Origin of the sequence: Cohnella rhizoplanae (assembly GCF_948329515.1) — a bacterium.
In the GTDB taxonomy this organism is placed as follows: Bacteria; Bacillota; Bacilli; order Paenibacillales; family Paenibacillaceae; genus Cohnella; species Cohnella rhizoplanae.
The window spans coordinates 113,879-219,384 of the sequence record NZ_CAOJCN010000012.1 but is presented as its reverse complement, the minus strand read 5'-3'; the positions used below and the strand labels follow the sequence as shown (position 1 = coordinate 219,384).

At 62.1% G+C, this 105,506-nt stretch carries 98 protein-coding genes, 1 other RNA gene and 2 other annotated features (1 of these 101 cut by a window edge); of the genes, 13 read left to right on the top strand and 86 right to left on the bottom strand.

Annotated elements, in window-relative coordinates:
• From PQG80_RS18480 to PQG80_RS18470, 3 genes are all read right to left on the bottom strand, one after another.
• Window positions 1-1,509: CHASE2 domain-containing protein (locus PQG80_RS18480; RefSeq protein ID WP_271752911.1), on the bottom strand; the 1,509-nt coding region annotated here is incomplete at its 3' end.
• 148 nt (window positions 1,510-1,657) lie between these two features.
• Window positions 1,658-1,894 (bottom strand): ferredoxin, encoded by a 237-nt coding sequence (locus PQG80_RS18475; RefSeq protein WP_271752910.1) that lies wholly within the window; start codon window positions 1,892-1,894, stop codon window positions 1,658-1,660.
• Window positions 1,895-2,037: 143 nt separating this feature from the next.
• Window positions 2,038-3,330: a DNA polymerase IV gene (locus PQG80_RS18470; RefSeq protein ID WP_271752909.1), complete on the bottom strand. Its 1,293-nt coding sequence runs from the start codon at window positions 3,328-3,330 to the stop codon at window positions 2,038-2,040.
• 171 nt (window positions 3,331-3,501) lie between these two features.
• On the opposite strand from PQG80_RS18470, the gene cimA reads away from it, so the two are divergent.
• Entirely contained in the window at window positions 3,502-5,115 is a 1,614-nt protein-coding gene (gene cimA / locus PQG80_RS18465) for a citramalate synthase (RefSeq protein WP_271752908.1), read from the top strand.
• A gap of 95 nt (window positions 5,116-5,210) precedes the next feature.
• Here cimA and PQG80_RS18460 read toward each other — a convergent pair whose 3' ends face one another.
• Window positions 5,211-5,813: a TlpA family protein disulfide reductase gene (locus PQG80_RS18460; RefSeq protein WP_271752907.1), complete on the bottom strand. Its 603-nt coding sequence runs from the start codon at window positions 5,811-5,813 to the stop codon at window positions 5,211-5,213.
• 145 nt (window positions 5,814-5,958) lie between these two features.
• On the opposite strand from PQG80_RS18460, the gene PQG80_RS18455 reads away from it, so the two are divergent.
• Window positions 5,959-6,384: a M67 family metallopeptidase gene (locus PQG80_RS18455; RefSeq protein WP_271752906.1), complete on the top strand. Its 426-nt coding sequence runs from the start codon at window positions 5,959-5,961 to the stop codon at window positions 6,382-6,384.
• On the opposite strand, the gene PQG80_RS18450 is transcribed toward PQG80_RS18455, so the two are convergent.
• The 3 genes from PQG80_RS18450 to PQG80_RS18440 all read right to left on the bottom strand — a co-directional run bounded on the left by PQG80_RS18450 (window position 6,381) and on the right by PQG80_RS18440 (window position 9,666).
• A complete protein-coding gene (locus PQG80_RS18450) occupies window positions 6,381-7,118 on the bottom strand; it encodes an exonuclease domain-containing protein (protein WP_271752905.1) in 738 nt (245 codons plus the stop codon). The genes PQG80_RS18455 and PQG80_RS18450 overlap by 4 nt on opposite strands.
• A gap of 5 nt (window positions 7,119-7,123) precedes the next feature.
• Complete coding sequence (locus PQG80_RS18445; RefSeq protein ID WP_271752904.1) at window positions 7,124-8,206, bottom strand: DUF294 nucleotidyltransferase-like domain-containing protein; 1,083 nt, start codon at window positions 8,204-8,206, stop codon at window positions 7,124-7,126.
• An 80-nt stretch (window positions 8,207-8,286) separates the two neighbouring features.
• A complete protein-coding gene (locus PQG80_RS18440) occupies window positions 8,287-9,666 on the bottom strand; it encodes an ammonium transporter (protein WP_432432767.1) in 1,380 nt (459 codons plus the stop codon).
• Window positions 9,667-10,063: 397 nt separating this feature from the next.
• Here PQG80_RS18440 and PQG80_RS18435 point away from each other — a divergent pair, with 397 nt between their 5' ends.
• Both PQG80_RS18435 and PQG80_RS18430 read left to right on the top strand, forming a co-directional pair.
• Window positions 10,064-10,522, top strand: coding sequence for a MerR family transcriptional regulator (locus tag PQG80_RS18435; RefSeq protein ID WP_271752903.1), 459 nt, complete (start codon window positions 10,064-10,066; stop codon window positions 10,520-10,522).
• A gap of 50 nt (window positions 10,523-10,572) precedes the next feature.
• Entirely contained in the window at window positions 10,573-11,253 is a 681-nt protein-coding gene (locus PQG80_RS18430; RefSeq protein WP_271752902.1) for a zinc metallopeptidase, read from the top strand.
• Window positions 11,254-11,349: 96 nt separating this feature from the next.
• Here the strand turns inward: PQG80_RS18430 and gltC are convergent, their stop codons facing one another.
• A complete protein-coding gene (gltC, locus tag PQG80_RS18425) occupies window positions 11,350-12,252 on the bottom strand; it encodes a glutamate biosynthesis transcriptional regulator GltC (protein ID WP_271752901.1) in 903 nt (300 codons plus the stop codon).
• A 21-nt stretch (window positions 12,253-12,273) separates the two neighbouring features.
• Window positions 12,274-12,876 carry a rhomboid family intramembrane serine protease gene (locus tag PQG80_RS18420; RefSeq protein ID WP_271752900.1) on the bottom strand — a complete coding sequence of 201 codons (603 nt, stop codon included), beginning with the start codon at window positions 12,874-12,876 and terminating at the stop codon, window positions 12,274-12,276.
• A 107-nt stretch (window positions 12,877-12,983) separates the two neighbouring features.
• Between PQG80_RS18420 and tpx the strand changes: the two genes are divergently transcribed.
• Window positions 12,984-13,502 carry a thiol peroxidase gene (gene tpx, locus PQG80_RS18415; protein ID WP_271752899.1) on the top strand — a complete coding sequence of 173 codons (519 nt, stop codon included), beginning with the start codon at window positions 12,984-12,986 and terminating at the stop codon, window positions 13,500-13,502.
• A 97-nt stretch (window positions 13,503-13,599) separates the two neighbouring features.
• Here the strand turns inward: tpx and PQG80_RS18410 are convergent, their stop codons facing one another.
• The 4 genes from PQG80_RS18410 to cshA form a co-directional block, all read right to left on the bottom strand.
• Window positions 13,600-13,983 carry a DUF1499 domain-containing protein gene (locus PQG80_RS18410; RefSeq protein WP_271752898.1) on the bottom strand — a complete coding sequence of 128 codons (384 nt, stop codon included), beginning with the start codon at window positions 13,981-13,983 and terminating at the stop codon, window positions 13,600-13,602.
• A 78-nt stretch (window positions 13,984-14,061) separates the two neighbouring features.
• Window positions 14,062-14,244: non-coding RNA, 6S RNA (gene ssrS / locus PQG80_RS18405), on the bottom strand.
• A gap of 85 nt (window positions 14,245-14,329) precedes the next feature.
• Complete coding sequence (locus PQG80_RS18400; protein ID WP_271752917.1) at window positions 14,330-15,082, bottom strand: YesL family protein; 753 nt, start codon at window positions 15,080-15,082, stop codon at window positions 14,330-14,332.
• 88 nt (window positions 15,083-15,170) lie between these two features.
• The gene (cshA, locus tag PQG80_RS18395) at window positions 15,171-16,826 is read right to left on the bottom strand and encodes a degradosome RNA helicase CshA (protein ID WP_271752897.1); all 1,656 of its coding nucleotides are present in this window, start codon (window positions 16,824-16,826) and stop codon (window positions 15,171-15,173) included.
• A gap of 522 nt (window positions 16,827-17,348) precedes the next feature.
• Here cshA and PQG80_RS18390 point away from each other — a divergent pair.
• On the top strand, window positions 17,349-18,560 hold the full coding sequence (locus PQG80_RS18390; protein ID WP_271752896.1) for a putative glycoside hydrolase: 1,212 nt from the start codon (window positions 17,349-17,351) through the stop codon (window positions 18,558-18,560).
• Window positions 18,561-18,688: 128 nt separating this feature from the next.
• On the opposite strand, the gene pfkA is transcribed toward PQG80_RS18390, so the two are convergent.
• From pfkA to PQG80_RS18375, 3 genes are all read right to left on the bottom strand, one after another.
• Entirely contained in the window at window positions 18,689-19,657 is a 969-nt protein-coding gene (gene pfkA / locus PQG80_RS18385) for a 6-phosphofructokinase (protein WP_271752895.1), read from the bottom strand.
• Window positions 19,658-19,677: 20 nt separating this feature from the next.
• Window positions 19,678-20,703, bottom strand: a complete 1,026-nt coding sequence (locus tag PQG80_RS18380) for a tetraprenyl-beta-curcumene synthase family protein (RefSeq protein ID WP_271752916.1) — start codon at window positions 20,701-20,703, stop codon at window positions 19,678-19,680.
• Window positions 20,704-20,786: 83 nt separating this feature from the next.
• Window positions 20,787-21,140, bottom strand: coding sequence for a hypothetical protein (locus PQG80_RS18375; RefSeq protein ID WP_271752894.1), 354 nt, complete (start codon window positions 21,138-21,140; stop codon window positions 20,787-20,789).
• Window positions 21,141-21,279: 139 nt separating this feature from the next.
• On the opposite strand from PQG80_RS18375, the gene PQG80_RS18370 reads away from it, so the two are divergent.
• Together PQG80_RS18370 and PQG80_RS18365 are read left to right on the top strand one after the other, a co-directional pair.
• Complete coding sequence (locus PQG80_RS18370; RefSeq protein WP_271752893.1) at window positions 21,280-22,620, top strand: multi antimicrobial extrusion protein MatE; 1,341 nt, start codon at window positions 21,280-21,282, stop codon at window positions 22,618-22,620.
• On the top strand, window positions 22,617-23,777 hold the full coding sequence (locus PQG80_RS18365) for an MFS transporter (RefSeq protein ID WP_271752892.1): 1,161 nt from the start codon (window positions 22,617-22,619) through the stop codon (window positions 23,775-23,777). Before PQG80_RS18370 ends, PQG80_RS18365 begins: the two co-directional genes overlap by 4 nt.
• A gap of 196 nt (window positions 23,778-23,973) precedes the next feature.
• Here PQG80_RS18365 and PQG80_RS18360 read toward each other — a convergent pair whose 3' ends face one another.
• From PQG80_RS18360 to hisS, 7 genes are all read right to left on the bottom strand, one after another.
• Window positions 23,974-25,278 (bottom strand): hemolysin family protein, encoded by a 1,305-nt coding sequence (locus tag PQG80_RS18360; RefSeq protein WP_271752891.1) that lies wholly within the window; start codon window positions 25,276-25,278, stop codon window positions 23,974-23,976.
• Window positions 25,279-25,600: 322 nt separating this feature from the next.
• Entirely contained in the window at window positions 25,601-26,917 is a 1,317-nt protein-coding gene (locus PQG80_RS18355; RefSeq protein WP_271752890.1) for a replication-associated recombination protein A, read from the bottom strand.
• Window positions 26,918-27,013: 96 nt separating this feature from the next.
• Window positions 27,014-28,057, bottom strand: a complete 1,044-nt coding sequence (locus PQG80_RS18350) for a CotH kinase family protein (RefSeq protein ID WP_271752889.1) — start codon at window positions 28,055-28,057, stop codon at window positions 27,014-27,016.
• Window positions 28,058-28,439: 382 nt separating this feature from the next.
• Window positions 28,440-28,877, bottom strand: coding sequence for a hypothetical protein (locus tag PQG80_RS18345; protein WP_271752888.1), 438 nt, complete (start codon window positions 28,875-28,877; stop codon window positions 28,440-28,442).
• Between the two features lie 243 nt (window positions 28,878-29,120).
• Window positions 29,121-29,879, bottom strand: coding sequence for a tRNA threonylcarbamoyladenosine dehydratase (locus PQG80_RS18340; RefSeq protein WP_271752887.1), 759 nt, complete (start codon window positions 29,877-29,879; stop codon window positions 29,121-29,123).
• Between the two features lie 33 nt (window positions 29,880-29,912).
• Window positions 29,913-31,757, bottom strand: coding sequence for an aspartate--tRNA ligase (gene aspS, locus PQG80_RS18335; protein WP_271752915.1), 1,845 nt, complete (start codon window positions 31,755-31,757; stop codon window positions 29,913-29,915).
• Between the two features lie 2 nt (window positions 31,758-31,759).
• The gene (gene hisS, locus PQG80_RS18330) at window positions 31,760-33,040 is read right to left on the bottom strand and encodes a histidine--tRNA ligase (RefSeq protein WP_271752886.1); all 1,281 of its coding nucleotides are present in this window, start codon (window positions 33,038-33,040) and stop codon (window positions 31,760-31,762) included.
• 567 nt (window positions 33,041-33,607) lie between these two features.
• Here hisS and PQG80_RS18325 point away from each other — a divergent pair.
• A complete protein-coding gene (locus PQG80_RS18325) occupies window positions 33,608-34,660 on the top strand; it encodes an NAD(P)/FAD-dependent oxidoreductase (protein ID WP_271752885.1) in 1,053 nt (350 codons plus the stop codon).
• 190 nt (window positions 34,661-34,850) lie between these two features.
• Here PQG80_RS18325 and PQG80_RS18320 read toward each other — a convergent pair whose 3' ends face one another.
• The 16 genes from PQG80_RS18320 to PQG80_RS18245 form a co-directional block, all read right to left on the bottom strand.
• Complete coding sequence (locus PQG80_RS18320; RefSeq protein WP_271752884.1) at window positions 34,851-35,024, bottom strand: hypothetical protein; 174 nt, start codon at window positions 35,022-35,024, stop codon at window positions 34,851-34,853.
• Between the two features lie 125 nt (window positions 35,025-35,149).
• Window positions 35,150-35,593: a D-aminoacyl-tRNA deacylase gene (gene dtd / locus PQG80_RS18315; RefSeq protein WP_271752883.1), complete on the bottom strand. Its 444-nt coding sequence runs from the start codon at window positions 35,591-35,593 to the stop codon at window positions 35,150-35,152.
• 60 nt (window positions 35,594-35,653) lie between these two features.
• The gene (locus PQG80_RS18310; RefSeq protein ID WP_271752882.1) at window positions 35,654-37,852 is read right to left on the bottom strand and encodes a RelA/SpoT family protein; all 2,199 of its coding nucleotides are present in this window, start codon (window positions 37,850-37,852) and stop codon (window positions 35,654-35,656) included.
• Window positions 37,853-37,970: 118 nt separating this feature from the next.
• Window positions 37,971-39,410 (bottom strand): sensor histidine kinase, encoded by a 1,440-nt coding sequence (locus tag PQG80_RS18305; protein ID WP_271752881.1) that lies wholly within the window; start codon window positions 39,408-39,410, stop codon window positions 37,971-37,973.
• Window positions 39,407-40,087: a response regulator transcription factor gene (locus PQG80_RS18300; RefSeq protein ID WP_271752880.1), complete on the bottom strand. Its 681-nt coding sequence runs from the start codon at window positions 40,085-40,087 to the stop codon at window positions 39,407-39,409. Before PQG80_RS18300 ends, PQG80_RS18305 begins: the two co-directional genes overlap by 4 nt.
• 46 nt (window positions 40,088-40,133) lie before the next feature.
• Entirely contained in the window at window positions 40,134-41,300 is a 1,167-nt protein-coding gene (locus tag PQG80_RS18295) for an ABC transporter permease (protein ID WP_271752879.1), read from the bottom strand.
• Window positions 41,297-42,001 (bottom strand): ABC transporter ATP-binding protein, encoded by a 705-nt coding sequence (locus PQG80_RS18290; protein ID WP_271752878.1) that lies wholly within the window; start codon window positions 41,999-42,001, stop codon window positions 41,297-41,299. Before PQG80_RS18290 ends, PQG80_RS18295 begins: the two co-directional genes overlap by 4 nt.
• 1 nt (window position 42,002) lies before the next feature.
• Window positions 42,003-43,589: an efflux RND transporter periplasmic adaptor subunit gene (locus PQG80_RS18285; RefSeq protein ID WP_271752877.1), complete on the bottom strand. Its 1,587-nt coding sequence runs from the start codon at window positions 43,587-43,589 to the stop codon at window positions 42,003-42,005.
• Between the two features lie 178 nt (window positions 43,590-43,767).
• Complete coding sequence (locus PQG80_RS18280; protein WP_271752876.1) at window positions 43,768-45,345, bottom strand: sensor histidine kinase; 1,578 nt, start codon at window positions 45,343-45,345, stop codon at window positions 43,768-43,770.
• A complete protein-coding gene (locus tag PQG80_RS18275) occupies window positions 45,342-46,025 on the bottom strand; it encodes a response regulator transcription factor (RefSeq protein WP_271752875.1) in 684 nt (227 codons plus the stop codon). Before PQG80_RS18275 ends, PQG80_RS18280 begins: the two co-directional genes overlap by 4 nt.
• A 279-nt stretch (window positions 46,026-46,304) precedes the next feature.
• Window positions 46,305-46,817 carry an adenine phosphoribosyltransferase gene (locus tag PQG80_RS18270; RefSeq protein ID WP_271752874.1) on the bottom strand — a complete coding sequence of 171 codons (513 nt, stop codon included), beginning with the start codon at window positions 46,815-46,817 and terminating at the stop codon, window positions 46,305-46,307.
• 38 nt (window positions 46,818-46,855) lie between these two features.
• Window positions 46,856-49,309: a single-stranded-DNA-specific exonuclease RecJ gene (gene recJ / locus PQG80_RS18265; RefSeq protein ID WP_271752873.1), complete on the bottom strand. Its 2,454-nt coding sequence runs from the start codon at window positions 49,307-49,309 to the stop codon at window positions 46,856-46,858.
• 69 nt (window positions 49,310-49,378) lie between these two features.
• Entirely contained in the window at window positions 49,379-50,308 is a 930-nt protein-coding gene (locus tag PQG80_RS18260) for a cation diffusion facilitator family transporter (protein WP_271752872.1), read from the bottom strand.
• Between the two features lie 31 nt (window positions 50,309-50,339).
• Window positions 50,340-51,248 (bottom strand): protein translocase subunit SecF, encoded by a 909-nt coding sequence (gene secF / locus PQG80_RS18255; RefSeq protein WP_271752871.1) that lies wholly within the window; start codon window positions 51,246-51,248, stop codon window positions 50,340-50,342.
• The gene (secD, locus tag PQG80_RS18250) at window positions 51,238-52,488 is read right to left on the bottom strand and encodes a protein translocase subunit SecD (RefSeq protein ID WP_271752870.1); all 1,251 of its coding nucleotides are present in this window, start codon (window positions 52,486-52,488) and stop codon (window positions 51,238-51,240) included. The genes secF and secD overlap by 11 nt, the downstream gene beginning before the upstream one ends.
• A gap of 169 nt (window positions 52,489-52,657) precedes the next feature.
• Window positions 52,658-52,927: a post-transcriptional regulator gene (locus PQG80_RS18245; RefSeq protein WP_271752869.1), complete on the bottom strand. Its 270-nt coding sequence runs from the start codon at window positions 52,925-52,927 to the stop codon at window positions 52,658-52,660.
• Between the two features lie 207 nt (window positions 52,928-53,134).
• On the opposite strand from PQG80_RS18245, the gene spoVB reads away from it, so the two are divergent.
• Window positions 53,135-54,733, top strand: a complete 1,599-nt coding sequence (spoVB, locus tag PQG80_RS18240; protein WP_271752868.1) for a stage V sporulation protein B — start codon at window positions 53,135-53,137, stop codon at window positions 54,731-54,733.
• Window positions 54,734-54,743: 10 nt separating this feature from the next.
• Here the strand turns inward: spoVB and PQG80_RS18235 are convergent, their stop codons facing one another.
• The gene (locus tag PQG80_RS18235; RefSeq protein WP_271752867.1) at window positions 54,744-55,433 is read right to left on the bottom strand and encodes a DUF421 domain-containing protein; all 690 of its coding nucleotides are present in this window, start codon (window positions 55,431-55,433) and stop codon (window positions 54,744-54,746) included.
• Window positions 55,434-55,607: 174 nt separating this feature from the next.
• On the opposite strand from PQG80_RS18235, the gene PQG80_RS18230 reads away from it, so the two are divergent.
• Both PQG80_RS18230 and PQG80_RS18225 read left to right on the top strand, forming a co-directional pair.
• A complete protein-coding gene (locus PQG80_RS18230; protein ID WP_271752866.1) occupies window positions 55,608-56,015 on the top strand; it encodes a TIGR04086 family membrane protein in 408 nt (135 codons plus the stop codon).
• An 82-nt stretch (window positions 56,016-56,097) separates the two neighbouring features.
• Window positions 56,098-56,967: a phosphatase PAP2 family protein gene (locus PQG80_RS18225; protein ID WP_271752865.1), complete on the top strand. Its 870-nt coding sequence runs from the start codon at window positions 56,098-56,100 to the stop codon at window positions 56,965-56,967.
• A gap of 91 nt (window positions 56,968-57,058) precedes the next feature.
• Here the strand turns inward: PQG80_RS18225 and yajC are convergent, their stop codons facing one another.
• The 40 genes from yajC to hemL form a co-directional block, all read right to left on the bottom strand.
• Window positions 57,059-57,367: a preprotein translocase subunit YajC gene (gene yajC, locus PQG80_RS18220; RefSeq protein ID WP_271752864.1), complete on the bottom strand. Its 309-nt coding sequence runs from the start codon at window positions 57,365-57,367 to the stop codon at window positions 57,059-57,061.
• Window positions 57,368-57,397: 30 nt separating this feature from the next.
• Window positions 57,398-58,534, bottom strand: coding sequence for a tRNA guanosine(34) transglycosylase Tgt (gene tgt / locus PQG80_RS18215; protein ID WP_271752863.1), 1,137 nt, complete (start codon window positions 58,532-58,534; stop codon window positions 57,398-57,400).
• Window positions 58,535-58,569: 35 nt separating this feature from the next.
• Window positions 58,570-59,619, bottom strand: coding sequence for a tRNA preQ1(34) S-adenosylmethionine ribosyltransferase-isomerase QueA (gene queA / locus PQG80_RS18210; protein WP_271752862.1), 1,050 nt, complete (start codon window positions 59,617-59,619; stop codon window positions 58,570-58,572).
• Window positions 59,616-61,721: a SpoIID/LytB domain-containing protein gene (locus PQG80_RS18205; protein WP_271752861.1), complete on the bottom strand. Its 2,106-nt coding sequence runs from the start codon at window positions 61,719-61,721 to the stop codon at window positions 59,616-59,618. The genes queA and PQG80_RS18205 overlap by 4 nt, the downstream gene beginning before the upstream one ends.
• Window positions 61,722-61,748: 27 nt before the next feature.
• Window positions 61,749-62,192 (bottom strand): thiol-disulfide oxidoreductase DCC family protein, encoded by a 444-nt coding sequence (locus PQG80_RS18200; protein ID WP_271752860.1) that lies wholly within the window; start codon window positions 62,190-62,192, stop codon window positions 61,749-61,751.
• Window positions 62,189-63,196, bottom strand: coding sequence for a Holliday junction branch migration DNA helicase RuvB (ruvB, locus tag PQG80_RS18195; RefSeq protein WP_271752859.1), 1,008 nt, complete (start codon window positions 63,194-63,196; stop codon window positions 62,189-62,191). The genes PQG80_RS18200 and ruvB overlap by 4 nt, the downstream gene beginning before the upstream one ends.
• 30 nt (window positions 63,197-63,226) lie before the next feature.
• Window positions 63,227-63,844, bottom strand: a complete 618-nt coding sequence (ruvA, locus tag PQG80_RS18190) for a Holliday junction branch migration protein RuvA (protein WP_271752858.1) — start codon at window positions 63,842-63,844, stop codon at window positions 63,227-63,229.
• The gene (gene ruvC / locus PQG80_RS18185; protein ID WP_271752857.1) at window positions 63,841-64,344 is read right to left on the bottom strand and encodes a crossover junction endodeoxyribonuclease RuvC; all 504 of its coding nucleotides are present in this window, start codon (window positions 64,342-64,344) and stop codon (window positions 63,841-63,843) included. Before ruvC ends, ruvA begins: the two co-directional genes overlap by 4 nt.
• A gap of 174 nt (window positions 64,345-64,518) precedes the next feature.
• On the bottom strand, window positions 64,519-65,193 hold the full coding sequence (locus PQG80_RS18180; protein ID WP_271752856.1) for a BofC C-terminal domain-containing protein: 675 nt from the start codon (window positions 65,191-65,193) through the stop codon (window positions 64,519-64,521).
• 92 nt (window positions 65,194-65,285) lie between these two features.
• A complete protein-coding gene (locus PQG80_RS18175) occupies window positions 65,286-67,328 on the bottom strand; it encodes a LysM peptidoglycan-binding domain-containing protein (protein ID WP_271752855.1) in 2,043 nt (680 codons plus the stop codon).
• A 179-nt stretch (window positions 67,329-67,507) separates the two neighbouring features.
• On the bottom strand, window positions 67,508-67,696 hold the full coding sequence (locus tag PQG80_RS18170; RefSeq protein ID WP_271752854.1) for a type II toxin-antitoxin system antitoxin: 189 nt from the start codon (window positions 67,694-67,696) through the stop codon (window positions 67,508-67,510).
• Between the two features lie 12 nt (window positions 67,697-67,708).
• The gene (locus tag PQG80_RS18165) at window positions 67,709-68,581 is read right to left on the bottom strand and encodes an SPFH domain-containing protein (protein WP_271752853.1); all 873 of its coding nucleotides are present in this window, start codon (window positions 68,579-68,581) and stop codon (window positions 67,709-67,711) included.
• Window positions 68,582-68,753: 172 nt separating this feature from the next.
• The gene (ilvE, locus tag PQG80_RS18160) at window positions 68,754-69,635 is read right to left on the bottom strand and encodes a branched-chain-amino-acid transaminase (RefSeq protein ID WP_271752852.1); all 882 of its coding nucleotides are present in this window, start codon (window positions 69,633-69,635) and stop codon (window positions 68,754-68,756) included.
• A gap of 26 nt (window positions 69,636-69,661) precedes the next feature.
• Window positions 69,662-70,552, bottom strand: coding sequence for a prephenate dehydratase (pheA, locus tag PQG80_RS18155; protein ID WP_271752851.1), 891 nt, complete (start codon window positions 70,550-70,552; stop codon window positions 69,662-69,664).
• Window positions 70,549-71,559, bottom strand: coding sequence for a homoserine kinase (thrB, locus tag PQG80_RS18150; RefSeq protein WP_271752850.1), 1,011 nt, complete (start codon window positions 71,557-71,559; stop codon window positions 70,549-70,551). The genes pheA and thrB overlap by 4 nt, the downstream gene beginning before the upstream one ends.
• A gap of 45 nt (window positions 71,560-71,604) precedes the next feature.
• Window positions 71,605-72,891, bottom strand: a complete 1,287-nt coding sequence (locus tag PQG80_RS18145; RefSeq protein ID WP_271752849.1) for a homoserine dehydrogenase — start codon at window positions 72,889-72,891, stop codon at window positions 71,605-71,607.
• Window positions 72,892-72,957: 66 nt separating this feature from the next.
• Window positions 72,958-73,395: an ACT domain-containing protein gene (locus PQG80_RS18140; protein WP_271752848.1), complete on the bottom strand. Its 438-nt coding sequence runs from the start codon at window positions 73,393-73,395 to the stop codon at window positions 72,958-72,960.
• A gap of 160 nt (window positions 73,396-73,555) precedes the next feature.
• Window positions 73,556-74,899 carry a GTPase ObgE gene (gene obgE / locus PQG80_RS18135; protein WP_271752847.1) on the bottom strand — a complete coding sequence of 448 codons (1,344 nt, stop codon included), beginning with the start codon at window positions 74,897-74,899 and terminating at the stop codon, window positions 73,556-73,558.
• A gap of 52 nt (window positions 74,900-74,951) precedes the next feature.
• Complete coding sequence (locus tag PQG80_RS18130; RefSeq protein WP_271752846.1) at window positions 74,952-75,725, bottom strand: Spo0B domain-containing protein; 774 nt, start codon at window positions 75,723-75,725, stop codon at window positions 74,952-74,954.
• 123 nt (window positions 75,726-75,848) lie between these two features.
• Window positions 75,849-76,157 carry a 50S ribosomal protein L27 gene (gene rpmA, locus PQG80_RS18125; protein ID WP_090115598.1) on the bottom strand — a complete coding sequence of 103 codons (309 nt, stop codon included), beginning with the start codon at window positions 76,155-76,157 and terminating at the stop codon, window positions 75,849-75,851.
• A 4-nt stretch (window positions 76,158-76,161) separates the two neighbouring features.
• Entirely contained in the window at window positions 76,162-76,500 is a 339-nt protein-coding gene (locus PQG80_RS18120; RefSeq protein WP_271752845.1) for a ribosomal-processing cysteine protease Prp, read from the bottom strand.
• Between the two features lie 10 nt (window positions 76,501-76,510).
• The gene (rplU, locus tag PQG80_RS18115) at window positions 76,511-76,822 is read right to left on the bottom strand and encodes a 50S ribosomal protein L21 (RefSeq protein ID WP_090115596.1); all 312 of its coding nucleotides are present in this window, start codon (window positions 76,820-76,822) and stop codon (window positions 76,511-76,513) included.
• Between the two features lie 12 nt (window positions 76,823-76,834).
• Window positions 76,835-76,918, bottom strand: a sequence feature (ribosomal protein L21 leader region).
• Window positions 76,919-76,994: 76 nt separating this feature from the next.
• Window positions 76,995-78,230: an Rne/Rng family ribonuclease gene (locus PQG80_RS18110; RefSeq protein ID WP_271752844.1), complete on the bottom strand. Its 1,236-nt coding sequence runs from the start codon at window positions 78,228-78,230 to the stop codon at window positions 76,995-76,997.
• 79 nt (window positions 78,231-78,309) lie between these two features.
• On the bottom strand, window positions 78,310-79,185 hold the full coding sequence (locus PQG80_RS18105; RefSeq protein WP_271752843.1) for a M50 family metallopeptidase: 876 nt from the start codon (window positions 79,183-79,185) through the stop codon (window positions 78,310-78,312).
• A complete protein-coding gene (locus tag PQG80_RS18100) occupies window positions 79,178-80,326 on the bottom strand; it encodes a M23 family metallopeptidase (protein WP_271752842.1) in 1,149 nt (382 codons plus the stop codon). Before PQG80_RS18100 ends, PQG80_RS18105 begins: the two co-directional genes overlap by 8 nt.
• A 169-nt stretch (window positions 80,327-80,495) precedes the next feature.
• On the bottom strand, window positions 80,496-81,644 hold the full coding sequence (locus PQG80_RS18095; protein ID WP_271752841.1) for an FtsW/RodA/SpoVE family cell cycle protein: 1,149 nt from the start codon (window positions 81,642-81,644) through the stop codon (window positions 80,496-80,498).
• 6 nt (window positions 81,645-81,650) lie between these two features.
• A complete protein-coding gene (gene minD, locus PQG80_RS18090; RefSeq protein WP_271752840.1) occupies window positions 81,651-82,445 on the bottom strand; it encodes a septum site-determining protein MinD in 795 nt (264 codons plus the stop codon).
• A 4-nt stretch (window positions 82,446-82,449) separates the two neighbouring features.
• Window positions 82,450-83,112: a septum site-determining protein MinC gene (locus PQG80_RS18085; protein ID WP_271752839.1), complete on the bottom strand. Its 663-nt coding sequence runs from the start codon at window positions 83,110-83,112 to the stop codon at window positions 82,450-82,452.
• Window positions 83,113-83,202: 90 nt separating this feature from the next.
• Window positions 83,203-83,739 (bottom strand): rod shape-determining protein MreD, encoded by a 537-nt coding sequence (gene mreD, locus PQG80_RS18080; RefSeq protein WP_271752838.1) that lies wholly within the window; start codon window positions 83,737-83,739, stop codon window positions 83,203-83,205.
• Window positions 83,736-84,560: a rod shape-determining protein MreC gene (gene mreC / locus PQG80_RS18075; RefSeq protein WP_271752837.1), complete on the bottom strand. Its 825-nt coding sequence runs from the start codon at window positions 84,558-84,560 to the stop codon at window positions 83,736-83,738. The genes mreD and mreC overlap by 4 nt, the downstream gene beginning before the upstream one ends.
• An 87-nt stretch (window positions 84,561-84,647) precedes the next feature.
• Entirely contained in the window at window positions 84,648-85,673 is a 1,026-nt protein-coding gene (locus PQG80_RS18070) for a rod shape-determining protein (RefSeq protein ID WP_271752836.1), read from the bottom strand.
• Window positions 85,674-85,712: 39 nt separating this feature from the next.
• The gene (gene radC / locus PQG80_RS18065) at window positions 85,713-86,402 is read right to left on the bottom strand and encodes a RadC family protein (protein ID WP_271752834.1); all 690 of its coding nucleotides are present in this window, start codon (window positions 86,400-86,402) and stop codon (window positions 85,713-85,715) included.
• Between the two features lie 131 nt (window positions 86,403-86,533).
• Entirely contained in the window at window positions 86,534-87,145 is a 612-nt protein-coding gene (locus tag PQG80_RS18060; RefSeq protein WP_271752833.1) for a Maf family protein, read from the bottom strand.
• 36 nt (window positions 87,146-87,181) lie between these two features.
• Window positions 87,182-87,424: a DUF4321 domain-containing protein gene (locus PQG80_RS18055; protein ID WP_271752832.1), complete on the bottom strand. Its 243-nt coding sequence runs from the start codon at window positions 87,422-87,424 to the stop codon at window positions 87,182-87,184.
• Between the two features lie 193 nt (window positions 87,425-87,617).
• Window positions 87,618-89,324, bottom strand: a complete 1,707-nt coding sequence (locus PQG80_RS18050; protein WP_271752831.1) for an SPOR domain-containing protein — start codon at window positions 89,322-89,324, stop codon at window positions 87,618-87,620.
• Window positions 89,325-89,439: 115 nt separating this feature from the next.
• Window positions 89,440-90,825 carry a UDP-N-acetylmuramate--L-alanine ligase gene (murC, locus tag PQG80_RS18045; RefSeq protein ID WP_271752830.1) on the bottom strand — a complete coding sequence of 462 codons (1,386 nt, stop codon included), beginning with the start codon at window positions 90,823-90,825 and terminating at the stop codon, window positions 89,440-89,442.
• A gap of 7 nt (window positions 90,826-90,832) precedes the next feature.
• On the bottom strand, window positions 90,833-92,263 hold the full coding sequence (locus PQG80_RS18040; RefSeq protein ID WP_271752829.1) for a bifunctional folylpolyglutamate synthase/dihydrofolate synthase: 1,431 nt from the start codon (window positions 92,261-92,263) through the stop codon (window positions 90,833-90,835).
• Window positions 92,264-92,280: 17 nt separating this feature from the next.
• The gene (locus tag PQG80_RS18035) at window positions 92,281-94,932 is read right to left on the bottom strand and encodes a valine--tRNA ligase (RefSeq protein ID WP_271752828.1); all 2,652 of its coding nucleotides are present in this window, start codon (window positions 94,930-94,932) and stop codon (window positions 92,281-92,283) included.
• A 138-nt stretch (window positions 94,933-95,070) separates the two neighbouring features.
• Window positions 95,071-95,318: a binding site (T-box leader), on the bottom strand.
• A 125-nt stretch (window positions 95,319-95,443) separates the two neighbouring features.
• Window positions 95,444-97,069 carry a LysM peptidoglycan-binding domain-containing protein gene (locus PQG80_RS18030; protein WP_271752827.1) on the bottom strand — a complete coding sequence of 542 codons (1,626 nt, stop codon included), beginning with the start codon at window positions 97,067-97,069 and terminating at the stop codon, window positions 95,444-95,446.
• Window positions 97,070-97,202: 133 nt separating this feature from the next.
• Window positions 97,203-98,504, bottom strand: coding sequence for a glutamate-1-semialdehyde 2,1-aminomutase (gene hemL / locus PQG80_RS18025; RefSeq protein WP_271752826.1), 1,302 nt, complete (start codon window positions 98,502-98,504; stop codon window positions 97,203-97,205).
• Window positions 98,505-98,584: 80 nt separating this feature from the next.
• On the opposite strand from hemL, the gene PQG80_RS18020 reads away from it, so the two are divergent.
• Entirely contained in the window at window positions 98,585-99,247 is a 663-nt protein-coding gene (locus tag PQG80_RS18020) for a Crp/Fnr family transcriptional regulator (RefSeq protein WP_271752825.1), read from the top strand.
• A 57-nt stretch (window positions 99,248-99,304) separates the two neighbouring features.
• Here the strand turns inward: PQG80_RS18020 and hemB are convergent, their stop codons facing one another.
• The 6 genes from hemB to hemA form a co-directional block, all read right to left on the bottom strand.
• On the bottom strand, window positions 99,305-100,294 hold the full coding sequence (gene hemB, locus PQG80_RS18015) for a porphobilinogen synthase (protein ID WP_271752824.1): 990 nt from the start codon (window positions 100,292-100,294) through the stop codon (window positions 99,305-99,307).
• 5 nt (window positions 100,295-100,299) lie between these two features.
• The gene (gene cobA, locus PQG80_RS18010) at window positions 100,300-101,865 is read right to left on the bottom strand and encodes a uroporphyrinogen-III C-methyltransferase (protein ID WP_271752823.1); all 1,566 of its coding nucleotides are present in this window, start codon (window positions 101,863-101,865) and stop codon (window positions 100,300-100,302) included.
• Between the two features lies 1 nt (window position 101,866).
• A complete protein-coding gene (gene hemC, locus PQG80_RS18005; RefSeq protein WP_271752822.1) occupies window positions 101,867-102,805 on the bottom strand; it encodes a hydroxymethylbilane synthase in 939 nt (312 codons plus the stop codon).
• A gap of 121 nt (window positions 102,806-102,926) precedes the next feature.
• Window positions 102,927-103,577 (bottom strand): precorrin-2 dehydrogenase/sirohydrochlorin ferrochelatase family protein, encoded by a 651-nt coding sequence (locus PQG80_RS18000; protein WP_271752821.1) that lies wholly within the window; start codon window positions 103,575-103,577, stop codon window positions 102,927-102,929.
• A 15-nt stretch (window positions 103,578-103,592) separates the two neighbouring features.
• Window positions 103,593-104,414 (bottom strand): cytochrome c biogenesis protein CcsA, encoded by an 822-nt coding sequence (gene ccsA / locus PQG80_RS17995; protein WP_271752820.1) that lies wholly within the window; start codon window positions 104,412-104,414, stop codon window positions 103,593-103,595.
• Window positions 104,415-104,463: 49 nt separating this feature from the next.
• On the bottom strand, window positions 104,464-105,506 hold the 3' portion of the coding sequence (gene hemA, locus PQG80_RS17990) for a glutamyl-tRNA reductase (RefSeq protein WP_271752819.1). 376 nt of this gene lie beyond the right edge of the window; the window shows 1,043 of its 1,419 coding nt (coding positions 377-1,419); its start codon lies off the right edge, out of view — the gene reads right to left on this strand; its stop codon occupies window positions 104,464-104,466.

Here is a 105,506-nt window from a genome sequence, read left to right as displayed (position 1 = left end):
CTCGTAGGCCGTCTTCACGGCGAGGCGTTCGTGTTCTTCGACGTCCAGCGGGGCGCCGAACAGAATCATCGCCGCGTCTCCGATAAACTTGTCGATCGTGCCCCGGTTCGTGAGCGTGGTCTCGGTGATCATGTTGAACATCGTGTTAAGCGTGTCGACCAGCTCCGGCGGAGACAGCTTCTCGGACAGCGGCGTGAAGCCCCGGATGTCCAGGAACAGAACGGTGATCGTCTTGGAATCGCCGCCTAGCTTAATATCGATATCCTCCGAGACGATCTGCTTGACCAGATCGGGGGATATGTACCGACCGAACTGCCTCGTGACAAAGTGCTTCTGCGCGCTCTCGAGATACGACTTGAGCGATACGTTGGTCAGATACGCGAGCGTCACCGCCAGGATCGTATCGACGACGCCGATCTGTATCTTGTAGGCGCCGTATGCGAGCATCTGGCCGTACACGAGCCCGGCCGCGACTGCGAGGAACAGAAGGATCGAGTAAATGTTCTTGAGCCGCCAAGGAAGCAGGATAAAGAGGAGGAAAAGGACGAGACCGCCCAACCAGATCGCCCAGGCAGGCGCATAGCTTACGGACGTGCCGCTTAGCAGTTGGTTCACGATATTCGCGTGCACGTAGACGAGCTGCATTTTTTTCTCGATCGGCGTCGTCCCGCTGTCCTGTCCCGAATCGTCCGACAAGCCGACCGCCGTGAAGCCGATCAGCACGACGGAGTCCTTGAAGACGCTCGGATCGATCTCGCCGTTAAGCACCCTGCTGAACGATACGGTCGTCACGTCCTCCGTATTCAGCTGGTAATCGATGGTGATCGTATTTTTGGCGACGGCATTGTTTTTCTCGAAAATTTTGCCCGGGTCCGTCATTCCGTCATACTCCGACAAGTCCGCCCCGGCCATCGCCGCCGCCTGGTAGGCGAGCGAGGGATAGACGTTGCCGTCCTTGTCCTGAATTTTCAGCCAAGTCTGGCGGATAACGCCGTCGGGACTCGCTACCCGGTTGATATTCGCCAGCTTCGCGCGCTCGGCGAACTGCGGCAGCGGTCCGTCCATGCGGTAGGCCTGTAGCAGCGCGTCAGGCCTCGCGACCGTCTCGCCGAACACGTCGCCTTCGGTAACGCCGATGACGGGCAGGATCACGTTGTCGTATGCAGCGAGCGCGTCCGCGAACGCCTGGTCGCTGTCCGCCTCGGTCTCCTCGTTGAACGTGATGTCGAAACCGATGGCCTTGGGCTCGCCGCCCGGCTGATTAAGCATGTCGAGGAAGGGCGCGTATACGGCTCGATCCCAAGGAAATCGTCCGAGCTCGGCCAGCGAATCGTTGTCGATCGCGACGACGACGACATCCTTCGGGGGCTGGCCCGCGGCCTGCTTCATATTGTAATCGTACAGCATGTTGTCGAGACGGCTGAGCCACCGTTCATTGTGCGCGAAAAACAGCGCGACCAGCAGCAGCGCATTCATGACGATGGCCAACCTTTTGATTTTCTCTCTCACCGGTTCCCCTACCTTTTCTATCTGGGCAGCATTAAAGCTAGTATACTTGAATCCGGGTCGATATTGTTCAAAATTTGTCAAAAAAACGCACAAAAAAACCTTCCCCGGCCGGGCGGCCGCGAGAAGGCTGACGTATTGGAACAACTCACTACATATTGAACGGCTCGTCGGCGATCTGGATCGAATCCGTCGGGCATCCGTCGGATGCGTCCTGCAGATCGTCGTACAGTTCTTCGGGAATCTCGGTGTTGCCGTGATTGGCGTCGCCCTTGAAGATGACCTCGGCCAGTCCTTCGTCGTCATAATCGTAAATATCGGGGGCAGTGGCGCCGCAAGCGCCGCACGCGATACAAGTGTCTTTATCGACATACGTAAATTTAGCCATAATTATGATAAGCCTCCTAAAAAAGTCAATCCCGCTTGCTATACGCGGATACGTCGCCGGTTAAATCCAAATATAATACAAAAGACCGCGGTTTTCAAATAAAAATAAGGAATAGCGGGCGATAGCTTTGCCTTATAACGGCGCTATTCGCCGTCCTCCCGCTCCCGTAAAAAATCTGTCTGGAGCGACGTTCCCCGTATTTTCTTGTTGCGAATCAAGGCCGAAGGATCGTCTGTCAGCATGCCCGCCGTGAGCACGGCGCTCTCCCCGAACTTGTCCCGCAGCCTGTCGAGGACGGTTACGAGCTGCGCCTTCCGCGGCGCCTCTTCGTATTCGAAAAGATCGAGCTGGACCGGCGTCTCCGTCTTGGGGGAAAGGCTCTGGAGCGTTATGCCCAGCAGCCGGACCGGCTGGCCTTCGCGCCAGTTTGCGTCCATGAGCTTGCAAGCGACCTTGTATACGTCTTCGGCGCTCTCCGTCGGCACGTCGACCGTATGGGAGCGCGTGATCGTCTTCATGTCCGGATCCCGGATCGTTATCTGCACGGCCCTGCACATCATGCCTTCGCGCCTGAGCCGGCGCGCGGTCTGATCGGCCAGATTCAGCAGGACGCGCCGGAACTCTTCGCGCTTGGTCAGATCGGCCGGCAGCGTCGTCGTATGCCCGACTGACTTGGCAGCCTCGCGTACCGGCTCTACGGGCGAATCGTCCAGCCCGTGCGCCGCGCGCTTCATCCAGGCGCCGTAAACGCCGAATTTGTCCTTGAGCAGCTTCTCGTCCGCCGCGGCCAGTTCGCCGATCGTCCGGATGTTCATCCTCAATAGCTTATCCGCAGTTTTGCCGCCGATTCCATACAACGTTTGGCAGGGCTTATCCCATAGCAGCTTGGGCACGTCCCGGCGTCGCACGACGGTGACGGCGTCCGGCTTGCGCATGTCCGAGCCCATCTTGGCCAGCAGCTTGTTGGGACCGATGCCGATCGAGCAAGGCAGCCCGAGCTCCTCCTTCACCCTGCGCCGGATCGCCTCCGCGATCTCGATCGCGGTGCCGAACTGGGAGCTGCCGGTGATGTCCAGGAAGCACTCGTCGATCGATACCGACTCGATCTGAGGCGTGTACGCGCCGGCGATGCGGCGGAAGCCGCGCGAGTAGTGCCTGTAGAGGTCGAAGTCGGGCGAGATCAGGATCAGCTCGGGACATAGTCTCTCTGCCTGCCTGACGGTCATGCCGGTCTTCACGCCCCGCGCGCGCGCTTCGTAGGAGCTGGTGACGACGATGCCTTTGCGCAGCTCTACGCTGCCCGCGACCGCCGTCGGCTTGCCTCTGTACAGCTCGGGTTGTTCCGCCGCATGGACCGAGCAGTAGAAGGCGTTCATGTCCATATGCAAAATAATCCTTCCGCGCTTCTCGCGGGCAGCGCCATCCATCTCGTTCATTCTCCTCGCATGCATCCTTCGGCTTTCTTCATTATAATACGCGAAGCGTCTTCGGTCATCCGGCCTGGCCGCTCCGGCATTCCTCCCTCTACAAATCGGTGCGGGCCATGTTATAATAATTAGAATAATCGTCGATTGGCTATTTACGTATTTGGGAGGTACCCGTTATCCATGACCCCATCCATCAGCATCTTTGATACGACGCTTCGCGACGGCACGCAGGGCGAAGGCATCAGCCTGACCGCCGAGGATAAGCTCAAGATCGCCTTGAGGCTGGATGCCCTGGGCGTTCATTATATTGAAGGCGGCAACCCCGGCAGCAACAGCAAGGACATCGAATTTTTCCGGCGCGCCCGCGAGCTGAATCTTCAGTCCAAGCTGACCGCCTTCGGCAGCACCCGCCGCAAGAATAGCGTCTGCGAGCAGGACGTCAACCTGTTGAACCTGATCGAATCCGGCGCCAAGGCCGCGACGCTCGTCGGCAAGACTTGGGATTTCCATGTCCATACTGCCCTGCAGACGTCGCTCGAAGAGAACCTCGCCATGATCGGCGAGTCGATCGCCTTCCTCAAGCGTCACGGACTCGAGGCGATCTTCGATTCGGAGCATTTCTTCGACGGGTACAAGGCGAACCCCGAATACGCGCTGGCCGCGCTCACGCGCGCCCGCGAAGCGGGCGCCGACTGGATCGTGCTGTGCGACACCAACGGCGGGACGCTGCCTGGCGAGATCTCGGAGATCGTATCCCGCGTGACCGCCGAGGTGAAGGCTCCGATCGGCATCCATACGCACAACGACTGCGAGCTCGCGGTGGCCAACACGCTTGCCGCGGTCGCGGCCGGCGCCCGTCAAGTCCAGGGCACGATCAACGGCTACGGAGAGCGCTGCGGCAACGCGAACCTCAGCTCGATCCTGCCGACGCTGCAGCTGAAACTCGGTTACTCGGTCGTCTCCGAGGATCAGCTCCGCTCCCTGACGTCCGTATCGCGCTACGTCAGCGAGATCGCGAACGTCACGATGCCGGTCAATCAACCGTACGTCGGCACGGCCGCATTTGCCCACAAGGGCGGCATCCACGTCTCCGCGATTCTGAAGGACTCCAAGACCTACGAGCATATCTCCCCGGATCTGGTCGGCAACAAGCAACGCGTCCTCGTATCCGAGCTCGCCGGACAGAGCAACATTCTGTCCAAGGCGCAGGAGATGGGACTCGACATCACCTCCGACAGCGCCAAAACGAAGGGCGTCATCGATCGGATCAAGCAGCTCGAGCACGAGGGCTATCAGTTCGAGGGCGCCGACGCTTCGCTGGAGCTGCTGCTTCGGGACGCTTACAGCGATATCGTCGAGGTTTTCTCGGTGGAATCGTTCAAGATCCTGGTCGAAAAGTCCAAAGCGGGCGCCCAGACCGAAGCGATCGTCAAGCTGAACGTGGGCGGACAGCAGGTGTATACGGCCGCCGAAGGCAACGGTCCGGTCAACGCGCTGGATAACGCGCTACGCAAGGCGCTGTCGCAATATTATCCCGGGATCCAGGATATTCACCTGTCCGACTACAAGGTCCGCGTACTGGACGACAAGGAAATGACGGCCTCCAAGGTCCGCGTGCTGATCGAATCTACGGACTTCAAGGACAGCTGGAGCACGGTCGGCGTCTCCTCCAACGTCATCGAAGCGAGCTGGGAGGCGCTCATCGACAGCATCCGCTATGCGCTGCTCGGGATGTCGCAGAGCGAGTTCCCCCCCGAGGCGCCCCGCGAGGCGCTCGGGCTCGTGAATCACTGAGCTGGAGGTCCTCCTTGCACTTAGCCCAAGACCAAAAGACCGCACCCGTATGGCTAGCGCCTAACGATGCGGTCTTTTTCTCGTCGTATTGAATATCAAGCGGCGCCGCCGGCATCGTTCATTGCCCGATCGAGCATCGCTCTCCATTCCTTCAGGCTCTTGGCCCCTTCGATCCGTTCCCTGACGATGCCCTGGCGATCGACGATGAAGCTAATGGGATATGAGAATACCTTGTAGGCGTCGCCTGCCTTGCCTTCCTTGTCCATGAGGACCGGAAAAGGAATCGACTTCTCCTTGACGAAATCCTTTGCGCCGCGCACGGTGTCGTAATTGGTGGCGTTGACGCCGTATAATTCGACTTTACCTTGGTACTCCTCGTAGAGCTTCACCAGATCCGGCGCTTCGATATCGCAAGGACCGCACCACGAGGCCCAGAAGTTGATAATCAGCACTTTGTCCTGGGGCGCCTCCGGATCGACTGTATACGTCGCGGCTCCGTCCAAGGACGTCAACTCGATTCCCGGCGCATAGGAACCAACCGTCGGCGCCACCGAAGCCGATTGCGAGCCGCCTGTGCCGGACTGCACCTGTCCGCCGCTGCCGCTGAGCGCTTCCTTTCCTTTACCCGCCGCGTTCCACACGATCACGCCGGCTATCGCCGCGATGAACAGGACGACAATCATTACGTTACGCTTCAATTCGCTCTCCTCGCTTTGCCAAGTTCGCTCCTTACATCTTAACGGATTCGGCGATTTCTTGCCATCCCGCGCCTGCCACATTGCAACCGCACGTTCGCTGCCTCATACTGAACAGAACGAAATCCTAAGCGAAAGGCTGGGCTCTATGCCCCATTACGCGAATGCCCGAATCGCGCAGCAGCTTCTTGACCGGCTTGTCGAAGGTTGTCGCGCCGCCCTGCCCCGCGAAGCCTGCGGCATATTGCTCGGAGATCACGACGGATCGGATCTTGCGGTTGCGGACCTGTTATTCATACCGAATGCCGCCTCGACTCCCCGAAGCGCGTTCTTCTTCGAGCCGGCCGCTTGGGTCGCGGCCGCTTATGCCGCGCAAAAAAGCCGACAGGCGATCGTCGGCTTTTTTCATTCTCATCCGGACAGCCCGCCCCTTCCGAGTCGGAGCGACCGGCGGGGTTGGCACGGATATGGCTCCTATTGGATCGTCGGGTTCGGTTCATCTGCGCCGGAGGTCCGCTTGTTCAAGTTAAACGGAGATGGCGAGTGGACCGCGATGACATTGACGGTGCGCTAATGCCGGCTCAGGTACGCATACAGATCCCCGAGCGTCGTCACCTGCTTGGCGTGGATCTGATCGAGGAACGCGAACCATAGCTTGGCCGTCATGATCGAGTCGTGCAGCGCATGGTGCCGATAGGTGACTTCGATGTCGTACGACTCGAGGAGCTCGTCTAATCCATAGCTTTTGCGCCGGGGCTCCAGCCACTTGGCGACCATCATCGTATCGAGTACGCGGTGAGACAGATTCACCTTGGACGTCTTCCACAGGGCGGCGTTGAGGAACTGCTTGTCGTGGCCGCTTCCGTGGGCGATCAGTACGCGTTTTCCGATGAAGTCGAGAAAGTCGTGAAGTCCCTGCATGAGATCGGGCGCATCCTGCACCATGGCGTCCGTAATCCCGGTCAGTTCCGTGATGTGCGCGGGGATTTTCCTGCGCGGATTCACGAGTCGATAGAACGGCTCGGCCGCTTCGAGTTCGCCGCCTTTGATGAGCACGCCGCCAATGGACAGAATCTCGTCGCCATTGTAAGGATTGAACCCGGTCGTCTCCAGGTCGAACACGACCGCTTCCATCTCCGACAACGGCATCTCCAGCGGCGATTCTTTGCGCTGGTCCCGCGACACCTGCCGGATGAACGCCATCTGCTGTGCGTTGGAAGCACCCAGCATCGAGGCGATCGCCGGCGTAATACCGCCCGTCTTGTATAAATGCCACATGCGGCCCATCGGGCTTTTGGGCTCTTTCAATGCCGTCACCTCCCGCCGAAGCGGCGTTGCATCTCCTTCTCCAACTGACGCTGCAGACGTTGACCGATCCGAAGCGCTTTTTTGAGCGGAGCCTTCTCTTCCTTGCCCAATAACGCCGGCTTGAGCTTGCCGCTGCCCGCCCATTCGCCCATATCGTCGCGATTCGAGGACAACATTCTAAGCCGCAAGAAAACCTCGAACGCCCAAGCGGCCTCTTCGGCCTTTTCTTCGCTCAATATCCCGATCTCTCTGAGCGCCTCGATGCGGCCGAGCGTGCTCGTAGCCGCAATATCCGCTCGCATGGCTAGCAGGCGGAAGAGGTTCACCATCGGGATATAGGCGCCGTACTTAATATCCAGACTGCCCGCATTCTCGCCGTACGCTTCCACGAGCAGCTGTCCGAATACGCCGATCAGCACCTTGTGCCTGAGCGTATTCTCCAGCATCCGTCTGGCGATGTCCGCATGCGACATCATATCGCCGACGTACCGGCCCTTCCATCTGCGGGCCAGTTCGTCATCGCCGGCCAAGTGACGCGCGTCCGCCAAGATCAATAGATAGCGCACGTTCTCCCAACTCGGCTCAGCGAACCAGCGGTCGACCTTCTTCTCCCACGCCGTGATCGGCAGGCACCACTCCGGATTGGAGACGATAACGTTGCCCTCGCATGGAGGATAGCCGACCTCCATCAGCGAGGCGACGATCCGCGAGCCGAGCGCACCGAAGTAGGCTGCCGCCAGCTCGGCCTCGGCCGGATCTTCGATGTCGCCGTACACCAACCCGCTATCCTGGTCGCTCGCGAGCGTCTGCTCCCCGCGACCTCCGCTTCCGAATAAAAAATAGGCATACGGCACGGGCGGAGCGGCGAGCCCCATCCGTGCCGTATCTTGCTCCGCCAGCGTTATTGCCCGGCGGATTAAAGCATCGTGCAGCGCGTTCAACTCTTCAACGACGGGGACCACCCAGGATTCGGTTTGCAGGAGCGCGCCGACGCGCTCCTGCTCCTCCTCCCGGATCGTCCGCAGATCCTGAAGCGTGCCCGCTCCTTTAATTTCAAGCAACCGCCGTGCCAAGTCGATCCGGGACAATGCGGTCCTACCTCCTGTCGGGACGCCGATGCTTAGACTAAATGAATCGTTGTTTCATTATAATGGCAGGAGCAGGAAGCTTACAGCGTAGTAGCGTTCGTGCCGGCGCGCTTCAGCGCTTCCGGGTAACCGTACGTGCCGTGCTCGCTCAGGTCGAGTCCGATGATTTCTTGCTCTTCGGTGACGCGCAGTCCGCTTACTTGCTTAATGACCCACAGTACGATGAACGATGCAGCGAACGCGAAGGCGCCGCATACGACGACGGACAGGAATTGCACCCACAGTTGCTCGCCACCGCCGCCGTAGAAAAGACCGGCTTTGCCGACGCCCACTTGCTCGACGAGTTTTTCCGTCGCGAACAGGCCGTTGGCCAGCGTGCCCCAGACGCCCGCTGCGCCGTGTACGGACATGGCGGAGATCGGGTCGTCGACGCGAATCTTCTCGAAGAATTGAGCGCTCAGGAAGACGAGGACGCCTGCCACGAGGCCGATGACGACTGCCGCCCAAGGCTCGACGAATGCGCAGGATGCGGTGATGGCGACCAGACCGGCCAGCGCGCCGTTCAGCATCGTCGGGATATCTGCCTTACCCTTGACCAGCCAGGAGATCAGCAGCGCGGATACCGCGCCGCCGGCTGCGCCGAGTTGAGTCGTGAACGCGACGTATCCGAAGAAGCCTTCGCCTACGGACACCGCGCTGCCTGCGTTAAACCCGAACCAGCCGACCCACAGCAACAGAACGGACAAGGACGTGAATACTTGGTTGTGACCGAGAATCTCGTTCGCGGAGCCGTCCTTGTTGAATTTGCCGATCCGGGGCTTGAGCAAGATGGTCGCGGCGAACGCGGCCATGGCGCCCGTCAAGTGAACGACGGTAGAACCGGCGTAATCCTGGGCGCCATCGGCTGCCAGCCAGCCGCCACCCCAGATCCAGTGAGCGATGATCGGATAGATGACCGCTGCGAACACGATCGTGAAGATGAGGTAAACGGACAGCTTGGCGCGTTCGGCGAAGCCGCCCCATGCGATCGAGAGCGATACCGCCGCGAACGCCAGCTGGAAGATGAAGAAGATCGTGGAAGGATACGCGTCGCCTTCGCCCGCCACAATCGACGGATCGAAGAAGAAGTTGCCGAGACCCATGAACTTATTCAATCCCTCGCTCGCGTCGCCGCCGAACGTGATGCCGTAACCCACAGCCCAGTATACCAGAGAAGCCAGACCTACCGTAAAGATCGTCTTGCCAGCTACGTGACCTGCGTTTTTCATTCGCGTCGATCCGGTCTCGAGCAGGATAAATCCGCCTTGCATGAGAAGAACTAGTACTGCAGCTACGAGAATCCAGAGGGCATTAAGACCCATATTCAGCGTCGCCGCCGATGGATCACCGTCCGCCGCGAACGCCATGGTTGGGAACAACAGCAGCAATGCGCCAAGACCGAGCAAACTCTTCTTCAACAATACGACCACTCCCCGACATGTAATGTTTCATAACATTTTAAGAAAGACTTAATGTCATTATAGTTAGAAGATCCCGATTTGACAATAAGAAATTCGCATAAAAGTTCGGACTTTCCTTAAAATATCTGACATAAAACCTAATTTAAAAGACGAATGTTCAGGAATATAACGATTTTAACCTGTATCGGTCCGCAATAACGCGTTTCTAACCTGACATCAGTCTTTTGTTACTTATTCATAAAAAATCGCCGCCAAGCTTGCTATGTAATTATTTCTCCCAACGATCCTATTGTATGGTACCGAACTTGCATAAATTCGTCACAAGCGTAACGTTTGACTGTACGGTTTGGGATTGGGTATGATAAATGCATAACGTTTATCGAAAGGGGATAAGCTCATGCGACACGGAGCCGCGGAACCGCCTCGCAATTTGTACAGGATCGGCGAACTGTCCCGCCTATCGGGCGTCAGCCCCCGCACGATCGATTACTACACCGGGTTTGGGCTGCTCTCCGCCGCCAAACGCTCGGACGGCAATTATCGCCTATATAATGATGAAACGCTTGAACGGATCAAACGTATTGAACAGTTGAAGGCACAGAAATATTCCCTGGAAGAGATCAAGGAGATGTTCACGGCGCTGAGCCGCGTGTCGCCGAGCGAACAGGTGAACCGCAAGATCGCGGACCTGTCGAGCCACCTCTCCCAGCTCGAACGCGAGGTCAAGGAGCTCGAACCGGTGCTCGAGCAGTTGAAGCCCGGTCAAGCCAAGCGCCTCTTCAAGACGATCACGCCGCAGACGGCCGCCGTCATCGAAGCACTGCTGCTGCTGCTCAACAAGGGAAATTTTATGTAGCCTTGCGTTCGTTCTATTAATAGGAATACACGCCACGGAGGTAGATGGATATGAACGCCAACTGGATGTACGTTTTGATCATCCCCGCATTTCTATTGTCGCTGTGGGCGCAATTCCGCGTGAAGGGCACGTTCAAGAAATGGGCCGAGGTTCGCACCTCCACCGGTTTGACCGGCTATGAGGCGGCTCGCAGGATGCTCGATCGCAACGGTCTGCACGACGTGCCGATCGAACCGGTGCCGGGCATGCTCTCCGACCACTACGACCCCGTTCATCGCGTCGTCCGGTTATCCGAGCCGGTGTACTACGAGAGCTCTATCGCGGCCGTTTCCGTCGCCTGCCATGAGGTCGGACACGCGATCCAGCACCAGCAGCATTACCCCGCGCTCGTGCTGCGGCACCGGATGTTCCCGGTCGTACGCTTCGCTTCCGGTCTCGCGCCTTTCCTGTTCATTGCCGGCATCATTTTTGCCGCGACCAACCTCATCGGACTCGGCGTGATCTTCTTCTCCGCCGCGGTCGCCTTCCAACTGGTGACGCTGCCGGTCGAGTTCAACGCCAGCAATCGGGCCCGCGAGGTGATGGTCGCCGAGGGTTTCATCGCCAGAGATGAGGAACGCGGCGTCGGCAAGGTGCTCAATGCCGCTGCGCTCACCTATGTGGCTGCCGCGCTAATGTCGCTCCTCGAGCTGATTCGCTTGGTTCTGATTTATACGAGCAGCCGCGAGTAAACCATTGGTATTCAAACAAAAAAAACGACAGGGACGCAAGTCGTCCGCTGTCGTTTTTTGTTCGCACGTCGGTTAGCGCTATCTCAGGCTTCGCTTTTAACCGGGTTTGTAATTCGTCTTGAAATAATCGATGAGAAACGTGTGGAACAGCTTCACTACGGCTTGAGGCTTCTCCCCAGCGCGCCGGATAAGTCCAATCGTGCGCGTAACCTGCGGCTCCCGAACCTTCACGACCGCCGGCATCATCGAGCCGGTCTGGTATAACGCCATCTCCGGCAGCAAGCTAACCCCCATGCCGGCCGCCACCAGACCGCGGATGGTGTCCGTCTCCTCCCCTTCGAAGCCGATGGAGGGTACGAATCCGGCCAGCCGGCATGCATCCCATACGAGCGGCCTGAGGGAATATCCGTTGCTGAACAGCACGAACGCATCGTCCTTCAACTCCGCCAGATGGATCGACTCCTCTCCGGCGAGCGGATGACTCTGAGGCAGGATGGCGTACAAATCCTCCGTGAGAACGACTTCGCCGGTCACTTGCTCATGCCGCTCGGGAAAAGGCGAAATGAACGCGAGATCGATCTCTCCCTCCACGATGTCCCGGATCAAAGACGGATACATTCCCTGCCGAAACCTGAACTTCACGCCGGGATGGAGCTTGCGGAAGCACGCAATAACCTGCGGAATAAGCTGCGTTCCCAGACTGTGCGGGAAACCGAGGCGAATCTCTCCGAGCTCCGGGTCCATAAATTCGTGTATCTCGTTCACGGCGCGTTCGAGATCCTGCAGAACGGACTGCGCACGTTTCAAAAACAGCTGTCCCACCGGGGTTAGCTGTACGTTGCGCCCTCGCTGCATGAACAGCCGGACGCCCAGCTCCTCCTCGAGGCGGTGTATCTGCCGGCTCACCGCCGATTGTGCGACGTGAAGCTCCTCAGAGGCCTTGGTTACGTGCTGCAAGCGCGCGACCTGGATAAAATATTGCAACTGCCTAAGCTCCACGATTAGAGCCCCTTCCTATGCCTATCGATTCAAAAAGCGGCTGCCCATTAGACCGTACAGAATGAAACCCGCCAGCAACCCGCCGACATGCGCCCAATAGCCGATCCCCGGTAGAATAAACGACATCACAAGTCCAATTACCAGAATGCCCAGGATCGTCGAGCGCGAGCCCTGGTCGAGCGCGTACCGTTGAAACAGCGCCATGAATAAATAGGCTCCGTACAAAGCGTAGATAGAGGTCGACGCGCCGACCGCGATCCATTCGGGACCGGAGAGAACTGCGGCGAACACGTTGCCGAGCACGCCGGCGATCAAGTAGAAAAACAGGTAACGGGCGTGACCGAACAGCCGCTCGAGCGGCGCCGCGAATACGAAGATCGCAAACATGTTCATGGCCAGGTGCGCAAGACCCGCATGCAAGAAAAGGGAGGAGACGAATCGCCAGTTCTGGTCATAACCCGGAATGTTGGAAAGCGCGCCGTAATCAAGAAGCGTATCGCTGCGCGTCGGATCGCCGTTGAACAGCATGATGACGAACATGACCAGATTCGCGACGATAATCGCCGCATTGACCGGGTAGAGCCGGAGATATTGCTTCAAACTTTCATATCGAACAAAAATCAAAAGGCATCGCTCCTTCATCCGGCTGCAATTCGTCATTGGACAACGGCAAATCCGACCTTTATAATGGGTAACGTCAAGTCCAATCGCTGAAGGAGGCCCCATATTCCATGAGTCAAGAACGGAATCAAGCCGCAACGTTCAAGGGAAATCCCATCACGCTGATCGGTCCCGAGCTGCAAGCCGGCGATCAAGCGCCCGACTTTCAACTGAGCAAGAGCCTGGTCGAGACGGTCTCCCTTAAAGACTATGCAGGGAAGATCAAGCTCATCAGCGTCGTCCCTTCGATCGATACCGGCGTCTGCGACGCCCAGACGAGAAGGTTCAACGAGGAAGCGGCCAAGCTCGGCGATCAAGTCCAGGTGCTGACCGTCAGCGCGGATCTCCCCTTCGCCCAAGCGCGCTGGTGCGGCGCCGCAGGCATCGACCGAGTCGTGCTGCTGTCGGATTACAAGGACAACAGCTTCGGCAAAGCCTATGGCGTGCTGATCAAGGAGTTCGCTCTGGACATGCGCTCGATCTTCGTGCTGGATGCCAGCGACAAGATCGCATACGTAGAAGTACTCAAGGAAATGACGGAGCATCCGGATTACGACGCCTCTGTGGCAGCGGTACGCGCACTCCTCTAGTACGAAGCCGATACCCCTCCTACGACAAGCAGAAGCGAGGCAAGGCCCGAGCCTATACCTCGCTTCTGTTTAATACGCGGAGATCTATGAATAAGTCTCAATTTTTGTAATTGGATAACTTCTTGTCCAGGACCCCGTAAATCTCCTGGATCACGCGGTAGTTGGCGCCGAGATCTCCGAGCGAACCTCTGGACGCAGAATAAATGTCCACGGCCGAGTTGCCGGGACCTGTACCTACGATCTGTACGGTAATATCCATCGTGCGGCCAGCCATCGTCCGCTTTTCCAGCACAAGTTCTCCGATATTCGGCACCTCATGCAGTACCTTGTAGCCCTGCATTTTCTTCAGGACGGAGACGACTTCTTCGAACGCCCTGTCCTTCGACAATCGGTAGTAATGGGATTTCAGCTTCGGATCCTTCGCCTTGTCGCCAGTGTGTTCTTGGCTGCGTATTAATCCGACGAGTACTCTCTTCAGCAAATTCCACTCTCTCCCTCCGGGTGACCTGCGCTACAGCTAATCATACCATGCCCGTCCCGGGGATTAAAGCCAAATAACGGAAAACCCGCCTTTGCCGTCCGACGCGCTTGTTTCTGAACCCGCTCTCGCAGGTGGGTGCCCGCAGCGCTGCGTTCTGACTACCCCTTTCGGGGGCGTGTCATCCGCAGGGCGATATTGAGCTCCCTAGGAAACAGCATTGGTTCAAAACATGTGTCGCCGTAACGTACAAGGCAGGATTGATACCCATTATATACAGGAGACCGGCAAAAGTAAACGTCAGCGGGCTGGTTGGTGCCATTAACCAAATCCGAACGGTTCGTAGATCTTAAACCTTGGGCATGTCCTCGTCGCGGGTAGGCGATTCTTCGATCGGAAGCGGATCCTCTTCTTTATTCGCCATGGCCTGCATTTTCTGGATGGTCAGGTAGAAGTTGTAGAAGGCGAATACGGCGATCAAGCTGCCCATGAAGAACGGAATCAAAAACGTAATCTTAAATAGGCTAATGTAGACGATGACGCCGCTCCCGATGGCCGTGGACAGCGAGCGCAACGGCTTGCCGATGGTAAGCACGACGGCGTTTTTGAGCAGCTGGAACGTCTTCATGTGGAAATGCGACAGCAGCGAGAAAAATTGGAACAAAGAGATAAACAGCAGAACCATCAGCGCGAGGAACAAAATGGACAGCACGCCAAGGTTTTCGAATTTTTTCAAATACACCTGATAGTCGACGACCAGGATGAGAAACAGCAGCGAATACAGTAGGCCTCCAAGCATCGCCTGCTTGTAATTCTGCTTGTAGCTGCGAAAGAAGGTCTTAAGGAGCGGTACGTCCGTATCGCCCATCACCCACTTGCGCGCGACGGAGAACATAGCCGAGGTTGACGGAAACCATGTAAACGGCAACAGCACGGCCAACGGAATAAAAATGGATACCAGCTCGTCCGTTGTAGACGCTCTCAAAGCGCCAAACGCAACGATCCATACCGGCAGCGATGTCAATATCCATAACACGTTCGTTACCGACAGGCGCATGATCCATTCGGAAATCTTGTAAAACCCGCCCATCATGCCGCGCATTTCCACGAGAAACGCCTCCTGAATATACGGCAAGGTGCGCATGCGGATCGCACCGCCCGCGCACCTTGCCTTTCAAATATTTCGGGTGTTAGATATTGACGAAATCCTCGCTGCGGCTGCTGCGCGAATCTTCGCGGCGTCCGCTCGGACGGTTGCCGTCGCGGGCACCGTCATCGCGACGGGATTCTCCCCCGTTGTAGGGCTTGCGGTTGCCGTAGCTGCCGCGCGATCCGCCGCTGCTCTGGCCGCCGCCGCTGTAACCGCCGCGGCTGCCGCCGCTATAGCCGCCACTGCCGCCGCTGCCGCTGCCGTAGCTCCTGCCGCCGCCTTGGCCGCCGGAGTAGCCGCCGCTGCGACGTTGACCGCCATAGCCGCCGCTGCTGCCGCCGCGATCGCCGAACTTCCGCTTCTTGGAGCGGATCGGATCTTCCGGCGTCAGTTCAACGGCAACGTCGTTCTTGTCGCCTGCCAGCAGCTTAATCGCTGCGGACAACAGTTCGACGGAGTCGTGGCGTTCGAGCAGCTCGGTGGCGATGCTCTTGAAGGAAGCGAAATCCGCGTCTTCAGCGCTCACGGCTTCGATCAGCCGGTCTGCGATCACGCGCTGCTTGCCTTCTACGGCCTCGGCCACGGTCGGCAGCGCCTTCTTGGCGATACGGAAGCGCGTCACGCGCTCGATGAAGTTCAGGTGCTCCATCTCGCGATACGTAACGAACGACCAGGAGGTACCTTCCTTGCCGGCGCGGCCCGTACGGCCGATACGGTGCGTATAGCTCTCCGGATCCTGCGGCAGGTCGAAGTTAATAACGTGCGTGACGCCCGAGACGTCCAGGCCGCGAGCGGCGACGTCCGTCGCGACGAGAACGGCGATGCTGCCGTCGCGGAACTTGCGCATGACAGCGTCACGCTGATTCTGGGACAGGTCGCCATGCAGGCCGTCGGCCGCATAGCCGCGCTTCATCAGCGCTTCGGACAGCTCGGCGACGCGGCGCTTGGTGCGTCCGAACACGATCGCGAGCTCAGGCGGTTCCATGTCGAGCAGGCGGCACAGCGCGTCGAACTTCATGCGCTCCTGCACTTCGACGTAAAATTGCTGAATGCTGCTGGCTGTCGTGGACGTCTTCGGAATAACCGAGATATGCTCGGGCGTGCGAAGGAATTGCTGAGCCAGCCTCTGAATATTGGCAGGCATCGTAGCGGAGAAGAGCAGCGTCTGGCGCTCAGCGGGCACGAGGCTCAGAATTGATTGGATGTCTTCCATGAAGCCCATGTCGAGCATCTCGTCGGCTTCGTCGAGAACGACGGTCTGAACGTCCTCCAGCTTGATCGTCTTGCGATTGATATGGTCAAGCAAACGGCCCGGCGTGCCGATAATAATCTGTGGTTTGCGTCTCAGTCCGCGAATTTGGCGTCCGATTTCCTGTCCGCCGTAGATCGCGAGGGAACGAAGTCCCTTGAAGCGTCCAAGTTTCTCGATTTCTTCGGCCACCTGGATGGCGAGCTCGCGGGTCGGCGTCATGACGAGCGTCACGATGCGTTCTTCGGATGCTTGGATCTTGCTGACCAGCGGAATGCCGAAGGCGGCGGTCTTGCCCGTACCCGTTTGCGCCTGGCCGATCATGTCGCGGCCGCTGAGGGCCACCGGGATCGCCTGGCTCTGAATCGGCGTAGCGTCTTCGTATCCGAGCTGGGAGATTGCTTGCAGGACATCATTTTCTAAACCAAAATCCGTAAATTTACTCAAATTAGTTTCATACTCCTTCTGTTATGGGGCCATCAACTAACGGTGCCGGTCCATCAACTAACGGCTCTGCCAAAAAAATATACAGATCATTATAACACAAAACGACCGTCAAATTCCAGCCATCGGCCTAAATGGCCAAGCTTTCCGGCAGGCCGTCCGTTTGCAAGCGCTACGATTCTGAAAACCCAAAGCAAGCATCGGGTCGCGAAGGGAAGCGCGCGGTCTTAGTGTGGCGCGCGAATCCCGATCTCAAGCATGCGGCGGGGGTGGCAAAAATAGCCGCGCGCAAGGCGGACTATATCGTGAGCGGCAGAGGCATACCATTAGATCATACCACTATATGCAGGCAATGGCGAACCGTTGACAAATGCCTCTGCCGATAATCCTCGGCAGGCGCCGCGACTGGTTCCGAAGACCCTTAACATCAACGGATAATATTCTACAAATTACCTCTGTAACCACTGTTTGAACTCGTTTATAATCGGGTTACAGTTGGAAGAGCAAGGCGGGGAGAGGAAAAAAATGAACGTATTGCTGACACTGCTGCTGCTCCTGCAATCGGCGTGGGGACACCCGCAGCAAAAACCCGAAAGCGAGAACGCGCTGGGGAAAGTATGGCAGCTGGCCTGGCATAACCTGGAGAATCCGAAGCCGGGAGGCAGCCCTGCCGTAGAACCCGAGCCTGCGGCAGGAGGCGAATCCGGCGGCGAGGAGCCCGGGACCGCCGGCAAAGACCCCCAGCCCGACGCGCCGAAGGTCAAGGGCGTCTACGTCACGGCGTACAGCGCAGGCGGCGAGCGGCTCTCTACGCTGCTGGGACTGCTCGACAAGACCGAGCTGAACGCCATGGTCATCGACGTCAAGGACGACTTGGGCTACATTACTTACAAGACCGACAATCCGGAGCTGCTCAAGCTGGGCACGCCGATGCGTTTCATCAAGGACATCGGCGCGCTGATGGAGACGCTCAAGAAGCACGAGGTTTACCCGATCGCCCGGATCGTCGTCTTCAAGGATTCGGTGCTCGCCAAGAAGCACCCCGAGCTGTCCTTCGTCACCGCGAACGGCACCATCTGGCAAAACGGAAAAAAAGACAGCTTCGTCAATCCGTACCGCAAGGAAGTTTGGGACTATAACATTGCGGTCGCGAAGGAGGCCGCGAAGCTCGGATTCAAGGAGATCCAGTTCGACTACGTACGATTTCCCGAAGGCTTCGAGAACAAGGCGGACAGCCTCAAGTTCACGAAATCGGACGAGTCGCGGACGGACGTCGTATCCGGCTTCGTCAAGTACGCCAGAGAGCAGCTTGAGCCGCTCGGCGTACGCGTATCCGTCGATATTTTCGGCTACGCCGCGTCCGTGCCGGCCGCAGAGGGCATCGGGCAGGATTTCGCCAAGATCTCGTCGCACGTCAACGTCATCAGCCCCATGATCTATCCGAGCCACTACAGCACGGGCTGGTTCAAGCAAAAGGATCCGGATAAGGCTCCGTACGAGACGATCAAGGGCGCCATGGTCGACACCCACAAAAAGCTCGACTCGCTGGCCGACGCCAAACCGGTCATCCGTCCCTGGATTCAGGACTTCACGGCCAGCTGGCTCGGCAGCGGCCACTATGTCAAATACGGCGCGGCCCAGGTACAAGCGCAGATCAAGGCGCTCCATGACAGCGGCGTCGACGAATACTTGCTATGGAACGCGACGAACCGCTACACGGCAGGCGTTCAATACTGATTCGTTGGCAGCTAAACAATTCGTTTAAATTCTTAAACTGACGCCGCATCCCGCTATTCTTGCCCCATTATAACCGAAGACCCTCCAGGCCGTTGCGGCCGGAGGGTCTTCTTCTGTTACGATAAGCTTTATTGCGCGAGACGGATCGCCAAGTTATACAGGTCCATGTTGAACGCCTTCTTGGTGGACACCACCGTGTCGATGTCCGTCGTGACGAGCTGTCCCTTGACGAGACCGCAAGCCTTGGCCGAATCGCCGGCCTCGAGGCGCTCGACGGCGAAGTCGCCAAGACGGCTCGCGAGGATCCGGTCGTTGTGCGTGGGTGAACCGCCGCGCTGAATATGGCCAAGCACCGTCACGCGCGGCTCGATGCCGCTATGCTCGGTGATCTGGCGAGCGATCTCTTCGCCGCCGCAGACGCCCTCCGCGACAATGACGATACTGTGGCGCTTGCCGTTCTGGAAGTTCTCGCGCATGCGCTGCGAGATCTCGCGAATATCGAACGGCACTTCCGGCACAAGGATCGACTCCGCGCCGCTCGCAAGGCCGGCATAGAGGGCGATGTCGCCGCAATGGCGGCCCATGACCTCGACGACCGAGGAGCGCTCGTGCGAGGTCATCGTGTCCCGAAGCTTGTTGATCGCGTCGACGACGATGCTGGTCGCCGTATCGAAGCCGATCGTGAAGTCGGTAAACGGAATATCGTTGTCGATCGTGCCCGGCAGGCCCATCGTCTTAATCCCGAGCTTGCTCAGCTTATTGGCGCCCTGATAGGAGCCGTCGCCGCCGATGACGACCAATCCGTCGATGCCGTGCTTGCGCAGCACGTCCGCCCCGCGCTGTTGGCCTTCGGGCGTCAGAAACTCTTTGCACCTGGCGGTCTGCAGAATCGTGCCTCCGCGCTGGATAATGTCGCCCACGCTACGCAGATCCATCTGGCGTAGGTCTTCGTTCAGCAATCCCTGATATCCGCGTTGTACGCCGTATACTTCCAGCCCCCGGAACAGCGCGCTGCGGACCACCGCCCGCACGGCCGCATTCATTCCCTGAGAATCTCCGCCGCTCGTTAGTACGGCGATTTTTTGAACTGCTCCCATCGTCTTCTTCCCCTTTGCTGTTACATCGCTTTGCGTATGAGATGGCTGTTGAGCCAGAAAAACAACCGCGTCCAAGGACTGCCCTTCATGAGCTGCTTGGCCGTCTGCCGTACCCGGCGCTGTCCCTTGACCTTCGGATCGGACAAGTACAGCGCGACCAGCCCCTCTACGATCATCCGGTGGAATCCGGACGCCGGGAGGCGGTCCGCCGATGCGCGGGCGCTTCGGACCATGCGCAGCAGCCGCTCGTTCATCTGCTGCTGATCGGCGTAATAGCTGCAAAAATTAAGATCGCCGCCCTGTTCGTCCTCGGCCTGGTCGATGAGATAATCGAGCAAAATATGAAGCCCGTTGATCGAAGGAAAGTAGCACTCCGCGATCTCGCGTCCCGTTCCGGGCGACTGCTCCTTTTCGCTTGCGGCCAAGAAAAGCATGAACATCCCGAGCGTGGAACCGGTCGCGGCCGCGAACTCGTTCCACAGCAGGCCGGGATAGCGCGGCGCGTGCTCCGCCCACCAGGTTAAGAGCGCTTCTTCTCTCCGGTCGTGCGCGATATGCTTGTACACCTGCAGATCGCCGTACAGGGATACGAGCTCCCGGACATGCATCTGAACCGAGCCGTATGCAGGCAGCCGCTCCGCGCAATCCTGGCACATAGCGACGAGCGCCGCCAGGTAGCCTCCGTCGTCCTGCTCCTGGCGCAGCGCATAATAATTGCGAAGCGGCGCCCCGGGCGTTACGGCGTCCAGCATGCTCTCGTGGAGCAGCCTGAAATCCGCCGGATCGAGCGATGTGCTTCTGTCGCACAGATTGTCCAAGTAATCGCTGATCGTCTGCAGCGCCACGATGAGAGGAATGAGCACGTCCCTCTTGCCGAGATTCGCTGCCGCGTAGACGGCGCCCCCCTGACAGTGAAACTTCTTGGAAGCGATGCTAGCCAAGGCTTGCTTGCGCAGCTCCGGGTCCGGAATACGGCTCGCCCGTTCCTTCCATCCGTCCAGCGCCGTCTTCACTTCAGGCAAGATATACCTATATACGCGGACCATCAGCGAGATCGGGCCGCGCGGAGACGTCCGCGCCAGCCATCGTTCATCTCTCACGTGGTACCTCCATGCATCCCAGCGGTCCGTTAACCGTGCCGCTTGATGTCTTCTTCTTCAAGATCCTGCTGCGTGCGGTACCAGATCTGCAGGTCGTGGATGACGCTCGCGGCTTCGGCGATCTCTCCGTTCAGCGAGCAGCACCGGCCGAAGTCCTCTTCCTCGAACATATCGTCCAGCATGCGCCGGATATCGGCCTCTCGCGCCATGATCGCATCCGGTATGCGTCCGCGGACGGCTTCCCACCGCTCGACGACGGCCGCCCGCTTTTCCGCGTCCATCTCGTCCCAGGGCACTACGAACCGAGGCAGCGGAATGCCGAGTCTACCATCCCATACGAACTGGGTTTCTAACCAAGCATCGTCTGCTTTAACTTGAATCACCACATCCAGCCCTGCCTTGCATCTTATATAATTTATCATTTCACAGAGGCTAAATCCAGTGAAAAAGTATTGAAAACGGCCCGCTCCGGCCCTAACACTGCTATAATATCCGAGTAGCTCGAATGGGAGATGAACCTCTTTGCCTGAACATCACGACCGCGTATCGCTTCGGACGCTTTTTTTGTTTTTCATTCCCCTCGGCGTTTCCGCCGTGCTGATCAACCTGTCGCACGTCATCATCAACGGCACGCTGGCCCGGGCCGACGATCCCGAACTCGTCATCGCCGGATACGCGACTGCCATGAGCCTGCTGACGGTCAGCGAGCGGCCCGCGGTGCTGTTCCGGGAGACATGCTCCGCCCTCGTCCGGGACCGCGTCTCGTACCGGGCGATCCTGAAGGTGGCCTTCATCGTATTCGGCGCCTCGCTCGCCTTCGGCGCGATGATCAGTTATACGCCCGTCGGGACGCTGGTCTTCGCAGGGGCGTACGGCGCCGAGCGCGAGGTGGCGGACGCCGCAGTCAACGTCTATCACGTCCTCATGTTCCTCAGCATCTTCTCCGGCATCCGCTGCCTGTATCAAGGCGTCATCATTTATAAAATGAGAACGCGCTGGCTGACCATCGGCATGGTGTTCCGCCTTGGCGGGATGTTCCTCATGGCGCAGTACATCCAACATATCGGCGTCACCAGCTCCACGCAAGGGGCGATCATTTTCGTGTTCGGCATGATGATCGAAGCGTTCGTCAGCTGGCTCGAAGGCAGGAACCTCGCGCGCAAGCTGCCGACGGAATCGCCCGAATGCGAGGTGAGGAGCCCGAGGCAGATCATGCGATTTTACAATCCGCTCCTGTTTTCCTCCTTTATCGTCGTATGGGTGCCTCCCATCTTGAATGCCTTGCTCGGCAATACGGATAGGGGCACGCTGTCCATCTCTTCATTCGCGGTGGCGGGCAGTCTGACCAATCTATGCCTGGGCTTCTTCACGTACTTCCACCAGATCGCGCTGCAGTTCTATCGAACCGATCCGCGTCAGGTCCGGCGCTTCGTGCTGCTGATCGGATTTACGCCGGCCCTCTTGCTCTCGGCGTTCGCGTTCACGCCTGCCGGCGAATGGATGCTGGCGAATCTGCTCGGCGTGGAGGGCAGGCTGCTCGCGGAGAGCATGATCGCGCTGCGCGGATTCATCCCCTTCGTCCTGATCTTCCCATGGCTCGATACGCTGAACGGCATCATCCTGTCCAAGGGCCAGACGAAGCTGATGTTCGGCTCCCAGACGGGCAACGCGATCGTGACGACGGCGCTCATCGTCTTCCTGACGCTATCGCTGCCGGAATGGACAGGCATTCTCGGCGCCCTCGCCCAATCGGGAGGCATGATCGCAGAGCTGAGCCTGCTGTATTGGCTGTTCAGACGCGCCGTGAAATCAGAAGCCATAGATACGTTAGCGGCCATGCCGGGAAAGGATGCGACAAATTGAAACGTCCGAACTTCTTTTCGTCCCAATTAACCATTTTGCGCAGCCTCCACTTTTTCAACTACGCCACGCAGACGCTGATCGCATCGTTTTTCCCTTTGTATTTCTACGACCTCGGCTTCACGAAGCTGCAGATCGGCGCGGTGTACTCGGTCGGTCCCATGATGTCCATCTTCGCCAATCTGCTCGCAGGCATCGTGAGCGACAAGACGCAGGGCCTAAGGCGCGTGCTCAACCTGATCTTCATCGGTCAGATCGTCGCGCTCGCCCTTCTGCTCCCGCAAAAAGAATTCGTGCATATCTCGCTGCTCATGGCGCTCTTGTACTTGTTCCAAACGCCGGTCAACGCGATGATGGACAGCATGTCGCTGCTCGCCGCCAGCACGATGAACCGCAGTTTCGCCTCCATTCGGATGTTCGGCTCGCTCGGCTTCGCGTTATGCTCGCTCATATTCGGGTATGTCCTGAAGCAGACAACCTCGGATTGGACACTGTGGCTGGCGCTCGGCACCGTATGCGGATCGCTGCTCATCTCGCTCGGCCTGGCGGACTTCCAGTCCAAGGTCGGAAAGTTCCGCTTCGGCGGCCTGCTGGATATCGTCAAGCGCGGCGACACGCTGATGTTCTTCCTGCTCGTGGCGTTCGTATCGGTCGCCCACCGCATGAACGAGGGCTTCCTCGGCGTGGCCATGCGCGAGCTGGGCGCGAGCGACGACTTGATCGGATATGCTTGGCTCGCCTCGGCTGCGAGCGAGATTCCCGTGTTCTTCCTGCTCGCGCGGTACGGCAACCGCTTCAAGGAGATCCCGCTGCTCGCGATCGCCAGCCTGCTGTATGCGGTCAGGCTAGGACTCATCAGTATCATACACGAGCCAGCCGGATTCATCGCCGTTCAGGCTATGCACAGCGTGACGTTCGGCATCTACTACATTACGGCGCTTCGTTACATGCAATCGATCGTGTCCGACGAGTACCGCTCCTCCGGACAAGCGCTGTTCAGCGTCGTGTGGACCGGCATCGCGGGGCTGTTCGCCGGCATGGTCGGCGGCGCCTTGTTCGATGCTTACGGATTGGCGACCGTGTTCCGCGCCGGCGCCGTCTCGGCCCTGATCGCAGCGGCGGGATTCATGCTCGTGCATCTGCGCAAGCCCGGATCGTAAGCCTACGGCAATGCGGCAATGATCCGCCGTTATTCCCGATCGCAGATGCTCGCGATTCACTCCCCTACGCTCGTTCCCCTATCGGCGAACTCAAAAAACGCCGCCCGCTCCCCATATGGAGAGCGGGCGGCGTTCGTATAGCTGCCGACGATCGAAATCGATATTCAAATCATCCATAAAACTGGCATTCTTATAATTATCCGGATGCCGCCTGCAAGGGCGAATTGCCTTCGTAGGCCTCCGGCCGAATGATGGAAATCCTGGATACCCGCAGGTTGTCGATCTCCATGACGACGAAGCGGTATCCGGATTCCAGCTCGATCGTCTGGTACTTGCGCGGAGGAATCTCGATCTGCGAGTAGATCCAGCCGCCGATCGTGTCGTAGTCGTCCGACGGGATATCCAGGCCGAACTCCGAATTGACGTCGTCGATCAACACCATGCCGCTCACCGAAAAGGTGTACTCGTCGACGCGCTCCACGTCGGGACGCTCCTCGTCGAATTCGTCCTGGATCTCGCCCACGAGCTCCTCCATGATATCCTCGAGCGTGACGAGGCCGGACGTGCCGCCGTACTCGTCGATGAGGATCGCGATCTGGGTCTTGCGCTTCTGCATCATCTTGAGCAGCGTGCTGATCGGCATGCTCTCCGGCACCGACGTCATCGGGCGAGCCAACGCCCGGATATCGTGGACGGAGTGATCGGGCAGCTTGAGCAGGTCCTTAATATGAATGAAGCCGATAATGTCGTCCTTGTCGTCGTCGCAGAGCGGATAGCGGGTATGCATCTCCTTCAGCGCGACTGCTTTGTTGTCTTCGAACGGATGGGCTGCGTACAGGCATACCATCTCCGTGCGCGGGATCATGATCTCGCGGGCGGTCGTATCGGCGAAGTCGAAAATGTTGTCCATTAGCGCGAGCTCGGTGTTGTCGATGAGGCCGCTCTCGTGGCTTTCCTTCATCAGGATGCGAATCTCTTCTTCCGTATGCGCGGACGAGGACTCGGATGCCGGAGCGATTCCGAACAGACGAAGCAGCTGATTGGCCATGCCGTTAAGCAGCCAGATAAACGGATTCATGATGCGAGCGAACAGAATAAGCGGACCTGCCGTCCACAGCGTGATCTTCTCCGCTTGGCGAATGGCCAGCGTCTTCGGCGCGAGCTCGCCGAGCACGATATGAAGCACGGTTATGAGCGTAAACGCGATGATGAAGGAAAGAGGATGAATCCAGGATTCGGGCAGTCCAAACGCCACGAACAGCGGCTCGATCGTGTCTGCGATCGCCGGTTCGCCGATCCATCCAAGGCCTAGCGAGGCCAAGGTGATCCCGAGTTGGCAAGCGGACAGATAAGCGTCAAGATGCGAGGTCAGATGCGAAGCAAAACGCGCGCGGGCGTTCCCCTCCTGCACGAGCGTATCGATGCGGGAGCCGCGGACTTTGACCATCGCAAACTCGGCCGCGACGAAAAAGCCGTTCAGGAACACAAGGATAAAGATCAAAATTAAATTCACCGCAACCGGAAAAGGGTCACCTTCCAAATTGTCCCTGCCCCCCAAGCGGAGAACAGGTGCACCTCCTTTAATATCAAAAAGCACTGAAGCAAAGAGAACGCTTCGATTAATATTCTAAGCTTAGTCGATGTTCGGCTGCCGCGTCAAACGCAGCATGAGGCCGAAAACGGGAGAAGAAGCGGGCCTCCTCGCGCTGAATCCGCTTCTAAGCCGCATGAATGCCCTACAGTCGCTCCATTTCACCGATCCCGGCCGTTTCGGGGCGTTCCGCGCTCGTCAGCTTGTCCGATTTGCGGAGCGCGGAGCGGAATCAAGGCTGCTCTTTCTTTCTCCGCCTGCGCTGATTCGCCTGTATCCGCTCTTCCATTCCCTGCCCTGTCGCCTCGTAAAAGGCGCGACTCTTAAGCTTATCGGGCAAATATTGCTGGTCCACGTAGTGCCCGGGAAAATCGTGCGGGTAGCGGTATCCCACGTGTCCAAGCTTCTTGGCGCCGCCGTAATGCCCGTCGCGCAGATGCATCGGCACCTCGGCCGACTTGGTCTGTTCGAACGAAGCTTCGATCTTGCCGATCGTCACGGCGATCGCATTCGACTTGGGGCTCTCTACCGCGAATAATATAGCCTGGGCTACGATATACTTGGATTCCGGCCACCCGATCCGGTGATACGCCTCCATGGCGCTCACCGCCTGCACCATGGCCTGCGGGTTGGCCAGCCCGATATCCTCGCTGCACGCGACCGTGAGCCGCCGCAGGAACGTCATCGGATCCATGCCCAGCCGCTCGACCGCGTACAGAAACCAATAAAGCGCGGCGTCGCTCGAGCCCCGCACGCTCTTGTGAAAGGCGGAAAGCACGTCGTACTGCGTGGATTCGTCCGCCTGAATCGTAGGCTGGCGAATCGACTCCTCCGCCACCTCGAGCGTCAACCGCACGGAGCCGTCCGGTTCGGACGGCGTCGTGACCGCCGCCAGCTCCAGCGCCGTCAACGCCCGCCTGATATCGCCGTTCGCCATCGACGCGATATGCTCCAGCGCGTCTTCGTCGACGAACAGCTTCATGAATCCGAGCCCCTTGACGGGGTCCGCGATCGCCCGCTGCATCGCTTCCAGAGAATGCGCCTTGGTCAGCGCCTCCAGACGAAAGAGCGTCGAGCGCGAGAGAAGGGCGCCGTTCACCGAATGGTACGGATTTTCCGTCGTCGCCCCGATAAAGACGATAATGCCCTTCTCGACGGCGGGCAGCAGTGCGTCCTGCCTGGCGCTGTTGAAGCGGTGCACCTCGTCGAGAAAAAGGATCGTCTTGCGTCCGTACATGCTCTTGTTGCGCTCCGCCTGCTCGATGACCTCGCGCACGTCCTTGACGGAGGCGTCTACCGCATTGAGCCTGACAAAGTCCCCCTCCGTGCGCTTGGAGATGATATGCGCGAGCGTCGTCTTGCCGGATCCCGGCGGTCCGAACAGCAAGATCGAGGTGACCGCATCGCCCTCGATGGCTCTCCTCAGCAGTTTGCCCGGTCCCACGATATGATCCTGTCCGATATATTCATCGAGCGATTCCGGCCGCATCCGATCGGCCAGCAATCTCGCAGTTGGCCGCTTCTCCTCGCCGAAGCTGAATAAATCCATTCGTATTCCCGCCTTTCTCCATCTCATCATTTTACCAGACGGAAGGCAGGACCGAAAGTGACAAGGGAACCTGCGTTCCCGTTTTTCCCAATCGCATTACAACCGTTTGATGTCGCGAATCAGAACCTCGCGCCGATCCCGTATATACTGCCGGATCGTTCCCAACTCGTCGGGAAACTCCGCGTACCCGCCGCGACCGGCTCTCTCCTCGCGTATGTAAGGAGCGATCTCCCGATGCAGCTTTTCGGCCTGCGGCATGATCGCGCGTTCCGTGAAGGCGGTCCGCAGCAAAGCCCGAAGCAGGTCCCGGTAGCGCTTTTTTAACGGCGGACAGCCTAGCAGTTTGCGCGTGAGCGCGTTATATCCTCCGATCTCCACCAGGTCGGCGCTCACGGGCTTGCCGAAGCAGTTGCGCCCCCATGTGCCTTCGTAATCCCAGGGCGCCATCCGCCAGCGTCCCGATGGGCGATGCCGATAGATCGCATAGTTCTGGTCAAACCCGTCGTAGTTGCCCGTGAGCACCGCCCCCGACAGCCAGCGCAAATAGTTGTCGACGTCGATATGCTTTTCGATATAAGCGGCCGTCTCCGCAGCCGATCTCCGGCGATGAAGGCCTGCGATAAAGGAACGCAGCTGCTCCCGTCCGGTGCGTCCGCCGAATCGGTATTCGTAGCCGTCGAGCAGCCCCTTGCCCGGGGCCGCCCGGAAGTCGGCGCGGTCGTTCACCGCATAAAAGAGGCTGGAAGCCCGTATCCCTCGCCTGCGAAAAAAATCCGCATCCACCGCCTCGATCTCCAGATATACGCCGATCCGCGCGCCGTTGCGGACGAGCAAGACATGTCGCGTAGACGGGCTCGGCAGTCCGATCCGGTCCAGAAACCAGAACGACAATGCGTTGCGTATTAGCGATGGATCGTCGAATTCGGCGTTGTAATGGCGAGTACCCTCCTGCGACGCGACCTCATAGGACCGCTTCGGGTATGCGCGCGTATGGCCGCCCCGATAACGGACGCTGACCGGCCAAGGTCTCGTTGGCCCGCCGTCCATCGCGGCCGGAACGAAGCGTCCGTTCCACAGGTTATTCTCCAGCTCGGCCGCGTGTCGGTCCGAGATTCGCAGCACTCTGACGGGAATCGGCATGGCATCGCCTCCGCTTCGGGCCGTTCGCCCTGCTTCGTCATGCATAGCCTATTCGGGCGGATGGCGAAGGTGACGGCTGGCGAAGCACGCGATTGGCCAGAAACGACAAAAACCGCCATCGCGCGATGGCGGCTAACTCAGACCGGGCACGCCGGAGGACGATCGAATTACCTTGCTTTTCGAGGTAACTCATACCGCTTACGCTCATTCGCAGCGAGTTACCTCGATTTGCGGGGCAATTCCCACCGAGCATGCCTGTTCTCTGCCGAATTACCTCGGTTATTGAGGTAACTCGCACGAGCGAGTTTGGAGAGCAATCGAATTGTCGAGGCAACTCAAGCCATGAAGCCAGGCTTCGCCGGCGAATCACCGATTTACCGATTTAACGCTTTTTCCGGCTGTAGGTCGTGGCCGTGCCCTGCGACGCTCCCCGGGAGCGATGCGGATGATGCGAGCGGTGACCTCCGCCCGTCTCGGGTCCGGATCCTCCCGGTCCCCCTAAGCCGCCCAGACCGCCCAGACCGGCTTCCGCCCCCCAGCCGAGGCCGCCTTCCAGGCCGCCTAGCGAGCCGATGCCGCCTAGACTGCCCAGGCCCCCCAGTCCGTCCACTTCCGGAAGGATCGGTTCGGGTTGAACCGGCGCCCCGCCTCCGGAGTGATGGCGATGGCTGCTGTGCGGATCGCGATGCGGCTTTTTATGCTTGTGCCGCGGTTTGCATCCGCACGGCTTGCGAGGCTTGCGATGCTTCTTCGGCTTCGGCTTGCGACAGCTAGACGTCAGAAGAACGCCGTTCTCGTCCGTGGATGTTTGCTTGCTCATGACTCTACACCTCCATACGAACAAGGATAATCCAGTGTATGAAGGACAACAGCGGAGTGACAGGGACACCCGCACAAAATGGGCGCGCGGATGTAACGTCTTGCCGCTTATCGCCTTGCCGCAAATCCGCCTATCCGCCGTACCGCCATGCCGTCGTTCCCCCGTACCGCCGGAAGCGAATGCGAAAAAGCCTTCCTCTTCGGCGCTGGGCGCTTAAAGGAAGGCTTTTCGCCTATCGTGACGCTACTGCTTTTTATTGCCCGCTTCGACCAGCTCGCGGAAAACGACGCTCACCATGATGAGTCCGGCCACGGGCGGCACGAAAGCATTGCTCGAAGGCGGCTGCTGCGCTTTGCGGATATCCTTGCGCGCCGTATCCGGCACGATGCGCTGGGTCACGTCGTCTCGAGGCTTGATCGGATCCTCCGTGGAGAACACGACTTTGACGCCTTTCTTGATCCCTTCCTTGCGCAGCTTGGTGCGGATGACGCGCGCGATCGGATCCATAGTCGTCTTGGAGATGTCGGCCACCTGGAACCGGCTCGGGTCCATCTTGTTCGCGGCGCCCATGCTGGAGATGATCGGGATGCGACGTTCGAGGCACTGCTTGATAAGGTGGATCTTGTAAGAGATCGTATCGGAAGCATCGATGACGTAGTCGAGCGGATACTTGAACAGTTCCTCGTAGGTCTCTTCCGTATAAAACATATTGAGCGCGATCGCGTCGCAGTCCGGATTGATCAGCTTGATGCGGTCGCGCATCAGCTCGGCCTTCAGTTGGCCGACGGTCGTCGTGAGCGCATGGATCTGCCGGTTGACGTTCGTGATGTCGACGACGTCCTTGTCGATCAGAATGATGCGTCCGATGCCCGATCTGGCGAGCGCCTCGGCGGCGATGCCGCCGACGCCCCCTATTCCGAGCACGGCGACCGTACTTCCCTTGAGCGTCTCGAGTCCCTCGGGTCCGATGGCTAGCTCGGTGCGCGAGAACTGGTGCAGCATGGGATCGCTCCTCTCTTGGCGCTTCAGGTTCGTTTATTCCTTAGCGGCGGCAGGCTCCGCCGATCCGTCTTCCGCAGCCTGTTCGGCCGGCGCGGCTGCCTTGGCCTGGGCGGCGATCGCCTTGGCGGACAGGCGGATGTGCAGGTCCTCGAGCTGCTTGTTTTCTACGCCGGACGGCGCGTCGGTGAGCAGGTCGGTCGCGCTCGCCGTCTTGGGGAAAGCGATCGTCTCGCGCAGGTTCGTGCGGCCCGTGAGCAGCATGATCAGACGGTCGAGGCCGAAGGCGATGCCGCCGTGCGGAGGCGTACCGTAGTCGAACGCGTCGAGGAAGAAGCCGAAGCGTTCCTTGGCTTCTTCAAGCGTGAAGCCGAGCGCGGAGAACATCTTCTCCTGCACTTCGCGGCGATAGATGCGCATCGAGCCGCCGCCGACTTCGTAGCCGTTCAGGACGATATCGTACGCCTGCGCGCGGATCGCGCCCGGATCGGAGTCGAACAATGCGATGTCCTCGTCGCGCGGGCGGGTGAACGGGTGATGCTCGGCGACCCAGCGCTTGCCCTCTTCGTCCCAGCCGAGCAGCGGGAAGTCGACGACCCACAGGAACTTGAACTTCGCGTTGTCGATGAGGCCGAGGTCGCGTCCGACCTTGAGACGCAGGTTGCCCATGACGTCGGCTGCGGTCTTGAGCTTGTCGGCGGAGAAGCAGAGCAGGTCTCCGTCCTCTACGCCGAGGCGCTCGGTCAGCGCCGCGATCTCTTCAGGCTTGAAGAACTTGACGATCGGGCCCTTCCACTCGCCGTCCTTGACCGTGATCCAGGCGATGCCCTTGCCGCCGTAGCGCGCGGCGAACGGCTGCAGGTCGTCGAGCTCCTTGCGGCTCCAGCTCGCGCAGCCCTTGGCGTTGAGCGCCTTGACGACGCCCCCTCCGGCTGCGACCGAAGCGAATACCTTAACGTCGCTCGTCTTGACGATGTCGGTGACGTCCTCGATCTCGAGCCCGAAGCGCAGGTCCGGCTTGTCCGAGCCGTACTTATGGATCGCGTCCGCATACGTGAGCCGCTGGAACGGCGTCTCGATCTCGGCGCCGATCGTCTCGCGGAACAGGCGCGCCATCAGCTCCTCCATCATGCCGAGCAGCTGGTCCTGCGACAGGAAGGAAGTCTCGATGTCGACCTGGGTGAACTCGGGCTGGCGGTCGGCTCGCAGGTCTTCGTCGCGGAAGCAGCGGGCGACCTGATAGTAGCGCTCGATGCCGCCGATCATCAGCAGCTGCTTGAACAGCTGCGGCGACTGCGGCAGGGCGAAGAACTCGCCCGGATGGACGCGGCTCGGCACGAGGTAATCGCGCGCGCCCTCAGGCGTGCTCTTGGTCAGGATCGGCGTCTCGACGTCAAGGAAGCCGTGATCGTCCAAGAAGTCCCGGAACACCTTGGTCGCCTTGGAGCGCAGGTACAGCGTGCGCTGCATCTCCGGACGGCGCAGGTCGAGATAGCGGTACTTCAGGCGGAGGGATTCATCCACTTCCACTCCGTCCTCGATCGGGAAAGGAGGCGTCTTGGCGCTGTTCATAACCTCGACTTCGGTTACCTGCACCTCGATCTCGCCGGTCGCCAGGTTCGCGTTGACCGTCTCGGGATCGCGCTCGACGACCTTGCCCTTCACCGCCAGCACGTATTCGTTGCGCGCGCGTCCGCCGAGCTCCAGCGCATCGCCGGAAAATTCGGGATTGAACACGATCTGGACGATTCCGCTGCGATCGCGGAGGTCGATGAACAGAATGCCGCCGAAGTCGCGCCATCCCTGCACCCATCCGTTCAGTACAACCGTTTGTCCAACGTGTTCCTTCGTCAGCTTGCCTGCATCAAATGTTTTAAGCATCGTCATTGCGTTAACCCCTCTTCGTCTTGTTGGTTCCATGCGCGTACCGCTTCGGCCAATCCGGCGAGCGGCACTTGCCGCTGCTCCTGCGTCTTCAGGTTCTTCAGCCCGACCTCGCCCCGCTCCAGCTCGTCATCGCCGATGACGGCCGCGTAGCGCGCGCCGATGCGGTCGGCGGCCTTGAACAGCGTCTTCGTCTTGCGGCCTTGATAGTCCTTGTCGACCGACAGGCCGGCCTCGCGCAGCCGATAGAGCAATCCGGGCGCCTCGCGCTCGGCCCGCTCGCCGAGCGCGATCACGAACACGTCGACGGCCGGGCCGAAGTCCGGCTTGGCATTCTGGCTCTCGAGCAGCATGACCGTGCGCTCGAGCCCGAGTCCCAAGCCCACGCCGGGCCGGTCCTCGCCGCCGATCTCGGAGACGAGGCCGTTGTAGCGGCCGCCGCCGCCGATCGTATCGATCGCGCCGATGCCCTGCGCCTTGTACTCGAACGCGGTGTGGGTGTAATAATCGAGTCCGCGAACGAGTCTAGGGTTGACCCTGTAAGGCACGCCCATGTCGTCCAGGTAACGGCGCACGAGCGCAAAGTGCGTGCTGCTCGCCTCGTCCAGACTGTCGAGAATGGACGGCGCGCCTTCGAACTTGTCCTGATCGACCTTGCAGTCGAGCACGCGCAGCGGATTGCGCTCCATGCGCGACTGGCAATCCTTGCACAGCGTATCCTTGATCGGACGGAGGAAGCCGAGCAGCGTCTCGCGGTAGACCGCGCGCACCTCGGGCGTGCCGACCGAGTTGATGTCGACGGTCACGCCGGTCAGTCCCACTTCCTTGTAAAACGTGTAGCCCAGCGCGATGACCTCAGCGTCCAGCGACGGTTCTTCCGAGCCGATCGCCTCCACGCCGAACTGGTGAAACTGCCGGTAACGGCCGGCTTGCGCGCGCTCGTAGCGGAACATCGGTCCGATGTAATACAGCTTGGACAGCTCGGGCTCTCCGTACAGCTTGTTCTCTACATAAGCGCGGACGACGCCCGCCGTGCCCTCCGGACGCAGCGTCATGCTCCGCTCGCCTTTGTCTACGAACGTATACATCTCCTTCTCGACGATGTCCGTCGTCTCGCCGACGCCGCGCCTGAACAGCTCGGTCGCTTCGAACATCGGCGTGCGGATCTCTCTGAACCGATATCTGCGGCTGACTTCCCTTGCGGTGTTCTCGACGTATTGCCACAGCTCGGACGCGCCCGGCAGGAAGTCCTGCGTGCCCGGCGGCTTCTGGAATGCCATTGCTGCACCACCCTCTCAAGATTCATCAAAAAAAGCCCTCGCCCGGACGACGCATCGCTGCGCCGACCGGGACGAGAGCTCGCATATGCTCCCGCGGTGCCACCCGTCGTTCGAACGCTCGTCCTGCGGAGACCGCAGAGGCGATAGCGCTCGCTCTTGAACCGGTTAACGCCCGGCGGACGCCTGCCGGCTACTGAAGCGACAGCTCGGCGCCGGCTCTCGTGGAGCGCGATCCGCCTCATGTCCGCCCGTTCGCGGGAGGTTCTCGGGGAGGTCTTTCGTCCGGTCATCGGCGGATCGCTCGCAGCCTAAGGCGATCCTCTCTGGAGACGTGGGTCCGGCGTACTTCTTCCCGTCATGGAATCCATGGCTTGATACAATTGAGTTTCATTTTACCCTTGCCCGAGCCGGCATGTCAAGAAAAGGCGAGATCGCATCGATCTAGGGCCTTCAATTAATAACGATTCTCATTCTCATGAAAATATGATACGATAGCTGAAAAGAGCCCCTGCCGGAAAACGGCCGCCCGGCTCAACAGCGAATCATAAAGGAGCGAACGATCGCGATATGGAACCGAACGTATTCGACGTCACCATCATCGGCGGCGGCCCCGCGGGGCTGTACTCCGCATTCTATAGCGGCTTGCGGGGAATGAAAACGAAGCTCATCGAATATCAGCCCATGCTCGGCGGCAAAGTCAACGTCTATCCCGAGAAGATGATCTGGGACGTCGGCGGCCTCACGCCGGTGACCGGCGAGCAGCTGATCCATCAGCTGATTCAGCAGGGTCTCACCTTCAACCCGGAAGTCGTCCTCGGCGAAAAAGTCACGTCCATCGCCCAAGACGAGGAAGGCGTCTTCGTCCTGCATGCGGCATCCGGCGCGCGGCACTTTTCCAAGACCGTGATCCTGGCCGTCGGCGGCGGCATCCTGAAGCCGACCAAGCTCGACATCGAAGGCGCGGACCGGTTCGAAGTGTCCAATCTTCATTACACCGTGAAGTCCCTATCCCGCTTCAAGGACAAGACCGTCCTCATCTCGGGCGGCGGCAATACGGCGATCGACTGGGCCAACGAGCTCGAGCCGATCGCCAGGCAGGTGTATCTCACGTACCGCAAGGAAACGCTGAAGGGACATGAAGCCGAGATCGCGAAGCTGAACAGCGGCTCCGTCGTCTGCCTGCTGAATACCTCGATCGACAGGCTGATCGCCACGCCGGCTCATGACGCGATCCGCAGCGTGATGCTGAAAAACATGGAGGACGGCTCCATGGTCGAGCTCGAGGTGGACGAAGTGATCATTAACCATGGGTACGAGCGCGACAGCGATATGCTCGACAAGAGCGACATCGCCGTCCGCATGCGTCCCGACTGGGGCATCGACGGCACGCCGATGAGCGAGACGTCCGTGCCGGGACTGTACGCGGCCGGCGATATTCTGGCGCACGACGGCAAGCTGCATCTGATCGCAGGCGCCTTCCAGGACGCGGCCAACGCCGTCAATAAAGCGAAGCAGTACATCACGCCGGACGCCGCCGCATACGGCATGGTCTCGTCTCACAACGAAGTGTTCGTCCAGCGCAACGCCGAGCTTAAGAAGCAAATGTTCGCCAAATCATGACGGCCTACCGTCAAAAAAAGGAGCCCGCTCATAAGAGCGGGCTCAATTTTGTAGCTTTATAGAAAAAGGGGGTCACCAACAATAATAGTCGGAATTCATTAAGCGCGGATGAAGCTAACATTACGGCTTTGTTACAAATGCTGGAATTTATTTCTTTTGCTGCCGCAGCCGCCATCGCTGCTACTGCGCATTAACCGCGCTTCGGACGTTCGGTACGGGCACCGCCGTCCGCAGAACGTCCGCCCGGCGGCGCAAGCTCCGAGGCGAACTCCTCGCCCATGAGCGACTGCGCTTCCCGCCGGTCGGCGCCCGGCAACGTACGGCCCGCGCGATCCATCCTGGCTTCTTTGGGAGATTGGCGCATACCTACGGCTCCTTTCGCTATACAAAGCGTATAGGACGTAGTGTTGCCGACAGCGCGATCTCCCATTCAACCGCGATCTGCTTGCGGAAGAGCAATCAGGCAAGGCCGATCCGCCGCGGCCCGCGCTAATCCTTCGTGTCCAGAATCAGCGTCACGGGACCGTCGTTCGTCAAGGACACGTCCATCATCGCGCCGAACGTCCCCGTTTCCACGGTCAACCCCGCCTCTCGCAGCAAATCGTTGAATCGGTCATAAAGCGCGGAAGCCGCATCGGGCCGGGCAGCTCCCATGAAGTTCGGGCGCCGCCCCTTGCGGCAATCCCCGAACAAGGTGAACTGCGACACGGACAGGATCGCGCCGCCCGTGTCTTTCACGGACAGGTTCATCTTGCCGGTCTCATCCTCGAAGATCCTCAGGCCCCCGATCTTGTCCGCCATCCACGCGGCGTCGCTCTCCGTATCCTCGTGGCCGACGCCGACGAGCAGCAGCAATCCCGCTCCGATCTCACCGATCGTATTCCCCTCAACCTCGACCCGGGCGCCCGATACCCGCTGCAACACTACCTTCACCCTGCACCACTCCCGCAAAAAAGATAAGCGGCCTGCGCGGCCGCCCATGAAATCTATCGTTTATTGCATCAGCCGCTGCACAGAGAAAATATCCTTGATCCGCTTGATCTTGTCTACCACGTTCTGCAGATGCTCCTTGTTGCGGATCAAAATCGTCAGGTGCATGATCGCGACCTTGTTGCGGTCCGACCGACCGGACACCGCGGCGATGTTCGTCTTGCTCTCGGACACGGTCTGCAGCACTTCGTTCAGCAGTCCCCTGCGGTCGTGGCCCAGAATCTCGATCTCGACGCTGTAGCTCGCCTCGACCTCGCCCGCCCATTCGACCTCGATGACGCGCTGCGCCTCTTCGCCCTCGGCGGCCGTCGGCAGGTTCTGGCAGTCCGACCGGTGCACGGACACGCCGCGCCCGCGCGTGATATATCCGATGATCGGATCGCCGGGCACCGGATTGCAGCAGCGGGCGAACCGCACGAGCAGGTTGTCCACGCCCTTCACCCGGACGCCGCTCGACGTGCGGGAGCGATTGACCGCGGCCGACGAAGACGGCGCGCGGACTTCCTTGACCTCGCTGGTCAACTGGATCTGCTGGGCTTCCTCGGCCTCTCTGCGGAGCTTCTCCGTGAGGCGGGTGACGACCTGCGCGGCCGTGATGCCGCTGAACCCGATCGCGGACATCATGTCCTCGATATCGTTAAACGTGAACTTGCGCGCAGCCTCGAGCAGCTTGTCGTCGGTCATCCACTCCGGCGGCTCGAGTCCCAGACGCTTCAGCTCGCGCTCGATCGCGTCCCGGCCCTTCGCGACGTTCTCCTCGCGTTTTTCCTTTTTGAACCAAGCCCGGATCTTGGCGCGCGCATGTGAGGACTGCGCGACCTTGAGCCAGTCTTGGCTCGGACCGTAAGAGTGCTTGGAGGTGAGGATCTCGACGATATCCCCGGTCTTGAGCTTGTGGTCGAGCGGCACGATTCTTCCGTTGACCTTGGCCCCGATCGTGCGGTTGCCGACCTCGGTATGAATGCGGTACGCGAAGTCGAGCGGCACAGCGCCCGCCGGCAATTCGTAAACCTCGCCCTTCGGCGTGAATACGAACACCAGATCGGTGAAGAAGTCCATCTTCAGCGACTCCATGAATTCGGCCGCGTCGCGCGTCTCCTGCTGCAGCTCGATGATCTCGCGGAACCAGTTCATCTTGTCGCCGAAGCTGCCCGCGACGTTGCCGGACTCCTTGCCTTCTTTGTATGCCCAGTGGGCCGCGATCCCGTATTCGCTCGTCCGGTGCATGTCCCAGGTGCGGATCTGCACCTCGGTAGGCTCGCCGGTCGGTCCCACGACGGTCGTATGGAGCGACTGATACATGTTCGCCTTCGGCATCGCGATATAATCCTTGAACCGTCCGGGCATCGGCTTCCAGAGCGTATGAATGATGCCGAGCGTTGCGTAGCAGTCCTTGACGTTGTCCACGAGGATGCGGATCGCCAGCAGGTCGTAGATCTCGTTGAACTGCTTGCCGCGCTCGGTCATCTTTTTATAAATGCTGTATATATGCTTGGGCCGCCCCGAGATGTCTCCTTGGATGCCCATCTCCTCGAGCTTCTCGCGGATCTTGTCGACGAGCTCGAAGATATAGGCCTCCCGCTCCGTGCGCTTCTTCTTCATCAGATTGGCGATCCGGTAATACTGCTGGGGATTCAGGTACCGCAGCGCGATATCCTCCATCTCCCACTTGATGGCGCTCATCCCGAGCCGGTGCGCGATCGGACAATAAATCTCCATCGTCTCGTGCGCGATCCGCCGCTGGCTCTCCTCCGACTGAAACTTCAGCGTCCGCATGTTGTGAAGGCGGTCGGCCAGCTTGATGAGGATGACGCGGATATCGTTGGCCATCGCGACGAACATCTTGCGGTAATTCTCGTTCTGCTGTTCTTCCTTGGACCGGAACTGGATCTTCTCCAGCTTGGTAAGACCGTCCACGAGACCTGCGATCGTCTCCCCGAACTCGCCGCGCACGTCCTCGACCGTCACGGTCGTGTCTTCGACGACGTCGTGCAGCAGCGCGGCTTCGACGGTGACGACGTCCATCTGCATCTGCACCATGATCTCCGCTACCGCGAGGGGGTGTAGAATATAAGGCTCGCCGGATTTGCGCAGCTGCCCCCGGTGCGCCTCGTCGGCGTACGCGTAGGCCTCCCGGATGCGCTCTAAGTCCTGTTCCTTCATGTATGTCGACGCTTTTTCAAGCAGCTGCTCCATGCCCATGCCATGTTCCTTTCCGCTCCCGGCCGGCGCAGGAACGCCGCGGGCCGCCGCGAATCGTGAGGTATTCCCTCCATTATGCCTCTTGGCGGAGGGAACCGTCAACAGCCGGCGACCGCCGTCAAAGGCTGTCGCGAACGGAATAGGACGTATGGGACGGCTCTGCGGACGGCAGGAAAAAGGTAAAAAGCGTGCCTTCCCCGACTACGCTGCGGACGGATGCGGCGGTGCCGTGCTTCTCCAGCACGAACTGAACGATGGCCAGCCCCAGGCCGCTGCCCGTGCGCGCGGACCTGGCCTTGTCGGATTTGTAGAAACGCTGCCAGATTTTGTCGAGCTCTTCCCCGGGTATGCCTACGCCGAAATCCCGCACGCTGATTCGCGCGCGATCCCCCTCCCGGACGGCTTCGACCTGCACCGCCCGGCCGTCCGGCGAGAACTGGATCGCGTTGAGCACGAGATTCGCGAGCACCTGGTCGATCCGGTCCGGATCCGCGCGGACCCATAGATCCTCCGCATCCCCGATCAGCTCCAGCCGGATGCCTCTGCGCCCCGCGTCGGGGGACATCCGGGCGAGCAGGCCTCTGATCCAACTGCTGAGATTGTATGGCAATGGCGCGATCTCGAGCTGGCCGGCCTCCATGCGGGCCACGTCGAGCAGGTCGTTCACGAGCCGGTTCATCCGCTGCGTCTGCTCGCGGACGAGACCGAGGTAATGCCGCTCTCTGTCCGGCGGCACGGCGCCGTCCAGCATAGCCTCGACGAAGCCGCCGATCGAAGTCAGCGGGGATCTGAGATCGTGGGACACGTTCGCCAGAAACTCCCGACGCATCCGGTCGAGACTCCCGAGCTCGGCGGACATATGGTTGAGCGACGAAGCCAGTTCGCCGATCTCGTCGCGGTGGCGGTCGGGCAGCCGGACGTCGAACCGCCCCTTGGCGATGTCCCTGGCCGCCAGCGTCATGCGCCGCAGCCGGGCGGTCATGCCGCGGGATACGATGAGCACGATAGTCGTCGACACGACGAGCATGGTGATCATGATGTTGCGGAACAAGCCGTTGAACGCGTTGAAGTCCTGCTGGAACGCCCCGGATACGACCAGGACCGTCTGCGCGCTCCAACTGCGGTCGCCGCCGACCGGGACAGCCGCGATGCGAATTTTTCCTTTGCCGGACGCGTCGCCCGGACGCCACAGCTTATCCCGCGCCGCGAGCGTCTCTCTGAGCGCGGCCGGATCGATCTCAACGGTCCCGCCCCCGTTCGGGCTGCCCGTCTGCAGCACGACCTCCCCGGCAGCGTTCAGAATGACGACCGTCCGGTTCGGACCGCCGCTCATCTGCAGCGCGCTCGTCAGCTGCGTCCGGCTCCACTGCTCCCTGTACGCGCTGCGCACGAGCGCCGCGGTCACGTCCAGCTGCCTCAGCTCGATCCGGTCGCTCCGATCCCGCAGCTGCGAGCGGACGAACCGGTCGGAGACGAGCAGCGTGATCGCGAAGGAGATGAGGAGAACGGCAAAAAAAGCGAGCAGCAGCTTGGCGGTAATGCCGCTGTACCGCCTCATGCCCCGCTCACTTCGAATTTGTAGCCTACGCCGCGTATCGTCTCGATGCGATAATGCTCCGTCATGCCGATCTTCTCCCGGATTCGCTTAATATGTACGTCTACCGTGCGGGGATCCCCCTCGAATTCGTAGCCCCATACCCGGTCGAGGAGCTGGTCCCTCGTGAACACCCGGCCGGGAATCGACGCCAGCAGGTGCAGCAGCTCCATCTCCTTGGGCGGCAGCGTGAGCTCGTTCCCCCCGCAGTCGACGATATACCGGTCGAGATCGATCGTCAGCATCGGAATGCGGATCGGCTCCCGCGCGAATCCGGGCATCGTCCGGCGCAGGACGGCGCGCACGCGCGCCATGAGCTCCTTGGGATCGAACGGCTTCACCAGGTAATCGTCCGCGCCCAGCTCGAAGCCTTTCAGCTTGTCATAGCTCTCGCCTTTGCCCGTCAGTATGATGATCGGGGTCGACCGTTCGGCGCGGATCTTCCGGCATACGCCCCAGCCGTCGAGTCCCGGCAGCATGAGATCCAGGATGACCAGGTCCGGCGGTCCGGAGGAGAACAGGTCCCAGCCGTCCTCCCCGTCTCCGGCGATGTCGTAGGCGAACCCTTCGCGTTTTAGATACAGGCCGATGAGTTCGCCGATATACGGGTCGTCTTCGATGACGAGTATGTGTGCAGTCATGCGATTCGCCTCCTTCCGCTTATGCGACCGGCCGCCCGCATTGCAGTCATTGTCGCAGCGCTTCGACCGGATTGAGGCGGGACGCCCGCCTGGCCGGAAGGAAGCCGAACAGTACGCCTACCCCGATGGAAAAGACGACCGCGATGATCATGATATCGACGGAGGGCGAGGCCGGCGAATCCATCATTTTGCCGACGAACTTGGACCCGCCCGCCCCGACGGCCACGCCCGCGATGCCGCCCAGCAAGCCGATCATCGAGGCCTCCGCGAGAAATTGGAACAAAATATCCCGCTGCTTGGCCCCGAGCGACTTGCGGATGCCGATCTCCCGCGTGCGCTCTGTAACGGAGACCAGCATCATGTTCATGACGCCGATGCCGCCGACAAGCAGCGAGATGGCGGCCACATAAGTGAGCAGTGTCGACACCGATGTCGATACCGACGTGATCGTCTCCAGCAGATCCTGTTGGTTAAATACCGTATAGCTGTCTTCGTCGTTGCGGAAAAAGGCCTTGAGGTTACTTTCAAGCGCCGCCTGCGCCCGGTCCACGTTTTTCTCGCTGTCGACCTGTACGTAAATCGTGCGAATCGCATCGGTCTGGAGTACGACGCGGGCCGTCGACAGCGGCACGATGACGACGTTGTCACTCGATCCGTTGGTCGTGCTCCCCTTGGGAGCTAGAACGCCTACGATTTTGTACGGAATGCCGTTCAACGAGATTTTGCTGCCGACCGGATTGCTCATTTTCAACTCGGTCGCGACCTCGGAGCCGATAACCGCCACCTTCTGCTTGAATGAATCGTCGATATCCAGGATGAAGCGTCCCTGCTGCACTTCGTAATCCCGTATATCGGCGAAGGCAGAGGTCGTCGCGTTCACGGACGCGGAATAGGTCAGCGTCCCGTACTTGGCGGTCACATTGCCGCTGATGTTCGGCGCGTAGCTGTCCACGTTGTCCACGTCCGCCAATGCCTGGACGTCGGTCTGCTTGATGCTGGTGACGGCGCCGCGACCAACGACGTTGACGGTCAACATGTTCGTGCCCAATCCCTGCAGCTGGCTCTTCACCTGCTCCGAGGTGCCGTTGCCGATCGCGACCATGATCGTCACCGAAGCGACGCCGATGAGGATGCCGAGCACGGTCAGCAGCGTGCGCAGCGGCTGGGCGCGGACGCTCCCCCAGGCCATGCGTATACCCTGGCTTAGCTTCATGAGGCCGCGCTCCTCTCTTCGGTCAGCATGCCGTCCTGGATGCGCACGACGCGCCTGGCCTGCTCCGCGACCTTCGGATCGTGCGTGATGAGCACGATCGTGTTGCCCTCGGCGTTGAGCTCCTGAAGCAGGCCGATGACGTCGCGGCTCGTCTTGCTGTCGAGCGCGCCCGTCGGCTCGTCGGCGAGCAGGAGCGGCGGCCGCCCCGCGAGCGCCCGCGCGATGGCGACGCGCTGCTGCTGGCCGCCGGAGAGCTGGTTCGGCATGTGGTGCATCCGGTCGCCGAGCCCGACCTTCTCGAGCGCTTCCTTCGCCAGCGCGCGGCGTTCCCGCCCGGACATGCCGCGGTAGACGAGCGGCAGCTCGACGTTCTCGATCGCCCGCAGCCGCGGCAGCAGATGAAAGCTCTGGAAGATGAAGCCGATCTTGTTGTTGCGTATATGGGCCAGCTTGTTGTCGCTGAGCTTGCCGACCTCGGCGCCGTCCAGCGTATACTTGCCGCCGGTCGGCGTATCGAGGCAGCCGAGCACGTTCATGAGCGTCGACTTGCCGGAGCCGGAGGGCCCGACGATCGCCATGAAGTCGCCTTTGTTCACGGTCAGCGATATGCCGTCGAGCGCGTTCAGCGTCTCTCCCGCTAGCGTGTACTTCTTGAATACGTCCTCCATGGCGATCAGAGGAGAGGGCGCCGTCTTGCTCATGTCATCGACCTCCCGCGGCGCCCGTCCGGACGCCCGAGCCGCCGGTGCGGGCGCCGCCGCCGAAATTGCCGCCTCCGAAACTGCCGCCCGCCCCGCCTGCCGGGAAGGCGCCGCCGCCTATCTGGAAGCCGCCTGCGCCGAAGGCCGTCTGCTGCTGGTTGCCGGAGCCGGTCGATACGACGACCGGAATCAGGACGGTCTGGCCCTCCGTCAGTCCGGTGAGCACTTCCACTTGCGCATCCGTCGTGATGCCTACCGTAATCTGCTTAAGCGCAAACGCCGCGCTCGCGGCGCCGGCAGCCGTCTGACCCTGGCCGCCTCTCGCAAATCCCCCCGCCGCGCCGGTACCCGCTTGGCGGCCGCCGAAGCCGCCTTGCCTCGTCTGGCCGCCACCGCCAGCGCCGGCCTGTGCGCCCGCCGCGTTGCCGCCTGGCACAGCTTCTGCAGGCGTTTGGTCGCCGTCGCCGTTCGACTGCGTGCCGCCGTCATTGCCCGGCTGTGCGTTGCCCGCCGCCTGTCCGCCCGTTGGCTGGTCTCCTGCCGCCTGATCTCCAGCAGCCTGACCGCCTTCCGTCGCCTGGCCACCCGCCTGACCGCCCGCTGCCTGGCCGGCCGCTTGCCCGCCGCTTGCGGCCTGCCCCGTCGTCGTTCCGCCCGCCGGCACGCGCACGAAATACCGCTCGCCCATCTGCGTCACCGCTTCGACCGGCACGAGCAATGCGTCCTGTTTGGACTCGATGACGACGTCGACGCTGCCGTTCATGCCGGGCAGGACGCCGTCCGTCTTGTCGAGGCGCACCGTGACGGGGAACGTCGCGACGCCGTTCGTCGAAGTGCCTTCCTTGGCGATCTTCGTCACCTTGCCCGTGAACGCTTGTCCGCTCAGCGCGTCCATCGTGATATTCGCGGTCTGTCCGACCTTCAGCTGCGAGATGTCAAGCTCGTCCGCAGAGATCTGCATATCGAGCTTGTCGTAGTTCACGATCGTGAAGGCCTCGGTCTGGCCGCTCACCGAGTCGCCCTCCTTGACGCCAACGACGGTGACCGTGCCGTCGATCGAAGCGACGAGCGGATCGGGCGCCTTCGCCTTTTCCCGCGTATCCTGCATGTCCAGCTGCGTCTGCTTGATGTTGAGCTGAATCGACTTGATGCTCATCTCGGCCGCGTCGATCTCGGATTGCTCGGCGCCGGATACCTGCAGCGTCTTCCACTTCTCCTGCGCTTGCTCCAGCTGCATCTGCAGCTGCTCTAGGCTGAGCTCCGATTTGCTGAGCGATAGGCTCACGTCTTCGCCCTCGAACGTCGCGAGCACCGCGCCCTTCTTGACCGACGCCCCTTCGGCGACCTTGACGCTCTCGACCGTGGCGTTGGCCGTCGGCTTCACCGTTTCCGACTCGCTGACTGCCACGGCTCCGCTGCCCGAGACGCTTTTCGTGATCGTCCCGATCGTCGCGCGCGACTGCGTGAACGACGGGCCGCTCGTCGCCGCCTTCGTATCCTTGGACGAATACCACCAATAGCCACCGCCGCCGGCCGCGATCAAGCAGACGACCACGATCCAGGCGATCCATTTTCTGCTCCTTCTCATCCTAGACGACCTCCTATGTACGATAAGAGGAGCCTAGCAGAGTTGCGTGAATTTTAGATGAACAGCGGATGAATGCCAGCTGAAAATGGCTGTCCGGCCGCGATCCAAGCCGTCTCGTCCGGAATAAGCGGACAAAAAAGCTACCGCCCCCCAAGGGAAGCGATAGCGATGGGCGGATTCATTGTTCGGGCAATCGGAGCGTAAATATCGTGCCGCGCCCCGGTTCGCTCGCGACCCCGATGCGGCCGCCAAGCGCGTCCGTAATCGACTTGGAGATGGACAAGCCGAGTCCGGCGCCGCCGTACTTGCGCGTGCGCGAGGAGTCGCTGCGATAGAATCGGTCGAACACGTGCGGCAGATGCGCGGCGTCGATGCCGGAGCCGTTGTCCTTTACGTCGAGATGCACGAACCCGTCGGCCTTGCGGACCGCGAGCGAGATCGCGCCTTCCGTCGGATCCGTATGCTGGACGGCGTTGTGGAACAAATTGAGCACGACCTGCTTGATCTTGTCGGGATCGTATAGACAGTACATGTCCTCCGGCAGCGAAAAGTCAACCTCGCGGGAGCCGGCCAGCATCCGCAGCTGCGGCTCCATCTCGCGCAGCGTATCGCTCAGGCTGCCGCGCGCGGCGTGCATGGCGCCCCGCTGGTCGAGCTTCGCGAGCGTCAGCAGGTCTCCGACCAGCTTGCGCAGCCGCTCCGACTCGCCGTGCATGCTGCGCAGCGCGCGCTCGAGCTGCTCCGGATTGTTGGAAGCGCCGCGCAGCAGCACCTCTAAAAAGCCGTGTATCGAGGTGAGCGGCGTCCGCAGCTCATGCGACGCGTCCGCCACGAACTGACGCATATGCTCCTTCGCTTCCTTCTCCGTCTCGAAAGCATCGTTCAGCCGCGCCAGCATTCCGTTGAACGATGCCGACAGCCGCCCGATCTCCACCGGCTTCGCGATCGCGGGAAACGGCTCGTCGAGATTGCCGGCGTCGATCCGTTCGACCCTGTCGACCAGGTCGGACAGCGGCGTGAGCGTCCGGCGCAGCACGGGCAGGAGCGCGAGCAGTCCCGCGAACAGCGCCAACAGAGAGAGGAATCCGAATAGCAGCAGCTGCCCGTTCAGCGTCTCCTTGAGCTCCTCCGTTCCCGCGCTGATCTGGATGACGCCGGAGCCCTGTCCGTCTTTGCCCAGAGAACGGAGCACGACGAGCTGTTCGCGTCCCTCCGCGTCCTTCGCGATCCGGTAATCCGCCCCGCGACCTGCATCCTTCCCCTCGCCGCTCATAGCCGCCTTATACACCGCGTCATCCAGCCGCGGCGGGTCAGCCTGGTCCGTCCATTCGGACAACGTCGTAAAGCTCAGGTCGGTACCGATCAGCGCGACGGTGGCACCGGGGACGTAGAATCGGCCGCGCATGGCGTCCGCATTATCGGCGTACGCCTCTTCGGTGTCGGCCGCCGCTTCTGCGCCGCCGTTGCCGAGCTGCTGCTTGGCCCCGGAAGAGCCGTATTCCGGCTTGAAGGAGCGGTCCGAGACGCCGGCGCCATGTCCTTGGCGGTCCCGCCAGATGTCAGGAGGCAGCGTCAGGATCTGGCTCTGGAGCGCCGAGGCTTTGTTCTCGTACGTGAACTTGCGCATGAGCACGTACTGCAGCACGCCGATGAACACGAGCAGCACGGCCACGACGAGCAGCGACCGCGACAGCAGCTGAAGGCGCAAGGAGCCTTTCAACGGCGCGCGGACGGCCCCTTCCGGGTCCCGCCTCATGGCAGATCGATCCGGTATCCCGCGCCGCGCAGGGTGCGGATCAGCTGGTGCTCCTTGTCGCCGAGCTTCTCCCGCAGCGAACGGATGTACACCTCGACGATGTTCTCGTCCCCGCCGAAGTCGTAGCCCCATACCTTGTCGAGAATGAGCGCCTTGCTCAGTACGATGCCGTGGTTGATGACCATATATTTGAGCAGCTCGTATTCGGTAGGCGACAGCTCGAGCACGCGACCGCTCAGGCTGATCTCCTTGCGCCGGTCATCGATGCCGATCGGTCCGAATACGGCCTGTCCGGACATGAGCGGAAACTGGTTGCGCACCCTCGCATGAATGCGAGCGAGCAGCTCCTCGAAGCTGAACGGCTTGACCATATAATCGTCCGCTCCCAGCATCAGCCCTTTCACCCGATCGTCCACCTCGTCTTTGGCCGTCAGCATGATGACCGCGACGTTTTCCGTCTTCTTGAGCATTTTGCAAGCTTCGAAGCCGTCCATGCCGGGCATCATGACGTCCAGTATGGCGACGTGCGGCTTGAAGCTCTTGGCCAGCGTGATCGCCGTCATCCCGTCGGGGGCCGTCTGCACCTCGAAGCCTTCGTTGAGCAGCCCCAGCTCCAGGAATTGCAATATATTAGGCTCGTCGTCTACGGCGAGGATCCGGATACCTTTGATTTGATTCATCGCGATGTCGCTCCTCTTCGTTGCACGCTATTCGTCTGACCTCATTATCCGGCGTGGCGCTGAAGCGCTTCTGAGCCGTAGCTGAAGATCGGCTGAAGATGAAAGGCTTCGCCCAGGAAGTCTCGGCTAGGAACAAAATCAACCGCTAGTGCCATCGCTTCGCCCAGGAAGTCTCGGCTAGGAATAAAATCAACCACTCGCATTATATAAAAAAACCGGACGTTCCGTCTGACGGAGCGTCCGGCCTCTCAGCCCGGCGGAATTCGCCGCGGCCTTGGGTCAATATTGAACGAGCGATTCGATGCGCGCGCCGTTGAGCTTGTCCCGTCCGTCGAGATAGCTCAGCTCGATGAGGAACGATGCGCCCGCGATCTCGCCGCCGAGCTGCTCGATCAGTCTGATCGTCGTCGCGATCGTGCCGCCGGTAGCCAGCAGATCGTCCGCGATCAGCACCTTCTGGCCGGGCTTGATCGCATCCTTGTGCACCGCCAGCGTGTCCTTGCCGTACTCCAGGTCGTAGCCCGCTTCGACGGTCTCGCCGGGCAGCTTGCCCGACTTGCGGATCGGCACGAAGCCGACGCCGAGCGCCAGCGCGAGCGGGGCGCCGATGACGAAGCCGCGCGCTTCGGGACCGGCTACGATGTCGATGTCCCAGTCCTTCACGCGTTCCTTCATTTCCTCGATCGCCGCGCGGTACACCTCGCCGTTGTTCAGCAGGGTCGTAATGTCCTTGAAGCGGATGCCGGGTACGGGAAAGTCGGGAATCACGCGGATATATGGCTTAAAATCCATGATTGATCGCTCCTTCAAAACGAGTTCGCCAGATTGCATTATACACTTGATCTCAACAGCTTGCCATCGTTACCTTCCGCCAGCTTGCGCAGCCAGCTCCGCAGCTCGGCGGGGGACATGCCGGACAACGATTCGGCTTCCGCGCGCAGGAGCGCCTTGCGGTACCGGGCGGACTCCTCCAGCTGCCGCTTGGGCGGCTGCGCGACGACCTCGACCGCGGCGCGGCTGCGCCGCAGGAAGCCGAGCTCCTCGAAGACATCCTGCATCATGACCACGTCGGCGAGCGTACGGCCCGTCCGCTCCGCCACCTGGCGGAGAAAGCCGTCCGGTGCTTCGATCCAGCTCCCTTTGCGGCGGAGCAGGGCATATACCTCTCCGAATTGCTCCCGGGTCGGCATCCGTCCGCCGGTCCCCCGGCTCCCGCCCGATGCCGCCCTGCCGTCGGAATTCCCGAGCCGGCTCCTGCCGGCCGACAGGAGATGGATCTCCTCCACGGCGTATCCGGCGGACAGCAGCATGCGCAAGCCCTCCAGGCTCTCCGCCGCCTCGGGCAGATCGATGAGCGCGATGCGCAGCGTACGCTCGCCCGCCTCAGCGACGATACGCGCGGCTTCCGCATAAGCGGCTACGCGAAGGCCGGTCGCGTCGACGAGGCTCTCCCGGAGCATGGCGAGCGCCGCCTCGCCGGCCGCTACGGCCAGGAGCGGCGCGGCATGGTCGGCTGCGGCCAGCGACCGCAGCGCGCTCTGCCAATCGGCCTCGTGCCGGCGGTCGTGCACGGGCAGCGCCGCCGTCTGCCAATCCTGCAGCATGAGCTGGACTCTTTTGCTGCCGTTCCATTCGTTCACGGACAGCTCTCCGAGCACGTTCACCGTTCCGCAGCCCTGCATGGTCTCGCAGTCGCCGCCTCTGCCGAAGCACACCGCCTCCAGCTTTCGGCCGCCTTGACCCAGCACGACCCGCAGATGCCGGCTCTCCTTGCCCATCGCCTTGGCATCCAGCACCTCGGCCTCCCGCAGCACGAACCGCGGGGACGGGTTGCCGATGCCGCAGGGCTCCAGCGCCCGCAGCTGCTCCGCGGCTTCGAGCGTGAGCTCGGAGGCGCGGCAGACGAGGTCCGCCTTCTTCCTCGGGATCCAATCCTCCGCAGATAGCCAGGCTTCGGCCAGCGCGGACAGCCGCGCGCCGAGCGATGCGACCCGATCCGTGCGCATCGTCATGCCCGCCGCCGCCTTGTGGCCCCCGAAGTGCTCCAGTTCGTCCGCGCACGCGGTGAGCGCGGCATGCAGATCGAAGCCTTCGATCGAGCGCGCCGAGCCTTTGCATAGACCGGTCGCCGCGTCCGCCGCCAGCACGACGGCCGGTTTGTAGTAGCGCTCGACCAGCTTGGAGGCGACCAGCCCCGCGATGCCGGCGTTCCAGCCATCGCCCGCAATCGCGATGACCGCGGGTCCCCGCCCGCCGTGCTCGGCTACGATGGACTGCCAGGCGGCGTCTGCTTGGGCGAGCGTGTCCTCCACGAGCTGCTGCCGCTCCTGATTCAGCATGTCGAGCTCCGCGGCCAGCAGCTCGGCTTCTTCCCGGTCGGACGAGATCAGCAGCCGCAGCGCGATGTCCGCCTCGGCCAGCCGTCCGCCCGCGTTCAGCCTCGGCGCGAGCCCGAATGCGATACGTCCGCTCGTGAGACGACCCGGCTCGGCGCCCGCGATCTGCGCCAGCGCCTTCACGCCATGGCTCGGCCGCGCATTCATCTCCGCGAGGCCCAGCTGTACGATCGCGCGATTCTCGTCCGTCAGCGGCATCAGGTCGGCGACGACCCCGATCGCGGCCACGTCCGCAAGCGAGAGGTCCGGCTCGCCCAGCAGCGCGTGCGCCAGCTTGAAAGCGACCGCCGAGCCCGTAAGCTCCTTGAACGGATACGGACAGCCCGGCTGCTTCGGGTTCACGATGGCGACCGCCGCGGACGGCAGAACGGCGGGCGGCTCGTGATGGTCCGTGACGACGACGTCGATGCCGAGCGCTGCCGCATAAGCGATCTGGTCGACCGCGCTGATTCCGTTGTCCACCGTCACGATCAGCTTGACGCCGGACTCCGCGGCATGATCGATAGCCGGCAGGTTGAGCCCGTAGCCTTCTTTGCTGCGGTGCGGTATGTACGTATCGAAGTCCGCGCCGAGCCGGCCGAGCAGCCGGTGCATGAGCGCGGTGGAGGTGACGCCGTCGGCGTCGTAGTCTCCGTATACCCGGATGCGCTCCCCGGCTTCGATCGCCCGGCGGATCCGCGCCACGGCAAGGTCCATGCCGAGCATGAGATAGGGATCGTGCAGATCCCGAAGACCCGGGTACAGGAATCTGTCCGCGTCCTCCGCTTTCTTATACCCCCGCGATACGAGGAGACGGCTCACGAGAGGCGCAAGGCCCAGTTGGGCCGCGAGCGCCGCAGCGGCCTGTTCGTCTTCTTCGGCCATGACCCAGCGATAGGCGGCTTTCACCTTGGCATCGCTCCTTTCTGCCCTACAGCACTGTGGACCCCGCCTTGGGCGGCGGAGTCCACAGCGATTTTATTGAATTAAGGTAGGCATTTCTTCTTCTTGATGATTCGATTTGTAGGGATATCCGGGATCGTAAGGCTCTACGTGCACGTTGGCGTCGGATACATGCAGGAAGCGCTTGGTCAGCTGCCTGCGCACGCGCTGCGCGATATCGTGGCCTTCGAGCACCGAAATGCGCGGATTCACGCGGATGAGGACGTCTACGATGACGTAATGGCCATGTTCCTTCGCTCTCAGCTCGTCGACCGCGACGACGCCGTCGACCCGCTGCACGACCTCCAGCAAGGTCTGCGCGTCCACTTCGTCCATCGGCCGCCTCTCGACGGCGCCGATCGCCGATGCCGCCTGCCGGTAACCCATCCGGAGCACGAACACGCCGATCACGAGTCCGGCCGCCGGGTCGAGCACGTACAGCACGGGCAGCTCCAGCACGTGCCCGATCATGGCGCCCGCGGTGCCGACCAGCGCGGTCAGCGATGCGAATACGTCCGATCGGTCGGTCCGGGTCGCGTCCGGGCGCAGTCCCATTCGCAGATCGTAGCTGCGCCGGTACAGGATCAGCCCTTCGCGGGCGGCCATGCCGACGGCGATCGCGATGACGGCGCCCCAGCCGGGCGCCCGGTCCTCGCCCCATGCGATCGAACGAAGCGAGGAGATCGCCATCTCGAGTCCGGCCAGCAGCAGCAGCGCCGCGAAGATGACGGCGGCCACCGCTTCGCGCTGCCGATCCGCGGTGCCGTGGGGTTTAATCGCCCTCCGGTGCCGCAGATAAGAATTGACGGCGGCGGCGAAGTCGGCCGCCGAATGGCACGCGTCCGCCATCAGCGCTTTGCTGCCTGTTAACCAACCTGCGAGACCCTTGAAGACCGACAGTACGAGCAACCCGAGCAGGGAGACCTTGATGCCATGCAGCGTTTTGCCGGTCTTTTTATGAGTCATCTTATCGATACACCTCTATTCCCTTGATCCGTCAAGGCGCCGGCTGCGCCTTAACGGGCTTGGCAGGCTTCGCTTTTCGTTTCATCCAGAACCAGAGCGGGCTGGCGATGAATATGGAGGAATAGGCGCCGCTGATCAGGCCGAAGATCATGGCCAGCGAGAACATCTTGATCGATTCGCTGCCGAATACGAAGAGACAGACGGCGGCGAAGGCGACGGTGATGACCGTGTTGATCGAGCGGGTCAGCGTCTGCGTGATGCTGTCGTTGACGACCTTGGCCAGATCGGCCTCCGACTTCACCTTCGCGAAGCGCATGTTCTCCCGGATCCGGTCGAATATGACGACGGTATCGTTGATCGAATACCCGATGATGGTGAGCACCGCTACGATGAACGGCAGATTCACTTCCAGATGGAAGATCGAGAACAGCGTGATGACGATAAAGGCATCGTACAGAAGCGCGATGACCGACGAGATGGCGTACCGCCATTCGAAGCGGATCGCGATGTAGATGATGATGCCGAGCGATGCGATCAGGATGCCGCGCAGCGCGTTCGTCTGCTGCTCCTTGGCGATCTCGACGTCTACGATATTTTTCTCGAAGGACGCCTTGTCGTCGAACTTCGACTTAAAGTCGGACTCGAGCTTGCTCTGCTGCTCTTCGTTCAGCGCGGCCTTGAAGCGGATCGAGAGCCGCTCGGCTGCCGTCGTCAGGTGGTATTCGCCCAATTCTTCCTTCTCGAGAAACGCCTTGACATCGTCGCCGTTCACCGGCTTGGTGATCGCGATATCGACCGAGGTGCCCGATTGAAAATCGATGCCGTAGTTCAGACCCCGGATCGAGAGCGACAGGATGCCGATCAGCACGACGACGAGCGATGCGATAAAGAAAGGCTTGCTCCATTTAATCCAGTCGATGTCGTGGAATTTATAGCGCACGGATTTCACTCTCCTTTACGCCATAATAACCGACCTTGTTGAACTTGCCGCTCTTCACGAGCAGATGCATGAGATAGCGCGGCAGGAAAATGTTAGTCGCGATATTGACGATAATCGAAGCCAGCAGCACGACCGCGAAGCCCTTGACGGAGCCTTGGCCGATGAAGTACAGCACGGCGCCCGCGATAATGTTGGTGATATGCGCGTCGATGATCGTGCGGAAGCTGTTCTTGTTGCCTGAACGCAGCGACGACGCGATGCTCTTGCCCGTGCGGATCTCGTCCTTGATGCGCTCGGCGGTGATGATGTTGGAGTCGACGGCGATGCCGATCCCGAGCACGAACGCCGCGATGCCCGGCAGCGTCAGCGTTGCGCCCATCAGCCAGAAGACGGCGATGAGCAGCCAGACGAACACGAGCAGGCAGAAGCCCGCGATGACGCCCGGCAGGCGATAGAAGACGACCATGAATATGAAAATGGCGACGGAAGCGATGAGGCCCGCGAGCAGCGTCTCGTCCAGCGACTTCTGGCCGAGCGTCGCGCCTACGCTCTGCGTATATTTCTCGCTGAGCTTCAGCGGCAGCGCGCCGAGGTTGATCGTATCGGCCAGCGCCTTGGCGTCGGCCGCCGTCCGCTGGCCGGAGATCGTAGCGTTGCCGTCGGTGAAGACGCCTTGGACGGTAGGATCGGAGAGCAGGTCATCGTCAAGATAGATGGCGAGCTGCTTGCCGAGCAGTCGGGTCGAGATCTCTTCGAATTTCTTTTTATCCTTGACCTCGATGGCGACGAGCGGCTCTCTCAGCTGGTTGTACTCAACCTTGGCCGCGCCTTCCTTGAACTCGTTGCCTTGCAGCTCGGTCTTGCAGTATCCGGCGTCCGCGGCGCAGCCGTCGGCGCTCCGGAACGTGAGCACGGCCGGCTTCTGCAGCATCTTGCGGACTTCGGATTCGTCCGCGACGCCGGCGATCTTGACGCGGATGCGGTTCTTGCCTTCCGGCGTCACCTCGGATTCGCCCACGCCGCGCGAGTCGATCCGCTTCTTGATGCTCTCGGCCGTCTTGTTGAGCGAATCCTTGGTGACCTCGCCCGTCCCCGAGAGCGGGGATGCTTCGTACAAAATCTCAAAGCCGCCTTGCAAATCGAGCCCGAGCTTCGTCTTGTCCAGCAGATACGGGCTGGTCGCCGCGATAACGCCGAAAGAAACGAGAACCACGAGCACGAAAGCGAGCATACGGTTCATATGGTATTGCCGACCCCTTTCGATTCTCAATGTTCCTATTATACCTACGCGCTCAAAGCGAAGTCAATTTGTCGAAAAGCCCTGTTCGCATGCAAAAAAAGGCTCCTCACGGGAGCCTCCGGGCCTTGATGCGGGCCAGTTGCCTGGATTCGAACCGCCACCTGCGAATCTATCGACGCTTCTCTCCGCGATAGATGCTGAGCGTAATATAATTCATGAAGTTCGTCACCTTCAGGGACAGGATGTCGTTGACCATCGCGTGCAGCGCGGGCGTGCCCGTCTTGTGGTACTTGTCGCTCACGCATTCCCAGATTTCGGGTCCCGTCGCCTGTTCGTAGCCGATCATCCGGAATTCTTCGGCTTTACTTTCGCATAGTTCCCGGATCGTGCGGTTCAGCTCCGCTTCGTCCGCGTCATTGCCGCGAATCTCGTCCGTCACCGGCCGTTCCCCCTTCCGCGTAGCCCATGTTGTCCTCTAACCGTTTGCCTGCGTGCTTAAGCGGCATTGCCCAACCTAAAGTATACCTTTCGCCGCCATATGCCGAATTCCTGCACGTCCCGTCCGGAAGGCTTGGCATGTTTGCGGACAGCCCCCGCATATGAATGAAAGGTAGGACGAACCGAAGAGCGAAGGATGGGATGAACCTTGTCGCCGCGCAAACAAACCTTTATTCAAGGAGCCATGATCCTGCTCGCCGCCGGTTTGCTGAACCGATTGCTCGGCTTCGTGCCCCGGATCGCGATGCCGCGGCTGATCGGCGCAGAAGGCGTCGGGCTCGTCCAGCTCGTCTTTCCGTTCTTTATCGTCGTGCTGACGATCATTACGGGCGGCCTGCCGCTCGCCGTAGCCAAGCTCGTCGCCGCCGCGGATTCACGCGGGGACGCGGACGAAGCCGTCCGCATCCGGCGCACGGCCATGACGATCGCGCTGTCTGCGAGCCTGGTCGTCTGCGGGTTGTGCCTCGCGCTCTCGGACTGGATCTCCTCCAGCTTGATGACCGACCCCCGCGTGCATACCGCGTTCCTGGCCATCATCCCCATCATCCCGCTGGTCGCGGTCTCCGCCATCTGGCGGGGTTACTTCCAGGGCAAGCAGGACATGCTGCCGACCGCGGTCTCCCAGACGGTCGAGACCGTGGTGCGCATCGCGCTGTCGTTAACCCTCGCCTTCGTGTTCTTGCCTTGGGGACTCGAAGCGGCGGCGGCAGGCGCGATGATCGGAACCGGCGCGGGCGAACTGGCGGGCCTTGCAGCCCTATGGCTGCATCTGCGCGGCGAACGCCGACGCCGGGCCATCCTTCAGTCCTCTGCTGAAATAGACGATACGTCCGTCAGTGAAGGCGGGGGTATCTACGCCGAGACCTACCCGGGTAGCCGGATACGCGCTCTTTTCAGAATCGCCGTACCCGTCACGGGCAGCCGCATGATCGGCTCTTTATCCTATTTGTTCGAATCGATCCTGACGACGCGCGCCCTCATCGCGGCCGGACTCGGTACCGCTGCCGCCACGGCGCAGTACGGCATCTTGCAGGGCATGGTCATCCCGCTGCTGCTGCTGCCCGGCTCTCTTACCTTTTCGCTCGCGACGTCGCTCGTCCCCTCGCTCTCCGAGGCGGCGGCCAGGGGCGACCGCTCCGCCATTCAAAAACGGCTTCATCAGTCCATTCGGCTGGCGGTCGTCACCGGCGCGCCGTTCATCATCCTGATGGCGCTGTTCGGCCGTCCGCTATGCGGGCTCATCTATGGAGATCCCGAACCCGGCGCTCTGCTCAGCCTGCTGGCGCCCGCAGCCGTTTTCCTGTACATGCAAGCGCCCCTGCAGGCCGCCCTCCAGGCGCTCGATCGTCCCGGCACGGCGCTGTTCAACACATTCGCGGGAGCATTGGTGAAGCTGGTCCTGATCGTACAGCTGGCTTCGAATCCCGAGCTGGGCATCCGCGGCGTCGTCATCGCCATCGGGGCCAACATGGCGCTCGTCACGCTGCTGAACTGGATCAGCGTCGTCCGGCTGACCGGCGTCCGGATACTGCCCGCCGACTTCCTCAAGATCGGGGCCGCGATGACCGTCATGGGCGCCGTCGCGCTCTGGATCTGGAACGCGGGACGGCTTCCGGGCGTATGGCTGGACCTGCTCGCCGCGGGTGTCGTATCGATCGTCGTCTACATGCTCCTGCTCGTCGCGATGCGGCTTGTAGACAGGCATGACGCGGCCAGAATTCCGATTATGGGACGCTTTTTCAAGTGACGCTTCGCCGCTATTTTCGTCGATTGATGTATAGGCGCCCCTTATGATCCATGCTGCAGAAGGCGACCTGCTTAAAGTCCTTGACGCCTTCCTTGCGTAGCTCCTGCCGGAGCCAGAACCGGTTTTTGCCGATGCGCTCCAGACTGTCGTCCTGAACGAGCCCGTCCATGATGAGGGGCAGGGGGAGCAGTCCATACCGGATCTTCGGCTTGGCCGACTCCCCCCGAGAATCTGCTGCGTCCTGCTTTTTCTTGTCCGCTACGATGACGGAGAGCTTCCCCGACGATTCGAGCACCGCCAACTCGACGTCCGCGACATGGTCGATCCTGTTCTCGCGCAGCTGCATCATTAGATCGTCCAGGCTGTATCGCTGCTTCTTCATTTCTTTCCAATTCAAATCGCCTTGGCTTATGATGACGCTCGGCTTGCCTTCGAACCAGAGGCGAAGACGGCGGTTTTTCAGCGTAATATTGGATACGATCAGCTGCGCGACGACCAGCACGGCCATCGGAGCGACCGCATGGAGCACCGGAGGATGCGGCGACTCGATCGCGATGACCGCGATCTCCGCGATCATGATCGAGATGACGAGATCGAAGACGGACAGCTTGCCGATCTCGCGCTTGCCCATCATGCGCAGGATGACGTATACGAATAAGTACATGAGCAGCGTCCGTAACATGATCACCGTCAATTCCACATCCGTACCTCCCTTGCCGGACATCGGAGCCGGTCCCGCGTGTGTAGTCTCACCGTGGCCCGTGCGCCCGATACGGATGCGCCTATCGGAAATTATCGGCATTCCGAAGTACTAGCGGCGCGTACAAGCCCATACAATGGTACAAATCGCTTGAATGTAAAGGAGTGCATCGATATGAATTCCGTTCGCGTATCCGGCATTCGCATCGCATCGCCCGTGGTCGCGGGTCTCGTATGGGCTTTTATCTGGCTCGGCCTCGGCACGCTCGCCCTGTCGGTATTGCTGTATAGTTCGTCATTGCCGGAGACGAAGCTCCTATCGTGGGTATTCGGCGTCCACGGCGCTTCCTGCCTCGCCGGAGGCTTTACGGCCGCCAAGCGTTCCGGCAGGCGGGGCTGGTACATCGGCGCCTTCACCGGGTTGCTCTACACCCTTGCCGTCGTGCTGATCGGCTTCCTGTCCCAGGATATCGGCGTCGACTCCCGCATGGGACTCCTTGGACTGGTCGCCGCGCTCGCCGGCGCCTTCGGCGGCATGCTGGGCGTGAACGCGGGCTCGAACGGCGGCACGAGACGACTGTAAAATAAAACGCATGCCCCCGTTAGAAAATCGCCGATTGTGCTATACTGATACAATTGATTTCTAGCGACGGGGAGCGAGCGAATTGATCGTATTCGGCAGCATGAAAACCCTATCCGCGCTGACGGCCGTCGCCGTGGCGCTTCTCGTATGGTACGGCACGTCGAGGCAGCCGTTCGCGGCTGCTTTCGTCTTCGTCCGCAGGCTCGCCGGCTCCCCCAAGCTTCTGGCCTTTTTCCTTTCGCTACTGTTCATCATGGCGCTCAACAAGCTCGAGCTGCGTCTTGAAGCCGTCTTTCCCCCAGCCCGCGATCTCACCGAAGCCGTCGCGGGCTGGGAGGGCAGCTGGCAGGGCGATCTTCAGCGGCTGCTGGAGGCCCCTTGGCTCACGCTCGTCTGCGCGTTTTTCTACTTGGTCGTCTTTCAAGGATTTATGGTCGCCTCTCTGATCGTCTATGTTCGAGCGGGCAATTATAAGCTTTATTACGCCCTATGCGCGGCGCTGCTGTTAAACTACTTGATCGCGGTTCCTTTTTATTTGCTGGTACCCGTGCACGAGGCTTGGTCCGTTTCCGCTCAGATTCGATTTCTGATGCTCGACGTTTTTCCAAGCTTCGAGACGCAGTATCGTCATTTGTCCGGACTGGACAACTGCTTCCCGAGCTTGCATACGTCGATCTCGACGACGATGGCGCTGCTGGCGATGCGCTCCGGCAGCAGGCGCTGGGCGGTAATCGGCGCCGTCAACGCACTCGTCATCCTCTTTTCCATCTTCTATCTGGGCATTCACTGGGCGACCGATATGTTCGCAGGTATGGCCTTGGCCATTCTCGTCGTCGCCGTCGGACTCCGGGTCGGCGACTGGGCGGATCGCTCGTCCGCGATGCCCGGGCGGAGAGGCCGACAGCAGACCAAGCTGAAGAAGCTGACCCCGTCGCGTTCGACGGAATCCTAAGGCCGCTATCGCTATAATGAAAAGACAAGCCCTCAAGGTCTCGCGACTTTGAGGGCTTGTCTTCGGTTGGGTTCTCTTGGCAACGGTATCGTTACTCGCTCTTAGGTTCCGTCGTGCGCGCCGTCACATTGTTAATCGCGGAGCGGTCGAACGTGAGACGCGTCACGTCGTTGACCTTGAGCACGATCGTGTCGTCCGTAATCTCGGCGATCGTGCCGTGCAGCCCGCCGATCGTCGTGACCTTGTCGCCCTTGGAGAGGGCCCGAAGCATGGAGTTGCGGTTCTTCGATTTCTTCTGCTGCGGACGGATAAGCAGGAAGTAGAACACGACGAACATCAGTAGAAACGGTGCCAGGGACATCAGCAAATTGCTGCCTCCCTCGGCTTCAGCTAACCACATGGATAAAACCTCCCTTCGTACTTTTGATAATCAGAAGCCGCTCTCGTTGGTCGCCATGCCGTATGCTTCGAAGAACTCGTCGCGGAAGTCTCCGAGACGGTCCTCGCGGATCGCCTGGCGCACCTGGTTCATGAGATTCACGAGGAAATGCAAATTGTGGATCGTCGTCAGCCGAAGTCCGAACATCTCGTCCGCGCGGATCAGATGCCTGACGTACGCGCGCGAATAGTTCCGGCAAGCATAGCAGTCGCACGCCGGATCGAGCGGACCGAAGTCCTCCGCGTACTTGGCGTTCTTGACGACGACGCGGCCTTCGCTCGTCATGAGCGTGCCGTTGCGGGCGATCCGGGTCGGGAGCACGCAATCGAACATGTCCACGCCGCGGATGCTGCCCTCGACGAGCGCGTCGGGCGAGCCGACGCCCATCAGGTAGCGCGGCTTGTTCGAAGGGAGCAGCGGCACGGTGTGCTCGAGCACCTCGTACATGATCTCCTTGGATTCGCCTACGCTGAGGCCTCCAATAGCATAGCCCGGAAAATCCAGGGAAGTCAAATCCGCCGCGCTCTGCGCGCGAAGGTCCTTGTGCATGCCTCCCTGTACGATCGCGAAAAGCCCTTGGTCGTGCGGCCGCGCATGCGCTTTGAGGCATCGCTCGGCCCACCGGCTCGTGCGCTCCGTCGATTGCTTGACGTACGAATACTCGGCGGGGTAAGGCGGACATTCGTCGAACGCCATCATGATGTCCGGCCCGAGCGCGTTCTGGACCGCAGTCGCGACCTCCGGGGACAGGAACAGCTTGTCGCCGTTCAGATGCGAGCGGAACGTGACGCCCTCCTCGGTGATCTTGCGCATCTGCGCCAGCGAGAACACCTGGAAGCCGCCGCTGTCCGTCAGAATCGGGCGGTCCCAGTTCATCATCTTGTGCAAGCCGCCCGCCGCGCGGACGAGCTCGTGGCCCGGCCTGACGAACAGGTGGTACGTATTGCTCAGGATGATCTGGGCGTTCAGCGCCTTGAGCTCCTCCGGGCTGACGCCCTTGACGGTCGCCTGCGTCCCGACCGGCATGAACGTAGGCGTGTCGATGACGCCATGCGGCGTATGGACGCGTCCGAGCCTCGCGCCCGTCTGGGCGCAGGTCTTGATCAGTTCGTAAGTAATGGCAGGCATAGGTTCTCGATCGGTCCCTTCTGTAGTCAATGCGCCTAGGTGATGAACATGGCATCGCCGAAGCTAAAAAAACGGTACTCGGCGGAGACGGCTTCGCGATAGGCCGATAAGACCGCTTCCCTGCCGGCAAGCGCGCTGACCAACATGACCAGCGTCGACTTGGGCAGATGGAAGTTCGTGAGGAGCGCGGAGACGAGGCGGAATTCGTATCCCGGATAAATAAAAATGCCGGTCCATCCGCTGCTAGCCTCAATCGGGCGATCGCCGTACCGCTGCCCGAGCGTCTCGAGCGTCCGCGCAGACGTCGTGCCGACCGCAACGATTCGCGTGCCTTCGCGCCTGGCCCGGTTCAGCAGCTCCGCGTTCGACGCATCGATGCCGTACCATTCCTCGTGCATCTTGTGCTCAAGCACATTGTCTACGGACACCGGACGGAAGGTGCCGAGGCCGACATGCAGCGTGACGCGGCATACGCGTACCCCTCGCGTCTCGAGCTCCCGCAGGAAGTCGCCGGTAAAATGCAGGCCGGCCGTCGGCGCCGCCGCCGAGCCCTCATTCTGCGCATACACCGTCTGATAGCGGTCCCGGTCGTTCAGCCTCTCCTTGATATAGGGCGGGAGAGGCATCTCGCCGAGCCGATCGAGAATTTCGTTGAAAATGCCTTCATACTGAAAACGGATCGTGCGCGCGCCCATTTCGCCTTCTTCTTCTACGACGGCCGCCAGCAACGGTTTCATCGAATCTTCCGATTCGCCGAAATGAAGCACGGCGCCCTGATGAAGCTTTTTGCCGGGGCGGACGAGGGCCTCCCAGCGGTCGTCCCCCAGCTGCTTGAGGAGCAGCAGCTCGGCCTTCGCGCCCGTGTCCGCCTTGCGTCCGAACAGCCGCGCAGGAATGACCTTCGTATCGTTCAGGACGAGCGTATCTCCCGGTACCAGATAATCCGCCAGGTCCCTGAACGAACGGTGCTCGACCTGTCCTCCGTCCTTATGCAGCACGAGGAGCCGGGAAGCCGTTCGGTCGGCCAGCGGCGTCTGGGCGATCAACGCCTCGGGCAGTTCAAAATCGTAATCCCCGACATTCATGAAGCGCCATCCTTCTCGATCTTGATATCCTTGTAATAGTATTGCAGAATCCGCTGGTAGTCATACCCTTGCTCCGCTAGCCCTCTTGCGCCCCACTGGGACATGCCCAGGCCATGACCGTAGCCGGTGCCCGCGATGATGAATTGGGGCGCCGCGGAGAGGGCCCGCGCTTGCCCCGAGCCGTTCATGACGATCGCGCCGCCCGCCGCGTCGAGAGAGCGCGCGGCGCCGTCGGCGCCGAGCACCTGCAGCGCGCCCGCGCCGTCCGGCACTTCGCGGATCGCCCCGTCCGCGCCGGCGATCGTCGCCCGCGCGGTCTCTTCGATCCGGAACAGCGTGCTCTTGACGCCGCCGAGCGCGCTGCGCCAGCTGTCTCCGTAGAGCTGCACGGTCGTCCCGTTCGCCTTGAGACGGACCGCTCTGCCCGATGCGCCGGCCTCGGACACCTCGAGCGTGCGCAGCGGCCCCTGAATCTTGTTCTTGTCGGACAGCTTGGCGTTGATCGTCGACAATAGCTTGTCCGCCGCTAGCGGTCCTTCGACCCATGCGTTGTTCGTATACTCCGGCGTCTTGCCCAGCGACAGCACGAGCGTGTCCGCATCGACAGAGGCAAGCGGCTGCACGTCGTTCTGGACACGAGGACTCGGGCGTACTTGCGCATTGTCGGCCGTCACGGACAGCATGGACAATCCGGCTTCGTTCTTATGCCCCTTGTCTGCCAGCAGGTCGCTGCGGATGTAGCCGACCGTGCCCGAATCGAGCGCGACGCGGTACCAGTCGAGCTTGCCCTTCTGGATGCCGTCGTCCGGACTCACTACGGCCCCCGCATAATAAGGAATCGCATTGCCGGCGTACTCGAGCGGATCCGCCGTGACGCCGCCCGCGCTGGCGCCGAACATCGCGGTGATGATCTTGCCGCCGTAGGTCATGACCTCTCCCGCCGTCGCGTCGACGCCCGCGATGGAGTTCGCGTTTTCCGAGCCGAGACCGTTGTACGCCTGGCTGTAAGTATTGTCGACCACATCCGCGATCTGGTAGGAAACGCCTCCGGCCAGCGCGTAGGAACGTGCCGCTACCGCCTGCGCCTTCTGCGCCTCGGGCGGCCAGCTCGAGCCGACCTCGGCGCCGACGACGGAATACAGATAAGGTTCGAGCCCGACGACGTTGACGACGGCCAGATTGTTGTTCAACACGCTGATCTGGATGCTGCCGCGATATTTGTTTTTGCTTCGTTCGACGACCTGGATGCCGCCCGCGCCCTGGATGTCGGCCTGCAGTACGCCGCCGCCAGCGGCAGGCAAGGCATAGAGAGGCGCTGACGCCGAGGCAGAGCCCGTATAAGTGACGTCATCCCGGATGACCGCGTACGGCGTCCCTGCCGCCGGCTCCAGAACGCTGAAGCCGGCAGCGGCTACGGCGGCCTGGACCTTCGACAGCTCTGCTTGGCTGGCCGCTTGGCCGACGCGCACCGCGTACGCGGCGCCGCCCGTCGACGGCTTCAAGGCCACGAAGGCGTCGAAGCCCGCATTGCCCAGCTGCGCGGCGGCGGCCGAAGCTTCGCCGGCGCTCGCGTATGGGCCGGCCTCGACCGCGTACGGTCCAGCCGCGAACGGCGGTGTCAGCGACTTCTGGCCGCCGGCCGCAGTCGCCCACTTGGACAACGCGGACTGCGCGGCCGACGCCGAGCTGTATACGCCCTCCGTCACCTGATAGACGGTCTTGCCTTTCTTGGTGAGCTTGGTGATAAATCCTGCTTTGGAGCCGGCCTGGATTTTCTTCAGCACGGTCTGCGCGGCCGCGAAGTCCTCCGTCTCCAGCACCATCGCCCGATAGGCGTCTACTGCGAACCGTACCGTGCCGCCAGCGGCAGGGTAGTCCGATTGACCTTGGCCGCCCGTCCATGACAATCCGAGTCCGCCGGCGGACACGAGGGTCACGACCGGCGTGGTCGACTGGTACTTGGACCCGAGGTCCAGGAACAGGGCGACGCGGATCGTATCGGGCACCGTGACCGCATCCGCGGCCGAACCGCCGGCTCCCGTCCAGGCGAGCATTACGGCGGCCGCGGCGGCGAGCGCGACACGACGATTAGTAGTTATCATGACGTTCCTCCGTATCTGTATCTTCGATCAAGGTTTGAAGTCGATCCTGCAGCTCCCGTCCTTGCAGCTCTCGCTTCTGCCGAACAGACGATAACGATACTTCGCGATGAGCCGGTATGCGGCCCGGCTGATTCCCCGCAGCCCCGGCAGGCTGCCGAGCCTGCCCAGCCAGGCCAGCCTCGGCACGTCCCTGAGCAGCAACATCACGGCTTCCGAGCCGCCGGTCACGGTGCCGCCGGTCTCGTCCTTCACCAGCATCTGAGACAGATGCCCCGCATCCTTGTCGGTCGCGCCGGACGCGGCCTCCGCGGCAAGCTCAGCCGAAGCCGTCTGCAGCGGCACGAAGCGCAGCTCGGATCTCGTGCGCAGCCGCTTCATCCGCGCCACCGCCGACAGACAGAGATTGCACTCGCCATCGTAGTAGACCGTCAGGACGCGCCGCGCCGGACTCCCGGCTTCCTTGCCGCTCAAGCGCGCTGCTCCGGCTCGGGCAAGCCCAGATGGCGGTAGGCCGCCGACGTGGCCACCCGGCCGCGAGGCGTGCGCTGCAAAAATCCGATCTGCAGCAGGTAAGGCTCGTATACGTCCTCGATCGTCTGGCTCTCCTCGCCGATCGACGCCGCGATCGTGTCCACGCCTACAGGCCCCCCGCGATAGCGGGCGATCATGGCGTGCAGGAGCTTGTGGTCGATCGCGTCCAGCCCCATCGGATCGACCTGCAGCCGCTCGAGCGACTCGTGCGCCAGCTGCTCCGTTATGATGCCGTCCCCGCGCACCTGCGCGTAGTCCCGCACCCGCTTGAGCAGCCGGTTGGCGATGCGCGGCGTGCCGCGCGCGCGCCGCGCGATCTCCCGCGACGCGTCGCCGATGATGTCCACGCCGAGCAGGTCGCTCGTCCGCGACACGATGAATGCGAGCTCGTCCTCGGTGTAGAACTCCAGCCGGCTCACGACGCCGAAGCGGTCGCGCAGCGGCGCGGACAGAAGCCCCGCCCTCGTCGTCGCGCCGATGAGCGTGAACTTCGGCAGGTCGAGACGCACCGACCGCGCGCTCGGCCCCTTGCCGATGACGAAGTCAAGCGCGAAGTCTTCCATCGCCGGGTACAACACTTCTTCGACCGTCCTATGCAGCCGGTGAATCTCGTCGATGAACAGCACGTCGTTCTCCTGCAGATTGGTCAGGATCGCGGCCAGGTCGCCGGGGCGCTCGATCGCCGGGCCGCTGGTCGTCCGGATGCTCACGCCCAGCTCGTTGGCGATGATGTTCGAGAGCGTCGTCTTGCCGAGACCCGGCGGCCCGTAGAGCAGCACGTGATCGAGCGCTTCCTGCCTGAGCTTGGCCGCTTCGATGTAAATCTTCATGTTGTCCTTGACTTGCGACTGGCCGATATATTCGTTCAGATAACGCGGACGCAGGCTCAGCTCCGCCTGCCGGTCCTCCATCATCAAATGAGCGGTCACGATACGGTCTTCCACCCGTGCGTCCTCCTCTCCCGCCTCTTGCTCTTAACCCGTAAACAGCTGCTGAAGCGCAAGCTTCATCAGAACGTCCGGCGAATCCTCCGCCTTGATCCGGTCCTTAAGCGCCGTCCATGCATTGTCCAGCTCCGCGTCCCGGTAGCCCAGTCCGGCCAACGCTTCTCTCGCAGCGGTCCAGGACGCGTGTCCGTCGTCCGGCAGCGATAGACGCTCGGCGGCAGGCAAGCCTAGGCCGGCCGCCTCGTACGCCGATCCCAGCTTATCCTTCAAGTCCAGCACCATCCGCTGCGCCGTCTTTTTGCCGATGCCGGGCAGCTTCGTCAGGAACGTCAGATTCTCCTGCTGGATGGCCGCGACGACCGACTCCGGCCGACCGCCGGCCAGCACGCCGAGCGCGACGCGAGGACCGATGCCGGACACCTCCAGCAGCTTGCGGAACAAGCTCTGCTCGTCTCTCGTCGTGAATCCGAACAACTGGATCGCGTCCTCGCGGACATGGTGGTGAATGAACAGCTGTACTTGCTCCTCGCTTCTCGCCAATCCGTACGGATTGGGCGTGAATACCCTGTATCCCACGTCCCGCACGTCGAGCACCACGTACTCCAGCTCCACGTGCGTTATGTAACCTTTCAAATAATCGATCACCGGCGCGTCGCTCCGTTCATCATTTGACTCATGCCGCTGGCGTGCGCGTGGCAGATCGCGACGGCCAGCGCGTCCGCCACGTCGTCCGGCTTGGGCGCGCTCGCCAGTCCAAGCAGGCGCTTGACCATCTCCTGCACCTGCTTCTTCTCCGCGCCGCCGTAGCCGACGACGGACTGCTTCACCTGCATCGGCGTATACTCGCCGATCGGGATGCCCCGCTGCGCGGCAGCCAGCATGAGCACGCCGCGCGCCTGGCCGACGCTGAACGCGTTGGTCACGTTTTTGTTGAAAAACAGCTTTTCGACGGCTACCGTCTCCGGCTGATACTGGTCCAGAAGCTTGCAGGACGCCTCGTAAATCTGCTGAAGCCTGACCTCCTGGGCCGTGTCCGGCGTCGTCTGGATGCTCCCGAACTGCACCGGCACGAGACGATGCCCGATCTTGTCGATGAATCCGAATCCCATGATGGCAATGCCGGGGTCGATTCCCAATACCCGCATGAGGGCTCCCCGCTTCCTGTTTCTACTGACAGACTACTTGATTATACCATTCGAAGACGGGCATGAGAACAGAAAGCCGAACAGAACAAGAATATAAAAAAGCGCCCGGGCAAACGCTCAAGCGCTTCATGTGCTGCTTGGTTCCGCAACCTGCCTTGGCCTCGGCCGCCGCGGTCACCGAGGCATCCGGTCGCCCTCCTGCCTGTCGGCGAATTCGCCGAGCCGCTTCACGACCTGCCGATAGTCGCCGTCGTCCCCGATTGGCATGCCCTCGCGAAGCTTGCGCAGCTCATCGGGCGACATCCCGCTCTCCATTGCTTTAACGTCCATGTGGAAAAAGGTCCGAATGACCTTGTCCTTGCGGACGGGACCGTCGAACAGCGAGAGATTGCCGCCGCTGTCGAGGCCGATACGCGCCGAAGCCTTGCAGGCGGCGGACAGATCGTCTACGGATTCCCGCATGACGATCTTGTCCGCCTCCGCCAGCGACGCGGTCCAGTCGCGATGCGCCTTCAGCAGCGCCATCGCCTCCGACGAGGAGAACGACCCAAGCCGCCGGGTCTCCTCCCCGCACACGTACATCCGCCGCAGCACGACTTCCACCTTGCCTTCCCGGGCGGCCAGCGCGGCGATGGCCCGGCCCCGCTCCGACGCGGGCTCCTCGAAGGAGACGAGCGAGGCACGCTTGTCCAGCCATACGGCTTCGGCTTCCGTCATAGCCGGCGCCGGGCCGCCGGCGCGCTCCAGCAGCGGCTTCGCGGCCGCCATCGCGGCTGCCGCAGTCAGCACGGCGGCAGCCCACGCACCCAGGGACCAGACATGACGTTTGTTGCGCTTCAACCGCTTCATCCATTGACGCATCCGACTTGCGAGCACCGGGATCCCTTCTTTTCGGTTTTTCCCTAGTGTGGTCCCGGTCTCCGAGGGTTATGCATCAAAGCTTACCATTTGATCCAAGGGAGGCTCTTCCTGCTCTTCGGAGCGGAAGCGACGCGCACCTGCGCCTTGCCGGCCGAAGAGGAAGCGACTCGCTTCGACGCGCCGGAGCCGGCGTTACCCTGGCGCTGCGCGCCGGTGCGGGACGCCTTGGCGACGCCGATTCGCGGCTTGGCATCGGGTACGGAGAACTCGGACTCCGGGTCGGCTTCGCCGTCGAAGCCATCCTCTGCGGAAGCCCGCTCCGCTCCGTTGCCGTTCGACGCGTAGGCCAGATCCCTGCTCGCATCCCTGTTGATGTCCCCGTACTCGGCGCCGTTCAACGGATATTGAACGAATTCGAAGCCGTCGCGGTAGGGGGCGGAGTAGCCGCCTGCGTACGGCTGCGCGCCGTAGCCGCCGTTCGGCGCGAATCGCTGGTCGTGGCCATAACCGTAACCGTATGGGCTGGCTGCGGGCGCGGTCGCCGCCGGCGATACGACGCCCGCCGCATAGCCGGATGCGGGAGACAGGGCCGTCTGCGCAGGCAGCATGCCGCCCGGATAACCGTATGCGGACGTCTGCGCTGGCGATACGGCTGAGGCCGGGTAGACCGGGGAGCCCGCGCACGGATGACAGTTGGACGGTCCCCATCCGACCGGTAAGCCTCCGAGGCCGCCGAGTTGGCCGGGGATGCCGCCTTCAAGCCCCCCTAGCTGTCCTGGGATCCCGCCTTCGAGGCCGCCCAGATGACCGGGAATGCCGCCCGCCAAGCCGCCCAGATGCCCGTAGTAACCCGGCAGGCCGCCTTCCAGACCTCCTAGCTGTCCGGGAATGCCGCCTTGCAGACCTCCAAGCTGTCCAGGGATGCCCCCTTCAAGCCCGCCGAGATGGCCCTGAAGGCCGCCAGTAAGCCCGCCAAGATGCCCGGGGATGCCGCCTTCAAGCCCCCCCAGCTGTCCTGGGATCCCGCCTTCCAATCCGCCAAGATGGCCGGGGATGCCGCCTTCCAGGCCGCCGATATGCCCCGGATAGGCGGGTATGCCGCCGATTAGCGGACCGATTCCTTCTGCGCACGGCGCGCAGCCATAGGGCTGCATGGACGCCGGCGAGAGAGCCGTCCCGTATCCGTAGCCTTGAACCGATGCCGGACTCGTCGCGCCATACCCTTGCGGATACAGGCTCGCAGGGCTGACGGCTGCTTGCTGCGCCGGACTCGCCGTGGACCCGTACCCGCCGTACCCGCCGTATCCGCCGTATCCGCCGACTGCCGGCAGCGCAGTCGAGGGCGATACGGCTGGTTGCGCATAACCATGTGCCGCTACAGGGTGCGCTGCGGCTTCTTGCGCGTAACCGTACGACGCTGCGGGCTGAGCCGCGGCTTCCACGGCTGGCTGCGGCATTTGAAGGAAAAGGTCGGTCGTATGTTCGTAGGTCGTGAGGTAGACGGGGTAGGACTCGTGCGCGACTGGAGGAGCGGGCGGCATCGGCACGGGCATCTGAATTTCGACGGGCGCCACGACTTGCGGCGGCGGCGCGGGTACGGGCATCGGAGCGGTGCTAGGCTTTTCCGGCATGACGGCCGTGCTAGGCTTTTCCGGCATCACAGCCGTGCCAGGCTGTTCCGTCGAACCTGGCAGGACCGCGGTATTCGGCTTCTCTCCCGCTGCCGGCATGACCGCGGTACTCGGCTTGCCGGAGTGATCGTGGTGGTGCATGCCTTCCATCGAGCCGGAGCCTGGAGCCGGCAGCTTCGGGATATGGACGATCTGACCGGTCATGAGCGCGCTAGGATTGACGATCTGCGGATTGGCCGCGATCAAGTCGGCGAGCGGCACTTGATAGGCTTTCGACAGTTTCCACATAGTGTCGCCTTGCTTGATCGTGTAATCCTCGGCGATCTCGTACTGCATCTGGCCCGGCTTCGGTATGCGGATCTTGGCGCCCACCGCGATCTCGTCCGGATTCTCGATATCCGTGTTGGCGGCGATCAGCTCGTCAAGCGACAAGCCGTATTTCTTAGCCAAGTTGTACAGCGTGTCTCCGCTTTTGGCGATATGGATCTTCACTCGGTTCCCTCCCGGTGCTGGACTCTCGCGTGCGGGCTGCCGCCCCGCGCAATCCTTACATCCTATGCAGGAACTGGGCGTTTGACATCCCTCCGGCAAAAAAACATAGGCGAACCGGAAACTTGCTCTCCGGTTCGCCTCGTCCTCGCGCCGCCGTTGCGGCTGCGCCTTCGGTCGCCTTATTCCTCCGCCTCGCCCGGCGGTTCGGGTCGACCCTTGAGCCGTCCCGCCTTGCGCAGCGCCTCGCGCAGCACGTACTCCATATGCGCGTTCACGCTGCGGAATTCATCCGCCGCCCACTTCTCGAGCGCCGCGTAGATCTCGGGATCGAGGCGAAGGGGGTACGCCTTCTTCGGTTTGGATGACATGGCCGCGCATCCTTAGCCGTACAGCGTGCCCGTGTTGATGACCGGCGTCGCCGCACGGTCGGACACGACCGCGACCATCAGATTGTTGATCATCGCCGCGCGCCGCTCAGCGTCGAGCTCGATGCCGTTCTCCACGAGCTGGCGCAGCGCAGCGTCCACCATGAAGACGGCGCCTTCGACGATCTTGGCCCGCGCCGCGATGATGGCGATCGCCTGCTGCCGCTGCAGCATGGCGCTGGCGATCTCCGGCGCATAGGCCAAGTGGGTGAGCCGGGTCTCGAGCACTTCGATGCCTGCGACGTGCAGTCGGTTCTGCAGCTCGGCCGACAGCTCCGACGCAACCTCGTCCGAGTTGCCCCGCAGCGACTGGCTCGGCTCGTCGGTGAACGTGTCGTACGCGTACTTGGCAGCCGTGTGGCGGATCGACGTCTCGCTCGTCAGCTCCACGAACCGCTCGTAGTCGTCGACGTCGAACACGGCCTTGGCCGTATCCGATACGCGGAATACGACCACCGCGCCGATCTCGATCGGATTGCCCTCCGCGTCGTTCACTTTCAGCGTGTTGCTCGTGAAGTTGCGAACCTTCAGCGACACTCTCTTTTTGACGGTAAACGGAAGCACCATCCAGAGGCCGCTGCGCGATACCGTGCCGATGTAGCTGCCGAAAAAGGTGATCACCTTCGCCTGGTTCGGCTGCACGATCGTGAGCGAGCTCAGGATGACCATGGCGAGCACGAGCAGCGCTACGCCGAGCCCGATCAGTCCGCCGTCCGGCTCCGGTCGGTCGCCGCCTTGTACCGCCAGCGCGACTCCTCCTGCCAGCGAAGCCAGACAGAGCAGCAATGCCAAGAATCCGTTCATATGCCAAGCTCTTTTTTCCTGCATTCGGCATCCCCCTCTACGTCAATGCTGATTTATAACTCATATTAATATGATATCACTTTTGTAATCTTATGTAAATAAACCCTTGTCATCAACCCCGAATCCACTGTCTCGTACGCATTCGGCATAAAAAAAGACAGCCGCCCGCATGGCGAGCGCCGCCCCGATCCTCACGCTATTCAAACACCTTGACGCCTTCGACCGTCACGATCTTGCGGAACTCGTCCAGCAGCCGTCTCGTCAGCTGGCCCGCCTTGCCCTCGCCGATGATACGTCCGTCCACCTCGCGCACCGCGATGACTTCGGCGGCCGTACCCGTGAAGAAGACTTCGTCCGCCGTGTACACGTCGTGCAGCGTAAACGGCTCCTCCCGCAGCGGCAGCCCGAGTTTGGCGCAGAGCTCCATGATCGCCCCCCGCGTGATGCCTTCCAGCGCGCCGATGTAGCAGGGCGGCGTATAGACCGCGCCTTTTTTCACGATAAAGATGTTGTCGCTCGACCCCTCGGCCACGTACCCCTGCGAGTTTAGCATGATCGCTTCGCCGACGCCGGCCAGGTTGGCGTGGATCTTCACCAGTATGTTGTTCAGGTAGTTCAGCGACTTGATCTTCGGATTCAGCGCGTCCGGCAGATTGCGGCGCGGACTGACCGATACCGAGCGCAAGCCGTCCCGGTACGCCTCCTCGGGATAGATCGCGAGCTGTTCTACGATGATGACGACGAACGCCTCCGGACAGCGAAGAGGATCGAGCCCCAGGTTCCCCGGTCCGCGGGAGACGATTAGCCGGATATAGCCGTCGCGCAGCCCGTTGCGGCGGATCGTCTCGCACAGCGCATCCTCCATCTGAGTCGGACTGAGCGGGACGTTCAGCATGATGGACTTGGCCGAGTCGTAGAGGCGGTCGAGATGCTCCCGGCATCTGAAAATGTTGCCGCCGTAGATGCGGATCCCCTCGAATATGCCGTCGCCGTAAAGGAACCCGTGATCGTACACCGAGACTTTGGCGTCTTCCTTTTTGACGTACTGCCCGTTCAGATAGATCCATTGCTCAGACATGCGCTACGGACACCTCCGATTCATGTTCAACCCTCGAATGGGAAACTGGGATAAGAGCCGAGAATGCGAACCTGGCAGCCGATGGCTTCGATCTCCGCGATCGCCGAGGGGAGGAGCACCGTATCGAGCGACATCTCGATGTCGATCCAGAAGTAGTAGCTGCCTAGCTTCTTCTTGGTCGGACGCGACTCAATGCGCGACAGATTGATTTTCCGCCAGGAAAAAGCCGCGAGTACCTGGTGCAGCGCGCCCGGGTAATCCTCGGGCAGCGTGATCAGAATGCTGGTCTTCTGCATGGTGGAGGCGTCGGACGCGTAAACCTGGTGGCCGACGAGCAAGAAGCGGGTGTAGTTGTTGTCGTGATCGGTCACGCCCTCCTGCAGCACGTCGAGTCCGCAATCCGCGGCCGCCGTGCGCGTGCCGATCGCCGCCCAGCCCCGGCCCGGGTTGTCCTGGACCGTACGGATGGCCTCGGCCGTGCTGGATAACGTCTCGAGCTCCGCATGCGGAATATGCGTGCGGATGAACTCGTAGCACTGGGCCATGGCCACGGGATGGCTGAGAATCTTGACGATCTTGGCCGGATCCCAGCCGCGCCCGTCCTCGCTCGCCGCTTCCTCGCTCAGTTCTGATCGTCTCCCTACCAGGTTCTGCACGGCCGGGATGACCCATTCGGCGCGAATCGGCAGCTCTACCTCGTGCACGAGCCAATCGGTATGGAGACTCACGGAGCCGTCTATCGTATTTTCGATCGGGATGACGCTCCAGTCGGTCTTGCCGCCGGCCGTCGACTTGAAGACGTCCGCGATCATTTTACAGTAAACCAGGTCGACATCGCGTTCGCGAAAAAGGTAACGCGCCGCCTCGTCCGAAAACGTGCCCTTCGGAAGCACAGCGGCGCTGGGAAGGCGGTTCATAACCGTACCTCCGTTCCCTCGAGGCTCGACAGCACGACGTTCGGATCCGAGCCGAAATCCGACTCTCCGGCGACCAGAAGACGCACCTTGGGTCCGCAGAGGTCCGGCTGCAGCCAGCGCAACTCCGCTTGAACGCCCGCCTCGGCCAGCGCCTCGCGAACGAATGCCTCGAGGCCCGCGATGTCCGCGCCAGCTTCCGCGAACGCGAGCAGCGTCGGTCCCGCGCCGGACAGCACCGCGCCCAGCGCACCGTGATCCGGCGCCTCGCGCAGCACGCGCTCCATGCCGGGAATCAACGGCGCCCGGTAGGGCTGGTGCAGCTTGTCCCGCAGCGCGTGGCGCAGCGCGTCGAGACGCCCCGTCGCGAGCGCCGCGGTCAGGAGCGAGCTGTGCGCCACGTTGAATACGGCGTCCTCCCTCGCTACCTGCTGCGGCAGCACGCCGCGCGCGGACTTCGTCGCCAGCTCGAACGCGGGAATGGCGGCGAGAAAGCGCAGGCTCGCCGGCGGATCGAACCGTACCGCCTCGGCCCGCGCGCCGTCCCAGGCCGCCGCGACGATGCCGCCGTAGATGGAGGCGCCGACGTTGTCGGGATGCCGCTCCAGCGCGGTCGCCATCTGGAACAGCTCGTCCGTCTCCAGCGGCTCCCCGATCAGCGCGTTGGCCGCGACCAGCGCGCCTACGATGGCCGACGCGCTGCTGCCGAGACCGCGCGTCAGCGGGATATCGCTGCGGATGCCGATCGCCAGCTCGGGCAACCTGACGCCGGCCCGCTCGAATACCGACTGCGCGACTTCGTAGATCAGATTGCTCTTGTCCCGCGGGACGCCCTCGAGATTGCCGCCGTATAGCGTCACGGTCGTCCGATCCGCCGGCGCCAGATCGACCCAGGCGTATAGCGACAGCGCCATGCCCAGACTGTCGAACCCCGGACCGAGATTCGCCGTGCTCGCCGGTACCCGTACGACGACGCGGTCCGCCGCCGGACGTATTGCCTTATCCGTCATGGTATTCCTTACCCCTCTCCCCATACGATGCCGCACATCGTCCGTTCAGCCCTCGACCCGATACACGCTCTTGATGGTCTTGACCGCCGGCAGCTCCTCGAACGCTCTCTGCACGGCCTTCATCGAAGCCTTGTCGGCCGCGTGCGTGGAGATGATCAGCTGCGCGCCCTGCTGGTCCGGCGTAGCGGGCTGCATGACGGATTCGATGCTGACGTCGCACTGCGAGAATACCTGGGCGATCTGCATCAATACGCCGGCGCGGTCCTCTACGTGCAGCAGCATAAAGTACTTCGAAGCGATCTGCTCGTCGGTCTTGAGCTTCTTCTCTTTGTACGAGAGGGAGGCTTGGCGTCCGTTGACGCCGAGCTTCATGTTCTTGACGACGGACACCAGATCGGCCACGATGGACGTCGCAGTCGGCATCTCGCCGGCGCCCGGTCCATAGAACATCGTCTCGCCAACCGCCTCGCCGTGCACGTATACGGCGTTGAACACGCCGTTCACGGAGGCGATCGGGTGACTGCGGCGCACGAGCGTCGGCTGCACGCTGACGCTAATGTAGTCGTCCTGCCGCTCCGCGATGCCGAGCAGCTTGATCTCGCAGCCCAGCTGGTGCGCGTACCGGATGTCCTCCTGCGTGACGGCGCTGATGCCCCGCACGTCGACGTCCTCTAACGCCACGTTAGCGCGGAATCCGAGGGTCGACAGAATCGTCATCTTGCGAGCGGCGTCCAGTCCTTCGACGTCGGACGTCGGATCGGCCTCGGCATAACCAAGCGCCTGCGCTTCCGCAAGCACGTCCTGGTAGTCCGCGCCTTCCTGGCTCATCTTGGTGAGAATATAATTGGTCGTCCCGTTCACGATACCCATGATCTTCGTGATCCGGTCGGACGAGAAGCCCTCGATCAGCGTGCGGATGATCGGAATCCCCCCCGCCACGCTAGCTTCGTAGAATACGTCGCAGCCCTTGTCCTTGGCCTTCGCGAGGATCTCCTGGCCGTGCAGCGCCATCAGGTCCTTGTTCGCGGTGACGATGTGCTTGCCCCGCTCGAGCGCCTCGAGCAGCAGCTCCTTGGTGGCGCCTACGCCGCCCATGACCTCGACGATGATGTCGATCTCCTCGTCGCGTACGATCTCCCAGGGATCCTCCGTGAGCTTCGCGGCGTCGACCGCGACGTTGCGAGACTTGGACGCGTCCTTGACGAGAATCTTCGAGATCTCGATCGGCGATGCGACCTGGCTCTGCAGATCCTCCTGATGTCCTTCCACGATCCGGACGACGCCGGTTCCTACGGTGCCGAGTCCCATCAATCCCACTTTTACCGGCTTCATAATTATTCTCCTCCGCTTTCTGCTCAGCCTGACATCTAATCCTAATTCCCCATATCCGATCCGTGTCTAGCTGCGTCCGACGACGGACGCTCGCCGCACGCCGGACAGCCCCTTGAGCCGCTCGACCAGTTCGCCGATGTCGCCCGTCATTTGCGCCGCGTCGATCGTCGCGACGACATTGGCCAGTCCCTGAAGCGGGATCGACTGCGTAATCGTGAGCACGTTGCCCCCGTTGTCCGCGATCAGCGCCAGCATTCTGGACAAGATGCCCGACCGGTGCTCCAGATCGATCGACAACGTCGCGATCGACTCGCGCGCGGCCTGGTCGAGCGGATATACGCCGTCCTTGTACTTATAAAAAGCGCTGCGGCTCAGGCCTACGCGCTCCGCAGCCTCATTGATCGTGGCGACCTCGCCGCGCCTGAGGAGCGCCTTGGCTTGCTCGGCCTTGCGCATGCCCTCGGGCAACAGGTCCCCGCGCACCGCGTAATATTGCTCCGCCATTCCTCGTCCTCCTAGGAAAGACGCATGTTTGTGTATAGTGGACATTATATCCGATCGGTCCGGGGGCGGCAATAGATGAATGGCAGAAAAAAAAGCCTTTATCTCCGCCGCGATCGCGCCGGCTGTCGATAAGGCTAGTGTTGAGGTGCATCGAAACGCATTATTCGCCTTCGTACAGGTAGTCCTGTTCGCCGCCCTCGAAAAACTCGAACTCGAAGTCGCCGATCCGGATAGTGCTCCCGTTTTTGGCGCCGCGCTTGCGAAGGTCAGCGTCCAGCCCGATCTTGCGCAGGATGCGCGAAAAGCGCATGACCGCTTCGTAGGAGCCGAACTGCGTGCGCCTGAGCAGACGCTCGATCGATTCGCCCTCGACCACGAACGCCTCGTTGTCCCGCGAGATCGTATAGTCATGCACATCCTCGCGCGGATCGAGGCGGTATACGACGCCTTCTGCCGCCTCGGCTTCCCTCGCCTCCTGCGCGGCCAGCTCGATCGGGTCCGGCGCGGTTGCCAGCACCTCGGCCGTCTTGTACAGGAGCTCCGGCACGCCGGCACGCGTCAAGGAAGAGATCGGGTATACTTCGATATCCGATCGCGCCTCGGCGAGCTTGGCTTTGAACGTGGCCAGGTTCTCCTCGGACTCGGGCATGTCCATCTTGTTCGCGGCGACGATCTGAGGACGCTCGGTAAGCTTCAGGTTGTACAACTTGAGCTCCTCGTTGATCTTGACCCAGTCGTCGAACGGATCGCGGCCTTCGAGACCGGACATGTCCACGACGTGCACGATGACGCGCGTGCGCTCCACGTGGCGCAGAAACTCGTGCCCGAGCCCGACGCCCGCATGCGCGCCTTCGATGAGACCCGGCAGATCCGCCATCACGAAGCTGCTGTCGTCCCCGAGCTCGACGACGCCGAGATTCGGCGTCAGCGTCGTGAAGTGGTACGCGCCGATCTTCGGGCGCGCGCCCGATACGACCGACAGCAGCGTGGACTTGCCGACGCTCGGAAATCCGACGAGACCTACGTCTGCCATGACCTTCAGTTCCAGCGTCACCCAGCGTTCCTGTCCTTCTTCGCCGTTCTCCGCGACGGCGGGCGCCGTGTTGACGGAGCTCTTGAAACGCGTGTTGCCGCGGCCGCCGCGGCCGCCCTTCGCGATGACGACGGCCTGGCCGTGCTGGGTCAGGTCGGCGATCATCTCGCCGGTGTCGTTGTCGAAGACGACGGTGCCCGGCGGTACGCGCACGATCATATCGTCCGCGTTGGCGCCGTGCTGGGATTTGTTCCGTCCCTTTTCTCCACGGGTGGCCTTGAAGTGCTTCTGGTATCGGAAATCCATCAGCGTGCGGAGGCCTTCGTCGACCTGGAACACCACGTCACCGCCATCGCCCCCGTCGCCGCCCGCCGGACCGCCCTCGGGAACGTACAGCTCCCGGCGAAACGCAACCAGCCCGTCGCCGCCGTCGCCGCCTTTGACATATATTTTAGCCTTGTCTACGAACATGTCTTGATCACTCTCGTTTCCGCTTCAATAAGCAGGCAATCTGAAATTACGTTCATGATGCAGTCACGACCACCGTCAACTTGCGCGCGACTTCCTCCGGATCGCCCGATCCGGACGGGCACAGGCTCGCGCCGGCGGGCAGCGCGCGCGCTACATCCTCCCGCAGGCTGCTCCAGGCGGACCATGCGCCTTCGTAGGCCGCTTCGACGCGCAACTCGCCGTCCGCTTCGCCGAAGACGACGCGGAGTCTGTTCTCCTCCGCGGTGGCGGCGGAAGCGCGGATGCGAAAGGCATTAATCATGCCGATCGCGGTCCGGCAGACGCGGTCCGCCTCCGCCTCGGCGACTCGGGCAGCCTGTACGCCTTCATCCACGCGCGCGTCGAGCGTCATCGTATCGCAGAACGTACGGAACGACAGCAGATAAGCGGACAGCTCCGGGCTGCCCAGACGCGATATGCGGCTGTCCCGCTCCATCTCTTCCTTTATTCTGTCCACGACCGCTATCGCTTTATCGATCTTTTGCATGCGCAGGTAGCCGTACAGAATCTGGAGCTCGTTCATCCAGTCGTGACGGTGGTGGCTCAGCGTATCCACGAGATCCTGCCGCGACTTGACGGCATCCCGGGTCGCGTGTTCCAGCAGCCTGGACGCCGCACGCCTGAACCTGCGGCGCTCGAGAATGCCGGCGATCAGCGCGGCCGCTATTGCCCAGACGAGGAACAGCACGATCGGCCACTCTGCTTCGCGCCATACGAACACCGCGCATGCCGGCAACAGAAGCGACGCAGCCGCGTACAAAAAGCCGTAGGATTTTTGAGTAGGCATAATTACTTTTCCCCGCTTTGAATTCAGCCGACGCAGGCTGCTTGTGGGTGACGAAGGCGGCATTCGGGTCCCGCCTACGCAAAAACCCCGGCCACTACGCGCGGCCGGGGTTCTGGATGTCGATTATTCAAGAGCAGCGGCGACAGGCGCCACCGGAGCCGGATAGACGCTTACTTTCTTGCGATCGCGTCCCCAGCGCTCGAACTTCACGACGCCTTCGACAAGTGCGAACAGCGTGTCGTCCTTGCCGATGCCGACGTTGTTGCCCGGGTGGATCTTCGTGCCGCGTTGGCGTACGAGGATCGTGCCGCCGGTAACGGCTTGGCCGTCCGCGCGCTTCGCGCCCAGACGCTTCGATTGGCTATCGCGTCCGTTCTTCGTGGAGCCTACGCCCTTCTTCGAAGCGAAGAGCTGAAGATTGAGCTTCAACATGGTGTCAACCTCCTTTTTTGCTTGATGATTGCTTGATGCGAACGTGCTTCGCATAGTCCTCCGACATGCCCTCCAAAGCGACGACCATGCCCTCCAATAATAGTTGGGCCTGATCCGAAACGACGCCCTCCGGCGGCATGGCCGCCGAGAGAAACCCCGACTTCATCCTGGCTTGAGGCACGATGCCGGTCAGGCGCTCGATCGCGTTGACCGCGCCGACCGTAACGGCCGACACGCCCGCGCACACGATATCCTTACCCGGATCGTCGTATCCTGCATGCCCGGATACCTCGAAGGACTTAATCCGCTGCCGCTCGTCGCGGCGAATGTCGATCTTGATCATCCTGAGCCTCTTAAGCCTGGATGCTCTCGATCGTCACCTTGGTGTACGGTTGGCGATGGCCTTGCTTCTTGCGCTCGTTCTTCTTCGGTTTATAGTGGAAGACGATGATCTTCTCGCCCTTGACATGCTTCTCAACCTTGCCCGTCACGGATGCGCCGGACAGAAGCGGAGCTCCGGTAACGAACCCCTTGTCGCTGGATACGGCCAGAACCTTGTCAAACGTAACGCTGTCGCCTTCGCCTGCGGAGAGCTTCTCCACGAAGATAACGTCGCCTGCTTGAACCTTGTATTGCTTGCCGCCAGTCTCGATAATCGCGTACATATGTGCACCTCCCTCATGTCTAAGACTCGCCTCATGGGGTGCCGGCCGCTTGAACGCCCGGTCTTCGAACCCTTTGGAGTGCGGTTGTAGCTTGCAATTGACAGGAGCCTATTGCACGCACTAGAGTATTCTATCACAAGCCGCGGAGCGAGGCAACCATTTTGTCTCGCGGTCAGCGGACGTACGTTTTGCCCGTTCCTTTGCATGCTGCGCAGGTATCGTAAAAATAACTCATCAGATCGGCTCGGGTTTTCTTTCTCGTGATCTCCAGCAAGCCAAGCCTCGTCCAGCCGACGACTTGGGACTTGGTCCTGTCGTGCCGCATGGTCTCCTCCAGCCGCTCGACCACCTGCCTGCGATGGTCGTCGCCCGTCATGTCGATGAAGTCGACGACGACGATGCCTCCGATGTCTCTCAGGCGAAGCAGCCGCGCGATCTCGGCCGCGGCCTCGAGATTCGTCTGGAATACCGTCTGCTCCAGATCGATCGCGCCCGTATACTTGCCGGTGTTCACGTCGACGACGGTCAGCGCCTCCGTCTGGTCGATGACCAGGTAGCCGCCGTTCTTCAGCGCCACGCGACGCTGGAACGCCTTGTCGATCTGCGCCTTGATCCCGAAATGCTCGTACAGCGGCGCGGCTTCGCCGTGCAGCAGGACGCGCTGCTCCAGATTGGGAGCCGTCTGCCGCAGATAGGACCGCGCTTCGCGATAGGCGCGTTCGTCGTCGACCACGAGCGACGCCATGTCCGGCTTGAAGACGTCTCTGACGGTCCGCTGCACGAGACCGAAGTCGCGGTGAAGCTCGGCCGGCGCCTCGGCCCCCGCGCTGCGCTCCGAGATGTGGCGCCAGACGCTGCGCAGCGCCGCGAGATCCCGCTCGAGCGATTCCCTGGATTCGCCTTCGGCGTTGGTACGGAGAATCAAACCTTCTCCGGCTTCGCGCAGCTCCTCCGCCAGCCCCTTGAGCCTGGCGCGCTCTTGCTCCTGCTCGATCTTCTTGGAGACGCCGACATAATCGGCGTGAGGCATGTACACGAGACAGCGGCCCGGCAGCGAATAATGCGTCGTGATCCGGGCGCCCTTGCCGCCGAGGGGTTCCTTCATGATCTGAACGACGCGCCTGTCGCCGGGCTTGAGCAGCTCGGCGATGGACGGCTTGGTCTTGGGCTGACGGTCCAGATGGGGATGAAGCACGTCGTCCACGTACAGGAAGGCATTCTTGGGGAGGCCGATGTCGACGAACGCGGCCTGCATGCCGGGCAGCACGTTGACGACGCGTCCGAGATAGATGTTCCCGACCAGGGAGGTGCCTTCGGAGCGCTCGACGCTGAATTCGGTCAGCACCCCGTCCTCGAGGAGCGAGGACTGAGTCACGTTGCGCGTGCAGTGGACGAAGAGCTGCTTCATTCCTACCTCCTGGGCGGACGGCCTTGCCCGCCCGAGGGACGGGCCTCCGGACTTCGGGCGATAGCCGTTTTAACCCATTTTACATGAAAAAGCGAAAATCCGCATTCCCTTCCGTCAAGCTGCCCAAAAAGCCGTCGACGATCTGAGCCTCGGGGACGACGCGCGATATTTTCCCATGGTCCATGAGATAGACCAGATGATAGCGCTCCTTCATCAGCAGCCGCACGACTTCGGACAACTGGCGGTGCCTCGACACGACGATCGGCTGCGCCAGCGTGCCCGCGTCGATCCGGTCCGTGGACCGCTCGGCCCGGCGGACGAGGAAACGGAGAAAGACGAACGGCAGATTGCGCATGTAAGTCCAATTGGAAGCGAACAGGAACAGGCCGATCGCCAGCAGATTGAGATGAACCAGCCCGCCATAGAGCGGCGGCGACAAGGCGCCGAGCGTGACGAGCGCGCTGAACAGAAGGCTGATCCGGGCGCTCCATAACAGGGTGCGGTGGTAGGGAAAATGCATGCTTAACCAGCATTGGAGCAGACGGCCGCCGTCCAACGGGAGCGCGGGAAGCAGATTGAACGCGGCGATCAAGCCGCTCGCCCGCGCGAAGTCGTCGGCCCATACCTGGTCGACCAGTCCGGTCTGTCCCAGCCCCCAGGCGGCCAGAGCGAGCAGCGCGTTATAGAACGGGCCGGCCGCGGCTACCAGCGCCTCCTCCCGGACCGGCGCGGAGCCCGCTTCCTCAGTCTCGACGACGCCGCCGAACGGCAGCAGCTTGACCTCGCGGACGCGCCACCCGAAGCGGAGGGCGGTCCACAGATGCGCAAGCTCGTGCAGCAATACGATAAAGAATAAAGCAATCATCTCCTGAAAACGGCCGGTCAGCACCGAGAGCAGCATAAGGAGCACGAAAAGCGGGTGGAACCGGAAGACGATCCCCCCGATTTTAATCAAAAGAAATCACTTCCTGCGGATCGAGCGGCTTGTCGCCGAGCCGGATCGCGAAGTAAAGCGACCGGACGCCCGCGCCGTCCGTCGCAGCGCCTAGCGCGCCGAGCTTGCCCCCCGCTTCTACCCAGTCGTCCGGCCCGACCGCCACGTCGCCGACGCCGCCGTATACGCTGACGATCCTTCCTGCATGCTGCACGAGAATCGTCGCGTCGCCTTGGGACGATCGCGTGACCTGGATCACCCGGCCGCTGTGCACGGCGCTCACCATGCTGCCTGCCGCCGCCTCGATCCTGATGCCGCTGCCGTTCTGCTTGAAGGTCTCCGCGACCAAGCCTTGGACGGGAGCGAGCGTCTCTTGCCCGTCCCACTCCGCGCTGACTTCTTCCGCTTCGGACATGCCGTGCCGGAAAACGGGCAAAAAGGACGGCGAATCGCCGAAGTTGCGGCCGTACCAGGCCTCCGCGGCCGAAAAGTCCATATCCTGCGTAACCGCCAGCGTCATCCACGTCTCGGCTTCCCGGCTGCCGGGCAGATCCGCCTTGAGCCATCCCCAGGCCGCTCCGTACAGCAGCAGGGCGACGGCCGCCCTCGCGACGAAGCCTTGGCGAAGCCGGAAGAGCATGCTTCGTCCGCCGCCGTCCGGACCAGGCGGACGGATGCCATGGTCCGGTCCGGTCGGACGGATGCCGTCGCCCGGGCCGGCAGGAGCGCCGTACCATGGAGCGATAGGAGCGCCGCCCCCGTAGACCACAGGCAAACCCGCCGGTATGCCGCCCGGCATGCCGCCCGTCCCGCTAGGGGTGCCTGCGCCGTAGCGATCCGGCCGGATCGCGCTGCCCGCCGCCGGCAGATCGCCCACCGTCCGCTCTCCGGCAGCGCGCAAGGCCGAGGTCAGCCCTGCCCCCGGCGGGTAGACATCCTTCTCGTCGCGCTTCCGCGTCTTGACGACCGGGCTCCAACTCGCGCTCGCGCGCATCTGCCGCTGCCGCTCTTTCCACCACAGCTCGGGATCGGCCTCCAGCTCCTCCGGCGAGTACGGCCTGTACGCGTACGGAGCGGACGGCACGCCGCCTCCCGGAACCGCCGCGCCGCCCGCGCCGCTCCCCGTCCGTCCCGCATCCCGCTTGTCCGGTCTCTTCGCCATGCCGAGCCCTCCTTGTCCTTCTACTTCTATCACCATATGGCGGCGGGACAAGGAATAGACCTCCGGAAAACGAACAAGCCGCCCCCGGGACGTCTGTAACAGACGGCCGAGAGACGGCTTGCGACCATGATTGGTACGCAATATGCGGCGAGCCGGGGCGTACGACTCGCTACGTGTCCAGCGTGTACTTCTCCTGATGGGCGCGGATGCTGAATACGAGTCCGATGGACAGCATATTCAACAGGAGCGAGGTGCCTCCATAGCTGACGAATGGCAGCGTGATGCCGGTGAGCGGCATCAAGCCGATCATCATGCCGACGTTCTGGAAAATCTGGAACACCAGCATGGAGGCGACGCCGATGATGATGAACGAGCCTTTGATATCGACGCATTGGTACGCGATGATGATCATCCGGTAAATAAAGACGAAGTACAACAGCAGCAGCACCGCCGCGCCCTGGAATCCGAATTCCTCCCCGACGACCACGAATATGGAATCCGAGTACGGGTAAGGAATGAATTTGCGGTTCTTGGATTCGCCTTGCATATAGCCGTCGCCGGCGAGCCCGCCGGACCCGATCGCGATCTTGGCGTACTCGGTCTGCCGCTTCGCGTCGTCGGACGCTTCCTCGGGATGAATGTAGGTGTTGATCCGCTCGTACCAGTGATTTTTGTTGTGATCCTGAAGGTAGTCCCTGATCTCGGCGTTGTACGAATTGAACAGCGTCACGAACAGCATCAGGCCGCCGACCACGACGACGAGTCCGATCAAGACGTACGTATAACGCACGTTGCCGATCCAGAGCATGCCGAGCACGATAAAAACGTAAATCATGGCGTTGCCCAGATCGGGCTGAATCATGACGAGCACGAACGGTACGAAGGATACGGCGGCGATGAGCAGGACGTCCCTGCGCATGGAGAGCGGATCGCCCTGCCGCCGGCCCATCAGCACCGCGACGGCGAGGATCAGAAAGATCTTCATGGTCTCGGCCGGCTGGAACAGCATGCCGCCCGGCAGCTCGAACCAGCTGCGCGCGTTGTTGATCGGCGGCGCGAACAGATAGACAGCCACCAGCAGCGCGAGCCCGAGCCCGTACCAGACGTACCATGTCTTGAGCAACAGCCTGTAATCGAACAGCGTCGTGAGCACGATAATCACGAATCCCGCGCCGTAGAATATCAATTGCTGAATATCCTTGCCCGAGTAGCCCGTGTCGTTGTGGGTCGCGCTCCGCACGAGCAGGACGCTGACGGCCATCAGTCCGATCAGGCACAGGAACATGATTAAATCGATTTTTTTAAGTCGGTTAAGCAAGATTTATCAACCCATTCCGAGAAACTTGCGCATGCGCCTGAACACGCCCGTTTTCTCGTCCAGATGCATGAGCGGCACCGTTTCGCCCAGAATTCGCCGCGCCACGTTGCGATAGGCCATCGCCGCGCGCGAATTCGGATTCATGACGGTCGGTTCGCCCTGGTTCGCCGCCTTAATGACGTCCTCGTCGTCCGGCACGATGCCGATCAGATCGATCGCCAGCACCTGAATGATGTCGTCGACCTCCAGCATATCCCCGCTCTTCAGCAGGTTCGGGCGGATCCGGTTGATGACGAGTTTGGGCCGGGAAATATTGGTCTTCTCCAGCAGGCCGATGACCCTGTCCGCGTCGCGGACGGCCGCGTTCTCCGGCGTCGTCACCACGATGGCGTGGTCGGCGCCCGCGATCGCGTTTCGGAAGCCTTGTTCGATGCCGGCCGGACAATCGATGATCACATAATCGAAATCGGGCTTTAATTCCTCGACGATCTTGCGCACTTGATCGGGCGAGATGTCGTTCTTGTCCTTGGTCTGCGCGGCCGGCAGCATGTATAGCTCGTCGAAGCGCTTGTCCTTGACGAGCGCCTGGTTCAACCGGCAGCGGCCTTCGGCTACGTCGATCAGATCGTAGATGATCCTGTTCTCGAGGCCCATGACGACGTCGAGGTTGCGCAGACCGATGTCCGTATCAATCATGCATACCTTTTTGCCCATGAGCGCCAGGGCCGTGCCGACATTCGCGGATGTCGTCGTCTTGCCGACGCCGCCCTTGCCCGACGTTACGACTATCGCTTCACCCATCGTACTACACTCCTTTGGCCTGCAAGGCTCGATTGCGGGTATGATGCAGGTGCGCCATCTTGTCGATCTGCATGGCGCCGTCCTGTAGATAAGCGTACTCCATCCAAGGCTCGCTGCTGGCCCATTCGTCCGGCGGCCGGCTGATGACCTCGGCGATCCGCAGCTGGGTCGGCTTCATGAGCGAAGCCGCGATGATGGCCTCCGCGTGTCCGGCGCAGCCGGCATGCGCGACCCCGCGCAGCGCGCCCATAATATAGATGTCTCCCGTGCTGCGCACCGTGCCCCCCGGGTTGACGTCCCCCAGCAGCAGCAGGTGGCCTTCGTGCTCGAGCGTCTGGCCGGAGCGTACCATGCCCGTAACCGTCTCAACCTTATATGCGCTATAGTCGGCCGGCCCGACGGGAAGCGGATCGCTCTCGATCGACTGAACGACGAAGTTGCCTTGCTTGCGAATAATGGAGCGGATGCGTTCCTTGTCATGTTCCGGAAGCTGACGGGCTCCGAGCTTGATCTGTATGTGCACGATCGGTCCGGAGAGCTGCTGCTCGTGCTTCTCCAGCTTGGCCTCGAGCTCGTCCAGCAACGTCTCAAGTTCGCTGGCGTCGTCCAGCAGGAACACGAGTCCGTCCATGACTCCTTTGATCGTCACTAGCGATTTGACATTCACGCCTCGTCCCTCCTACTGCTAACCAATTCGGTCATAGAAGACCGAATTCCTGCCTGCCCGGCCTCCTCGCGCCATCGGCGTCGCGGAAGATCAGACAACGTCGGCTTCCTCCGATTGCGACGCGATCTGCCGGACGAGGAAGCGCCTTGCCGGCAGGTAGAGCGCCAGCACGGCCAGCATGTGGAGCAGCAGCGTCGGCAGCACTTGCCAGTAGAAGACGAAGCTGGCGCTCAGATGCGTCAAGGAGAACAGCTTGTAAATGAAATACGCGAGCATGTCCAGCAATCCGCTGCCGACGCCCGCCAGCAGCAGGACGAAGGCAAGCGTATTCAGCCTCCGGTCGAAGGCAAGCCCGATCAGGTAGCCGATCAGGGCCATGCCGAAGGCGTAAGGGCCGATCATATGTCCGTAGAAGAGCGTGTCCTCCAGCCAGCCGAAGCCGAGCCCGAAAAGAAAGGCGCGGTGCCGGCCGCCCAGCAGCGCGACGAAAACCGTCATGACGAACGGAAGATGCAGCAGCAGCCGGCCGCTCCAGGCCGACGGGACCAGCCAGGGCAGGACCGACGTCTGGATCAGCAGCAGGATCAGCGTAGCCACGATGGCCCGATTGATGCGGATCCTCGTCATGGCTTGTCCGGGTCCGGCGTCATGACGACGAAGACTTCGTACAAGTGGTCGAACTTGGCCGCAGGCTGGATGGTCGCCGTATGGGTAAGGCCGAAGTCGCCGACCTGGTTAGTCAGCACCTTGCCGATCACGAGGCCCTTTGGCAGCACGCCGCCATTGCCGGACGTGACGACCGTGTCGCCCTCGGCGACGTCCGCGTTCTCGTCGATCTTGCTCATCCGCATGACGCCTTTTTCCTTGTCGTAATCCACGATGCCGAATACCTGCTGCTCCTTGCCCGATACGGTCGCGGATATCTGAATCGTATCCGGGGACGCAGGATCGAGCTCGGTGATGGGCATGACGGTCGACGTAAACTCCGACACCTTGCTGACGAGGCCGACGAGGCCGTCCACCGTGACGACCGCCATGTTGGGCTTGACGCCGTCTTGGGCGCCCAGATCGATCTTGATATTCTTGTCGTACGGATTGGAGCCGCTCGCGATAACTTGGGACGTGACGTACTTTAAAGAGAATAATTGCTCTTGCCGCAGCTTGAATTCCAGGTCCTTCTTGTAACGCTCGTTATCGCTCGCGATCGCATTGTACCGTATCTGATCCTGCGTATACTGGGCCACCGTACGGCGCAGCTCTTCGTTCTCCTTGTAGACGTCGGAAAGCCGGCCGAGGTCGCGGAAAAAACCCGCGACCGCTCCGACCGGCCGGTACAACGCGCCTTGCGCCGTCCCGAACGCGTCGTTCACGAAGCGTTCGGGCCAGGTCAAGCCGGTGCGGCGCAAGGTAAAGCCCATGACGGCGATAAAAAGGATCAAGCCGATCATGAGAATAAATAAACGTTTTGTCCCGAATAATTTAAAAATAACGATCACCTGCTTCTGACATGCCGCCTCGTGGCGGTACCGCGCGCATTAGCGGCCGCGCGAGGAGCCCTTGGACTTGAACAAGTGGATATTCTCGAGCGCGCGGCCCGTGCCGATCGCGACGCAGTCGAGCGGATTCTCGGCGACGATGACCGGCATGCCGGTCTCGCGGGCGAGCAGCTTGTCCAGATTGCGGAGCAGGCCGCCGCCGCCCGTCAGGACGATGCCTCTGTCCATGATATCCGCGGACAGCTCCGGCGGGCACTTCTCGAGCGTCACCTTGACCGCGTCGACGATCGCGTTCACCGTGTCGGCCAGCGCCTCGGTGATCTCGTCCGACGTGATGGCGAGCGTCTTGGGGAGACCGGAGACCAGATCGCGGCCGCGGATCTCGATCGACTCCATCTTGTCGAGCGGCATGGCCGAGCCGATCTCCATCTTGAGCTGCTCGCTCGTGCGCTCGCCGATCATCAGATTATAGAGACGCTTGATGTACTGCATGATGGCTTCGTCCATCTCGTCGCCGGCCACGCGGATCGAGCGGCTCGTGACGATGCCGCCAAGCGAGATGACGGCGACCTCCGTCGTGCCGCCGCCGATATCGACGACCATGCTGCCGGTCGGCTCCCAGACGGGCAGATCGGCGCCGATCGCTGCCGCGAACGGCTCCTCGATCGTGACGGCGTCGCGCGCGCCTGCTTGCTTGGCGGCGTCTTCGACCGCGCGCTTCTCGACGGCGGTGATGCCGGAAGGCACGCAGATCATTACGTTAGGATGGCGCGCGGGAAAGGAACGCTGCTTCTGGGCGCGGTTCAAAAAGTACTTGATCATCGTGGCGGTCGTGTCGAAGTCGGCGATGACGCCGTCCTTCATCGGGCGGATGGCGCGGATGTTGCCGGGGGTGCGTCCGATCATTTTTTTGGCGGCTTCGCCTACGGCTTCGATCTTTTTTGTATCGGTACGAAGGGCGACCACCGAAGGCTCCCTGACGACGATGCCTTTTCCTTTTACGTAAACGAGTGTGTTAGCTGTACCTAGGTCGATACCCAGGTCCCTAGTGAATCCACCGAACATGCTTTGTAACCTCCTGTTGGGACAATCCTGTTTATTATATTACAAGGAGCCCAGTTCCTTCAAACTTACAAAGCGATTGTCACCGATTACCAAATGGTCCAGCAGCTCGATGCCGACCAAGGTGCCGGCTTCGGCGAGCCGCTTGGTGAGCGCGATGTCCTCGGCGCTGGGCGTCGGATCGCCGCTCGGATGGTTGTGCGCGCAGATGATGGAAGCGCTGCTGCGCCGGATGGCCGCCCTGTACACCTCGCGCGGATGAACGATGGCGGCGCTGAGCGAACCGACGGACAGCGTCTCGATCGCGATCACCTGGTTCTTGGTGTCGAGAAACAGGCATACGAACCGTTCCTCGCGCAGATGCCGCATCTCCTCCATCAGCAGCTCCGAAGCGTCCTGGGGCCGGTGGATCCGCGGCATCTGCGGCAGCCGCGCGCGGGACATGCGGCGGCCGAGCTCGATCGAGGCCTGGAGTTCGAGCGCCTTGGCCGGGCCGATGCCCTTGATGTGCGTAAGCTCCTCCCAGGAGCGCTCGGCCAGCCTGCGCAGCCCGCCGCATTCGTTCAGTATGCGCTGCGCCAGATGGATCGCTGATTCGTTTTTCGTGCCCGTCCGCAATAGAATCGCGAGCAGCTCGGCATGGCTGAGCGCCGCGGCGCCGAGGCTCTGCATCCGTTCTCTGGGCCTTTCGGTCTCGGGCATCTCCCGCAGCATATACGCGCGTTGTTCCATATTGTCGAATCCCTCTTCCCTGCGACCGCATCGGCTGCGGATATCGGCTCAAGGTCGTCCGGAGTGACGCTACCCCGCGGCCTGGTCGCGGCCGTCGTGCGTCGTCCGTGCGGGACCCTCAAGGCGACGGGTCAGGGAAGCTCGAGTCCGAATTCGGATAGCTGCGATGCGAGATGCGAGACGGGCAGCCCGACGACGGTGAAAAAATCGCCTTCGATCCGGTCGACGAGCATCGCGCCGATCTCCTGGATGCCGTACGCGCCCGCCTTGTCCAACGGCTCGCCGGAGGCGACGTATCTGGCGATCTGGCTCTCGGTCAGCTCCCGCATGAAGACGCGCGTCCTGCGATGCGAGACCATCTTCCTGCCGGACGCCGCCTGGATGCAGCATAGACCCGTGAATACCTCATGGCCGCGTCCCGATAGGCGCTTCAGCATCGATACGGCATCGTCCGCGTCCCGCGGCTTGCCGAGCACGTCCCCGTCCAGAACGACGATCGTGTCGCTGCCGACGACGATCGCGCCCTCGATCTCTCCGGCCCGCTCCAGCACGGCCTCCGCCTTGCGACGCGAGAGTTCTTCAACGATGCGCTCGGGGCTCCAGCCGTCCGGCGTATCCTCCCCGGCATGGCTCGGCATCACCTCGACCGGCAGGCCGAGCAAGCCGATCAACTGCTGCCTGCGGGGCGAAGTCGATGCAAGCACAAGCGTAACGCGCCTGTCGGGCGCGGCTAGTTGAGACATGGTTTTCTTCCTTTCGTAACACGCGTTTCTTGTAACCTACAACTTGCGGTAGATCCAGATCGCCAGCGCGATGCCGGCCAAGCTGAGCAAGCTTACGTTAATCGCGATATTAATGTCGTAAGTGAGGACGATCAGATCGGCGGAGGGCGACCAACGGGCCTTAACCGTCCGCGTGAGGAAATCGAGCCCAGGTACGCGTTTCAGCCAGTCCGCGACGAGCGCGCCGGCGAGCATGCCGAGGAATACGAATAAAAGCAGAATCCAGCCGTTTTTCTTCACGCTATCTACGTCTCCCGCCATTTTTTGACACTTGCTTCATTATTATACGTGGCTGCGGCAGCACGCACAATGGACAACGCAAAGACAGCCCCTAGGACGGGGCTGCCTCGCGGGTCAAGCGTCGTGCCGGCGGGAGGGGTAGGTCTTGGGAGCCATGCGGCAGGCACGCGCGGTTGCGCGTGACGGGACCGGATCAGTCGCCGTCTTCGCCCAGCTCGTCGCGCAGCTGCCGGGCGATCAGCGCCGCCTTCATCGCCGAGGTCTGCGCGGCGCGCAGACGCTCGGGGGACGGCTCCGATCCGTAGGCGTTCAGCTGCCCGGCCGACGCCTCGAGCTGCGCGGCGAGCGCGCCCGCGGGCTCGCTGCGGCTGCCGGACCACTGCGGCATGCCCGCCTTGGACGCGGTCCATCGCCCGAGGGCTGCCTTGACGTCCGCCGCGGATTGCTCGCCAAGCGGCTTGGTTCCGCCCTCGGACAGCAGCGCGGCCGACGCTTCCGCGAGCGCGCGGCCGAGCGCGTCGCTCTCTTCGAGATAGGTCGCCCACGAGACGGCGGCCGCCGTCTGCGGCAGGGACAGCTCTCGGTTTTCCATCGCCTTGACGTACAGCTCCGCGTCCGTGAGCGACGCCGCCAGCTTTTCCGCCTCCGGCTTGGTCGTTGCGATGCCCGCGTAGACGCGGTACCCGTCGGCCGTGTCGGACGCCGCCGCGATGCCTTGGCTCGTCAGTTCCTGTACGGCTTCGTTCATGCTGGCCGCGCTCTGGAATACGCCGTACTGGAGCAGGTAGCTGACGGATGCCGGAACCTGGGCGTCGCCGGCGCCGGCCGTCTGGTCCGGCTGCGTCCCCCCCGTCCCTGCCGTGCCGCCGGACGCCCCCGCCGAAGCCTGCGCGGGAGGATCGGTCGTCTTCGCGCCCGCCTCATCGCCATCCGGCGTCGTCTTAGCGCCTGCGCCGACCGGCAGGGCGACCGCCGTACCCGGATCGGCGCCCGCGCCCGCAGGCAGGAGAGGTTCGCCCGTGAACAGCGCCAGTACGATATAGCCGAAAATGGCGCCGGTGACGATCGCAGCCGCGATGGACGCGAAAATTCGCGTCCAGGACGGCCCTCCCCGATAGCGCCGCGCATACCCATCCTCCGCCCACGGCTCGTCTTCATCGATCGGCAGTTCCGCCATCGTCGCGTCGTAGACCGTATCGTTGTCGAGCTCGTCCGTCCGATCTTGCCGGCCTGCGTAAGGCGCTCTCCCTGGAGGAAACGCGCCGCGTTCATTCGAGCCTCCCGGCGTCTCCGCACTGGGGTAGGAAGGAAGGACAACCGGAGCCTCGGCCGTTCCTGGCTTACGGAAGCCGGCTACGCGGCCCGTGCGCGCAGGCTGCGCGCTTGGCGATCGATCCTCGGCGCGGTCCCGTTCCCGTACGGGACTCGTCCCGTCGGCGCCCCGGATCATCCGCTCGAGCGCTTCGACATCGTCCTCATAGGGGGAGTGCTCGCGCATGTCGCGAGAAGGTGCATCCCGAGTCGGACGCGCGGCAGCGACCGGGTGCTGGCGCTGGGCCGGGCTGCGCGGTTCTCTCTTCCGGACGACGGGGCCATCCCCGCCGGCGCCTGCATTAGCCTGCAAGCTGTCCATGTCCTTCGGCGGAAGCGCAGGACTCATGTGGGCGCCTTTGCCCGGCAGGCGGTATCCGCTGCCTGCCTCGGGCGTTGGCCTGCCGGGATGAGTCGAGAATCCGCGAGGCTTGAAGCTTCCGGACGGGCGGTTCGCGCCGGCTGTCGGGCTCGTATCTTGAGGCGCGATAGACCGCTGATTCAAAGCGGTCTGAGCCGCGCTATCGCTGCGAACCTCCCTCGGAAGGTTGCCGTCGAATTTGAAAGTCATTCTGGCGGGTGGCTGCATCTTAGCTTCTCTCCCTGCTCCTTAATCTATTAATCCGAGTCTATGAGCAAGAGAGAGAAAATATGATCGAATGCAAAAAAGCGCCGCGGACCGATGTCCACGGCGCCTCTCTTTTTTATTTGCCAGCCCGCTCCCGCAGAATACGGGACAGTTCGTCCGCCGACTTCCAGATGTCGCCGGCCCCCATCGTCAGCACGAGATCGCCCGGCTGCACGCGCTCGGCCAGCAGATCGCGGACCTGCTCGCGCGTCGGCACGTACGTGACGTTGGCGTTGCTATTCTCCGCGATCAGCTCAACCAGACGCGAGGAAGTGACGCCCTCGATGCGCTTCTCGCCCGCAGGCGAGTAGATATCCGTGATATATACTTCGTCCGCCTCGGCGAACGCCCGGCTAAACGCATCGAGCAAGAAATAGGTCCGCGTGTATCGCTGCGGCTGGAATACCGCCAGAATGCGCTTGCCCGTCGCTTTGGCTGCCAGGATCGTCGCCTGGATCTCGGTCGGATGATGCGCGTAGTCGTCGATGACGAGTACGTCGTTCACGTCCCCGAGCACCTGGAACCTGCGCTTAGCGCCCCTGAACTCGACGATCGACGACGCGATCCGCTCGAACGGCGCGCCCGCATGCAAGCAGACGACGACCGTCGCGAGCGCGTTGTATACGTTGTGCAGCCCGGGTACGGACAAGCGGATGACGCCAAGCGCCTGGCCGTCCTTTTCAACCGCAAAGGCGGCCTGACGATCGCCCAGCTCGACGGATACCGCCTTGTAGTCAGCCTCCGACTGGATGCCGAAGGTGATCACATTCGTGCCCGCCGCCTGCGGCAGCAGCTCGCGTACGTTGGCGTCGTCCGCGCAGACGACGGCGCAGCCGTCCGGACGGACTTGCTTGAGAAACTGCACGTAAGCCGCCTTCAACTTGCCGAAGTCTCCGTCGTAATTCTCGAGGTGATCGGCTTCGATGTTCGTTACGACGGCGACCGCCGGCTCGTACTGCAGGAACGAACCGTCGCTCTCGTCCGCTTCGGCCACGACGTGCTCGCCCTTGCCCGCCTTCGCGTTCGTGCCGACGTTTACGATCTCTCCCCCGATAATATAGGTCGGGTCCAGCCCCGACAGCTCCATGACGAGCGCGATCATCGAAGAAGTCGTCGTCTTGCCGTGAGCTCCCGCAACCGCGATGCCCGTACGACTATTGAGCAGACGCGCCAGCATCTGCGCGCGGTGCAGCGTCGGAATGTTCAGGCTCTCCGCCTCGACGCGCTCCACGTTGTCTCTCGCAAGCGCCGTCGAGTAGACGACCAGATTGGCGCCCCGCACGTGTCCGGGCTCGTGGCCGATGTAGATCTCGGCCCCTTTGCTGGCCAGTTTGTCCGTCAATTCCTGCCGGGCCACGTCCGACCCGGTCACATGATATCCCATCTCCAGCATTACTCTGGCAATCGCGCTCATCCCGTAGCCGCCGATGCCGATAAAATGTACGTGTTCAGCCGTTGCCAACGACGCCTCACCAGCCTTTGTCAGATGTCTTGCGGTCGATCAGCCACGAGCGGACGTCCGCGATCAGATAGAGCGTGCCCGTCACGAGCGTTAATGTATCTTCCTCGGGACTCGCGGCCGCGAGGCTCTGTATAAGATCAAGCGCTTTGCGCCAATCCGGTTCGACGACGATGGCAGCGGCCCCGCCCGCTTCCCGGCTTGCCTGCCGGGCGACGGCCGCGAGCGACTCCGCGTCCATCTTGCGATGATGATCCGGTTCCGTAACCACGAGCGTACTCACCATTGGTAGTATATGCCTCAAGGCGTCCGCATGATTCTTGTTGGGCATCATGGCGATCAGCACATTTAACTTGTCGTGCGGATACAGCGACTTGAGCGCTTCCGCCAGCGCCGCCATGCCCTCCGGATTGTGCGCGCCGTCGAGCAGGATGCGGGGCGAACGCGATACCGTCTCGAGCCTGCCCGGCCAAGCCGCCTTGCGCAGTCCTTCGCGGAGATCGGCCTCGTCGACGATGAGCGCGTAGTACGTGCGCAGCACGTCGATCGCCATGATCGCAGCTGCGGCGTTGGTCTGTTGATGCGCGCCGGCAAGGCCGATCCGCACGTCCTCAATCGACCTGAACAGGTCCCGGTAGTCAAAGGACTGATCTTCTTCCTGCGCGCCGCGGTTCTCATAGGAGAACTGCTCGCCGAGCTGATATAGCGTCGCATTGCGGGAGGCTGCGGTCTCCTTGATGACGTCGGCCGCTTCCGGCAGCAGCACGGTCGAGACGACGGGCACGCCGGACTTGATGATCCCCGCCTTCTCCCTGGCGATGCCGGCGATGGATTCGCCCAGAATGTCCATATGATCGTGCCCGACGTTCGTGATGACGCTGATCACGGGCGAGACCACGTTCGTCACGTCCAATCGCCCGCCCAGCCCCGTTTCCCATACGACATAATCGGGAAAAACGACCGTGGCGTAGTAGAGGATCGCCATCGCCGTCGTCAGTTCGAAAGCCGTGAGCGGTCCCCATTCGGAGCTTGCGAGCTCGTCGGACAGGGGCTTCAGCCTGTTGGCAAGCCGGACGATCGCATCCTCCGGCATCGCGCCGCCGTTGTAGTCGATCCGGTCCGCGAACGACGTCAGATACGGCGAAGTGAACAGGCCGACGTCGTAACCGCTCTGCCGCAGCACGGAGGCCAGCATGGCGCATACCGATCCTTTGCCGTTCGTACCCGCCACGTGGATGAACCGGAGACGGCGATGCGGATGTCCGAGCTTCTCCAGCAGCAGCTCCATCCGCTCGAGTCCCGGCTTGATGCCGACGACCGGAGCGAGCCCGGAGATCCAGCCGACGGCTTCAGCCGCTGTGCGGAAGGACCCCGGCTCTCCTGGTACGGCGGTAGCCAGGTCATGATGATTCTGAGATGACGCGTCTTCCGTAGCGGTCATGCCTGCGCTCGCCTCCATCAGTTTTTGAGCTCTTCGATGCGGGCCATGACTTTATCCCGTTTGTCCCGGTAATCCTCGCCCTTGGCGCGTTCTTGCTCGACGACGTGCGCCGGCGCCTTGGCGATGTAACCTTCGTTCGCCAGCTTCTTCTCGACGCGCTCGACCTCCGCGCTGAGGGAAGCCAGCTCCTTGGTCAGCCGGGCGATCTCCTGCCCGATGTCGATCAGGCCGGCGATCGGCAGGTACAGCTCGACGCCCGTTACGATGGCCGTCATCGCCTTTTCCGGCGCCGCAAGTCCCGTGTCCAGCGTGAGGCTGGACGTATTGCAGAAGCGGCGCAAGTACTCTTCGTTGCGCTTCAGGATGCCCGCCGAGGCTTCGGTCGTCGGCTTGGCGAGCAATTCGACTTTTTTGCCCGGCGTCACGCCCACTTCCGCGCGCACGTTGCGAACGGCGCGGATCGCGTCCATAAGCAGGCCCATCTCCGCTACCGCGTCCGGCGCCTCGAAGGCGGCGTCGTAAGCCGGCCATGCCGCGAGCGTGATCGTCTCGCCGGCTTCATGCGGCAGATGCTGCCAGATCTCCTCCGACAGATACGGCATGAACGGATGCAAGAGACGCAGCGTGCGGTCCAGCACGTAGGCGATGACCGATTGCGTGCTGGCCTTGGCCGCGGCGTCCTCGCCGTAGAGCGTCAGCTTCGCGAATTCGATATACCAGTCGCAGAGATCGTCCCAGATGAAATTGTAGAGCAAACGGCCCGTTTCCCCGAATTCGTACGTCTCCATCAGCCGCGTAACGTCGCGCGCCGTCTCGTGGAACCTGTGCAAAATCCAGCGGTCCGCGGTCGACAGGCCGCCCGTCAGGTCGATGTCCTCTACCTTGAAGCCCTCCAGGTTCATCAGGGCGAAGCGCGACGCGTTCCAGATCTTGTTGGCGAAGTTGCGCGCCTGCTCGACCTTCTCCCAGCGGAAGCGAAGATCCTGACCGGGCGTATTGCCCGTCGAGAGCATGTAGCGCATCGCGTCGGCGCCGTACTTCTCGATGACCTCGAACGGATCGACGCCGTTGCCGAGCGACTTGGACATCTTGCGTCCTTCGGCGTCTCGCACCAGGCCGTGGATGAGCACGTCCTTGAAAGGCGACTCGCCGGTGAATTCCAGCGCGGTGAAAATCATCCGCGCGACCCAGAAATAGATGATGTCGTAGCCCGTGACGAGCACGTCCGTCGGATAGTAGCGCTTGAGGTCCTCGGTACTATCCGGCCATCCGAGCGTCGAGAACGGCCACAGCGCCGAGCTGAACCACGTGTCCAGCACGTCCTCGTCCTGCGTCCAGCCCTCCCCTTCGGGGGCTTCGGTGCCGACGTAGATCTCTCCCGTGCCTTCCTTGTACCAGGCCGGAATGCGATGACCCCACCACAGCTGACGGGAGATGCACCAGTCGCGGACGTTCTCGATCCAGTGCAAATAAATCTTCTCGAAGCGGTCCGGGACGAAGTTGACGCCCTTGCCCGAGCGCTGCGCGTTAATCGCGGCTTCGGCTAGCGGCTTCATCGAGACGAACCACTGCGTCGAAAGGTACGGCTCGACAACGGCGCCGCTGCGCTCGCTGTGGCCGACTTGATGCACGTGATCCTCGATGCGGATGAGAACGCCTTGCTCCCGCAGGTCCTTGACGATCGCCTTGCGGCAGTCCGCGCGGTCCATTCCCTCGTACGGGCCGGCCTGATCGTTCATTCGGCCGCTCTCGTCCATGACGATGATCTGCGGCAGATCGTGGCGTCCGCCGACCTCGAAGTCGTTGGGATCGTGCGCGGGCGTAATCTTGACCGCGCCGCTGCCGAAGTCCTTGTCGACGTACTCGTCGCCGACGACCGGAATCTCGCGGCCGATGATCGGCAGCGTCAGGGTCTTGCCGATGAGATGCTTGTAGCGCTCGTCGTCCGGGTGAACCGCAACCGCCGTGTCGCCCAGCATCGTCTCGGGACGCGTCGTCGCGACCGTCAGATGGCCGCTGCCGTCGGACAGCGGGTACTGGAGATGGTACAGATGGCCGTTCACTTCCTTGTACTCGACCTCGATGTCGGAGAGCGCCGTCTTGGCGGCCGGATCCCAGTTAATGATCCGCTTGCCGCGGTAGATCAGGCCCTTGTCGTACAGGCGCTTGAACACCTCGCGGACCGCCTTGGACAGACCTTCGTCGAGCGTGAAGCGCTCGCGGGAGTAGTCTAGGCTGAGCCCCATCTTGGACCATTGCTTGCGGATCGAGCCGGCGTATTGTTCCTTCCAGTCCCACACGCGCTCGAGGAACTTCTCGCGGCCCAGATCGTAGCGGGACAGCCCTTCCTCGCGCAGCTTGCTCTCGACCTTGGTCTGCGTGGCGATGCCCGCATGGTCGGTGCCCGGCACCCACAGGGCGTCGAAGCCCTGCATCCGCTTGAAGCGGATCAGGATGTCCTGCAGCGTCAGGTCCAGCGCATGGCCGATGTGCAGCATGCCCGTCACGTTGGGCGGCGGGATGACGATCGTGTACTTGGGCGCGTCAGGACGCTTCCCGGCCTCGAAGTATCCGCCCGCGAGCCAGGATTCGTACCATCTCTGCTCGGCGCCGGTCGGGTCGTAAGTAGTCGGCAGCTCAAGGGGTTTGCTTTGATTGATGTCGCTCATTAGGTTCACAACCTCCAGGGACGTAGATCAGACGATTGGCGGCGAGCTCTGCAGCATGCACCAGACGCTCGGCCGGCATGCGAAGCTCGCGCGATTGCAGGGTGCGGGGACCCTAAAAAAACGCAAAAACCTCCCGCCGCAAAGGACGAAAGGTTGAACTTCCGTGGTACCACCTTCATTCCGCATTTTCCATCGTGACGAAAAAGCGGCTCTCGAACGCAGGATAACGGCTGCTGCCGTCCCGTTCTACGGCGTGCTCGGTTCGAACGGGAAACTCCAGGGCGACTTCGGCAGCTTACTTCCTGCGGAACCTCGCAGCGCTGCTCGGCAGCGGTTCCGCTCTCTGAAGGGTAGGACTGCTTACTGATCCCTATCCGTGTCTTATTTTCCTATCATACCCGTACGGCTACTAGCAGTCAACCTGCGGACATCGGCCCGCCCGGCGGCCGGAGACCGAACGCGGAAACGCCCCGCGGCAGGAGAGGCCGCAGGGCGCATTACAGATTAGCATTCAAGGAATATACAGCACTTGTCCTTCGGCCAGATGGGGATCGGGGAGTCTGTTGTAGAGCTGCAGCTCGCGCGATTGAATCTGGTATCGGCCCGCGATGCCGTCGAGCGTATCCTCGCGCTGCACGATGACCATCTTCACCTTGCGGAAAGACTGGCCCGCTTCCTTGGCAAGGAAGAGCCGCGTCCACTCGATCTCGTCGCCCGTCGACCGGTTGTCGGGACGGCTCTCCGGAGGCGCGGCCAGCCGCGCTTCCTCCGCCGCCTTCAGCCCGGCTTCGCGTATCGCGCCTTTGTCCCCGAGCTGCGACAGTATGCCAACGCCGAAGGCGGATGGCTCCGAACCGGCAGCCCCCTTGCCCGAGAGCCCCAGCTTCGGCCCGGCCTGCTCCGGCCGGTGTTGATCCGCATGCTCATGATCGGAAGCCGGAGCTTCGTCCGCGACAGCGTCCGCATGGCCCTGGGAGGCCGCATCTCCCTCCAGTCCGGGCCATAGCGGCGGCACGGGAATGGCCGAGTCGAACACCTGCGGATAAGCCGTCTGTCCGGCTTGAGACAAAGAAGGCACAGCCTCGGCCGGAGACGCGAGCTCGCCCTGCTCCTCCTCGAGCCGCTGGTAGGCGAGCAGACGCTCCCAAGCCTCGGCCTCTTCCTGCCGGTCCCGCTCCTCCTCCAGCCGCTTCGCGCGTTCCGCCCGCTCAAGCGCGTCCCACGCTTCTTGCTCCGCCCTGCTCCGCTCGGCCTCTTCCCTGGCTCGCGCAGCCTCCGCGGCGAGCGCTTCGCGTTCCGCCGAGGCCCGCGCCGCCTCCGCAAGCTGGCGCTCCAGCGCTTCGGCTGCCGTCTGCGCAAGCTCCTGCTGCCGGAGGAGCGCCTCCTCGCGCGCTCTTGCCTCGGCTTCTGCGCGCGCCCGCTGCTGCTCGTACCAGACCGGCGATACCGCGGCTTCCTGCGCGGCGTTCGCCGTCGTCAGCGCGGGCGGCAAGTACACCGGCCCGGGCTGCGAATGCGCGGGCGCCTGAGGCTGTGCGCCCCAGGAGAACGAGTCTTCGGGCTGCGCTTCAAGCGATTCGGGCTGCCCCGCGCCGGGCGACGCCTCGGTCCGCGCCTCCGCGGCCAGATCGTAGGCGGAATCGCCGAGCGGCGGCAGCCCGTAGGCTTGGCTGTTCTCGTCGCGCTCCTCCGACGCCGGAGCGGATATCCGCTCCGGGGCTTCATGCGCGACCGTGAATCCGTCCTCCCGCCACACCGGCGCCTCGCGCGCCTCCGTCTGAACGCCCCGCAGACCGAGTACGCCGGTCACGTTGAGCGTGCGCTCCGACAGCAGATCGACGTCGAAGTGGTCGATCTCCACGTCCAGTTCCTCCAACTGCCGCACCCGGCTCTGCGGCAGAGAGATCTCGACCGGGATCCGATGCTCCAGCGTTCCCGTTGCTTCGGCTTCCCCGGCCGCCAGATAAGTACCGCTCAGCAGCAGGTAGCCCCGCAGCAGCACGCTGTCTTCCTGTTCCAGCGCCTCGATGTGCGGCGACAGCTCGATCTCCTCGAGCGCCCCGATAGATAAGGCTTCGCTTGACAGCTGCACCCGTTCATAGATATCGAATCTTAATCCGTTCGTCGATTCCGTCACGACAGGTCTCCCCCTCTCGGCATAGAGTCCCCGCTTCCCCGGCTGCCGGAACGCCCGGAGGCAGGCTGCACTCCCTATCTATCTATATGCTTCAAAAAGGTGGGCATGCCTATGGACTTGTGCGTGCGGAGGCCTAGAACTTGCCGAGCGCCGCGCGATGCGCCGCGATCGTCTCGTCGATGTCGTCTTCCGTGTGCGCGGTGGACAGGAACCAGCCTTCGAACTGCGAAGGCGGCAGGTTGACGCCCTGATCGAGCATGCGGCCGAATAGCGTCCGGAATCGCTCCGTGTTGGCGAGCTTGGCCGTCTCGAAGTTAATGACTTGCGCGTCCGTGAGGAACGGGCAGACCATCGATCCGACGCGGTTGATCGTCATCGCGATGCCGTACTCGGCGGCGTTCGCCGCCAGACCCGCCTGCAGGCGCATCGCCAGCCGTTCGAGGCGCTGATAGGCGGCATCGTCGAGCAGCTTGAGCGTAGCCAGACCCGCGGCCATCGCGAGCGGGTTGCCCGACAGCGTGCCCGCTTGGTAGATGGGGCCGACCGGCGCCATCCGCTCCATGAGCTCCCGCCGTCCGCCGTAAGCGCCTACGGGCAGGCCGCCGCCGATGACCTTGCCGAGACAGGTCAGATCTGGCGCGATGCCGTAGAGACCCTGCGCACAGTTCAAGTGCACGCGGAAACCCGTCATGACCTCGTCGAAAATGAGCAGGCTGTCATACTGCTTCGTGAGATCCCTCAGACCCTGCAGGAAGCCCGGCAGCGGAGGCACGACGCCCATGTTGCCGGCGACCGGCTCCACGATGACCGCGGCGATCTCTTCGCCGTAGCGCTCGAACGCGAGCTTGACCGACGCCAGGTCGTTGTACGGCACCGTGATCGTATGCGCCGCGATGCTCTCGGGGACGCCCGGGCTATCGGGCAACCCTAGCGTCGCCACGCCCGAGCCCGCCTTGATCAGGAGGCTGTCTGCGTGCCCGTGGTACGAGCCCTCGAACTTCAGGATCCGGCTGCGCCCGGTGTAGCCGCGCGCGAGCCGGATGGCGCTCATCGTCGCCTCCGTGCCGGAATTGACCATGCGGACGACCTCGATCGAAGGCACCCGCGCGCATACGAGCTCGGCCATTTCCGTCTCCAGCTCGGTCGGCGCGCCGAAGCTCGTGCCCTTTTCCGCCGTTCGTTGGATCGCCTCCACGACCTCGGGATGGGCATGGCCTGCGATCAGAGGACCCCAGGACAATACATAATCGATATAGGTCTGACCGTCGATGTCGGTAATGCGGCTGCCTTGGCCGCGCTCGATGACGACGGGCGTCAGCCCGACCGACTTGAATGCCCGCACCGGGCTGTTGACGCCGCCGGGAATCGAGCGCTTGGCCCGTTCGAACGCGGCCTTGGACTTGGAATCCGTGCGGATCTGACGCGATTCGCTCATTTTTGACACGCCCCCCACTATCTGAATTGGAAAAGTCTATGGTAAACTGAAGCATCATCCGCGGTACTGGAGGCTTCGTCATGATTCAATGGCTCAAAAAGGTGTCCTTGTTCGATAAACTCAGCGACGCTCAGCTTGAGCATATATTGCGCATTGCCCACCGGCGCAGCTTGCCTGCGGGCAGCATTCTTTTTCAGGAAAAGGATCCGGGCAATATCTTCTACGTCGTGCTCAGCGGTTCGATCAAGCTCTTCACCCGCAGCGCGGCCGGCGACGAGAAGGTACTGTCCGTCGTAGCCGCGGGCGACAGCTTCGGCGAGCTGTCCCTGCTCGACGGACTGCCGCGATCGGCGTCCGCCCGCACGCTCGAGCCCGCGCTCGTGCTCGAGATCTCGAGCGACGAGTTCATGCGCCTGCTGGAGACGCACTTCGACATCACGAAAGGCATACTGACCGAGCTCAGCCGCAGGCTCAGGCAGACCAACGAGCATGTCAACGACCTGACCTTCCTCGACGACCGCACGCGCGTGCTGAAGAACCTGATCAACCTCGCCAACCAGCACGGCAAGCGGGACGGCATCTTTATCCGCATCCATCTTGCCCTTAACTACGACGAGCTCGCGCAGATGGCCGGCGTGTCCAAGCAGATCCTGTCCGAGGTTCTCCGCGAGCTGGAGCAAAAGGGCGTGCTGGCGTTCGGCATGAACCAGTACACGCTTAACCTGACCAAGCTGCGGGGCTAATGCGGACAGGCGAACCGAATATCGGCTCGCCCTGCCATTATCCGCTCATCCCCTGCCTTATCCCCCGTTCATCCACCGCACCGCATCCTTCGCATGGTACGTGATGATCAGGTCCGCGCCGGCGCGCTTCATGCCGGTCAGCGTCTCCAGCACGATCGCGCGCTCGTCGATCCAGCCTTGCATCGCCGCCGCCTTCACCATCGCGTATTCGGCGCTCACGTTATACACGACGAGCGGCAGGTCGTAGCGATCCTTGAGCAGCCTCACGATATCCAGGTACGCCAGACCCGGCTTGACCATCAGCATGTCGGCGCCTTCGCGCACGTCCGTCTCCGCCTCGCGCAGCGCCTCGCGCGCGTTGGCGGCGTCCATCTGGTAGGTCTTGCGGTCGCCGAACTTGGGCGCGGACTGCGCCGCCTCGCGGAACGGACCATAATAAGCCGAGGAATACTTGACCGCGTAGGACATGATCGGAACCTCGACGAATACGGCTTCGTCGAGACCGCGCCGGATGGCGCCCACGAAGCCGTCCATCATGTTCGATGGCGCGATAATGTCCGCTCCGGCGCGCGCCTGCGAGACGGCGGCGCGCACGAGCAGCTCCAGCGATTCGTCGTTGTCCACGACCGCCCCGCAGTCGCCCTCGTGCACCACGCCGCAGTGACCGTGATCCGTGAACTCGCAGAGGCATGTATCCGCGATCACGACCAGATCGGGCGCCAACGCCTTGATCCGACGTGTAGCTTGCTGCACGATGCCGTCGTCCGCATAGGCGCCGGTGCCGACGCTGTCCTTGGTCGCCGGAATGCCGAACAGCAGCACGGCCTGAATGCCGAGCGAGACGATCTCTTCGATCTCGGCGTCCAGACGGTCGAGCGACAGATTGTAGACGCCCGGCATCGAGGAGATTTCGGCCTTGATGTTATCGCCATGGGCGACGAAGATCGGCATGATCAGGTCGTGCACGTGCAGATGCGTTTCTCTTACCAGATTGCGAATGCCTGCCGTCCGCCGCAGTCGGCGGTGGCGAGCGATGGAATGAGTCAATCGAATCAGAACCTTTCTTCTTCAAGTATCGTATCCGGCGCCCGATGCTTCAGCATCGCCGCCAGCAGCCCTTCGATCGTCGAGGTCTCGGCGGTCAGCGTTACGCGCAGACCGTGCGCCTCGGCCGTGCGCGCGGTGATCGGCCCGATGCAGGCGATGACGCATCCGGCCAGCAGTTCGGCGGGCTGCTCAACGCCGAGACGGCGCAAGGCTTTGAGCAGATTCACGACCGTCGACGAGCTCGTGAAGGTCACCGCATGAATCTCTCCGTCGCGCAGCATCTCCGCCAGCAGGTCTTCCTCCGGAACGACCAGGCGGTTCTCGTAGACGTCGAGCTCGACGCACTCGACGCCCGCTCTCGCAAGCTCGTCCGGCAGCAGCTCGCGGGCCAGATCGCCTCTGGGCAGCAGCGCGCGCTGTCCGGGCGCCAGCTTGTCCGCCAGACTCTCGAGCAAACCCTCCGCCTGATATTCGGAGGGGATCACGTCCGGCACGATGCCGCGAGCAGCTAGCGCGTCGGATGTCTTGGGACCGACGGCGGCGAAGCGCGCCCGGGCGAAGCGGCGAATATCGACGCGCGTCTCCGCCAGCCATGAGAAAAAGTGCTCGACGCCGGCCGCGCTGGTCAAAATGACCCAGTCATAACGGTCCGCCTCCAGCAGCGCGGCCTTGATCCGCTCCGCCTCGGCCGGATCGGACTGGCGAACCGTATCGATGACGGGAAAAACATACGGCTCTCCGCCTAAATCGTCGATTCGCTCGGCCAGCTCGCTGGCCTGGGACCTGGCGCGCGTCACGAGGACGCGCCAGCCGAACAGCGGCTTGGACTCGATCCACTTCAACGACTCCCGCTGCCGGACCACTTCGCCGACGACGATGACCGCCGGCGGCTGGAAGTTCGCCAGACGCACTTTTTCCTCGATGTCGCCGAGCGTCCCCGTCAGCGTTTCCTGCTCCGCGCGCGTCCCCCACCTGACGAGCGCCACGGGCGTATCCGCCGATCGTCCATGCTGCATGAGCTGCTCGCTAATATAACCTATCTTAGCGACGCCCATGAGAAACAGCAGCGTGCCCGTTGCGTTCGTCACTTTGTCCCATTGGATCATGCGGTCCAGCTTGTCCGGGCTCTCGTGGCCGGTCACGATCGAAAAGGAGGACGCCAGGTCGCGGTGCGTCACCGGAATGCCCGCATAGGCGGGCACCGCGATCGCCGACGTGATGCCCGGGACGATCTCGTACGGAACGCCGTGCTGCCGCAGCAGCTCGGCTTCTTCGCCCACCCGGCCGAATACCGTCGGGTCGCCGCCTTTGAGCCTGCAGACGATCTTGCCCGAGAGCGCCAAGTCCAGCAGCAGCCGGTTGATCTCTTCCTGCTTCATCGTATGGCGGTCCGGGCGCTTGCCGACGTAGATCCGCTCCGCGCCCGGCCGCATCTCCTGCAGCAGCTGCGGTCCCGCGAGACGGTCGTATACGACGACGTCGCAGCGGCGGAGCGCCTTGAGGCCGCGCACGGTGATGAGCTTCGGATCGCCGGGACCGGCGCCGACCAGATAAACTCTGCCCTGCGCCATGCTATTCCCTCGCCTCCGCGAGCAGCTTGTCCGCGCCCTTCGCGAGCAGCGCTTCGGCCACCTGCCTGCCCACGTCCGCCGGATCGCTGCCGGATGCAGTCGCCTTCAGGACCTGCCTGCCGTCCGGCGCGGCCACCATGCCGGTCATGAAGATAACGGCATCCGGCGCCGCGGACCCTGCGGTCGCGTACGCCCCGATCGGCACCTGGCAGCCGCCGTTCAGCAGCCCCAGGAATACCCGTTCGGCAGCCACAGCGCGCTCGGCAGCCGTATCGTTCAGCCTTGCCAGCAGCCCCAGCACCTCCTCGTCCGCCATCCGGCACTCGATCGCGAGCGCGCCTTGTCCGACGGCGGGCAAGCAGTCCTCCGGCTCGATATAAGCCGTGATGCGGTCGCTCCATCCCATCCGCGTCAGTCCGGCCGCGGCCAGCACGATCGCGTCGAGCCCCTCGGTCTCCAGCTTGCGGAGCCTGGTGTCGATGTTGCCCCGGAGCGATTCGATCCGAAAATCGGGTCGCCTAGCCTGCAGCTGCGCCGCCCGGCGAAGGCTGCTCGTGCCGATCCGCGCGCCGGGCGGAAGATCGGCCAGCGTGTTGGCGTTCAAATTCACGAGCGCGTCCCGCGGGTCTTCGCGCGGCGGCACGCAGCCGATCATAAGTCCCTCCGGCAGCTCGAACGGCATATCCTTCATGCTGTGGATCGCGATATCGATCTCGCCGCCGAGCAACGCTTCCTCGATCTCCTTGACGAACAGCCCTTTGCCCCCGACCTTCGAGAGCGTCACGTCGAGTATGCGATCGCCCCGCGTCACGATCGGCACCACCTCGAATCCGAACGGCAGCCCGGCCTCGGCGGCGAGCGCCTTGAGCGAATCGATCGTCTGGCCGCTCTGCGTCATCGCCAGCGCGCTCTGTCTTGTTCCAACCTTTATCGTCCGCATTTGCAGCAACACTCCCCGGATTCTCTTTCTGGTCTGTAACGCGCATCTCGCTTTTCCTACCGATATTGTCTCATATCCATGCCCTTCGCCCAAGCTTCGCGGCCGCGGCGTAGGCGGCCGCTCACCGGCTATCCGCCCATTCCTTAAGCATGGCCACCAATTCCTCAGTCTCCGGCAGCGTTCCCATCGAGAGCCATACGGCGACGGCTCGGTCGGAGACCGCCGCGCGCAGCAGTTTTCGGCGCTCGGGGGCTTCGCTTACCGCAGCCAATACCCGTTCGCGGACTGCGCCCAGAACAGCCGTCAGGTTCGCATATTCCGGCCCGTACCGCGACCGCAGCTCCGCCGCGATCCGCGCCGACAGCGCCGGTCCCGCCCCCGAGGCGCTGACGGACATGACCAGTCCGCCGCGCCGCACCACGGCCGGCACGATGAAGCTGCCCCGGGTGGCGTCGGAGGCGGAGTTGGCCTGAATGCCCCTTCGCTTCGCCTCGTCGCAGATCCAGCCGTTCAGCTCGCCGGAGCCGGTCGCCGCGATGACAAGCGACGCCCCCTCCAGATCCTCCGGAGAGAAGAGCTTAGGGAGATGACGGATCGCGCCGGCCTCCTTCCATTCTCTCAACCGGGACGACGCGATGTCCGGACATACGAGCAGCACGTCCGCTCCCGCCTCCAGCAGACCGCCCGTTCTGCGCTCCCCGACCGCGCCGCCCCCCACGACGACGCATCGCTTATTTTCAATGGATACTAGGATCGGGTAATAGCGCTGCATGCCGAATCCTCCTTTTTATAGCCAGCGGTGAAAGGAAGAGAGCGAATTCGCGAAAAAATCGAGGACCAGCAGGACGTATCCGACCAAATTCCAAGTCGCGCACCGTCTCGCGTCGTCCTTGCCGATCCATCGCCTTAGCAAGTAGAAGATATAAACGGCGCCCGCCACGAACGACAGCAGTACCTTCTCGTCCAGCAGCTTGGCGTAATGGCCGTCGACGAGCAATGCGGCCGTTCCCGTGGACAGCGCGAGCAGCAGCAGAGGCACGCCGAACAGTCCCGAACGAAACGCGTATCGGTCGATCGCCTCGAGACTGGGCATCCGGTTCATCACGCTGCCCCATTTCTTCTTTTTCAGCCGATAGCTTAGAAATAGATACATAGCGCCGCACACGGCGGAAACGGTAAGCAGGGCGAAGGCCACGGTAATCAGGCTGACGTGAAGGACGAGCAGCCGTCTCGCCACCTCTGAGGGGGCAAGGGAGATCTCTTGTCCGGGTCGCTCCATCAAGTTAAGTCCGAGCACGGCGAACCCAACGACGTTCACGAGCAGGACGAGCAGCTCCGCGCGCACGATCCGGTTCACGGCGAACGAGACGGAGACTAGCAGCCACGAGACGAAAAAGACGTAATCGTGCAGCGTCACCTCGGGAACCGCAAAACGGCGGACGAGCAGGTCGACGAGAAAGCCCGTCTGCAGCACCCAGACAAATACAAGCAGCCCTGTGCCGATCCGTCTCCCGTTTCGGTTGCCGTAGGCGGCATCCGATACGAAAAACAGCAGACTCAGGGCGTAAATATACATAATGGCATCCGTCAGCCAATTGTTCGTTAACATGCAGCACCGCCTCCGGCTTCTCTCGAATCCGGCCAGGCCGGCGTTCCGGTCAGCGCAGCGCGCCGGCCAGCTGGGCCAGGAACGACTGAGGCTCGGCGGCTGCGGCTTGCTTGTCGGTCGCCGTCGCGCTAGCAGCCGCGGCGGCTTGGCCCGCTACGCGCGCCTTCTCCGCTTCCTTCGCCTCGCTCTTGAGTCGCGCGACTTCTTCTTCGAGCGCAAAAAGCTGTACGAACAGGTCGAGCGAAGCTTCGCTGCGCTTCTCGGCGGCCAGTTCCTTGACCCGCAAGATCGGGTCGTGAATCATCTGGGTCACCATGCTCTTGGTCAGCTTGCGGATCACCTTGACCTGCCGCTCGTCGAGCTCGGGCAGCTTGCGCAGCAAGCTGTCCAACGTCTCCTCGTGGATGGTTGCAGCCTTCTCCTGCAGCCCGCGGATGAGCGGGCTGACGCCCAAGGTCGCGTACCACTGCCGGTAGGACTCGATCTCGGCGTCGATCATGACGTCGATCGCCGCCGTCTCCTGCCTGCGCTTTTCCAGGTTGCTCTCCACGATCCCCTCGAGATCGTCGATGTCGTACAGGTAGACGCCCGGGAGATCGCCGCATGCGGGATCGATGTCTCGCGGGACCGCGATATCGATCAGAAAGAGCGGCCTCTTCTTGCGGCTCTTCATCGCCCGCTCCACGACGCCCCGGTCCAGAACGAAGCGCTGCGCGCCCGTGCTGCTGATGACGATGTCCGCCTCGCCCAGCCGGTGCAGCGCCTCGTCCATCGCCATCGCCTTGCCGCCCATCTTGCCTGCGAGCTCTTCGGCGCGCGACAGCGTGCGGTTCACGACGTAGACTTCCTTCGCGCCGCCAGCGGTCAGATGCTGGGCCGTAAGCTCGCTCATCTTGCCCGCGCCGAGGATCATGACCTTCTTGTCGTCGAAGCGGCCGAAGATCCGCTTGCCCAGTTCGACCGCGGCATAGCTGACCGAGACGGCGCTCTCTCCGATCGACGTCTCGGTATGCGCGCGCTTGGCGACCGTGATCGCTTGCTGGAACAGCCTGTTCAGCAGCGTGCCCGTCGCCTTGCGGTCGCGAGCGAGGA

What these genes read in the sequence shown, in the direction of transcription:
- PQG80_RS18390 (WP_271752896.1), top strand. Translation starts at nt 17,349, where the DNA reads ATGAACGTATTGCTGACACTGCTGCTGCTCCTGCAATCGGCGTGGGGA.
- PQG80_RS18130 (WP_271752846.1), bottom strand. Translation starts at nt 75,725, where the DNA reads ATGCCTACTCAAAAATCCTACGGCTTTTTGTACGCGGCTGCGTCGCTT.
- tgt (WP_271752863.1), bottom strand. Translation starts at nt 58,534, where the DNA reads ATGCCTGCCATTACTTACGAACTGATCAAGACCTGCGCCCAGACGGGC.
- PQG80_RS18310 (WP_271752882.1), bottom strand. Translation starts at nt 37,852, where the DNA reads ATGGGCATGGAGCAGCTGCTTGAAAAAGCGTCGACATACATGAAGGAA.
- PQG80_RS18100 (WP_271752842.1), bottom strand. Translation starts at nt 80,326, where the DNA reads ATGGCGAAGAGACCGGACAAGCGGGATGCGGGACGGACGGGGAGCGGC.
- PQG80_RS18165 (WP_271752853.1), bottom strand. Translation starts at nt 68,581, where the DNA reads ATGCAGGAAAAAAGAGCTTGGCATATGAACGGATTCTTGGCATTGCTG.
- PQG80_RS18345 (WP_271752888.1), bottom strand. Translation starts at nt 28,877, where the DNA reads ATGAGCAAGCAAACATCCACGGACGAGAACGGCGTTCTTCTGACGTCT.
- PQG80_RS18280 (WP_271752876.1), bottom strand. Translation starts at nt 45,345, where the DNA reads ATGAGGCGGGACCCGGAAGGGGCCGTCCGCGCGCCGTTGAAAGGCTCC.
- obgE (WP_271752847.1), bottom strand. Translation starts at nt 74,899, where the DNA reads ATGTTCGTAGACAAGGCTAAAATATATGTCAAAGGCGGCGACGGCGGC.
- thrB (WP_271752850.1), bottom strand. Translation starts at nt 71,559, where the DNA reads ATGACGGATAAGGCAATACGTCCGGCGGCGGACCGCGTCGTCGTACGG.
- hisS (WP_271752886.1), bottom strand. Translation starts at nt 33,040, where the DNA reads ATGGCATTCCAGAAGCCGCCGGGCACGCAGGACTTCCTGCCGGGCGCG.
- PQG80_RS18430 (WP_271752902.1), top strand. Translation starts at nt 10,573, where the DNA reads ATGAACGCCAACTGGATGTACGTTTTGATCATCCCCGCATTTCTATTG.
- PQG80_RS18355 (WP_271752890.1), bottom strand. Translation starts at nt 26,917, where the DNA reads ATGGATTTATTCAGCTTCGGCGAGGAGAAGCGGCCAACTGCGAGATTG.
- PQG80_RS18290 (WP_271752878.1), bottom strand. Translation starts at nt 42,001, where the DNA reads ATGAGCAAGACGGCGCCCTCTCCTCTGATCGCCATGGAGGACGTATTC.
- PQG80_RS18050 (WP_271752831.1), bottom strand. Translation starts at nt 89,324, where the DNA reads ATGCAGCCACCCGCCAGAATGACTTTCAAATTCGACGGCAACCTTCCG.
- cobA (WP_271752823.1), bottom strand. Translation starts at nt 101,865, where the DNA reads ATGGCGCAGGGCAGAGTTTATCTGGTCGGCGCCGGTCCCGGCGATCCG.
- PQG80_RS18340 (WP_271752887.1), bottom strand. Translation starts at nt 29,879, where the DNA reads ATGCTGCACCAGTTCTCGCGCACCGAGCTAGCCATCGGACCCGAGGGA.
- pfkA (WP_271752895.1), bottom strand. Translation starts at nt 19,657, where the DNA reads ATGGGAGCAGTTCAAAAAATCGCCGTACTAACGAGCGGCGGAGATTCT.
- secD (WP_271752870.1), bottom strand. Translation starts at nt 52,488, where the DNA reads ATGAACCGTATGCTCGCTTTCGTGCTCGTGGTTCTCGTTTCTTTCGGC.
- PQG80_RS18170 (WP_271752854.1), bottom strand. Translation starts at nt 67,696, where the DNA reads ATGTCATCCAAACCGAAGAAGGCGTACCCCCTTCGCCTCGATCCCGAG.
- tpx (WP_271752899.1), top strand. Translation starts at nt 12,984, where the DNA reads ATGAGTCAAGAACGGAATCAAGCCGCAACGTTCAAGGGAAATCCCATC.
- PQG80_RS18300 (WP_271752880.1), bottom strand. Translation starts at nt 40,087, where the DNA reads ATGACTGCACACATACTCGTCATCGAAGACGACCCGTATATCGGCGAA.
- PQG80_RS18305 (WP_271752881.1), bottom strand. Translation starts at nt 39,410, where the DNA reads ATGAGGCGGTACAGCGGCATTACCGCCAAGCTGCTGCTCGCTTTTTTT.
- PQG80_RS18260 (WP_271752872.1), bottom strand. Translation starts at nt 50,308, where the DNA reads ATGACTCATAAAAAGACCGGCAAAACGCTGCATGGCATCAAGGTCTCC.
- yajC (WP_271752864.1), bottom strand. Translation starts at nt 57,367, where the DNA reads ATGTGGTTAGCTGAAGCCGAGGGAGGCAGCAATTTGCTGATGTCCCTG.
- rplU (WP_090115596.1), bottom strand. Translation starts at nt 76,822, where the DNA reads ATGTACGCGATTATCGAGACTGGCGGCAAGCAATACAAGGTTCAAGCA.
- PQG80_RS18275 (WP_271752875.1), bottom strand. Translation starts at nt 46,025, where the DNA reads ATGAATCAAATCAAAGGTATCCGGATCCTCGCCGTAGACGACGAGCCT.
- PQG80_RS18000 (WP_271752821.1), bottom strand. Translation starts at nt 103,577, where the DNA reads ATGCAGCGCTATTACCCGATCCTAGTATCCATTGAAAATAAGCGATGC.
- PQG80_RS18110 (WP_271752844.1), bottom strand. Translation starts at nt 78,230, where the DNA reads ATGAAGCAGCTCTTCGTCCACTGCACGCGCAACGTGACTCAGTCCTCG.
- ruvC (WP_271752857.1), bottom strand. Translation starts at nt 64,344, where the DNA reads ATGCGGGTATTGGGAATCGACCCCGGCATTGCCATCATGGGATTCGGA.
- rpmA (WP_090115598.1), bottom strand. Translation starts at nt 76,157, where the DNA reads ATGTTGAAGCTCAATCTTCAGCTCTTCGCTTCGAAGAAGGGCGTAGGC.
- PQG80_RS18040 (WP_271752829.1), bottom strand. Translation starts at nt 92,263, where the DNA reads ATGACCGCTACGGAAGACGCGTCATCTCAGAATCATCATGACCTGGCT.
- PQG80_RS18205 (WP_271752861.1), bottom strand. Translation starts at nt 61,721, where the DNA reads ATGATAACTACTAATCGTCGTGTCGCGCTCGCCGCCGCGGCCGCCGTA.
- PQG80_RS18230 (WP_271752866.1), top strand. Translation starts at nt 55,608, where the DNA reads ATGAATTCCGTTCGCGTATCCGGCATTCGCATCGCATCGCCCGTGGTC.
- minD (WP_271752840.1), bottom strand. Translation starts at nt 82,445, where the DNA reads ATGGGTGAAGCGATAGTCGTAACGTCGGGCAAGGGCGGCGTCGGCAAG.
- PQG80_RS18140 (WP_271752848.1), bottom strand. Translation starts at nt 73,395, where the DNA reads ATGGCGGAGCAATATTACGCGGTGCGCGGGGACCTGTTGCCCGAGGGC.
- aspS (WP_271752915.1), bottom strand. Translation starts at nt 31,757, where the DNA reads ATGCTTAAAACATTTGATGCAGGCAAGCTGACGAAGGAACACGTTGGA.
- PQG80_RS18400 (WP_271752917.1), bottom strand. Translation starts at nt 15,082, where the DNA reads ATGCGCGGCATGATGGGCGGGTTTTACAAGATTTCCGAATGGATCATG.
- PQG80_RS18380 (WP_271752916.1), bottom strand. Translation starts at nt 20,703, where the DNA reads ATGGTCCGCGTATATAGGTATATCTTGCCTGAAGTGAAGACGGCGCTG.
- hemL (WP_271752826.1), bottom strand. Translation starts at nt 98,504, where the DNA reads ATGAGCGAATCGCGTCAGATCCGCACGGATTCCAAGTCCAAGGCCGCG.
- PQG80_RS18120 (WP_271752845.1), bottom strand. Translation starts at nt 76,500, where the DNA reads ATGATCAAGATCGACATTCGCCGCGACGAGCGGCAGCGGATTAAGTCC.
- PQG80_RS18180 (WP_271752856.1), bottom strand. Translation starts at nt 65,193, where the DNA reads ATGAAGCGGTTGAAGCGCAACAAACGTCATGTCTGGTCCCTGGGTGCG.
- queA (WP_271752862.1), bottom strand. Translation starts at nt 59,619, where the DNA reads ATGAATGTCGGGGATTACGATTTTGAACTGCCCGAGGCGTTGATCGCC.
- ilvE (WP_271752852.1), bottom strand. Translation starts at nt 69,635, where the DNA reads ATGTCTGAGCAATGGATCTATCTGAACGGGCAGTACGTCAAAAAGGAA.
- cimA (WP_271752908.1), top strand. Translation starts at nt 3,502, where the DNA reads ATGACCCCATCCATCAGCATCTTTGATACGACGCTTCGCGACGGCACG.
- PQG80_RS18350 (WP_271752889.1), bottom strand. Translation starts at nt 28,057, where the DNA reads ATGCCGATTCCCGTCAGAGTGCTGCGAATCTCGGACCGACACGCGGCC.
- PQG80_RS18270 (WP_271752874.1), bottom strand. Translation starts at nt 46,817, where the DNA reads ATGGATTTTAAGCCATATATCCGCGTGATTCCCGACTTTCCCGTACCC.
- PQG80_RS18470 (WP_271752909.1), bottom strand. Translation starts at nt 3,330, where the DNA reads ATGAACGAGATGGATGGCGCTGCCCGCGAGAAGCGCGGAAGGATTATT.
- mreC (WP_271752837.1), bottom strand. Translation starts at nt 84,560, where the DNA reads ATGATCGGCTTGATCCTTTTTATCGCCGTCATGGGCTTTACCTTGCGC.
- PQG80_RS18320 (WP_271752884.1), bottom strand. Translation starts at nt 35,024, where the DNA reads ATGCGCCAATCTCCCAAAGAAGCCAGGATGGATCGCGCGGGCCGTACG.
- PQG80_RS18035 (WP_271752828.1), bottom strand. Translation starts at nt 94,932, where the DNA reads ATGAGCGACATCAATCAAAGCAAACCCCTTGAGCTGCCGACTACTTAC.
- radC (WP_271752834.1), bottom strand. Translation starts at nt 86,402, where the DNA reads ATGGAACAACGCGCGTATATGCTGCGGGAGATGCCCGAGACCGAAAGG.
- PQG80_RS18070 (WP_271752836.1), bottom strand. Translation starts at nt 85,673, where the DNA reads ATGTTCGGTGGATTCACTAGGGACCTGGGTATCGACCTAGGTACAGCT.
- PQG80_RS18285 (WP_271752877.1), bottom strand. Translation starts at nt 43,589, where the DNA reads ATGAGAAGGAGCAGAAAATGGATCGCCTGGATCGTGGTCGTCTGCTTG.
- PQG80_RS18325 (WP_271752885.1), top strand. Translation starts at nt 33,608, where the DNA reads ATGGAACCGAACGTATTCGACGTCACCATCATCGGCGGCGGCCCCGCG.
- pheA (WP_271752851.1), bottom strand. Translation starts at nt 70,552, where the DNA reads ATGAACCGCCTTCCCAGCGCCGCTGTGCTTCCGAAGGGCACGTTTTCG.
- PQG80_RS18060 (WP_271752833.1), bottom strand. Translation starts at nt 87,145, where the DNA reads ATGTCTCAACTAGCCGCGCCCGACAGGCGCGTTACGCTTGTGCTTGCA.
- hemC (WP_271752822.1), bottom strand. Translation starts at nt 102,805, where the DNA reads ATGCGGACGATAAAGGTTGGAACAAGACAGAGCGCGCTGGCGATGACG.
- mreD (WP_271752838.1), bottom strand. Translation starts at nt 83,739, where the DNA reads ATGACGAGGATCCGCATCAATCGGGCCATCGTGGCTACGCTGATCCTG.
- PQG80_RS18475 (WP_271752910.1), bottom strand. Translation starts at nt 1,894, where the DNA reads ATGGCTAAATTTACGTATGTCGATAAAGACACTTGTATCGCGTGCGGC.
- PQG80_RS18145 (WP_271752849.1), bottom strand. Translation starts at nt 72,891, where the DNA reads ATGAAGCCGGTAAAAGTGGGATTGATGGGACTCGGCACCGTAGGAACC.
- PQG80_RS18435 (WP_271752903.1), top strand. Translation starts at nt 10,064, where the DNA reads ATGCGACACGGAGCCGCGGAACCGCCTCGCAATTTGTACAGGATCGGC.
- PQG80_RS18455 (WP_271752906.1), top strand. Translation starts at nt 5,959, where the DNA reads ATGCCCCATTACGCGAATGCCCGAATCGCGCAGCAGCTTCTTGACCGG.
- PQG80_RS18295 (WP_271752879.1), bottom strand. Translation starts at nt 41,300, where the DNA reads ATGAAGCTAAGCCAGGGTATACGCATGGCCTGGGGGAGCGTCCGCGCC.
- PQG80_RS18020 (WP_271752825.1), top strand. Translation starts at nt 98,585, where the DNA reads ATGATTCAATGGCTCAAAAAGGTGTCCTTGTTCGATAAACTCAGCGAC.
- ccsA (WP_271752820.1), bottom strand. Translation starts at nt 104,414, where the DNA reads ATGTTAACGAACAATTGGCTGACGGATGCCATTATGTATATTTACGCC.